Source organism: Mesorhizobium sp. M0239, assembly GCF_040321815.1.
Lineage (GTDB): Bacteria > Pseudomonadota > Alphaproteobacteria > Rhizobiales > Rhizobiaceae > Mesorhizobium.
On sequence record NZ_JAMYSG010000026.1, the window covers coordinates 1 to 106,009 of the forward strand.

Here is a 106,009-nt window from a genome sequence, read left to right on the forward strand (position 1 = left end):
AAGGGCTGGCCCCTGTGCAATACAGGAACCAGCCCTTAAACCTACCAACTCAATGAACCGTCCAACTTTATGGGGTCAGTTCATTCATCCCGGCCTTTTTCATGCCAATCCTGCCTCGATCAGCACGAAGCGCAGCCGCTCCTCGACCGTCGCCAAAGGCAGCGGGACGGTTTCATAGCCCAGTTCCGTGTAGACGCCGACCAGCGCATGGTGGGTACGCTCGGCCTCGTCGAGCGTCTGCTTGCGCTCTTCATCCTGCGCGAAGATCTCCGGCCATAGCGGGGCGACGAAGACACGCTGATGATAGCGGAAGCGCTCGGCGGCAGCGGTGGCGTGTTCGGATACCGGCAGGCCGCTCAGCCTGAGATAGCCGAGCGTGTCCGGAACGCCACGATCGAAAAAAACAGGACGCCCGGTCTGTTCTTGCGCAATTTGATACGAGCGCATCTCCCATGACAGCATCAACTCGGCGAACAGGGCGCGATCACGCCAGGGCAAAGCGGGTCCGCCAATGTCGGACTGGTCGCGGATGATGCCGCGCCCGGCTTCCGCCGAGGTGGCAAAGCCTGCGTGCGCAGGGCTTCGATCAAGGTGGTCTTGCCGGAACCAGGACCGCCGGTCAGCACAAAGAAGCGATCGGAATCGTTTTGCATGTTTTGTCCATGGAGGGAGCACGCGGCCGGCGCCTTCGCGGCGAAGCTGCCACTGCGCATGCTGCATATCGGAGGAGGGGAGAAGTGGAGGTTTCTGTTGCCAGGTACCTCCGAACCCCGCCTAGAAGTGCGAACCTCTAGGGCTTGATTTGAAGCTATCGCACCGCTTACGCGGCGAGACGTGCTTCCGCATAGTTGTCATTTGCAACTACAGGTTTAGCCCGATGACGGTGGTACCATGCCGGGCAAAAGTACGATCTTTACACCTTCGTCGATCCTATTTCGCCCCCAGCAAAAACCGCTCTGTCATCAGCAGCGGCTTTTGGTGGAGGCGCCGGGTACCGCCCCCGGGTCCGAACGGCTTATTTCATCGCCCATTTATCGCCATAGTCGGTCAAGCCGACAAACTGAATATAGGGGGCCATCGCAAGAAATGGAAGGCCGCAATGGCACTTTGTCCCCCTGACAAAACCGCAAGTCCAAAGGGTTGACTTGGGCGCGGTCTCAACCGAAGCTTTGCCCCGGTGAGGAGTTACCGACCTAGCGCACATGTTGCAGCAGCGCGCCACAGCCCTCATCGATCGGATCCGTGGCGCCGACGAGGGGAATTTTGATGGCCGACTATCTTGCAGACGTGAAGAAATACGATGCCGGCGCCAGTGCTGATGCGGTTGAAAAGATCGTCAAGCACCTGGGCATCGCGCTCAGGAACCGCGATTCCTCGCTGGTATCCTGCACCGACCCGAAGGAACTCGGGCGTGTCAGGGACAACTGGGTCGCCAAGAAGCTCGGCATCAGCGATGCAGCGAAGGCCGATGCATCCATCGAGAAGACTTGCAAGGCAATGGCTGCCGACAACACCAAGAGCCGGGTGACTTTCTACTACCTCGTCGCGAAGGACCTGGGCAAGCTCGGCTCCCTCTGACGACCGCGCTTCAATTCGCAGGGCTGGCGCGGTCCATGCGCCAGCCCTGATGTTGTTGGGGACTGGCTGGCTTCGGGCAGGGCTTGCGCTGCTTTGTGGTGTTCGATTGCCTGTCCGTAAGCTATGATGGCTGGACAACCGAATCGAGCCGGAACCAATGCGCCAGTATCTCGACCTCCTGCAGCACGTGCTGGACAACGGCGCCGATCGCGGCGACCGCACCGGCACCGGAACCCGCTCCGTCTTCGGCTACCAGATGCGTTTCGACCTGGCGCGCGGCTTTCCCGTCACCACCACCAAGAAGCTGCATCTCAAGTCGATCATCCATGAGCTTCTGTGGTTCCTGGCCGGCGACACCAACATCAAATACCTCACCGATAACGGTGTTTCGATCTGGGACGAATGGGCCGACGAGAATGGCGATCTCGGCCCGGTCTACGGCAAGCAGTGGCGTTCCTGGCCGGATGGCCATGGCGGCTCGATCGATCAGATCGCGAATCTCCTCAAGGAGATACGCAAAAACCCTCAATCGCGGCGGCTGATCGTTTCGGCATGGAATCCAGCCGAGGTGGAAGCGATGGCGCTGCCACCCTGCCACTGCCTTTTCCAGTTCTATGTTTCGGAAGGGCGGCTCTCCTGTCAGCTTTACCAGCGGTCGGCCGATATCTTTCTCGGCGTGCCGTTCAACATCGCGTCCTATGCCCTGCTGACCCTGATGGTGGCGCAGGTCACCGGGCTGAAACCCGGCGATTTCGTCCACACACTTGGCGATGCGCATCTCTACTCGAACCATTTCGAGCAGGCGCGGGAGCAACTGCGGCGCACGCCGAGGACGCTGCCGACGATGTGGATCAATCCGGAGGTGAAGGACCTCTTCGCCTTCCGCTTCGAGGATTTCCGGCTGGAAAACTACGTCGCAGACGCGTCGATCAAAGCGCCGATCGCGGTCTAAGGCCGCAAATTTCAGTCGATGCCTACCATCACGTCCGAGGCCTTGACCACGGCCTAGGCCTGCTTGCCCTTTTCGAGCTTGAGATCGGCGACGGCCTCGTTGGTGAGCGAGGCGGTGACGATGGCCGCCGCCAACGCCGATCATGACATGCGAGGTGGTGGCTCCTTGACGATCTCGGCGATCGTTCCCCGGAGGGGATGTTGCGGGCACTGATCTTTCCAGGGTTTCTTTGCCGGTCTTTCCAGGACAATTGGTGTCGTACGGACGCTTTCATGGGGCGCCGGGCCTTCCCTTGTTATATTCATGCGGATATATCGGTCGGAGACTTAGGGTTGACTAGCTTTCAAACCGAGGAGAGTTCCCATGCTGCGCAAAGGTTTTGGATCGAGGGCGATCGCCATTGGTGGCTTCGCTGCGGCGCTGATGGCAGTCGTGCCGGCAGCACATGCGGAAGACAAGGTGGTGGTGTTTGCCGCGGCCAGCCTCAAGGATGCGCTCGACGCCGTGAACAAGGCCTGTGAGGCCGATGTCGGCGAGGTGGCGACTGTCTCTTATGCCGCGAGCTCGGCGCTGGCCAAACAGATCGAGGGCGGGGCGCCTGCCGACGTCTTCATCTCGGCCGATCTCGACTGGATGAAATATCTCTCCGACAAGAAGCTGACCAAGCCGGACACCGAAGTGAAGCTGCTCGGCAATCAGATCGTGCTGGTGGCGCCGAAGGACTCGGGGGTCGACACCAGGATCGAGAAGGGCTTCGACCTCGCCAAGCTGATCGGCGACGGCAAGCTCGCCATGGGCGATTTCAAGGCGGTGCCGGCCGGCAAATACGGCAAGGCCGCACTTGAATCGCTCGGCGTCTGGTCTTCGGTCGAGGGCAAGGTGGCGCAGGCCGAGAACGTGCGCGCGGCGCTGAAGCTGGTTTCGACGGGCGAAGCCGCCCTTGGCATCGTCTATGCCACCGACGCGCATGCCGAAAAGGGCGTCAAGGTGGTCGGCACCTTCCCGGAGGATTCGCACCCGCCGATCATCTATCCGGTTGCCCAGACCGCCGATTCGAAGGACAAGGATACGCCGGCTTTCCTGAAATGCCTGCAGTCGGCCAAGGCGGCCGCGCTGTTCAAGGATCAGGGATTTACCGTGCTCGCTCCGAGCAACTGAGTTCCAAGGGGCACTATGAACTGGCTGCTGGACCTCACTCCCGACGAATGGAATGCGGTTCGGCTGTCCATCAAGGTGGCAACGGTGGCGATGCTCGCCAGCCTGCCGCCAGGCATCTTGATTGCGCTGCTGCTTGCCCGGGGACAGTTCTGGGGCAAGACCGTTCTCAACGGGCTGGTGCATCTGCCGCTGATCCTGCCGCCCGTGGTGACCGGCTACCTGCTGCTGCTCACCTTCGGCCGGCGCGGCCCGGCCGGCGCCTTCCTGGCAGAGCATTTCGGCATTGTCTTCTCCTTCCGCTGGACAGGCGCGGCGCTGGCCTGCGGCGTCATGGGCTTTCCGCTGATGGTGCGGGCGATCCGGTTGTCGATCGAGGCGGTGGACCGCAAGATGGAAGCGGCGGCGGGAACGCTCGGCGCCAATTCGCTCTGGGTTTTTGCCACCATCACGCTGCCGTTGATCCTGCCCGGGCTGATCGCCGGCGCCATCCTCGCCTTCGCCAAGGCGATGGGCGAGTTCGGCGCCACCATCACCTTCGTCTCCAACATTCCCAATGAGACGCAGACATTGCCGTCGGCGATCTACACATTCACGCAGGTGCCGGGGGGCGATGAAGGGGCGCTCCGCCTGACGCTGATCTCCATCGTCATCTCCATGGCCGCGCTGGTGGCTTCGGAGGTGCTGGCGCGGCGTGTCGGCCGGCGACTGGACATCGAATGAGCGTTCTCGTCGACATCAGTCATCGGCTCGGCGGTTTCGCCATCGACGCCCGCTTCGAAAGCGCCGGGCGGCTGACGGCGCTGTTCGGAGCGTCGGGGTCGGGCAAGACGACGCTGATCGACATGATTGCCGGGCTGATCCGGCCCGACAAGGGACGCATCGAGGTCGACGGCCGTGTGCTGGTCGATACCGGTGCCGGCATTTTCGTGCCGAAGCACAAGCGCCGCATCGGCATGGTGTTCCAGGACGCACGGCTGTTTCCGCATATGAGCGTTGCCGGCAATCTGCGCTACGGCCGCTGGTTCACGCCGCCGGCGGAGCGCTACGCCGATATCGATGCCGTCGTCGACCTGCTCGGCATCGGGCCGCTCATGAACAGGCGGCCGGCAAAGCTCTCGGGCGGCGAGAAACAGCGCGTGGCGATCGGCCGGGCATTGCTTGCCAGCCCCAGACTGCTGCTCATGGACGAACCGCTGGCCTCGCTCGACGAAGCGCGCAAGGCCGAAATCCTGCCCTATGTCGAAAGGCTGCGCGACGAGACGAAAATCCCGATCGTCTATGTCAGTCATTCGGTCGCCGAAGTGGCGAGGCTGGCCAGCGACGTGGTGATGCTGGCGCAGGGCAATGTCGTTGCCAGCGGGCCGACCCAGGTGGTGATGCAAAGGCTCGACCTGTTGCCGGCGGAGGAGCGCGGCGAGGGGGGCGCCGTGCTGGACACCAAGGTGCTGCGTCACGACGAGACTTTCGGTATGACCGTGCTCGGCTCGGCCGCGGGCGAGCTCCGGGTGCCACAGCTGGCGATGAAAACAGGTACGCCGGTGCGCATCCGTATCCGCGCCCGCGATGTGATGATCGCCACCGAAAAGCCGAGGGGTCTCAGCGCGCTCAACATCCTGCCGGGGACCATTACCGCGATGAGCCCCGGCGAAGGGCCCGCGGTCGAGGTCGGTATCGACTGCAATGGTGCAACCGTGCTTGCCCGCATCACTGAACAGTCGCGGCAGGCGCTGAAGCTCCATCTTGGCGGCAAGGTTTTCGCGGTGATCAAGACGGTGAGCTTCGATCGGGCGAACACCGGCGCCGGCCTGCCCGCCGAGGTGGATGGGTGATCCCGCTATGTCTTTTTGGAATAGCGGTTTCGCCAGGGAGCTTCTAGTATGAGGTTGGACCGCGGAGAGTAATGATGCCGTCGCTGAGCTTGCGGATAAATCTCGACCCCGACGGGCGCGTCGGGCCGGGCAAGATCGAACTCCTGGAACAGATCGCCGCCTTCGGCTCCATTTCGGCCGCCGCGCGCGGCATGGAGATGTCCTACAAGCACGCCTGGGACCTGGTCGAGGACATGAACCGGGTATTCGGCAAGCCGCTGGTGGCGGCACAGACCGGCGGCCGCAAGGGCGGCGGCGCACAGTTGACGGCGGTCGGCCTGGCGGTGGTCAGCCGTTTTCGCGCCATCGAGCGGGCGGCGGCTTCGGCGGCAGCGACGCATATGGAGGCATTGCAGGCGGAGATTGATGCTGGGTGAGGGGGAAGGGAGTAGGGGAGTAGGGGAGTAGGGGAGTAGGACTTATTGCTCTTCACCGGGCTTGCGCAGCAAATAGCTGTCCATGATCCAGCCCTTCTGCCGACGAGCTTCCTCTCGAACCTTTTCGATCTTTGCGCCGATGTCACCGATCCTGCCGGAGAGAGTGATCTCGTCTTCCGTTCCGAGATAGGCGCCCCAATGGATGACGACATCCTTGTCGGCCAGCGTATTGAAGGCGCATTTGCCGTCCAGCAGGATGACCGCGCTGCCGGCATTGTCCGGCATGCCTTCTTCGGTCAGGCGGCGGCCTGTGGTGATGAGAACGGAATCGCCGATGCGGTTCAGCGCCATCTTGTGGCTGGCGGCAAGCGCCTGGACGGCGGTGATGCCGGGGATCACCTCAAGCTCGAACGCCACATTGCCTCGCAGGCGCACGCGCTCGAGGATACGTAACGCGCTGTCATAGAGCGAAGGATCGCCCCAGATCAGGAAGGCGCCGCAGCCGTCGCCTGCAATCTCGTCGCGGATCAGGCCTTCGTAAATGGTGGCGATGGCTTCATGCCAGTCATCGACGGTCGAGCGGTAGGAGGGGGCCGGCCCATCTTCTACTGGCCCATCTTCCATTGGCAGGTCGCGCAACGGCACGTCGAATTCGACACGGCGTGATTTCGGGTTGGTGACGAAGCGGTCGCATATCCGGCGGCGCAGTTCGGCCAGTTCATTTTTTTTCGCGCCCTTGTCGGGAATGAACAGCACATCCGCCTGGTTCAGGCCTGATATGGCCTGAACGGTCATGTGGTCGGGATTGCCGGCGCCGATGCCGATGACGAGAAGCTTGCGCATGGGCGAACTCCTGCCCGATCGGAACCCGTTAGTCCAGACCGCGCTGGCGCGTGTCCAGACCGCGCTGGCGCGTGTCCAGATCGCGCTGGGTGTCCAGACTGCTTGCTCCAGACCCTTTTTGGTGCGCTAGCGGATGCGGAAGGGCTTTGAAACGCCACATTGAAACGGCTAGGGTCCTGCAAGCATTCTAGCCGAGGGGGCTTCCATGTTGCGATATGTTCTGACCGCCGTGCTGGCCCTGTCGGCTGCGCCCGTATTTGCCAATGATTCGGTTGCCGAACTTGGCACTGGCGGCCTGATCCTGTCGCGCAGCGATGCCGTGGCGATGCAAAGCGAGGACCTTTTCATCTCGCCTGAAAAGGTCACGGTCGACTATGTCTTCCACAACAACACCGATCGCGATGTCGAGGCCATCGTCGCCTTCCCGATGCCCGAAATATCGGGCAATCCCGAAGAAATCCCGGCGATTCCCGAAAACCAGAGCGACAATTTCCTCGGCTTCGAGGTGACGATCGACGGTGCCGCCGTCAAGCCGCAGCTCGAGCAGAAGGTGTTGGCGCTAGGCATCGACATCAGCGCAGAGCTGAAGGCGCAAAACGTGCCGTTCTATCCATTCGGCGATGCGGCGAAGGCGGCGCTGGCCAAGTTGCCGCAAGCGGTTGTCGATGACTGGGTCAGCCGCGGCATCATCATCGAGGACACCGGCAGCGACGGCACCGAGACGACCAAGGTCTACACGCCGTTCTGGCAATTGCGTTCGACCTACTGGTGGCGCTCGACCTTTCCGGCCAACAAGGACGTCCATGTTTCCCACCACTACAAGCCGAGCGTCGGCGGCACGTCTTCAGTCAGCTTCTTCTACGACGGCAAATTCCAGGGTCAGTATGCGGCCTACAAGGCCCGCTATTGCATGGACGACACATTCGAAAATGCGGTGCGCAAGGCGGCCAAGGACGACCCTGACGGCTACCCCAAATATGTCGAGAACCGCATCGCCTATATCCTGACCACCGGCGGCAACTGGGCCACCGGCACGATCGGCAAGTTCAAGCTGACGATCGACAAGGGCAATCCGAAAGCCCTGGTCTCGTTCTGCGGCGACAATGTCAAAAAGACCGGACCGACGACCTTCGAGATGACGGCGGGTGATTTCTACCCTGAGCGCGACATCGACATCCTGATCCTCGAGCCAACGGACGACAATTGATGCATGTCGCAATTTACGTTGCCATCGCCGAGAACGGCGTGATCGGGCGGGACGGCGGGCTCCCGTGGCGGCTCTCCACCGATCTCAAGCGCTTCAAGGCCGATACGATGGGCAAGCCCATCATCATGGGCCGCAAGACCTATGAGGGCATCGGCCGGCCGCTGCCGGGCAGGTTGAACATCATCGTCACCCGCGACAAGACCTGGCGCGCCGAGGGCGTAGAGGTGGCACATTCGCTCGAAGCCGCGATCCAACTGGCGACGGAGCGCGGGCGCCGCATGGTCGGTGTGGACGAGGTGTGCGTCATCGGTGGCGGCGAAATCTATGCCCAGGCCATGCTTCTGGCCGATCGGCTGCATGTCACCCATGTGCTGGCAGCGGTCGACGGCGACGCGCATTTCCCGCCGATCGATCCCGATTCCTGGCGTATTGTCAGCTCGCACGACGTCCCGGCCGGGGAAAAGGACAGCCACCCGACGCGCTATTCGGTTTACGAGCGGCGTCGAGAGAGACATTGACTGAAAAAAGGGGCATTGAAGGGGCATTGAAGGAAGACAAAGGGTCGCGACCGGACAAATCGGACGAAGTCGGCAGCGCATCGCGTTGAAAGCGCCTCGTGGCGTCCCTATAGAAGAACAATACTGGATTTTGCGCCGTAATACCGGCGCTTGAGGGAATTCCAAGCGAAAGGACATTCATGCCCTGGAACGACAAAAGCGGCGGTGGCGGCGGCCCATGGGGTGGCGGCGGCAACAATCAGGGACCCTGGGGGCAGGGTCCAAAGGGACCCAGCGGGCCACAGGGCTCGCCTCCAGATCTCGAAGACATCATCCGCCGCGGCCAGGACCGGCTGCGGCGCGCTCTTCCGGGTGGCGGCGGCGCGAGCCCGGCTATCTTCGCCCTGATCGCGGCTGCACTTGTGGTGCTGTGGGCGTTCAAGGCGGTTTATACCGTGCAGCCCGACGAGGTCGCGGTCGAATTGCGCTTCGGCAAGCCGAAGACCGAACTGTCGCAGCCTGGCCTGCATTTCCATTGGTGGCCGCTCGAAACCGTCGAGACGGCCAAGATTTCCGAGCAGCTCGTCGATATCGGCGGCGGCGGCGCGACAAGTGGCAACACGTCCGGGCTGATGCTTACCGGCGACCAGAACATCGTCAACGTCCAGTTCTCGGTGGCCTATCAGGTCTCCGACCCGAGCGCGTATCTCTTCGATGTGTCCGATCCCGACGGCATGCTGCGGCAGGTTGCCGAAAGCGCCATGCGTGAAGCGGTCGGCCGCCGTCCGGCGCAGGACATCTTCCGCGACGACCGCCAGGGCATCGCCGCCTCGGTGCGTGAAATCATCCAGACGACGCTGGACGGCTACAAGGCCGGTCTCAACGTCAACGCCGTCTCGATCGAGGATGCGGCACCGCCACGTGAAGTGGCCGATGCGTTCGACGAAGTGCAGCGCGCCGAGCAGGACGAGGACAAGTTCGTCGAGCAGGCCAACCAGTACTCCAACCAGAAGCTCGGGCAGGCGCGCGGCGAGGCCGCACAGATCCGCGAAGACGCGGCCGCCTACAAGAACCGGGTCGTGCAGGAAGCCGAGGGTGAGGCGCAGCGCTTCATCTCGGTCTATGACGAATATGCCAAGGCGCCCGATGTAACGCGCAAGCGCCTCTACCTGGAAACCATGGAGAAGGTTCTGAAGGATTCGAGCAAGGTCATCGTCGAGCAGGGCAACGGGCAAGGGGTCGTTCCCTATCTGCCGCTGCCGGCATTGCAACCGAAAGCGCCGGCACCCGCTGCGCCCAGTGGCGTTACGGGAGGTAACCAGTGATGGCCAACCGTCTTCCCATCATCGTCGTCGCAGCAGCGGTTATCCTGTTCCTGCTCTATTCGTCGGTCTTCGTGGTCAATGCGCGTCAGCAGGCGCTGGTGCTCAGGTTCGGCGAGATCGTCGACGTCAAGAGCGAACCCGGCATCTACTTCAAGGCGCCGTTCTCGTTCTTCGACGCCGACACCGTGCAGCTGATCGAGAACCGGGTGCTGCGCTTCGACCTCGACAACATTCGCGTCCAGGTCTCGGGCGGCAAGTTCTATGAGGTCGATGCCTTCATCGCCTATCGGATCTCGGATCCGCGGGTCTTCCGCTCCGCCGTGTCCGGTCAGATCGAACTGGCCGAGGCCCGGCTCAGGACGCGTCTCGACGCTGCCTTGCGCCGTGTCTACGGTCTGCGCGATTTCGAGGCCGCACTTTCCGAAGAGCGCGGCGTGATGATGCGCGAAGTCCGCGACCAGCTCAGGCCCGACGCCACCTCGCTCGGCCTGCAGATCGAGGATGTCCGCATTCGCCGCACGGATCTCACGGCCGAAGTCTCGCAGCAGACCTTCGACCGCATGAAGGCGGAACGCCTGGCGGAGGCTGCCCGGCTGAGGGCGCGCGGCAATGAAGCGGCACAGCGCATCACCGCCCGCGCCGATCGCGAAGTGGTCGAGATCGTCGCCGAAGCACAAAAAGAGTCGGAAATCCTGCGCGGCGAGGGCGAAGCCCAGCGCAGCGCCACCTTCGCGGGAGCCTATCAGCGCGATCCGGCCTTCTTCGACTTCTACCGGTCGATGAATGCCTATGGCACGGCGCTGGACAACACCGGAACGACGATGGTGCTGTCGCCGAACTCGGAGTTCTTCCGCTTCTTCCGCAATCCCGACGGCAGCGAGGGGCCGGCAAAGCCGGCTTCGCCTGCGCCAAACGCTCCGGCGACGGCACCCGCCGCGCCGGCGGCACAGCCCAGCACCGGCCAGTAGCGGCCGGTGCAGGATTTTCTTGCCGCCATGGGCCTGGTCCTTGTCATAGAGGGTCTGGTCTATGGCGGTTTTCCCGGCCTGGCCAGGAAACTTGCCACCGAAGTGCTGTCGCTGCCCGAGAACGCGCTGCGGATCGCCGGGCTGGCGGCGATCGTGATCGGCGTCGGCATCGTCTGGCTGGTACGAGGCGCATGACGGCTGCGATGATTTATCCTCTGCCGATAGTCATAGCCGCAAACGTGCCGTATTTTTTGCCAACATGGCGTGACGCGGCGTTTTCGTCGAAGCGCTTTTCTTTTCAAGGATACCGGGAGGCTTCTCGATGACATCCAATACAATTCTGTGCGCGGCTCGGCGGACATTCATCGCCGGCGCGGCGGCACTTCTTGTCAGCGCCGTCGCTGTCCCGTCCTTCGTGACGCCGACATTTGCCGCCGATGGGCCCGCTTCGGTCGCCGATCTGGCGCAAGGCCTGCTCGGCGCGGTGGTCAACATATCGACTTCGCAGACGGTCAAGGGTACCGAAGGCCCGGGCGCGGTGCCGATGCCGCAATTGCCCGAGGGTTCGCCCTTCCAGGATTTCTTCGACGATTTCTTCAAGAACCGCGGCGGCGACAAGGACAACGGCTCGCAGAAGGTGCAGTCGCTGGGCTCCGGCTTCGTCATCGATGCCGAGCAAGGCATCGTCGTCACCAACAACCATGTCATTGCCGATGCCGACGACATCGAGGTCAATTTCTCCGATGGTGTCACCTTGAAGGCGACGCTGGTCGGCACCGACACCAAGACCGATGTCGCCGTGCTCAAGGTCGATCCGAAAGGCCACAAGCTGACGGCGGTGAAGTTCGGCGATTCCACCAAGATGCGCGTCGGCGACTGGGTGATGGCGATCGGCAATCCGTTCGGCCTCGGCGGCACGGTGACGGTCGGCATCGTCTCTGCCCGCAACCGCGACATCAATTCCGGCCCCTATGATGACTTCATCCAGACCGATGCCGCGATTAACCGTGGCAATTCCGGCGGACCGCTGTTCAACAGCGCCGGCGAAGTCATCGGCATCAACACGGCGATCATTTCGCCTTCCGGCGGTTCGATCGGCATCGGCTTCTCCATCCCCTCGCAGCTCGCGTCCGGCGTCGTCGACCAGTTGCGCCAGTTCGGCGAGACGCGGCGCGGCTGGCTGGGCGTGCGCATCCAGCCGGTGACCGACGACATCGCCGAAAGCCTCGGCATGGCGACCGCCAAGGGCGCGCTGGTCGCCGGCGTGATCAAGGGCGGCCCGGTCGACAATGGCACCATCCAGGCGGGCGATGTCGTCATCAAGTTCGACGGCAAGGACATCCATGAGATGCGCGATCTGCCGCGCGTCGTCGCCGAAAGCCCGGTTGGCAAGGCGGTCGATGTGCTCATCGTGCGCAAGGGTGTCGAGCAGACCGTGAAAGTAACGCTCGGCCGGCTCGAGGACGGTGAAAAACTCGCCAGCGGCGAGGAGGGCAGCAACACCGATCAGGACAAGGGTGACAAGGCTCCAGCCGTTTCCACTGCTTCGGTGCTCGGCATGACGGTCGGCGAACTGAACGACGAGACACGCAAGAAGTTCAGCATCGCGGCCGATGTTTCGGGCGTCGTCATCACCGACGTCACCAAGGACTCGGCAGCCGCCGAACGCGGCATCCAGCCCGGCGAGGTGATCACCGAGATCGCACAGGAATCGGTTGCCACCCCCAAGGATGTCATGGACCGCATCGGCGCCTTGAAGGAACAGGGGCGCAAGAATGCGCTGCTGATGCTGGCCTCGAAGACCGGCGAGCTCAGGTTCGTGACGATCCGAATGGACTGAGATCCGGAAGATCCGGCGAAATCCTCATCTTGAATGGAAAGGGCGGCTAGCAAGCCGCCCTTTCTCCTTGTTCCCAATCGGCGCGGGAGAGCCGGTAGAACACATGGCGCTTGAGCGCGGGGTGGCTGTCGGGAATGCCGGGATGATCGAAGTCGGCCGGTGGATCGGCTCTCATGCCGAGGCGCTCCATGACGGCGGTGGAGCGGCGGTTGTCCGCGACGGCGAAGGAGACGATTTCGTCAAGGCCGAGTGTTTCGAAGCCGTAGGCAAGCCATGCCTGAGCCGCCTCGGTGACGTAACCTCTGCCCCAGAATTCAGGCGCCAATCGCCAGCCGATCTCGATCATGCTGGCTGGCAGGAAGTCCATGTGATCGGTTCCGGTTATACCGACAAAACCGATACATTCCCCCGATCCGGCGATTTCTGCGGCCGCAAAGCCAATGCCGTCGCGATCGATGGCGGCGCGGAACTGATCCATCTTGGCATCCGCCTCGGCGCGGCCACGGCGGAACGGAAAGAACTCCATCACCCGGTCGTCGGAGTTGATGCGGTGGAACAGGTCGCGGTCGCGATCTTCCCAGTTGCGCAGGATCAGGCGCTCGGTACGCATTGGTTTCATTGCACAAACTCCTCCTGCCTGTAGCCTTGCACATAAAGCAGCGCGGTCAGGTCGGCATGATCGATGCGGACCTTGGCCTGTGCCGCCACCGTCGGCTTGGCGTGGAGCGCGACACCGGTACCGGCCAGGCGGATCATGTCGAGATCATTGGCGCCGTCGCCGACGGCGATGGCGTCGGCGGGCGTCAGGCCGAGGCGCGCTGAAATTTCGATCAGCGCGTCGGCCTTGGCGGCGCGGCCGAGGATCGGTTCGCCGACCAGCCCGATGAAGCGGCCGTCCTGCTCGAGCAGGCGATTGGCGCGGTTCTCCTGGAAGCCGAGCATGGCGGCGATGCGCGTCGTGAAGACCTCGAACCCGCCAGACACGAGTGCCGTCCAGGCGCCGTTGGCGCGCATGGTCCGGACCAGAACACGGCCGCCCGCGGCCAGCGTCAGGCGATTGGCGACGATGCGATCAACCACGGCGGCGTCGAGGCCCTTGAGCAACGCCACCCGTTCACGCAAAGCCGGTTCGAAGGCGATCTCACCATTCATGGATCGCGCGGTAATCGTGGCAACCCGATCCTTGACGCCAATCTCATCGGCCAGCTCGTCGATGCATTCCTGGTCGATCATGGTCGAATCCATGTCGGCGATCAGGATTTTCTTGCGGCGGGTTTCTGCCTCTTGGACGATCACGTCGACGGCCTCGCCGGCGAGTGCCGTGCGCAAGACGGCACTCGTGACGGCGGCGTCGGCTGCCTCAGGCAGGACGAGATCGCAGGCAATAGCTTCAGCCAGCCAGACAACAGCGCTTGCGCCGACCGACCGTGAGGCCATATTCGCAAGCGACAGCGACAAAGCGCGCTCAGTGGGACGGGAAACAAGCGTGGCGATGAGCGGCATGGAACATTCCGGCGGGCAGGCGGGCAAGGGCCGCGTGAAGAACGCGATCCTGATAGCCGGGCCGACCGCCAGCGGCAAGTCGGCGCTTGCGCTCGATCTGGCGGAGCGCAGGGGCGGCGTGATCGTCAACACCGATTCCATGCAGGGCTATTCGGTGCTCGACGTGCTGACCGCCCGGCCGGAGGCGGCCGACCTAGCCCGCGCACCGCATTTCCTCTACGGCCATGTCCACCCGGCGACACCCTATTCCACCGGCGCCTGGCTGCGCGACGTGAGGAAGTTGATCGACGACGGCACATTCTCCGAACGGCCAGTGAATTTCGTCGGCGGCACCGGGCTCTACTTTCGCGCACTGGCCGAGGGCATTTCGGAAATGCCCGACATTCCGCAGCGGGTCCGCGACCGCTGGCGCTATGAGTTGAAGGAGCAGGGCGCCGTCAAGCTGCACAGCCTGCTGCTGCGCGAGGATTCGGCGGCCGCCATGATGCTCAAGCCAACCGATAGCCAGCGCATCGTGCGGGCATTGGAGGTTCTCGATGCGTCTGGCCGTTCGATCCTGGAATGGCAGGCGGAACGCGGCCAGCCGCTCATCGACCGGGAAAGCGCACGTTTCCTGGTGATCGAGCCGGATCGGGCGGCGTTGGTCGCTCGCATCGACAAACGCTTCGACCAGATGCTGGACAAGGGCGCGCTGGACGAGGTCAAGCGGCTTGCAGCACTTGGTCTCGATCCCGAATTGCCGGCGATGAAAGCGATCGGCGTTCGCGAACTGCAGGCAGCGATGGCCGGAGAGATTGGCTTTCCCGAGGCAATCGAACGCGCCAAGATCGCGACCAGGCAATATTCCAAGCGGCAAACCACCTGGTTCAGGCATCAATTGGGGCCGGAATGGCTGAGGTTGCGCCCCGGTGATGATCTGGAAACCACGATCTCAGCGCTTGCTTCCGATGCAACCTGAAAAGTTTACCTGCAAGGAAAGGTTCCCGTTGTGGTTGTCCAAATTAACCCTCCGTAAGCCCGCCCATGCCATAAGATCAGTGGGCACTTTTCCAACGGGGAGCAGATGCGTTTCCACAAGGCGGAATCAGCATTTTTCGTCTTTATATTCGTGATCCTGGCCGCCGGCCTGGTGACGCTGCATGCTTACGGACTTCTGCAGTCCTTCGCCGACGAGTTGCATACGGCTTCGGGTCTGGACAAGGTCATCTATCTCAACAAGCTCTTGTTCGCGACCGGCGTGCTCCTGGCCACCGCGCTGTTCTTCGGCATTTTCTTCATCTATCCGCTGATCCGCAAACAGGCGACGGAGGAAGGCAAGCTGCGCGCCATGACGGTCTCGCTCAGCGCGCGCTCGGAAACACTCGAGCATGCGGCGTTGACCGACGGCCTGACCGGCATGCAGAACCGGCGCTATTTCGATGATGCGCTGAAGGAGTATCTTGAGGAGTTCCAGCGCATCGAAAAGCCCGTCGGTCTGATGATCCTCGATCTCGACCATTTCAAGCAGGTCAACGACACCCACGGCCATGACGTCGGCGACGAAGTGCTCAAGGCCGTCGCGAACTGTCTCAAGGACATGACGCGCTACCACGATGTGGTAGCGCGATTGGGCGGCGAGGAGTTCGCCGTGGTCACGCCCAATATGGACGCCGAGCTTCTGGGCAAGTTTGCCGAGCGCATCCGCAAGGCGATCGCCAACATGTCGGTGCTGTCAGGCAATGTCCGCCTCAAGATCACCACCAGCGTCGGGCTCGCCGTCTGGGACCGCAAGGAAACAGCGGAAGAGTTCTATCGCCGCGCCGACCGCCAGCTTTACGAAGCGAAGAGGCAAGGCCGCAACCGCGTCTGCGCCTGAAAATCCCATCACTGAATTCGTGAGGCTGGCCGTCTGGCGCCGTTTTCTGCGCTTCCGATGCTCACGGACTCAAATGTCCGCTCCGCTTCGGTTCTCGAAAACAGCACCACCCGACTCAGCCTGACGAATTCCCTGACGGGATTTACCCAGGCTTTTCCAAACGGATCTCGGAAGCCCTGACTTGGGTGCACAGACCCATCCGCCGATGTGCGTGACGCCCAAACTCAATCGTGTTGCGGGCGCAGGCCGAAGGTTGCGGGCTTGAGGCCGTAGCGCATGTCGAAATCGTCGTCCGATGGCGCGCGTGCGGCGGGTGGCTTGCGGTAGTCGGGATCGCCGGCCTGGCGGCCTGAATCGACGACCTCGGCGAAGGCCATCGCCTGCTGCGTTGATTTCGGCACGTTGCGCAGTCGTTCCACGATCGCCACCAGATCGACATCGTCGCCGGCTTTCGACGAGGCGGCCTCTTCGCGCTTGGCGGTGCCAGGAAGCAGGTGGCTCGGCAGTTTTTCGAACTTCAGCCGCATGGTCGTCGCCACGCCTTCGCCAAAGGCGATGGCTTCGCGCTGGCCCATGGAGGACAGGAAGGCAAGCGTCGAGGCGGAAGAATCGGCAATCGCCGAGCGGATGATCGCCTGGTCCTGCTCATTGGCAAGCCGCATGGCGAAAAAAGTCGAGCATTGCGACAGGATGGTCGGGTCGAGCTCGCCAGGGCGCTGGGTGACGACGCCGAGATAGCAGCCATATTTGCGGCCTTCCTTGGCGATGCGCGACAGCGCGTGCCTTGTCGGCGCGAAGCCGAGGCGCGGGTCGGCCGGCATATAGCGGTGCGCTTCTTCGCACAAAAACAGAAGCTGCAGCTTGCCCTCGCTCCACAGAGCGAGGTCGAAGGCCAGGCGCGCCAGCACCGAGCAGACCGAATTGACCACTTCCGACGGCATGCCGGCCATTTCGAAGCAGGTTACCGGGCGGCCATGATGCGGCACGCGGAAGATGTTGCCGATCGTCTCGTGGATGGTGTCCTCGATCAGGCGCGAGTTGAACATGAAGCGATAACGTGGATCGGCCGCCGCCGATTCGATGCGCGTCTTCAGCGATTTGAGCGTCGGGCGATCGGTCTTGCTTTCGAGCATGCCCATGCGCTCATCGATCTGCTTGAGCAGGTCGGCGATGCGGTAAGGCACCGGCGTATCGGCGGTCAGCGCATCGCTGCCGCGCCTGATATAGGAGCCCGAATTCGGGTTGCGGTAGAGATTCTTGGCGGCCGGAATGAGGTCGCGCAAGGCGTCGATTTCTTCCGGCTCGGTCTCGCGGCCCCGGAACAGCACCTCGGCGAATTCCTCCAGCGTGAACATCCAGAACGGAAGATCCAGGGTTTTGGAATCGACCCTGACGCAGTATTCGGGCAGCGATGCAGCGAACTCGTTGTGCGGATCGAGGATCAGGATGCGCAGATCCGGCCTTGCCGCGATCGACTTGCGCAGCAGCAGCGAGACGGCGGTGGATTTGCCGACGCCGGTCGTGCCGACAATGGCGAAGTGACGCGCCAGCGTATCGTCGATGGCGATGTTGGCGGCGATCGTCTCGTCCTGCGCTAGCGTGCCGATCGTGATCGAATGACGCCCCGCGAGGTCATAGACCGCCTGCAGGTCGCGGGTGCGGATGCGATGCGCAACGGCGCCGATATGCGGATAGGTGGTGATGCCGCGGTCGAAGACCGGTTTGGCGCCGGGCTCTGCTCCGTCACGGACTTCGCCGATCAGCTCGATGCTGACCTCGATGGCGTTCTGGCCCTCATTGCTCCACGCGCGGTCCGACTTGCCGATTGCGTAGACCAGGCCGACGGTTCGCGTCGATCCGAGATTGATGGAAATCATCTTGCCGACCGTCCACAGGCCGGTCACCGCGCCGTCGGCGTCGTTCGCGTAGGCGCTGATGGTGGCGCGCGCGCCATCGCATTGCACGACATTGCCGAGGATGCGCTTGTCGTTCTGCTCTGCGTCGCGGCGCTCCTGCGATGTCGGTTCTCCAACGGAGGCTTCGCGTTCGACATACATGGACAGGCCAATCCCCATTTCCCTGGAGCATCGATGCTACCCGAATGGGGTTAAGGCCCGATGAGGTCGGATGGTGTAGAGAGCATTAAGGGGCTCGTGAAAATTGTCGCAAGGCGGCTCTTCTCCGGCGTCTATATTTCGCTATAATAGACATATGGATGATATAGCGAACGACATTTCCTCGACGATCGGCCGCAGGATACACGCCGAAAGAATCGCGCGCGACTGGTCCCTGGCCGAACTCGCGGAGCGTTCCGGCGTCTCGAAGGCGATGCTCAGCACGATCGAGCGGGGCAAGACCAGCCCGACGGCGGCGCTTCTGGTGCGCATCGCGTCGGCCTTCGGCATGACGCTGTCGACCTTGATCGCGCGCGCGGAATTGCAGGGCGGCGGGCTGTTGCGCGAAGCCGACCAGCCGGTGTGGCGCGATCCCGACACCGGCTATGTTAGGCGGCATCTTTCGCCGGCTGGCGATATGCCGCTGGAACTGATCAAGGTGCATCTGCCGGCGGGCGCCAAGGTCAGTTTTCCGGCCGCTTCATACGCCTTCATCAAGCAGCAGATATGGCTGATTTCCGGGCGGCTCGAATTCATCGAAGGTGAGGCGGTGCACAAGCTTGTATCAGGCGACTGCCTGGCGCTCGGGGCGCCGTCGGACTGCACCTTCCATGCCCTGGAGCCCGGCGCCGACTATCTCGTCGCGCTGGTCAGGGGCTGACACAATGGCAAGAAGACCAAGGCGCTCCCATAATGGGGGGCCGCCTCTCGATGAGTACAAGGGCCCGCCATGGGGCAAGGGCGATCCCTACATCTTTCTTGCCTGGCAGGCCGCCCATGCCAAGGCGTGGAAGGCGCCGAGCCACGAGGTGATGCTGTTGCGCATGGACAGAGCCGAGCGGCTTGGCCTGACCTATGAGGAGTACACGCTCGAGATCCTCGAGCGCGGGCGGCATCTCGGGCACGAAGACGCCGACCGCATCAGCGCCATCAAGGCGGCGCGAAAGCGACGCCGCGCGCGCCATCTGGACTGACAGCAATACGCCCGCTTCTATGGCAATCACAGGATATCCTGCACATGAACTCGATCGAGATCGCAACCCTGAACCCGGCTGCCGAGACGCAGGACATGCTGGCCGAATTGCTGGTCGCAACGGTGGCGGCCGGCGGTTCGGTCAGCTTCATGCATCCGTTGGCGCCGCAGGCGGCAAGGACGTTCTGGGAAAAATCGCTGGCCGCGGCGGCAAGGGGCGAAAGATCGGTGCTTGGCGCCTGGGATGGCAAAAACCTGGTCGGCACCGTGACCTTGCTGCTCGATTGTCCGCCCAACCAGCCGCACCGGGCCGAGATCGCCAAGCTGATGACATCAGTCGATTACCGGGGCAGGGGTGTGGGAACGCGCCTGATGCGGGCCGCCGAGAGCCTTGCCATCGAGAGGGGCCGCACGCTGCTGGTTCTGGACACGGCGACCGAGGAGGGCGCCTCAGGCCTCTATGAGCGGCTGGGCTTCACGCTGGCCGGTGAGATACCGGACTATGCCCTGAAGCCGCATGGCGGGCTGACCGGCACGTTGATCTACTGGAAGCGGATCGGGCCAATCTCATAACCAGTCATGCCGGCGCGGAGAGGCGCGACAGCAACCACTGGCGGAAATCCTGTTCGGCTCCGGTCAGGCGTGCTGTCGACGCCTTGGTTAGGAAATGCCCCGATGTGCTGGAAAGTTCATAGTCGGAAAGCCTGACCAGCGTCTTGATGTCGAGCGCCGCATCGACCAGCGGCCGCGAGCCCAAAAGCACGCCGGCGCCGGCGCTCGCCGCCTCCATGGCGGTGACGAAACTGTCGAAGCGGTGCGATCGTCTGAGATGGCCAGCCAGTCCAGCGGCGGCGAACCATTCCGCCCACATCTCGCGCGCGCCGGCGACCAGAAGCAGCGGCAGGGAAGGCCAGTCGTCGTCGCCGGCGAGCGCAGGTGCGGCCACCGGCACGAGCCGCTCGGCGGTCAGTCTGTCGGCTTCGCGGCCGGGGAAGGATCCGTTGCCGAAGCGGATGTCGAGCACCGAGCCCGGCAGATCGTAGTCGGCAGGGCGATGGATCGTCACCAGATCGAGCTGGATGCGCGGCAGTGCCTTCGCGAGATCGGGCAGCGCCGGAACCAGCATGAGCAAGGCAAAGGAGATCGGCGCCCGGATGGTCACGGTCTGGACGGCACGCGGCTCGAACAGTTCCGCGGTGCTGTTGCCGATGGTGGCGAAGGCCGACTGGATGTGAGGCAGGTAGGCTGCTCCCTCCGGCGACAGTGCGACGCCGCGCGCCAGCCGCGAAAACAGGCGTGTCTTCAGCCGCTCCTCGAGAAACCGGATGTGCTGGCTGACGGCTGCCTGGGTGAGACCGAGCTCGGCTGCCGCCGCGGTGAAATTCGACAGCCGCGCCGCCGCCTCGAAACTGCGCAGCCAGTCCAGAGGCGGCACCGGTGTATTTGTACGAGCCATTAGTATTCTGCGGTCATTGGCTAAAAAATGATAATTTGAGTTATGTCTGTCGCGCGATCAACATGCAATCGAAACCCTGCGGATCAGGCTGCGGGGGACGCAATGGACAGGAACGGATCTCCATGCTCACCCAGGCGCGGATCGGCGACGAAGGCAGAACAATCGACCTTGGCTGGCAGGACGGGTCGCGCAGCCGTTTTCACGCCATGTGGCTGCGCGACAATGCGCTGGACGACAAGACGCGCAGCGCCGGCAATGGTCAACGGCTCATCACCATTCTCGACATTCCCGCCGACACCAGGATCGGCGCCGCATCGATCAAAGGCGGCGCCCTGGAAGTCAGCTTCGTGCCCGAGCAGAAGACGGTCAGCTTTCCCGCGGCATGGCTGAGCGCCAATGCCTATGATCGTGACGCAGGCCGCCAGCCCGGCTGGACAGGCGAGGCCACCGTGCGATGGACCAAGGCCTCGATGCAGAATTCGGTGCCGCGCGCCGGCTATGTTGCGGCCAGCCGCGATCGCGCTGTGCTGGGGCAATGGCTGTCGGCGGTGAAAACCTATGGCTTCGCGGTGATGGACGATCTGCCGACCGAATCCGGGGCACTGTGCAAAGTGTCCGATCTTTTCGGCTACATCAGGGAAACCAATTACGGGCGCTGGTTCGAAGTGCGCGCCGAGGTCAATCCGAACAATCTCGCCTACACGAATCTCGGCCTCCAGGCGCACACCGACAATCCCTATCGCGACCCTGTGCCGACGCTGCAGATCCTGTCCTGCATCAAGAATACGGTTGAGGGCGGCGAGTCCAGTGTCGTCGATGGGTTTGCAGTCGCGGCTGCGCTGCAGGCTGAGAACCCGGAAGGCTTCCGGCTGCTGAGCTCATGCCCGGCGCGCTTCGAGTATGCCGGCTCTTCCGGCGTGCGGCTGCAGGCGAAGCGGCCGATGATCGAGCTCGGGCCCGATGGCGAGCTGATTTGCATCCGCTTCAACAACCGCTCGCTGGCGCCGACGGTCGACGTGCCGTTCAGCGATATGGAAGCGTACTACGCCGCCTATCGCCGGTTTGCGGAACTGATCGAGGATCCATCCTTCGAGGTGACGTTCAAGCTCGAAGCGGGGCAAGCGTTCATCGTCGACAACACCCGCGTCATGCATGCCCGCAAGGCGTTTTCCGGTACCGGTAAGCGCTGGCTGCAGGGTTGCTACGCAGACAAGGACGGTCTGCTGTCGACGCTCGCGGCAATCGAGCACGGGTTCAAGGAGGCCGCGGAATGAGCGGCCAGGATTTGAACGCGGACACCATCGTCGAGTTCATCGCCGACATCTTCGAGCGCCGGGGCGCCGAATCCTATCTCGGCGAACCCGTCACCATGTCGGAGCACATGCTGCAGGGTGCCTGGTTCGCTGAAAAGGACGGCGCGCCGGACGAACTGGTGGCGGCGGCGCTGCTGCACGACATCGGCCATTACACCAGCGAGTTCGGCACCTATTCGCCCGAGGATGTCGAGGACAAGCATCATGACGAGGCCGGCGGCGAGGTGCTGGCGCCGTTCTTTCCACCTGTCATCGTCGAATGCGTCAGGCTGCATGTCGCCGCCAAGCGCTATCTCTGCGCCACCGACCCGACCTATTTCGGCAGGCTTTCGCAGGCCTCGGTGCACACGCTGTCGCTGCAGGGCGGGCCGATGAATGCCGAGGAGGTCGCCGAGTTCCGCAAGAACCCCTTCCATGAGGAAGCGGTCCGGGTCCGCATCTGGGACGAGAGCGGCAAGATCGCCAACATGAAGACACGGACATTTCGCGATTACGTGCCGCTGCTGCAGCGGGTGGTGATGCAGTTCGCCGCGGGTAAGCCGGCGTAAATTCCCTAGGGAAGGAGGCAGGGTGCAAGCCGTGCCTCCTTCTTTCTTCCGGCTTCGCCGGAATGGCGCTCGCCTACCCCTTGTGGTGCACCTGCTGCAGCCCGTAGACCGGCGTCGCGATCCCTTCATGCCGCGCCTTCAATTGCAGCGACAGAAATTGCGAATAGTGACGTGACTGGTGCAGATTGCCGCCGTGGAACCACAGCGCTTCCTGTTGCGTCGGCTTCCACATGTTGCGCAGCTCACCTTCCCAGGGGCCGGGATCCTTGGTGGTGTTCGAGCCGAGGCCCCAGCATTTGCCGACCTTGTCGGCGGTTTCGCGAGATATCAGATCGGCGGCCCAACCGTTCATCGAGCCGTACCCGGTGGCGTAGACGATGAGGTCCGCAGGCAGTTCCGACCCGTCGCTGAGCAGAACAGAGTGCTGCTTGATTTCCTCGACGTCGACGCCGCTCTTCAGCTTGATCGAACCATCGATGACCAGCTGCGAGGCGCCAACATCGATATAATAGCCGGAGCCGCGCCGGAGATACTTCATGAACAGGCCGGATTCGTCGTCGCCCCAGTCGAGCATGAAGCCGGCCTTTTCCAGACCCTTGTAGAATGCCGCGTCGCGCTTCTTCATCTCGGCATAGGCCGGGATCTGGAACTCGTGCAGGATCTTGTAGGGCAGCGAAGCGAAGATGAGATCGGCCTTGGCGGTGGTGATGCCATTCTGCAGCGCCTGCTCCGAATAGAGCGAACCCAGTCCAATTTCCATCAACGTGTCGGACCTGGAGATATGGGTACTCGAGCGCTGCACCATGGTGACGTCCGCGCCGGCTTCCCAAAGTGCCGCTGCGATGTCATGGGCGGAATTGTTGGATCCGATGACAACGGCCTTTTTGCCGGCATAGGCGTCGGGACCCGGATGCTTCGACGAGTGGTGCTGGTCGCCCTTGAAGGTCTCCATGCCCTTGAATTTCGGCAGATTGGCCTTGCCGGACTGTCCGGTTGCCAGCACCAACTGCTTGGGCTTCAGCGTGATGTCCTTGCCGTCGCGGTGGACGACAACGGTCCATTCCTTTTTCTTGTCGTCATAGGAAGCGCTTTTGGCCTCGGTCGAGGACCAGTAATTCAGCTCCATCACCTTGGTATACATTTCCAGCCAGTCGCCGATCTTGTCCTTGGGCGAGAAAACCGGCCAGTTCTTCGGGAAATCGATATAGGGCAGATGGTCGTACCAGACCGGGTCATGCAGGCAGAGCGACTTGTAGCGCTTGCGCCAGCTGTCGCCGGCCCGCTCGTTCTTCTCGATGATGATGGTGGGAACGCCAAGCTGCCGCAGCCGCGCGCCGAGCGCGATACCGCCCTGGCCACCACCGATGATCACCGTATAGGGCTGCGTCTTGAAGCCGAGCTCGGCGGTTTCCCTCTCGCGTTCTTCTTTCCATGTCGGACGGTTCTTGCCCGAGCCGTGCCTGGCGCCCATCGGCCGCGCAAAGCCTGCCGGCTCCTCGTGGCCTTTCAGTTCGGCCATGGTGGTCAGCAGCGTCCAGATCTTGCCGTCCTTCAGCCTGACATGGCCGAAGCCGCGTGCCACCTCCGTCTCGAAGCTGATCCAGCCTTCGATCAACCCGTCGCTCTCCGTCGCGTCCTCGCCCTTGGCGATGGCGAAGTGTGACGGCCTGGTCTTCGACAATTGGCTTTTCAGCATGTCGCGGACCTGGTCGCGGCCTTCCATGGTCTTGATGTTCCAGGTGAAGGTGACGAGGTCGCGCCAGTAGCAATCCTCTTGAAAGCAATCGACCGCTTTCTCGATGTCATTGGCGGCAAGCGCGGCGCCGAATCGATCGAGCAGGTCGGACAGTTTCTTGCTAGGGGCCGTGTTCTTGCTAGAGGGCTTGTCGAGCATCAGGTTTCCTCCCGTGAAATCCAGATCGTCATGGTGGTGGCTCCGCCGGGCTCGCCGCCGGACGATCAAGTATCGTCAGAGATGGCGGCCCTCGTCACGCCCCACCATAGTTTCCAGCGATTTCAATGGTCTATCCTATAAGTGAGATCGCCGGACAGTTTCGGAATCGCTCGGGCGCCGGAAACGAACGTTCCATTTGTGAATGCCGCGCCGGTCGCGCAAAATTGATGGTCAAATGCCGCAATGCGGTCACCGAGGCCGATGACAACCGATCGGTGAGAAGCCGGGAAGCGGTGGCGGGCAACAGGACGGTTCCCGGGATTTTTTGGATGCGGAACTCTGGAGCCCGTTATGATCATCGTACCTTTTATCCAAGCGTCTTCATGTCGCTCCCTTGGCCGGCGTGGACGCGCAGCGGCAATGGCCGCGGTCATGGCCTTGAGCGCGACCCTGACCGGCCCGCTGGTGCTGCCCGGAACGCAGGCGCATGCGGCGGAAATTTCCGTCACCGTCCGCGAAAGGCTTTCGAACTATGGCGGATGGCGGACCTCCAGCCGTTTCGGCGATGTCTGGGTTCCCTCGGTCCGTACCGAATGGCGACCCTACACCGAAGGCAGGTGGGTCTGGACCGACGATGGCTGGTACTGGCAGTCCACCGAGCCATTTGGCGATGTCGTCTATCACTATGGCCGCTGGGCCTATGATCCCGATTTTGGCTGGGTGTGGATCGCCGGCGATCAATGGGCGCCAGCCTGGGTGGTCTGGCGCCAGGGCGGCAATGATGTCGGCTGGGCGCCGGCACCACCCGACGTAGATGTCGCCTTCGCCGATTCCTGGTGGTGTTTCGTGCCGGTGGCGGCGATCGGCGCGGTCGATCTGGTCAGAGTGGTACGGCCTGCCACTGAGAACGTCGGCATCGTGCGCAACACGACGATCATCAACCAGACGGTCCTGGTCAACAAGGCGCCGCACGTGCGGCTTGGCAACCAGGTGGTTGCAATCAATGCCGGACCCCGGCTGCAGCAACTCCCGAAGCCCGTCATCGAGTCGATCAAGGCGGCAAAATTGGTTCCTCCGCGCAAAGGCGTGTTTGCCAGTGCACGGCTCGATGCTTCCAGGGGCGCCGAGATCAAGAGACTTGCCGGCAATACAAAGGGGAACGGGCAAATCGTGGCGGGCTCCAAGACTGCGATCGGCGGCAAGGCCATTTCCCCCGGCGCGGTGGCTGCCAGCAATCCGGCCGTCGTGAAGCCTGGCGACGCCGTGAGCAAGCGGATGGCCGCCGGCAACGGCGCGAAGGCCGATGCGCTCAAGCTGCATGCCGACAGGACCGCGGGCGACGGACGCATCGTTGTCAAATCGTCGCCCAAACCGGTTTCGCCCAAGCCGGTTTCGGGGCAGCGTCTTGCACTCGGTGGCGGGCAACAAAAGCCGCATCAGCAAGCGTTGGCAATGCACATGCCCCAGCACCATGGCCCGGCAAGGGTGGCACCCCACCATCCGCCAGAGAAGATGGAGGCCAGGAAGGCGTCCAAATGCGATCCACGCGTTTCCCGCTGCAAGGCGCCGGGCTGACACCGCAGTCGCGCCTGTACGCTGTGCGCGCCGGCGCGATTTTTCCCGTTGACAGGCTGCCTTGCCCGCCCTTAGTGTCCGCCACCATGAAAACGGCACTCATTCTCGTAGGAAAGCGCGTGGGCAAGGCGGTGTAACCGCCGGGCGAAAACCCCCCATGCGCAAGACACAGGCTCCCTCGGGGGCCTTTTTTATTGCCTGAAACACGACTAAACGACCAGCAAACGCCCAATGGCGACAGTACGGGACCAGACCGATGAGCAACGGACAGAACGAGCGGCGCGAGATGACAGGTGCCGAAATGGTGGTGCAGGCGCTGAAGGACAATGGCGTCAAGCATGTCTTCGGCTATCCGGGCGGCGCTGTCCTTCCGATCTATGACGAGATCTTCCAGCAGGACGATGTCGAGCACATACTGGTGCGCCACGAGCAGGGCGCTGGCCATGCAGCCGAAGGCTATGCGCGCTCGACCGGCAAGGCCGGCGTCATGCTGGTGACCTCCGGCCCCGGTGCCACCAATGCCGTGACGCCGCTGCAGGACGCGCTGATGGATTCGATCCCGCTGGTCTGCCTGACGGGGCAGGTGCCGACCTCGCTGATCGGCTCCGACGCTTTTCAGGAATGCGATACGGTTGGCATTACCCGCCCCTGCACCAAGCACAACTGGCTGGTGAAGGACGTCAACGAACTCGCCGCGACCATCCACGAGGCTTTCCATGTCGCGACCACCGGCCGCCCCGGTCCGGTCGTCGTCGATATCCCGAAGGACGTGCAGTTCGCCAGGGGATTCTACGTCCCGCCGCAGATCGCGCCGCGCACCAGCTACCAGCCCAAGGTCCAGGGTGACCTGGAAAAGATCAAGGCGGCGGTCGAGCTGATGGCCAGTGCCAAGAAGCCGATCATCTACAGCGGCGGCGGCGTCATCAACTCCGGCCCGGAAGCGAGCCATCTGCTGCGCGAACTGGTCGATCTCACCGGTTTTCCGATCACCTCGACGCTGATGGGCCTCGGTGCCTATCCGGCATCAGGCAAGAACTGGATGGGCATGCTCGGCATGCACGGCACCTATGAAGCCAACATGGCCATGCATGACTGCGACGTGATGATCTGCATCGGCGCGCGCTTTGACGACCGCATCACCGGGCGGCTGACCGCGTTCTCGCCGAACTCGAAGAAGATCCACATCGACATCGATCCGTCGTCGATCAACAAGAACGTCCACACCGAGGTGCCGATCATCGGCGATGTCGGCCGGGTGCTGGAGGATATGGTGCGTTTGTGGCGTGCGAGCGCCAAGGCCGACAAGAAGGCGCTCTACCCCTGGTGGGAGCAGATCGCCAAATGGCGTGCGCGCGACTCGCTCGCCTACAAGATGAACAACGACGTGATCATGCCGCAATACGCCATCGAGCGGCTCTACGAGCTGACCAAGGGTCTGGACACCTACATCACCACCGAGGTCGGCCAGCACCAGATGTGGGCGGCGCAGCACTATCATTTCGAGAAGCCGAACCGCTGGATGACGTCGGGAGGGCTGGGCACGATGGGTTACGGCCTGCCGGCGGCACTCGGCGTGCAGATCGCGCATCCAGGCGCGCTGGTCATCGACATTGCCGGCGACGCCTCCGTGCAGATGACGATGCAGGAGATGAGCGCGGCCGTGCAGCACGACGCGCCGATCAAGATCTTTATCCTGAACAACCAGTACATGGGCATGGTGCGGCAGTGGCAGCAGCTGCTGCACGGCAACCGGCTGTCGCATTCCTACACCGAGGCGATGCCGGACTTCGTCAAGCTGGCCGAGGCCTATGGCGGCCACGGCATTCGCTGCGAGAAGCCGGACGAGCTGGACGACGCGATCAAGGAGATGATCTCGGTCAGGAAGCCGGTGCTGTTCGACTGCCGCGTGGCGACGCTCGCCAACTGCTTCCCGATGATCCCGTCAGGCAAGGCGCACAACGAGATGCTGTTGCCCGACGAGGCGACCGACGAGGCGGTGGCCAACGCCATCGACGCCAAGGGCAGGGAACTGGTGTAGCCGGCAGAACCAAGGCAGGGCTGTCGCGAGAAAGCCCTGCGCAAACAGAGAATTAGCTCAAGAGCCTGAAAAACGAGATTCATGTCATGAACGCACAGCTACAACCGACCGGCTCCGCCTATTTCATCGCCAAGGAGACGGAAAAGCCGGAAAACCACACGCTTTCCGTGCTGGTCGACAATGAGCCGGGCGTGCTTGCCAGGGTCATCGGCCTGTTTTCCGGGCGCGGCTACAACATCGAGAGCCTGACCGTCTCCGAGACCGAGCATGAAAAACACCTGTCGCGCATCACCATCGTGACGCGCGGCACGCCGCATGTGCTGGAGCAGATCAAGCACCAGCTCGAGCGCATCGTGCCGGTTCACCGCGTCGTCGACCTGACCGTGCGTTCGCATGAATCCGGCCAGGAGCGGCCGCTGGAGCGCGAACTGGCGCTGGTCAAAGTCGCGGGCACCGGCGAGGCCCGCGTCGAGGCGTTGCGGCTGGCCGATGCGTTCCGCGCCAGCGTCATCGACGCCAACACCGAGCATTTCATCTTCGAGATCACCGGCAAAGGCTCCAAGATCGACCAGTTCATCGCCATCATGAAACCGCTCGGCCTGGTCGAAATCTGCCGCACCGGCGTGGCAGCGTTGAACCGCGGCCCGCAGGCAATGTAGGACTTCGGCGGGGCTGGCGTCGAACGCGTCAGCCAGTTTCCATGGTGAGGCCGTCCGTAGCCTTTGCGGGGTCGCCGAGAAGAGACAAGATGCTGACTTGTCAGGGAAGATATCCATGTCGCTCGACGCATTCCTTGCCCTGCTTGTCTACGCCTTCGTGACGTCGATCACGCCGGGGCCAAACAATCTCATGCTTCTGGCATCGGGCGTGAATTTCGGCCTCGTCAGAACCGTTCCGCACATGCTGGGCATCAGCATGGGTTTCCTCGTGCTGCTGCTTGCCGTCGGTCTTGGCCTCGGCGCTGTGTTGACGGCGTTTCCGGCGCTGCATACCGTGCTCAAGATCGCCGGCGGCGCCTATCTTTTGTACCTCGCCTGGAAGATCGCCATGTCGCGCACGCTGACCGGCAAGGGCGAGACGAAAGCGCGGCCCATGCGCTTCATCGAGGCAGCCGCATTCCAGTGGGTCAATCCCAAGGCGTGGGTGATGGCGATCACCGCCATGGCCGTCTATGCCAATGCCGAGCACCCGTTCCTGTCGGTGGTGTTGATCGCCGTGGCTTTCACCATCGTCAATTTGCCGAGCGTCTCGGTGTGGGTTGGGTTCGGCACCGCACTGCGCGGTTTCCTGTCGGACCCGGTGCGGCTGAAATGGTTCAACATCGCCATGGGCGTGCTGCTGGCGGCGACGCTTTGGCCGATGCTGAGGTAGGCCCGGGGCGCATCATCTGATCTTTGAGGGACAGGATCCGGAGTCTCGGGCGTACCGCCCAGATCGGGATTGAGCCCGTGTTGCACATCCGTTGTGCAGTGCACATTAAATCTTCGTAATGCCGCCTTTTGGCCCTTTTCCGACAAAGGCGTGTCCTATCTATTCGGCGAAATCGCGGCAGTGAGCCGTGAGTTGCGCTAGAATACGACCACCTGGTTATGGCGTGTCGGACAGAGAGGGCCTTTTGTCGATGCGTGGAAAAGTCATTCTTTCATTGCTTGCGGTCGCCTGTGTCGGCGCGGCCTGGCTCTATCTGTCTCCGGACACGCTGAGCAGAGTTCAGCAGCTTATCGGCGCAAAGCAGGTCGCGGCCGCGGACAAACCGACCACCGACAAGCCGGCAACGGGGGGCAAGTCGGCAGGTGGCGGCAGCGGCGCCCGCTCGGCCTCCATCCTCTCGGCCGTCGCTTCGACAGCCGATTTCCCGATCCGGCGCTACGCCATCGGCTTCGTCTCCTCTCCAGCCGTCGTCAACATCAACGCGCGGGTGTCCAGCCAGATCGTCTCCATCGATGTCAAGGACGGGCAGATGGTCAGGGTCGGCGACGTTCTGTTTTCGCTCGATGACCGGGCGCTGAAGGCGCAGCTTGCCAAGGATCAGGCGGCGCTCGCCAAGGATCAGGCGATGCTCGCCAGCTCGCAGTCGGATCTTCAGCGCGCGAAGGATCTGGTCGCCAAGCAGGCCGGCACGCAGCAGACCTACGACCAGGCCGTCGCCGCGCAGAAGGCTGCCGCAGCGACTGTCGATGCCGACAAGGCGACAATCGACGCCGACAATGTCCAGCTTGGCTTCGCCACGATCACGGCGCCGATTTCCGGCAGGCTGGGCGCAGTCAGCGTCGCCGTCGGCGATCTCGTCACCGTCAGCAATGGCAACAGCAGCACGGCCACTCCGCTGGTGACCATCACCCAGATGGACCCGCTGCAGGTCAACTTCAATCTTCCCGAGAGCAACCTGGCTTTGCTGCACAAGGCGCTTGCCAACCCGCAGCAGGGCGCGGTGACACTGACCAAGGACGGCGACCCGACGCCGATCGGCAAGGGCACGCTCGATTTCGTCGACTCCAGCGTCGACACCGCGTCGGGCACGATTGCCACGCGGGCAAGCATTCCCAATGCGGACCTTTCGCTATGGCCCGGCCAGTATGTGAATGTCGTGCTCGACGCCGGCATCATGCCGCAGATGACATCGGTTCCGACCGTCGCGGTGCAGCCAAGCCAGAAGGGGCAGTTCGTCTATGTGGTCAAGCCGGACAACACGGTCGAGATGCGGCCGGTGCAGGTGGCGCTGACCGAAGGCGACAACAGCGCCATCAGCCAGGGGCTGAAAAGCGGTGAGAAGGTCGTCACCGAAGGCCAGACGAGGCTGAAGGACGGCGCGGCGGTGCATGAGGGCAAGGCCACGGCGAATGCTGCTCCCAAGGTGGCCGAGGCGACCAACGCCGGCGAGGCGGCCCAATGATCTCCGAATTCTGCATACGCCGACCCGTCGCCACCCTTCTGATGTCGTTCGCCCTTGTGCTGGGCGGGCTGTTCGCCTACAAGTTCCTCCCGGTGGCCGCACTGCCCAGCGCCGAATTCCCGGTGGTCAATGTCTCGGCTTCGCTGCCCGGCGCCTCGCCGGAAACCATGGCGACATCGGTGGCGACGCCGCTGATCAAGCAGTTTGCCACCATCGCCGGCATCGATTCGATCTCGACCACGAACTCGCTTGGCCAGACCTCGATCGCCATCCAGTTCGTGCTCAACCGCGACATCGATGCGGCGGCGGCCGATGTGCAGGCGGCGATCGCGCGCACGCAGAAATCATTGCCGCCGCAGATGACGGCGCCGCCGAGCTATCGCAAGGTCAATCCGGCCGACGCGCCGATCCTTTTGATGTCGCTGGTCAGCGACACGGTTCCGCTGACCGATCTCGATGCTTTCGCGGAAAATGTCATCTCGCCGTCGCTGTCGACCATCGACGGCGTGGCGCAGGTCTCGATCTTCGGCCAACAGAAATACGCGGTGCGCATCCAGATCGACCCGACCGCGCTTGCCGCGCGCGGCATCTCGATCGATCAGCTGCAGGCGGCGGTCGCCTCGGCCAACAGCAACACGCCGCTGGGCGTGCTGCAGAACGACAAGCAGCAGCTCACCATCACCGCCAACACGCAGCTGACCGACGCCGCCGGCTTCTCCAACATCATCATCGCCACCAAAAACGGTCATCCCGTGCGGCTGGGCGAGGTGACCCGCGTGGTCGATTCGGTGCAGACCACCACCACCGCAAGTTGGTACGATGGCACCCGCGCGATCATCATGGCCGTGCAGCGCCAGCCCGATGCCAACACTGTCGACGTCGTCGACAAGGTCAAGGCGATGCTGCCGTCCTTCAAGGACCAGATGCCGGCCGCCGCCGACATCAAGCTGCTTAACGACCGCTCCAGTTCGATCCGGCAGGCGGTCAGCGACGTGCAGTTCACGCTGTTGCTCACCATTGCCCTGGTGATCATGGTGATCTTCGTGTTCCTACGCCGGGTGACGGCGACCATCATCCCGGCCGTGGCTGTGCCGATCTCGCTGATCGCCACGCTCGGCGCGATGTTCCTGTTCGGCTTTTCCATCGACAACATATCGCTGATGGGCCTGACGCTGGCGGTCGGCCTCGTCGTCGACGACGCCATCGTGATGCTTGAAAACATCTTCCGCCATATGGAGGAGGACGGGCTGTCGGCCTTCGACGCATCGCTGAAGGGCGCGCGCGAAATCGGCTTCACCATCATCTCGATCTCGATCTCGCTGGTGGCGGTGTTCATCCCCGTGCTGCTGATGGGTGGCGTCATCGGGCGCATCTTCAACGAGTTCGCCGTCGTGGTGACGGTCGCCATCCTGGCGTCGATGTTCGTGTCGCTGACGCTGACGCCGATGCTGTGCTCGCGGCTGCTGTCGGTGACCAAAGCCGACCGTGACAAGCATGGCCCCGGTCATAAGCAGGACCTCGTCACCCGCGGCTACGACAGGGTCTTGAGCTTCTGCCTGCGCCACACCTTCCTGGTGTTCCTCGTCTTCGTCGGCACCGCGGCAGCGTCGGTGTGGCTGATCCAGACTTCGCCGAAGGGTTTCTTCCCGCAGGAGGACATCGGCCAGATATCGGTGACCACCATCGCACGTCAGGACATCTCTTTCGATGCCATGTCCAGGCTGCAAGGACAGGTCGCCAGCGTCTTCTCGCATTCGCCCTATGTCGCCCATGTGGCGTGGTCGGCGGGCAGCGGCAACAATGCGCTCAATCAGGGGCAGCTTTTCGTCCAGCTCAAGGGCAAGGACCAGCGCCCCGATATCGAGAAGGTGCTTTCGGATCTGCGCAAGCAACTGGCCGGCGTGGCGGGCATCGAGACCTACATGCAGCCGGTGCAGAATTTGAGGCTGGGCTCGCGGTCGTCGGCAAGCGCCTACCAGCTCGTGGTTCAGGGCCTTGATACCGGCCTGACCGATATTTGGGCGCAGAAACTGAACGACGCGATGGCGGCCGACCATGCGAACTTCACCGACGTCACCAGCGACCTGCAGAACAATGCGTTGCAGGCGACGCTGGTGGTGGATCGCGACAAGGCCGCCCAGCTCGGTATCGATACCGACACGTTGCGCTCCGCCCTCTATGGCGGGTTCGGCACCGACCAGGTTTCGACAATCTTCGGTTCGGCCGACAGCTACGAAGTCATCACCGAGCTCGATCCAAAGATCGAGTGGTCGCCCGAGCGGATGCTGGCCATCCAGATGAGGACGGCGAGCGGCAGTCTGGTTCCGCTCGGCGCCTTCGCCCGGGTCGATCGCACGGCCGGCGCCCTGACTGTCAACCAGCTCGGCCAGCTTCCAGCCGTGACCATCTCCTACAATCTGCCGCAGGGCGTGGCGCTGGGCGACAGCGTGACGCGCATCAATGCGCTGAAGGAGCAGATCGGCATGCCGACGGTGATCTCGACCACCTTCGCCGGGACGGCCAAGACCTTCCAGGATTCTCTTGCCAACCAGGGTTTTCTGGTCGGCGGCGCAATCCTGACCATCTACATCGTGCTCGGCATCCTCTACGAGAGCTTCATCCACCCGCTGACAATCCTCACCGGCCTGCCGTCGGCTGTGCTCGGGGCGGTTGTTGCCTTGCGCTTCGCCGGTATGGATCTGTCTGTCATCGCGGTGATCGGCATCCTGATGCTGATCGGCATCGTCAAGAAGAACGGCATCATGATGGTCGACGTCGCGCTTGAACTGCGACGAGACGGCATGTCCGCGACCGAGTCGATCCACAAGGCCTGCCTGATGCGGTTCAGGCCGATCATGATGACGACGCTGGCGGCACTGATGGGCACATTCCCGATTGCGCTCGGCACCGGCGCCAGCGCCGAACTGCGCCAGCCGCTGGGCGTTGCCGTTGTCGGTGGTCTGCTTGCCTCGCAGGCGCTGACCCTGTTCGTGACGCCGGTGATCTATGTCTACATGGAGAATTTCTCTGGCTGGCTGGTCGGGCTTTGGTCGAAGCGCAAGGGCGAGCCAGGCCCGGTCGAAGCGGGGGATCAGCCGTCGCTATTCGAAGCCAGGGAAGACATGCTGCCCGAACCGCAGCGGGCGGCGGCCGAATGATGTGACAGGGCCAGCGCCATGTGCCGTTGGCCCAAGCCGTTGCGCTTGCGGCGGCATCACTGGAAACGTAGTTTGCGGCCATGTCACACGATCATGACCACGACAACGAACTCGATCCGTTTGCCGCCCGCGTCCGCGCGCTGGAAACCATCCTCACCCAAAAGGGGCTGATCGATCCGGCGGCGATCGACGTCATCGTCGATACCTACGAGACGAAAATCGGCCCGCGCAACGGCGCCAGGGTGGTGGCGAAGGCCTGGAGCGATCCCGCCTATGCCGAATGGCTGAAACGCGATGCGACGGCGGCGATCGAATCGCTGAGCTATACCGGGCGGCAGGGCGAGCACATGCAGGCGGTGTTCAACACCGAGGAGACGCACAATCTCGTCGTCTGCACGCTGTGCTCCTGCTATCCGTGGTCGGTGCTCGGCCTGCCGCCGGTCTGGTACAAGGCGCCGCCCTATCGTTCGCGTGCCGTCATCGATCCGCGCGGCGTGCTGGAGGAGTTCGGGCTGACGCTGCCGGCGGACAAGAAAATCCGCGTCTGGGATTCGACCGCCGAGCTGCGCTATCTCGTCGTGCCGATGCGGCCCGAAAATACCGAAGGCTGGAGCGAGGAGCGGCTGGCGGAGTTGGTCAGCCGTGATGCGATGATCGGGACCGGCTTGGCCCAAAGACCTGAAATAGAGGGGCAGCCGGCATGAACGGGCCGCAGGATCTCGGCGGACAAATGGGGTTCGGTCCCGTCGCGCCCGAACAGGACGAGCCGTATTTTCATGCCGCATGGGAGAGGCGGGCGCTCGGCGTGACGCTGACTGCCGGCGCCATGGGAGCCTGGAACATCGACGAGAGCCGGCATGCGCGGGAATCATTGCATCCGGCCGACTATTATGCCTCCAGCTACTACGAGATCTGGATCAAGGCGCTGGAGGTGCTGCTCAAGCGCCATGGGTTTGTCAGCGAGCGCGACTTGGCTGAGGGCCGAGCGATTGATCCGGCTGCGACACCGAAAAGGGTGCTGAAGGCGGAAAACGTGCCTGCCGTGCTGGCCAAGGGTGGGCCTTGCGACCGGCCGGTGGCACAGCCAGCGCGGTTCAAGGCCGGCGATCCTGTACGGACCAAGAACTTCAACCCGAGCGGCCACACGCGGCTGCCGCGCTATGCGCGCGCCAAGCAGGGGGTGATTGAGGCGGTGCACGACGGTTTCGTGTTCCCCGACAGCAACGCGCATGGACACGGCGAAAATCCGCAATGGGTCTACACCGTGGTTTTCGAAGGGCCGGAAATCTGGGGCGAGGGCGCCGACCCGACGCTAAGCGTGTCGATAGACGCCTGGGAGAGCTATCTTGAGCCGGCGTGATACGGATCTGTCCGAGCTGCCGCCGGGCGTCGATGCGCGGGTGTTTGCCGAGCCATGGCAGGCCGAGGCTTTCGCCATGACGGTGGCGTTGCACGACAAGGGCCTGTTTTCGTGGAGCGAGTGGGCGCAGGCACTGTCGGAAAAAGTGAAGAGACCGGGCGCCGCAGCGGACGGCCATGATTATTACGAACATTGGCTGGCGGCGCTGGAAAGCCTGCTTGCCATCAAAGGGCTGGCCGCGAAGTCGGATGTCGACGCTATGGCTGAAGCCTGGGAGCGCGCCGCGCATGCCACGCCGCACGGCAAGCCGATCCTGCTGGAAAACGATCCCCAGCCGATTCGATAAGGTGTGGGGCGAGCTTGTATGTTCCCTTTACGTTCTTGTCTGCGCCTGATAGCCTGACCCGTCGGCGGCATTGAAGCGTCCCGGCGCATCGATGATGGTGGCCGCTGTCTTGTCTTTCCCTTGCGAATCCGGTCTCTCGCGCTGATGGAATTCTCTCCCCAACAGGACGACGCGCTGAAGGCGGTCGCCCAATGGCTGAAGACCGGCCAGCCGCAGCTGTTCCGGCTGTTCGGCTATGCCGGCACCGGCAAGACGACCTTGGCGCGGTATTTCGCCGAACATGTCGACGGCCAGGTGCAGTTCGCCGCCTTTACCGGCAAGGCGGCGCAGGTGCTGCGCTCCAAGGGTGCAGTCAATGCGCGCACCATCCATTCGCTGATCTATCGGCCGAAGGGCGAGGAATCGGTATCGGACGAGGTCACCGGCAAGACGTCGATGTCGCCGACCTTCTCGCTCAACCGCCAGAGCCCGATTACGCGGGCGAAACTGGTCGTCATCGACGAATGCTCGATGGTCGACGAGCAGCTCGGCCGCGACCTGATGAGTTTCGGCACGCCGATCCTGGTGCTGGGCGACCCCGGCCAGCTGCCGCCGATCTCGGGCGGCGGCTTCTTCACCGACCACGAGCCGGATTTTTTGCTGACCGAAATCCACCGGCAGGCGCGCGACAACCCGATCCTGCGGCTGGCGCTCGATGTGCGCGAGGGCCGTGAATTCATGCGTGGCGACTATGGCACGGCGCAGGTGATCGGCAAGGAAGACGTCACCCAGGAGCTGGTGCTGAAGGCGGACCAGGTGCTGGTCGGCACCAACCGCACGCGTCGCCGCTACAATCAGCGGCTGCGCGAGCTCAAGGGCTTCAACGCCGATTATCCGCAAGCCGGCGACAAGCTGGTCTGCCTGCGCAACGATCCGGCCAAGGGCCTGCTCAATGGCTCGCTGTGGAAGGTGATGACCTCGTCGCGCGAGACGGTGAAGCCCGGCATCAACCTTCTGGTGTCGCCGGAAGAGGACGATCCGGATCGTGGCGTCGCCAAGATCAAGCTGCTCAAGGCGGCGTTCGAGGATCCCGATGCCGATATCCCCTGGCAGCAGAAGAAGCGCTTCGACGATTTCGACTATGGCTACGCGCTGACCGTGCACAAGGCGCAGGGCTCGCAGTGGAACGAGATTGTGCTGTTCGATGAAAGCTGGGCCTTCAAGGAAACCCGCCAGCGCTGGCTCTACACCGCCATCACGCGGGCGGCCGAACGGCTGACGATCGTCAGGTAGGGGCTCCGGATGCTGTTGCCCCGATAGGCTGTGCGGCAAGCCATTGCCAGGCGGCAGCCTCGTCCTCCGCCCTGAAATGCCTGATTTCGATGGGCGGTGAGGACGGCAGAAAGCGTTGTGCGTCCGCTATCCAGTCCGGTTCGCCGATGGTTGCGCAACGGCCGACATGTTCCAATGCATGAATGGCACCCTGCTTCAGGGTCTCGTCCGCGATGTCGGCCCAGTCGACGCCATCGTGGTCGACGAGGCGCACCAGCACATCGATGCGCGGGTGCAGGGCATAGGCTGCCTCCAGCAGCCCGAAAAGATTTTCACCGTCGGCCGCGGAAACGTGCCCGACGACATCGATGGCGAAAAGGTCGTCGCGGCTGGTCTCGATACGGCGGATTGCCGGAACCTCATCGAGAAAATTCATCGGTGCGTCCTTTCCCGGGTTCGCTCATCAGGCTTGGAACACGCGAAACCCCCAGTCTGTTCCCACCAAAGGCATTACTGTTCCCGTCAAAGGCATTATAGGTGGGCGCGTTGAATGATTTCCGAGGCCACCCGCATGCCTGCAAAGCTCTCCGTCAACCTCAATGCCATCGCCATGCTGCGCAACCGGCGCGACCTGCCGTGGCCAAGCGTGACCGGCCTCGGCCGCATTGCGCTGGCGGCCGGAGCGCATGGGCTGACGGTGCATCCACGCCCCGACGAGCGGCACACAAGACACTCCGATCTGCCTGAGATTCGGTCGCTGATCGACGACGAGTTTCCGCGCGCGGAATTCAACATCGAGGGCTATCCGACCGAGGATTTCCTGGTGCTTGTGGAAAAGCACCAGCCCGAACAGGTGACTTTGGTGCCGGACGATCCGGCCCAGGCGACATCGGACCATGGCTGGAACTTCGCCACCCGGGCCGCGTTCCTCACACCGATCGTCAAGCGTCTGAAAAAGGGGGGCTTTCGCGTGTCGCTGTTTTCCGATCCGGACCCCGATTGGGTGGCGGCCGCCCGCGATGTCGGCGCCGACCGTATCGAACTCTATACGGGTCCATATGGTAGCTATCACACAGATTCCGCCAAAGCGGCCAAGGAGCTGGAAAGACTGGGAAAAACCGCCGACGCCGCGCTTGCTGCCGGGCTTCAGGTCAATGCCGGGCACGATCTGGTGGTCAGCAATCTGCCCGCACTTGCCAAGCGCATTCCGGCATTGGCCGAAGTGTCGATCGGACATGGGTTGACAGCCGACGCGTTGGAGTATGGCATGGCCGGCACGGTGGGTCGGTTCCTCAAGGCCTGCGGATGGTAGCGATGGCAGCCTCGCGTGGCAGGCATGGCAGCCATTACGCGACGGCACTTGATATTGCATTGCAGCAAGCGTAGAGCACCGCGCGCTTATCGGAGTGTCGTCCATGGCCCTTACCAATACTGGTAGTGAGGCAGAACCCGTCGAACAATCGAGCCATTCGGAAGTCGAGCAGCACAGCACCAAGGTTCTGATGCTGGGCGCGCTCGGTGTCGTCTATGGGGATATCGGCACCAGCCCGATCTACGCCTTTCGCGAGGCGCTGGTGGCGTCGTCGGGCGGACAAGTCGCCCAGCGCGGCGATATTCTGGGCGTTTTGTCGCTGATCATCTGGTCGCTGACGATCATCGTCACCATCAAATACATCATGTTCGTGCTGCGGGCGAACAACCGCGGCGAGGGCGGCGTGCTGTCGCTGATGGCGCTGGCGCGCGGCAGTTTCCCCAAGCGCTCGGCGCTGATGCTCGGCATCGGCATTGTCGGGGCATCGCTTTTCTTCGGTGATGCCGTCATCACGCCGGCGATATCGGTGCTGTCGGCGGTTGAGGGCATGAATGTCGTCACGCCGACCTTCCAGCCCTATGTCGTGCCGCTGACATTGGTCATCCTTGCCATGGTGTTTGCGGTGCAACGTTTCGGCACGGGGGGTGTGGGGCTGGTCTTCGGTCCCGTGACGGCGGTGTGGTTCCTGGCGATCGGCCTTTCCGGCCTCAACCACATCATCGCCGATCCGGAAATCCTGTGGGCGATCAGCCCGCACTACATCGTCGCGTTTCTGATCAATTCGCCCGACGTCGCTTTCGTGACCATCGGCGCCATCTTCCTCGCCGTCACCGGTGCGGAAGCACTCTATGCCGATCTCGGGCATTTCGGCCGCAAGCCGATCGTGCTCGCCTGGCTGTGGGTCGTGTTCCCGTGCCTGCTGCTGAACTATGCCGGGCAGGGTGCCTTCGTGCTGGCCAAGAACGGCGTCGTCGGCCATCCTTTCTTTGAGATGAACGAAGGCTGGACGCTGATCCCGATGGTCGTGCTGGCGACCGCCGCGACGGTCATCGCCAGCCAGGCGGTGATCTCGGGCGCCTTCTCGCTGACCAGGCAGGCGGTGCAGCTCAACATGCTGCCGCGCCTTGAAATCCTGCACACCTCGGAGAAACAGTCCGGCCAGATCTACATGCCGCGCGTCAACCTGCTGCTGGCGCTGGTGGTGATGATGCTGGTCGTCGGCTTCGGCGAATCCAGCAGGCTGGCGTCGGCATACGGCATCTCGGTGACCGGCAACATGCTGGTGACCACAGTGCTCTTGTTTGTGGTCATGACGCGGATTTGGAAATGGCGGCTGTGGGTGGCGGTCGCCATGACGGCGCTGTTCGGCTTCATCGACGTCGGCTTTTTTGCCTCCAACATCGTCAAAGTGTTCGAGGGCGGCTGGGCCTCGCTGGCCGTGGCCTTCACCATCGTGCTGGCCATGTGGACCTGGGTGCGCGGCAGCCGCTATCTGTTCGACAAGACCCGCCGCAACGAAATCCCGCTCGATTTCCTCGCCGGCAATCTCCTGAAGAAAAAGCCGCAGCTGGTGTCCGGCACCGCGGTGTTCCTGACGAGCGATCCACTCAGCGCGCCAACCGCGCTGATGCACAGCCTGAAGCACTACAAGGTGCTGCACGAGCAGAACGTCATCCTTTCGGTGGTGACCGCGCCGCAACCGGTGGTGCCCGACAGCGACCGGGTCAAGATGGAGACGGTCAACGAGCTGTTCATGCGGGTGACGCTGACCTTCGGCTACATGGAGCAGCCGAACATCCCGCGCGCGCTGGCGATCTGCCGCAAGCAGGGCTGGAAGTTCGACATCATGACGACCTCGTTCTTCCTGTCACGGCGTTCGCTCAAGGCCTCGCCCAATTCCGGCATGCCGGTGTGGCAGGATCGGCTGTTCATCGGCCTGGCGCGCACGGCGGCCGATGCGACGGAGTATTTCCAAATCCCGACCGGGCGCGTGGTCGAGATCGGCACGCAGGTGGCGATCTAGGACATGTCCTGGCGGATCGGCGAATGGACTGTGCTTCACGGCACAGTCCATGTCACTCCGCTTCAACCGGCCAGCGCGGCCTTGTTTGCCTCGAGGAACTGCTTCAGCGTCTTCGACTTTCGGCCGGAAAGCGTCTCGACCGCGTCCGTCACCATGGCGATGCGGCCGGAACGCGTGTTGGCGTCGAACGACACGATGATGCGGGCAAAGTCCTCGGGAACGCCAGCCGCCTTCACGCCCTCGGTCAGGGCTTCATCCGGAACCTGCACGACATCTAGCGGCTTGCCGGTGACCTCGCTTACCAGGGCGGCAATCTCGGCCGTCGTGTAGGCCTGCGGGCCGGTCAAGGTGTAGGTCTCGCTTTCGCTTGATGCGGCGGCGAGGCCGGCGGCGATCGCTGCCGCCATGTCGTCGCGCGCACCGTGCGCCATGCGGCCGTCGCCGGCGGACGTGTACCATTTTCCCGAAGCGATCGCGTGCGGCAGGGCCATGAACAGGTTCTCCTGGTACCAGCCGTTGCGGAAGATCGTGTAGGGGATGCCGCTCGCCTTGATCGCCTGCTCGGTGCCGTAGTGATCATTGGCAAACAGCACCGGCGAAACCGGTTCTGGATTAGGCATCGAGGTGTAGAGAAGGTGGGAAACACCGGCCTTCTTCCCGGCGGCAACCGCGTTCTCGTGCTGCCTCAGGCGCTTGCCGTGAAGCAGGTCGATCTCGCCGGTCGAGATGATCAGCACCCTGTCGGCGCCCTTGAACGCAGCCTCCAACGATAGTGTGTCGTCGAAGTCAGCCGCCCTTGTGATGACGCCTCGCGCCGCCAGGCCGGCGAGGTTTTCCGGATTGCGGGTGGCGGCGATGATCCGTGCCGCTGGAACCTTGAACGTGTCCAGCAGATGGTTGATGACGCCGCGGCCGAGCTGGCCGGAAGCGCCGGTGATGAGAAGGGTTTCGGTCATGGAAGATCCTGACATTGCGCCGCTAAGGCGGTTCGAGTGGCAGTCTCAAAAAGAGACCAGCACTAAAATAGGAATTGACCCATGGCCGTAAAGAAGGCAGTTTTTCGGGAGGTAGGCAGGCGCAGGGATCCAGCGGTGGACAGCAAGATCGTCAATCTGAGATCGAAGATGGAGGTCTACAAGGCGATCTCCGGCGGCGGCAATTTTGCAAATTGTCCAGTCCGCGATGTCATCCAGGGGGTGAGCGGGAAATGGAGCTCGCTGCTGATGATGGCGCTGGCCGAAAAGCCCTATCGGTTTGGCGAATTGCGGCGGCTGGTGCCCGATATCTCACAGCGCATGCTGACGCAGACGCTCCATGATTTGCAGCGTGACGGCTATGTGCATCGCGAAGTGTTCCCGACCAAGCCGCCGAGCGTCGAATACAGCCTGACCGATCTCGGGCATTCGATGTTCGGCGCCTTGCATCAGCTGATCCTATGGGCCGAACTCAATCATGACGCGGTGCGCGACGCGCGTTCCGGCTTTGATGCCATGCAGGCTTGAACGGCAGTTAAAACCCGCGGCTTGATTTCGTCGGGCGGCTGAAGGATTGTCCCGGCCAGTTCGGCTTGGGGGCATTGGCATTTCCTACGACATAGCAATTGCCGGCGCCGGGCCGGCGGGATTGGCCATGGCGCTCTATCTCAAGCGTGCCGGGCATCGGGTCACGGTCTTCGAGCGCTTCGATGAGCCGAAGCCGGTCGGCTCCGGGCTGATTCTGCAGCCGACAGGGCTGACGGTCCTGGCCGATCTTGGCCTGCTTGACGACATACTCGCGCTGGGCAGCCGTATCGACCGCCTGCATGGCGCCGATGCTTCCACGGGCCGTACGGTGCTCGATGTCCGCTACGATGCGCAACGCGGTGGCCGCTTCGGGCTGGCGGTGCACCGGGCGGCCTTGTTCGGCGTGCTTTTCCGCGCCGCGCAGCGCGAGGCGATCGCCATCGAGACCGGCGTCGAGATCGAGGCTCTGGAGACCGGCGAACGGGCGACGCTGATATGCGGCAACCGACGAAGGGCAGGGCCGTTCGACCTCGTCATCGACGCCAGCGGTTCGCGCTCGAAACTGCGCCGCGCGAGCGCTCCAGGCGAGCCAAGAGCACTCACCTATGGCGCGTTCTGGGCCTCGCTTGGTTGGCGCGGCGACGGTTTCGATGAGCATGCGCTGCTGCAACGCTACGACAAAGCGAGCGTGATGATCGGCGTGCTGCCGGTCGGCCGGCCGCAGCCGGGCGCTGAAAAGATGGCGGCCTTCTTCTGGAGCCTGAAGCCGTCGGATGCCGATGAGGTGCGCGTCCGCGGCCTGAACGCCTGGAAGGAAAGGGTGGTCCGGCTGTGGCCACAGAGCGAGGCGTTCACCAGCCAGATCGACAGTTTCGACCAGCTCTCGCTGGCCCGCTACGGCCACCACACGATGAAGCTCCCGGCCGGTAGGCGATTGGCCGTCATCGGCGACGCGGCGCATTCCACCAGTCCGCAACTCGGGCAAGGGGCGAACATGGCGCTGCTCGACGCGGCGGCGCTCAGCCATGCGCTGGTGCGGACAACGAGTGTCGACGCAGCACTGGAGGCCTATGCGAAGGCGCGGCGCTGGCATGTCCGCATCTTCCAGGCGCTGTCGCTGGCATTCACGCCGTTCTACCAGTCGGATTCGGTGGCGCTGCCCTTCATCCGCGACAGGCTGGTGGCGACGGTGGCAAAAATCCCGCCGGCGCCGCAGTTTCTCGCCTCGATGGTGGCCGGTACGATGATCGATCCGTTCAAGCGGATTGGGCTGACCGAGGCGCGGTGGCTGGATCGTTTTGCCGGATGAGGCCTGAAAGGTGCGATCCCTTCGCTTGCAGGAAAGCATGCAGGCGCTGCGGATAGTCCGGCGCCACGGCTTGCCTGATCGACGGGCGTTCACTCAACGCCTTGCGCCAGGCTCGGACGAGCGGTTTGCCGTCCAGAATGCCGAAATCACCGATGCGGTCGAAGACATCGAGATAACGGAAGACCGGACCGTAAACGGCGTCGACCAGCGAAAAGTGCTTGCTGGCGAACCAGGGTCCGCCGGGCTCGTCCGCCAGCTCGGCTTCGAGGCGATCGAACATGGCGGACAGCGCGCTGGATTCGGCAAGGAAGCCAGCCTCGATCGAGGCTGAATAGAACCGGCCGATGGCGTTGAGGGTTGCCGAACCGAACTCGATCCAGGCGCGATGACGGGCGCGGGCATAGGGATCGACAGGGTGGAGGGGATTGGCCTGCGTCTCTTCGAGGAATTCCAGGATGACCGCTGACTCGAAGACCACCGTTTCCTCGCCATTTCGCTGCACGCGCAGCAGCGGCACCTTGCCGAGCGGCGAGATCGCCTTGAACCAGTCCGGCTTGTTGGCGAGGTCGATATCGATGCGCTCGAACGGCACGCCCTTTTCGGCCAGCGAAATCGCGGCGCGCTGCACATAGGGGCAGAGGTGATGGCTGACGAGAATGAGCTTGTCGGCGCGTGTGCAGGTTTCGTGTTTCATCGGATCGGCTTTCCAGGGTTAATGCAATTGCATCTATATAGATGCACATGCATCGACCGTCAAGCTTGATGCAATTGCATCTATCGTCTAGGAATGCGCCATGACCGAGAAAGCCACGCCTTCGCCCGAAGCCATCAAGGCCTGGGCTCGCCTGATGCGCGTTTCGCGCCAGCTGATGGAAAGCGCCGAAGAGGCGTTGAAGGCCGCCGGCCTGCCGCCGCTTGCCTGGTACGACGTGCTGCATGAGCTCGCCGAGGCGGGTGAGGGCGGGCTGCGGCCGTTCCAGCTCATCGAGCGCACGCTGTTCGCGCAATACAACATCTCTCGGCTTCTGGCCCGGCTCGAGGCCGATGGGCTCGTCGAGAAACTGCCGGTGGCCGATGACGGCCGTGGCCAGACCATCCGCATCACCGCCAGCGGGCGAGAGACACGCCGCCAGATGTGGGCTGTCTACGGACGCTCGATTGCGGAACTGGTAGGCGCCAAATTGTCGGCGGATGAGCTGACCATGGTCTCGGCATTGCTTGGACGGCTGCGTCAACCGCCGGCCGGCGACTAGGCGAGGCTTGTCGCGCGCGGCAACGCTCATCCACTTGCAGATATTTTGCTCTCGTCCTCTTGCGTGCGGCCTTGGAATGCGCAATATGCCGAACCGTAACGTACGGTACGGATTGCCGAGTGATCGGTGGCCTGCCTTTCGAGAGAAGAGCGTGTTGCACATCTTGCCCGATATGGACACCAGCGAAGCGCTGACAGAACGGCAGAAGGCCGTCCTCGACGCGGCGTTGCGGCTGCTGGTCGAGGAGGGCGATCATCTGACCATGACCGCCGTGGCGCGCCGCGCTAGCTGCTCCAAGGAAACGCTCTACAAATGGTTCGGCGACCGTGACGGGCTGCTGACGGCGACGGTGCAGTGGCAGGCCTCGAAAGTGCGGGTGGCGCCGGTTGACGGCAAGGGGCTCGATCTTGCCTCGCTGACCGCAAGCCTCGAACGCTTTGCCTCGGACTGGCTTAAGGTGATCTCCAGCGACACCTCGATCGCCCTCAACCGGGTGGCGGTCAGCCATGCGGGCTCGGGTAAGGACAATCTCGGCGCCGTCGTGCTTGAGAACGGCCGCTTCGCATTGGCCAAACGGTTGAAGCCGGTGCTTGAGGCCGGCCGACGGACCGGGCTTTTGGATTTCACGGATGCCGAGACGGCGTTCCGCACCTTTTTCGGGCTGGTCGCCCGCGACGTGCAGATCCGTCTGCTGCTTGGCGACCGGCTGGAATTGACTGAGGCGGCGATCGGCGGCGATGCCGCGCGCGCGACGCAGCAGTTTCTCGCTCTTCATGGAGCAACAACCGGCCGCAAGGCCCTCTGATTTGTAAAAACGGGAAGGAAGACAAAATGCGCGTCTATTACGATCGTGATGCCGATCTCAATCTGATCAAGGGCAAGAAGGTCGCCATCATCGGCTATGGCAGCCAAGGCAGGGCGCATGCGCTCAACCTCAAGGATTCCGGCGCCAAGGAGATCGCCATCGGCCTCAAGGCCGGCTCGGCGACCGCCAAGAAGGTCGAGGCCGACGGGCTCAAGGTGATGAGCGTGGCGGACGCCGCCAAATGGGCCGACCTGATGATGATGGCAACGCCGGACGAACTGCAGGCCGACATCTACAAGAACGAGATCGCGCCGAACATCCGCGATGGTGCCGCTATCGCCTTCGCGCATGGCCTCAACGTGCATTTCGGCCTGATCGAGCCGAAGTCGACGGTCGACGTCGTCATGATCGCGCCGAAGGGTCCCGGCCACACGGTGCGCGGCGAATACCAGAAGGGCGGCGGCGTGCCGTGCCTGGTCGCCGTCAACCAGGACGCTTCGGGCAATGCGCTCGACCTGGCGCTGTCCTACGCTTGCGGCGTCGGCGGCGGCCGTTCGGGCATCATCGAGACCAATTTCCGCGAGGAATGCGAGACCGACCTGTTCGGCGAGCAGGTCGTGCTGTGCGGCGGTCTGGTCGAGCTGATCCGGGCCGGTTTCGAGACGCTGGTGGAAGCCGGCTACGCGCCTGAGATGGCCTATTTCGAGTGCCTGCACGAGGTCAAGCTGATCGTCGACCTGATCTATGAAGGCGGCATCGCCAACATGAACTACTCGATCTCGAACACCGCCGAATGGGGCGAATATGTCTCCGGTCCGCGCATCATCACCGCCGAGACCAAGGCCGAGATGAAGCGCGTGCTGAAGGACATCCAGACGGGAAAATTCACCTCGGAGTGGATGCAGGAATACCGCGCCGGCATGTCCCGCTTCAAGGGCATCCGCCGCAACAATGACAGCCACCAGATCGAGGAAGTCGGCGCCAAGCTGCGCGCGATGATGCCGTGGATTTCCAAGAACAAGCTGGTCGACAAGGCGAAGAATTGAGCGAAATCCACAAGCGCTCGAAAACAGCGGCTTCCATGACAAAAAACGGCGCCAAGTGGCGCCGTTTTTTCATTCTGTCGGTCAGCTCAGCTACAGGCCAGCTCAGCTACAGGCCAGCTCAATAGGGTGAGTAGCACTGCTGCCGCGGGCCGTTATAGGGCTGGAACGTGTTGTCGTAGGCCCGGTACGACCGGTAGCGGTTGTAGCACCATTGGACATGGGCGCTCGAAAGCCGTCCCGCGCGGTAGTAGCGGCGCGGCGCCGGCCGGTCGTAGTAGTCGTTATTGTTGTACATGCTGCCGAGGCCAAGCCCTAGGCCAAGGCCCAGGATCGCGGCACTCGCGCCATCATCATAGTAACGGCCGCCGCGATAGTGATGGCGACCATGGCGCCAACGCCAGTTGTCTCCGCCATTCCAGTTACCACCGCCGCCGTGCCAGTGTCGACGGCCGCCGTCCCAATTGCCTGACCGGCGCCATCTCCAATTGTCGTTGTTGAACTGACGGTTGTTGCCGCCCGCCCAGCTGTCGCGGACCGGCGTGACATTCGGCGCCGCCGTGCTGGTGGGTATCGACAGATCCGGCTGCATGATCGGTCCGGCGGCGGACGGTGCCGTGACGCCGGACAGGATACCGAGGGCTATCAGCCCCGATTTGACCGTGGAAGAAAAGAGCGAACTCATTGCACTCTCCAAGAGTTACAGGCCCCACGCCCACCCGAGGAATGGAGCAACAATGGATGTTTGCATCTGAACGGCGGATGAACGGAAAGGTTCCGTCAACCATGACGCGAACGCGCCCAGGACCAATCGATCTCAGATGGTGGTTTTGCGAGCTTGTTTTCCCAAGCACTTGCGGGCAAAGGTCATGGCATGTCGCTGCGCCTTGCCACCTTCAATGTCGAGAACCTGATGAACAGGTTCGATTTTTCCGGCTATCGCAACCAGCTCAACGAGGATCGAACGCTGGCGCTGTTCGATATCCAGAGCGAAGCGGAATACAGGATCCTGGAGCAGGCCCGCGCCATCGCCCAGTCCGACGACACGCGCCAGCTGACGGCGCTGGCGATCGCTGCCACCCGGGCCGACATCATCTGCATGCAGGAGGTCGACAACATCGAAGCGCTGAAGGCCTTCGAATACGGCTATTTGTTCAAGATGGTGGGGCAGGGCTACCGGCAGAAATACACCACAGCGGGCAATGATTCGCGCGGTATCGACGTTGCCGTAATGATGCGCAACGAGACCGCGCAGGGCCAGCCGATCGAATTCGTGCGCATGACCAGCCACGCCTATGTCACCTACGAGCAGTTCGGGCTGCACACGCCGGAACTCGAGGCACTGGGCAATCAGGCCAATGAGCGCATTTTCCGGCGCGACTGCCTGGAGATCGACGTCACCGTGGGTGGCGTGCCGCTGACGCTCTATCTCGTGCATTTCAAGTCGATGGGCTCGCCGCGCAACGGGCTCGACGGGCGCGAGGCGACGATGCCGGTGCGCATCGCAGAGGCGCAGGCCGTGCGCCGCATCATCGAGGAGCGCTTCGGTGGGGCCACCGCTGACAAAAGTGGGGCCGCCGACAAACGCTGGGCGATCTGCGGCGACATGAATGACTATCGCCAGCGCGTGAAGGTAGCAGGCGATGCGATCGACGGTTATCGCTTCGAGGTGGTCGACGAAGCCCTGTCCTGCATCAACGTGCTGACGGCAGGCGGCTTTTGCGAAAATGTCGTCGAGCGGCGGCCGGAGATGAACCGCTGGAGTTTTTACCACACGCGCGGACCGGAAGAGCGGCATCTGTGCCAGCTCGACTACATCCTGTTGTCGAAGGGGCTCGCCGCCAGCAACGCGACGGCCGTTCCCGACATCATCCGCAACGGCCAGCCCTGGCGCACCATTTTTCCGCCCGGCCAGGAGGTCGAGCGGTTTCCGCGCGCCGGCTGGGACCGGCCGAAGGCATCGGACCACTGTCCGGTGGCCATCACGCTGGACATGACCTGATACGCATGAGTTTTGACCTGCCGCGCAATGTTATCCTCCCGGTCGACGACATCGACGTCTGGCTCGATCCCGGTCCGCACCCTTTCGCAAGGGACAATGCAGAGGCGATCGCCGAGAACTGGCAGCACGAAATCGCCGCCAATCCGGCGCTGTTCGACGGCATGGTGGTGCTGCTGTCGCAACTTGCCTACCGCGACAGCCGTCTCGTCGGCCGCTGCCATGCGGTCAATTACTCGACGTTCATGCTGTGGCGGAAGCGGCGCGAGAATTCGGGCGCCGAGCATGCCTATGCCCATGCCATGCTGGTGGCCGGCGACAATGCGCTGGTGGCGATCCGCATGGGGCCGCACACAGTCAATGCCGGCCGCGTCTATTTCGCTGCCGGCTCGTTCGAGCCGATCGATTTTCGCGATGGGCTGGTCGATGTCGATTTCAACATGATCCGCGAGGTGCGCGAGGAAACCGGTCTCGACCTGTCAGGTGCTGAACGCGGCAAGCGCTACCACGCCATGTCGACCAGCAGCGGCACGGTGATCTTCCGCCGCTATCACGAGACGGCGCCCGCAGACGAGATCGCCAGGCGCATCTCAGCCTTCGTCGCCACCGAGACCGAGCCGGAGATCCAGGGGCCGGTGATCATCCGCCATGCGGCCGACCTGCCGGATGGGCTCTCGCCGCACATGAAGCCGCTGATCGAGTGGCATTTCGCAAACAGGAATTAAGGGCGCGTCTTGTTCTGTGCCGCGTTGCGATCGTTGCGGGCGGCGACGAGGAACAGGATGAAGCCGATGCCGAGCAAGCCGCCCATCGCCATTCCCATGGTCTGGCCGACGACTGCCTGGAAATCCGATGTGACGCGATCGGGATTGGCCATGCCGAAGCGGGCGAGATACCACCAGATGCCTGCAAGACCTGCCTCGATGACCACCATCGCCAGGACCAGTCGCGCCTTCTTGCTCATCCCGCTATTCCTCCACCCAAGGTCAATTGCCCTAGCATCGCGAACAGTGTGGGGACAGTGGCGGGCCGGGTGGAAACGTCGAAGACTGTGCAAAACCGGGTCGGAGCGCCGGCCGCGTTCTGGCCGGGTTGCCCTATTCGTGCCTAAGTGCGTCGATCGGATCGAGCCTGGCGCCGCGCAGCGCAGGGAAGAAGCCGAACACCATGCCGATGAGCGCGGAAAAGCCGACGGCGAGCAGGATGACCGCCGGGCTCGGTGCGAACGGGATGGTCAGCGTCACCGCGGCGAGCCCGGCCAGCGCCAGGCCGATCAGGATGCCGATGATGCCGCCGAGCAGCGACAGCACCGTCGCCTCGACCAGGAACTGGATGAGGATGTGCTTTTCGTGCGCGCCGATGGCAAGCCTGATGCCGATCTCGCGGGTGCGTTCGGTGACCGACACCAGCATGATGTTCATGATGCCGATGCCGCCGACCAGCAGGCTGACGCCGGCGACCGCGCCCAGCATGCCGGTCATGGTGGTGGTGGCGCTGGCCATGGCGTCGGCGATCTGGGTCATGTCGCGAATGGCGAAATCGCTCTCGCGGTCCGGCGTGATGCGGCGTGCATCGCGCAAAATATCCTCGACGCGCGGCTGCAATTCGCTGGTCGGTGTGCGGTCGTCGGCGGCGATGTAGATGTTGTCGATGTCGCGGTTGCCGGCGATGCGGCGCTGGTAGGCGTGCAACGGCATCAGCACGACATTGTCCTGGTCCTGGCCGAAGCCGGTATAGCCCTTGGGCTCGAGCCGGCCGATGATCTTGCAGGAGGTGCGGTTGACGCGGATGATCTCGCCCTCGGGATCGCCGGCGCCGAAGAATTGCTGGCGCACCGTCTCGCCGATCAGGCATACGCCGGTGCCCGAGCGGGTTTCGGAATCGCTGAACGGGCGGCCCGACACCAGCTTCCAGTCGCGCGCATCGAGATAGGCGCTGTCGGTGCCGGTGACGCCCGAGGTCAGGCTCTCGGTGCCGAAGATGACACGCACCTGCTTTTGCGAGGCCGGCGAAATCGCGCGCGCGCCGCTGAGATGCGCCACAAGTGCCGCAAGGTCCTTTTCCGCGAGCGGACGCACCACCTGGTCGAGCCCGCCCGGTCCGCCGGGGCCGGCCGGACGGCCGGAGCGGACCACCAGCAGATTGCTGCCGAGCTTGGAGATGTCGGCCTTGACCTTTGCTGTGGTGCCCGAGCCGATGGTGAGCATGGCGATGACGGCGGCAACACCGATGACGATGCCAAGCAAGGTCAGGAACGACCGCAGCACATTGCGGCGGATCGAGCGCAGCGAGAGGCGGACGGTTTCCCAGATCATGGCTGTGCGATCTCCAGCTTCCTGGAATCCGAAGCGACATGGCCGTCGAGGAAGCGGATGGTGCGTTCGGCATAGTCGGCGACGTCGGCCTCATGCGTGACCATGGCGATGGTCAGGCCAAGCCCGGTGTTGAGCCGGGTGAGCAGGTCCATGATCTCGTGCGTGCGTGCGGTGTCGAGATTGCCGGTCGGCTCGTCGGCGACGAGGAGCGTCGGGCGCGTGACGATGGCGCGCGCGATCGCCACGCGCTGCTGCTGGCCGCCGGACAGCTCGGCCGGCGTGTGGTGCTCACGGCCGACAAGGCCGACCTCCGCCAGCGCCTGCATGGCAAGGTCGCGGCGCTCGCGCGCGGCAACACCGCGATAGATCAGCGGCAGTTCGACATTTTCAGCCGCCGTGGTGCGGGCCAGCAGATTGTAGCCCTGGAAGACGAAGCCGACATAAAGGTTGCGCAGCATGGCGCGGCGGTTGCGGTCGAGGCGGCCGGCGTCGATGCCCATGAAGGAATAGGTTCCGGCCGTCGGCGTGTCGAGGCAGCCGATGATGTTCATCGCCGTCGACTTGCCGGAGCCGGACGGACCCATGATGGCGACGAATTCGCCACGCCGGATGGCAAGATCGACGCCGGCCAGCGCATGCACCTTGGCCTCGCCCTGGCCGTAGCTCTTCCAGACCTTGTCGAAGGTGATGAGGGTCGCGCCCGCAGCCACGGCATCAGCTCCGCTGCTGCGACGCGGTGATGATTTGAGCGCCTTCATCCAGGCCAGAGATGATCTCGGTCAGTTCGCCGTCGGTGGAGCCGATCTTGACGTTGACCGGGTGCGGACGCCCATTCTCCAGCACGTAGAGCGTGCGCGAGCCGTCGGTAGGCACTGTGGCGGCCTGGCGCTGGCGGTTGCCGCCGGGGCGCCCCATGCGGCCGGTGAACAGGTCGCTCAGGCTCCAGCCGCGGGCGGCCTGCTGCGCCGGGCGATAGCGGAAGGCGGTGGCGGGTACGGTGAGCACGCCCTTGGCCTGTTTTGTGACGACCGAGACGGTAGCTGTCATGCCGGGCCGCAGCAACAACTCGTTGTTGTCGACCTCGAGCCGTGCATTGTAGGTGACGACGCCGTCGGTGGTGACGGAGGCATAGGAGATGTCGCGGATCTCGGCATCGAACGGCCGCTCGGGGAAGGCATCGACTGTGAAGCGGGCATGCTGTCCGCGCTTGACCGCGCCGATGTCGGCCTCGTCGACCGCCGCCACCAGTTCCATGTTCCTGAGATCGGCGGCGATGATGAACAGCACCGGCGCCTGGAGCGAAGAGGCAACCGTCTGGCCGGGATCGACCGAGCGCGTCAGTACGATGCCGTCGATCGGCGCATAGATGGTGCTCTTGGCAAGGTCGGTCTGCTGCGCCTTGAGGTCGGCCTGGGCGATGGCGAGGTTGGCTTGCGCACTGTCGAGCGCTGCCTTGGAACGGTCGCGCGTGGCGGTTGCTGCTTCAAGCGACTGGTCGGTCGCCATGCCGCGCCTGGTCAGTTCGGCGGCGCGCACCAGCGCCTTCTCGTTTTCGGTCAGCGTAACCGTGGCGTCCTCGACATTGGCGGCGGCGGCCTTGGCCGAAGCTTCGGCGCGCTCGATCTGGACCTCGAGTTTCACCGTGTCGAGTGTCGCCAGCACGTCACCCTTCTTGACCTGCTGGTTCTCCTCGGCCGAGACCGAGCGGATGATGCCGGACAGTTCGCTTGAAATGTCGACCTGGGTGAGCGGCTGCAGCGTGCCGGTTGCCGACACCGCGACGGTGAGATCAGCCTTGGCGGCAGGCACTGTGGTGTAGTCAATCCTGGCCGGCGAGCCGGCATACCACTGATAGGCACCAAGCCCGGCGACGAGCACGATCAGCGCCAGCAGCGCATAGAGCCAGCCGCGCCGGCGCGACTTGCGCCGCCCCCTCTGGTCGAGCCCAAGCGCTGTCTCGATGGCGGAATCCGATTCCGTGTTTGGCAGATTGACAATCTGGTCCACGCTGGACCCCTATAATGCGTAGTGTCCCTATCTGTGCACAGATCAGGCTTACTGGTTCAAATATCAAATTAAATTTCGCCCATGTTGGGATTGAGGCAGGAATGAAAACCCGGAATTACTTGCTTTACGATGTGTTTACGACCGAGCGACTGGCCGGCAATCCCTTGGCCGTCGTGCTGGACAGCAAGGGATTGGACACGGCCGCGATGCAGGCCATCGCGCGCGAATTCAACCTGTCGGAATCGGTTTTCGTGCTGCCGCCGGACAATCCCAAGCATAAAAATCGCATCCGCATCTTCACGCCCGACTATGAAATGCCGTTCGCCGGCCATCCGACGGTGGGTGCGGCGATCGCGCTGGCCGAACTGGCGGAAGAGGGCGGCGCCGGCATCTTCGTGCTGGAAGAAAACATCGGCCCGGTGCGGTGCGCCGTCAGCAAGCATGACGGCAACACCTTTGCCGAGTTCGACCTGGCGAAGCTGCCGGAGCCGCTGAAGCTCGAGGCCGATCCGGAGGCGATCTGTGCGGCGCTTGGGTTGACGCCGCACGAGATCGGCTTCGAGAATCACCGCGTCGCGTTCTGGTCGGCGGGCGTGCCCTACGTCACCATTCCGGTTGCCAATCTCGAAGCGGCGGGCCGGATCCGGCTGGACAACCAGGCCTGGTCGGAACTGGCGCCGCGCAAGAGCGAGTGGGCCTTCGCCAGTCCCTATGTCTACTGCCGCGAAACGGTGAACCACGAAAGCGCCTTCCATGTCCGCATGATCGTGCCCGGCACGCCTTCCTACGAGGATCCGGCGACCGGCTCGGCGGCTGCGGCCTTTGCCGGCGCCATCATGCATTTCGACGCGCCGACCGACGGCATTTCGCAGCTGTGGATCGAGCAGGGGCTGGAGATGGGCCGGCCATCGCGCATCCGCCTCGAACTGACCGTGCAAGGCGGAAAACTGGCCTCGGCGCGCATCGGCGGCAATGCGGTCAAGGTGGCGGAGGGCAAGCTGTTCGTCTGATCGAACGCATGCTCGGTCGATTTGTCGGGAAATGATTCCGGCAGGGCTGGACAGGACCGGTGGTGGCGGCTATATGCCCGCCAACGCCGGTTTTTGCCGGCCGAGTGGGTGCGTAGCTCAGTTGGTAGAGCAGCTGACTCTTAATCAGCGGGTCCACAGTTCAATCCTGTGCGCACCCACCAAATTCCTAGAAGAGTTGGTGGAAAGACCCTGAAAACGAGACGCGTTTGACGCGTCTCGAGCCTGGCGCCGATCACGGCGCGGGCTTGCCGAGGCTGGCCTTGAACTTGACCTTCATGGCGATCTGGCCGGTCACGGTGATCTGCGATCCGGCGGCGGCGCCCATGCTGCGATCCCTGGCGTTGACATTGGTGGTGATACGTTGGTGACTTCGCAGCTGTCGGCGATGGTTTCGAGCACCATGGCGCAACTGCCGGCCGCGAGCTTGTAGAAGGAACGAAGCCCGGCCTCCTGCTGCACCGCGATGTCTTCGCCGTCCTTGACCGGAATGCTCATGGTGATACCGGACTGCACCTTGGCAAGGCCGTCGTCGCCGGGCCGCCGCGGCCGGCCTGTCTCGTCAAGGATCTGAGAAAATGCCGGCGCAACAGTGCTGCAAAACAGCGCAACGATAATTGTTGTCTTCAAATACATCATTCGATTTCTCCATGAGATTTCCTCGTCTCATGGAACAATCAAAACGGCGTTATTGTTTTGGCTCAATCACGTTGAAATTTTGACGGATCTACTTCTCCGAAACGCCCGCCTCTGCAAAACTCGCCATCCTGACGTGACATTCCAGCGCCGAGCGGACGATGTTGACGGCGAGGCAGGCGCCGGAGCCTTCGCCGAGCCGCATGCCGAGATCGAGCAGAGGCGGCAGGCCAAGCGCTTCGAGCAGGCCGCGATGGCCTGACTCAGCGGAGACGTGGGCTGCGATGGTGTGGGCGAGGCCGGTTGGGTGCAGCTTTGCCAGTGGGGCCGCGGCTGCGGTGCAGACGAAGCCGTCGAGCAGCACGGGTATGCCGAGATGGCGGGCGGCCAGCGTCGCGCCGAAGATGGCGGCGAGTTCGCGTCCGCCAAGCGCGGCGGCGATCCCTAGCGGATCGGCAAGGGCGGCGGCGTGGCGCTTCAGGCCGGCTTCGATGGCGACCACCTTGCGCTTGAGGCCGGCGTCGTCGACGCCGGTGCCGCGTCCGGTCCATTTTTCCGCTCCACCGCCGAACAGGGCTGCTGAGATGGCGGCCGCCGGCGTCGTGTTGCCGATGCCCATTTCACCGAAGCAGATAAGGTCGAGGTCTTTCGTCACCGCGTCGTAGCCGGTCGAGACGGCGGCGAGAAAAGCTTTCTCATTCATCGCTGGCCCTTGCGTGAAGTCGCCGGTCGGATGGTCGAGATCGAGCGGGATGACGTCGAGTTCGGCGCCGGCCATGCGGGCAAGCTGGTTGATGGCGGCACCGCCGCCGGCGAAGTTCGCCACCATCTGCACGGTGACTTCCGAGGGATAGGCCGACACGCCTTGCGCGGTGACGCCGTGGTTGCCGGCGAAGACGAAGACTTTTACGCGGTCGAGTTTCGGCATGTCGCGGCCCTGCCAGCGCGCCAGCCAGGCGGCGATCGTCTCCAGCCGACCAAGGCTGCCTTGCGGCTTGGTCAGCGTGTCCTGGCGGCGGACGACCGCATTGGCCGCGGCATCGCTGCCGGCCGGCAGGTCGAGGCAGGCGGCGCGCAATTCACTAAGCGATTTGAAGGGCATGGGGGCAAAGTCTCCGAAAAGGAATCAGGCCAAGGGATCAGGCCAAGGGATCAGGAAAGCGCTACGGAAGCGACGAGCAGCACCGCGATCTCGCTTGCCTGCTGCAAGGCGCCGATCGTGTCGCCGGTCTGGCCGCCGATCTGATTGAGGCAAAGGACACGGAAGGCGGCAAACAGCAGGCCAAGCAGGATGAGCGCGAAAACGGCGCCGCCCAGCCCGAGCAGCAGCAGCAGGATCGCGCCGAGCACGGCGCCGGCCATGGCGGTTTCCTGCGAGACGGTGCCGGCGTCGGCCGAGAGGCCGTCGACCCGCGCTGGGGGCAAGAGGTGCATGAAGGCGCCGATCAGGCCGCGCGAGGCCGCGTGTGCGGCCAGCAGGGCGAACAGCGCCTGTGTGGGGTCGACGAGTTGCGAAAGCGCGCTCCAGCGGATCAGCAGCGACAGAGCCAGCGCCGCGGCACCATATGTACCGATGCGGCTGTCACGCATGATCTCGAGTTTGCGGCCGCGTGATTTGCCGCCGCCAAAGCCGTCGGCGACGTCGGACAGCCCGTCCTCATGCAGGCAGCCGGTGGTGAGCAGGGTTGCCACGAGCGCAAGGGTGGCCGCCGGCCCCATGGCAAGGCCAAACCGTTCCGCCGTGGCAAAGACGATGGCGCCGATCAGGCCGACGACGAGGCCGGCGACAGGGGCGGCCCAGATCGCGGCGGCGAGGCTGCGGCCGCGAAAGTCGAAGACGGGCAGCGGCAGACGGGTGAAGAAGACCAGGCAGAGCGCGATGTCGTCGACGACCTGCCGCGGTGAAAGGGCCAGATTCTTGAACTTCATGCTCTAGCCCCTCGCAATCGCGTGGAAGAAGGTGCCGCTGACATGGCCGCGCCGATAGCCCGAGGCGCCGATCGGATTGCCCTGGCCGTCGGCGAGGTCGGCCAACGGCTCGTCATTGCCTGTCGCCGTCATCTGCGCATAGTGGAATTCGTGGCCGCGGATCAGCGCACCTTGTGAGCCCAGCGGGCAGTCGGCGCGCAACCGCGCCTCGCGGTAGCCGAGGTTCATCTTGCGCCTGGCGAAGCTGGTGGCATGGCCGAGCAGGCCGAGCATCGCATGCGTTTCGCCCGATGCGTCCTCCAGCGCTTCGCCCAGCACCATGAAGCCACCGCACTCGCCATGGATGGGCTTTGTTGCTGCAAAACGCGCCATCCCGGCGCGGAAATTCGCGGCGGCGGCGAGCTTGCCGGCGTGTAGCTCGGGATAGCCGCCGGGCAGCCAGCAGACATCGCAAGCCTCGTCGGGCGCTTCATCGGCAAGCGGCGAGAACGGGACGATTTCCGCACCCGCCTTGCGCCAGTAGGCGGCGACATGTGGATAGAGGAAGGTGAAGGCGGCATCCTCGGCCAACGCGATGCGCTGGCCGGGCGGCGCCAGCGCGTCGTCGAAGCTGCCGGGCGCCGGGGTGAAGGGTGTCGCCAGGGCCATGATGGCGTCGAGGTCGAGCGACTTTTCCGCCATGTCGGCCAGCCGGTCGAGATGCGTCATCAGGTCGTCATACTCGCCGGCCTGGACGAGGCCGAGGTGGCGCTCGGGCAAATTGAGCGTGGGATCGCGCAGGATGGCGCCGACGACCGGCAGGCCGATCGCCTCGATGGCCTCGCTGCACAGCTTGCGGTGCCGCTCGCTGCCCAGCCGGTTGAGCACGACGCCCGCCATGCGCACGTCCGGATCATAGGTGGCAAAACCCTTGGCGACGGCGGCCGCGGTGGTCGACTGGCCGGAGACGTCGAGCACCAGCAGCACCGGCAGGCCGTAGAGCCGCGCCAGGTCGGCGGCCGAGCCGGTGCGCCCCGGCGAGGCCGGAATGCCGTCGAACAGGCCCATGGCGCTTTCGAGGATGACGAAATCGGTGTCATCGGCGGCCTGCGCGGCGAGCGCGTTGAGCAGCGAGGGCGGCATCGCCCAGCTGTCGAGATTGACGCCGGACAGGCCCGTGGCGGCGGTGTGGAAGCCGGGGTCGATATAGTCGGGGCCGGATTTGGCGCCGCGCACTTTCAACCCGCGCCGGGTGAGCGCGCGTAAAATGCCGATGGTGACACTGGTCTTGCCGGAGCCGGAGCGCGGCGCGCCGATGATGATGGCGCGGGCCGTCATGCTTGCCCCGCAAGGGCCGCGCGCATGGCGACGATGCCGCCAACGACGATCAGCGCCGGCGAGGCGAGACCGGCGGCTGCGGCTTTCTCGGCAATGGTGGCGAGCGTGGCGACGATCGTTCGTTCCTGCGGCGTTGTCGCGGCGACGATCACTGCCGCCGGCGTCGACGGCGCCAGCCCGCCATCGAGCAGTGCCGCCGCGATCAAAGGCAGGTTGGCCATGCCCATATAGACGACGACAGGCTGGCCGGTGCGGGCGATCGCCGCCCAATCGAGATCGTCATCGGTGCCAGCGGCGTGGCCGGTCGCCAGGATCAGCGCCTTGTTGATGCCGCGCATGGTGGCCGGGATGCCGGTCGCGGCCAGCGCGCTGAGGCCCGATGTCAGGCCGGGCAGGACGCGGAACGGGATATTTTCGCGCGCCAGCGCCAGAGCTTCTTCGCCGCCACGGCCAAAAATATAGGGATCGCCGCCCTTCAGCCTGACGACGCGGCGGCCGTCGCGCGCCAGTCGCACCAAAAGCGCGGTGATGTCGTCCTGTTTCATCGACGGTTTGCCGCCGCGCTTGCCGGCAAAGAAAAGCTCGGCATTTTCGGCGACGGCGACGACATCGGATGAGACGAGCGCGTCGTAGACCAGCGCATCCGCCTCGGTCAACGCCGCCAGCACTTCGAGCGTCAGGCAGCCGGGGTCGCCGGGGCCGGCGCCGGCCAGCCAGACATGGCCCGGCTCAAGCCGGCGCGGCTTGAAGTTCAGCCGGGACAATGCCTGTTCGAGCGTGGCGTTTTGGCCCTTGTTTTTGGTGCTGCCGCTCACAATCCGTCCCGTCCGCGAAAACGCCGCTGGTAGTGGGCGTCGTATAATGAACTCTCGCCAAAACCTTCCGCCGCCAGCGAGCGGCCGACGAAGATGATCGCCGTGCGCTCCATCGGATCGGCGGCGAGCAGCGCTTCGACGGTCGCCAGCGTGCCGGTCAGCACACGCTCGTCCGGCCAGGAGGCGCGGAAGACGATCGCCACCGGGCAATCGCCGCCATAGTGCGGCGTCAACTCGGCGACGACGCGATCGATGGCGTGGATAGCCAGATGAACGGCGAGCGTGGCGCCGGTGCGGCCGAAGCCGGCCAGCGTTTCGCCTGGCGGCATTTTAGACGCGCGGCCGGAGATGCGGGTCAGCACCAGGCTTTGCGCGATCTCGGGGATGGTCAACTCGCGGCGCAACGCTGCGGCGGCAGCGGCGAAGGAGGGGACGCCCGGAGTCAGCGTGTAGGAAATGCCGTGCTTTTCCAGCCGGCGGATCTGCTCGGCCACGGCGCTCCATACGGACAGGTCGCCGGAATGCAGGCGGGCGACATCGTGACCTGATTTGTGCGCCTCGAGATACTCGGCCTCGATCTCGTCGAGCGACATCGGTGCGGTGTCGATCAGTTTTGTCCCCGGCGCGCAGTGCTGCAGCAATTCGGGTGCGACGATCGAACCAGCGTGAAGGCAGACCGGGCAGCTTGCCAGCAGCCTCGCACCGCGCAGCGTGATGAGGTCGGCGGCACCTGGACCGGCGCCGATGAAATGGACGGTCATGGCGCATCTCCACTGATGGCGATGGCGCAGGTGACCGGGCCGAGCACCGTGCGGGGCCCGACCAGTCTGGCGCCTTTGCCGGCGACGGCAAGGGCGGATGCTTCGGAAACCGACGGCGTGCCGGCCAGATCCTGCGAGAGGTCGGAATGGCTGAGCGTGTCCGGCGAGGCGGCCTGGAGCGCTGAGTCATCGACGACAATGACCGGAAGACGCAGCGCGCGGCCAGCGGCAGGGATGGCTTCTTCATCCTTCTTCAGCGTGGCAGTCGCCAATGCCGAAAGCGCCGTCACCGCCAGCCCATGCGCTTCGAGCGCGGTTTCTATCGCCGCAAGCACGTCTTCGACGCTCACGCCCTTTCGGCAGCCTATGCCCGCGACCATCATGGCTTCACCCAGCTCCATTGGGTCACCGGCATGGCCGGCCGCCACGCCTGCATCGCGCCGACGGGCGAAGCGCGGGATATGGCTATCCGGGTAAGGTCACCGCCGAGCGAGACATGGCGGGCAAGAAGCAAGGTTTCCATCTCCAGCGTCACCGCATTGGCGACGAGGCGGCCGCCGGGACGCAGGGCCTTGATGGCAGCGTTCAAGACGCCGGCATCGCTGCCGCCGCCGCCAATGAAGATCGCGTCCGGCGTGTCCAGCCTGGCAAGTGCCTTGGGGGCGCTGCCTTCGACCACGACAAGGCCGGGAACGCCGCATGCGGCGGCGTTGCGGCCAGTGCGGGCGGCGCGGATCGGATCGGCCTCGATGGCTATGGTGCGCATCGAAGGATGGGCCAGCATCCATTCGATGCCGATAGAACCGGAGCCAGCGCCGATGTCCCACAGCAATTCGCCGCGCTTGGGCGCCAGCGCTGACAGGGTGATCGCACGGATTTCGCGTTTGGTGATCTGGCCGTCGTGATCGAACAGATGGTCGGCAAGACCTGATGTGAGAGGCAGGATGCGCGCGTCCGGGCCGGATTCAACTTCGATCGCCAGAACGTTGAGCGGATTGATGCTTTCGAGATCGAAGGCATCGGCGCGGGCGGTGCGCCGGTTTTCGCTTGGCCCGCCTAGTGTCTCCAGGATTGTCAGCCGCGAGGCGCCGAAGTCGAGTTCGGTGAGCAGGCGCGCTATTGCCGCCGGCGCATCGCTATCCGACGTCAGTGCCAAAATACTCGCCCCTGGCTGCAGCAGCGGCCGGATCAAGTCGAGCGGCCGGCCGTGCAGCGAGACGGTCTCGATGTCCTGCAGCGCCCAACCAAGGCGCGCGGCCGCCAGCGAAACGGCCGACGGGGCGGGGATGACATGCATCTCCTGTGGCTTGACCTTGCGGGCGAGGGTGGCGCCGACGCCGTGGAAGAACGGATCGCCGGAAGCGAGCACGCAGACGCGCCTACCCGCACGCGCCAGCACGTCAGCCATCTCGGCATCGAACGGAACCGGCCACGGGTGCGGCTCGCCCTTGGCGAAGGACGCGACCAGCGCCAGGTGCCGCTTGCCGCCGAAGATGATCTCCGCCTCGGCAATCCGCTGCTTGGCCTCGTCGCCGAGACCCGCTAAACCGTCCTCGCCGATGCCGACGATTGTGAGCCAGGCGGCGCTCGATTGACCCCTAGCAGGCATGATGACCCACCGCATTCTGATCCTCGGCGGCACCACCGAAGCCCGGCAACTGGCCGGGAAACTGGCGGCGCGAGCCTCGGTCACGCTGTCGCTGGCTGGCCGCACTGAAAGCCCGGTCGCGCAAGGCGTGCCGGTGCGAAGCGGAGGCTTTGGCGGTGCCGATGGGCTGGCCGCCTATCTGCGGGAGACGGGCACCGACCTGCTGATCGACGCCACGCATCCCTATGCGGTGCAAATCTCCGCCAATGCCGCGCAAGCGGCGCGCATTGCCAGTTTGCCGATCCTTGCCCTGCGACGCCCCGGCTGGGAGCCTGTCGAAGGCGACCGCTGGACTGAGGTCAATACATCCGGCGATGCCGCGCGAGCGCTTGGACCGGCGCCGCGCCGTGTTTTCCTGGCGCTGGGCCGGCAAGAGGTCGCTGCTTTCGAAGCTGCGCCCCAGCATCATTATCTCGTCCGCAGCGTCGACGCGATCGAGCCCAAGCTTGCCGTGCCGGATGCGAGCTATCTTCTGGCCCGTGGCCCGTTTCGTGAGGCGGAGGAACGCGCGCTGCTCGAAAAGTATCGCATCGATGTCATCGTGTCCAAGAACAGCGGCGGCGCGGCGACTTATGGCAAGATCGTTGCGGCGCGGGCGCTTGGGATTGAGCTGGTCATGATCCGCAGGCCGGCTTTGCCGGATGTTGCTTCGGCTGAAACCGTCGAACAACTCGCCGCGATGATCGATCATTTTGTCCGTCCCGTGGACGAACGCGGCGTGTAGACCAGCGCCGGCTTCTCCGCGCGCTTGATGATCCTTGTTTCCGGCGAGCCGATGATGATGCAGGTCGCCATGTCGGCCTTTTCAGCCTCGACATCGGCCAGCAGAGTGACCTCGATGCGCTCGTCCGGGCGGCCGGCGGCGCGGCCGAAAATCACCGGCGTGGTGCCGGGCAGAATCGCGGCCAGGCATTCGAAGGCGCGGCCGAGCTGCCAGGGGCGCGCCTTGCTGATGGGATTGTAGAGTGCGATTACGAAGCCGGCGCCGGCCGCCGCCAGCAGGCGCAGTTCGATCAGCTCCCAGGGCTTGAGATTGTCGGACAGCGAGATGGCGCAGAAATCATGGCCCAGCGGCGCGCCGATTCGGGCGGCGACCGCGAGCATTGCGGTGATGCCGGGCACGACGGCGATGTCGACCGCGCGCCATTCGGCCGGGCCGGCCTCGATCGCTTCGCAAACGGCCGCAGCCATGGCGAACACGCCGGGATCGCCACCAGAGACGACGGCGACATCGTGGCCTTCGGCCGCCTTGATCAAGGCGTCCTTGGAGCGGGCGAGTTCCTCGCGATTGTCGGAAGCGACGCGGGTCTGATCCGGGCGCAGCTCCAGCCGGTCGAGATAGGGTTTGTAGCCGTAAAAGAATTTGGCCTCGGCGACGGCGCGGCTGGCTTCCGGGGTGACCTGATGGGCATTGCCGGGGCCAAGGCCGATGACGGTGAGACGACCGCTCATGCCTGCGCTCCCAAGACGCCAGGCCGGCCGGACCAGCCGGCGACCAGCACGATGGCGAAATAGGGCGCCTTGTCATCCTGCTTGTCGGCAAGCTTCATGGAGACGCTGCCGGCCATGGTGCCGCGCTCGACATAGACGGCGCGCGACAGTTTGGCCGTAGCTTCCAGCGCTCGTCTGATCTTGGGCAGGTTGCGGCCGACCTTCATGATGACGGCGGCATCGGTGTCGGCCAGCCTGCGCGTCAACTCGAATTCGCTCATCGTGCCGGGCAGCACCGTCAGCACGTCGTCGCCCTGGACGATCGGAACACCAGTCTGCGACCAGCAGCCGGACATGGCGGTGATTCCGGGAATGACTTCGGTCGGGAAGCGATGAGCGAGCCGGACATGCAGATGCATGTAGGAGCCGTAGAAAAGCGGATCGCCCTCGGACAGCACGGCAACCATCCTGCCGGCTTCGAGGTGCTCGGCGACCCTCTCGGCCGACTCCTCATAGAAAGCCGTGATCTGCGACCGGTAGTCGTCGTGGTCCTTGTCGATTTCGGTGGTGACGGGATAGAGCAGCGGCAATTCCGTCATTTCGGGCCGGAACTGCGCTTCGACAATGGCACGCGCGTTGCTGTTGTTGCCGCGCTTGGCGAAATAGGCCACGACATCGGCTTCCGCCAAGACGCGCGCGGCTTTTAGCGTCAGCAGTTCGGGGTCGCCGGGACCGGTGCCGACGCCGATGAGACGGCCTTTGAGAAAGGCGTTCACAGGCCCGGCCTCGCCAATGAATTGAGCGCGGCGGCGGTCATGGCGCTGCCACCGAGCCGGCCGCGCACGATGGCGTAGGGAACGCCATAGGAATTCTCGGCCAGCGCGTCCTTGGATTCCGCAGCGCCGACGAAGCCGACCGGCATGCCGATGATGGCCGCCGGTTTCGGCGCGCCGTCGCGCAGTTTTTCCAATAGATAGAACAGCGCGGTCGGCGCATTGCCGATGGCGACCACCGACCCCGCCAAGCGTTCGCCCCAAAGGTCGATCGCGGCGGCCGAACGGGTGTTGCCGATTTGCCCAGCGATGTCGTGCGTGCGCGGATCGCGCAAGGTGCAGATCACCTCGTTGCCGGCTGGCAGCCTGGCGCGGGTGACGCCATGCGAGACCATTTCCGCGTCGCAGAAGATCGGCGCGCCAGCCGCCAAAGCGGTGCGCGCGGCGGCAACGAAATCGGTGGAGAAGACGAAATGACTGGCGGCTTCGACCTGGCCGCAGGCATGGATCATGCGGATGGCGACATCGGCCTCGGCTTCGGAGAAGCGCGACAGATCGGCCTCGGCGCGGATGATGGCGAAGGAGCGCTCGTAGATCGCCGTGCCGTCATGGATATAGTCGTAGGCGGCCATGCTCATTTCCGTTTTTCAGTTTGGGCCTGTCGGTAAGCCTCGGCGATTGCCACCGGCCCGAGCCTTGTCAGGCAAGCGGCGGCGGTTTCGCCTTGATATCGTGCGCTGCGGATCATTGCCGCCACGCGGCCAATGCCGCGCGCGGCGTCATAGCCCGGCCTGTAGCCGGCAGGAAGGCCCTTTGCCGTCGCGTTCACGACAAGTCCGGCTCCGTTTTCGCCGCCGACAATCGTCAGCGCCGCCGAGCCGGGGTGGGCGCAACCCTTGGCGCAGCCGGAAACGTGCAGGGTGAAGTCGAGGATGTCGGCATTTTCAGCGGCAATCGTCTCGGCAATGTCGCGCGTGGCGATGCGGCCGGAGGCGCAGGCTGGTGTGCCCGGGCAGGCGGCGATGCGCGTGCGCGGGTCGGTGGGGGCGGTGACGAAGCCGAGGGTGGCGGCGGTGTGCTGAAGGGTTTGGTTGGCGGCGGTTGGTTGACCAAGGAAAAGCAGGGCACGGCCGGGGGCGAGGCGGATTTCGGTGGTGCCGAGGGTGAGGGCACTCTGGGCGAGAGAGATGATTTTGTCCGCCGGCATGCTGCCGTAGGGGAGGGCGATGCCGAGGGCGTGGTCGGTCGATAAAGAGAAAAGACCGATAGGTCGGCGATCCTGCACACCCCCCTCTGTCCTGCCGGACATCTCCCCCGCAAGGGGGGAGATTGAGCCGTCATCGGCGCTTTCGCCAATTGCCGACGTCACGTCCACGGCCGATGTTGCAGGACGAGAGCCGGCGTCGGAACTGCCGATCTCCCCCCTTGCGGGGGAGATGTCCGGCAGGACAGAGGGGGGTGTGACGGAGTGCCAACCTGCGAGAGAGACCAATTGGCGCTCCGTCAAATCCCTCGCATGCGCCTCCCGACTCTTCTCGGCAATCATCCTGAGCACCGCAACGGCAATATCGCGCGCTACATCGTCATCGACCGTCGCAAGCGGCCTCGCGCTTTGGCCGTCACCTGAAACAGACACAGCCCACAGCACGCCAGCGCTGGCCCGCACCGCCTTCAGCCGCACATCGGCCGTCACCGCATCCATGGTCAACTGCTCGCCGCCATCGACAATCACGGAAACCTTCGGCCCCAGCCTCGGCGCTAATCCAGCCTCGTCAATCGCCGCCCTGATCCGCTCGGCCAGCGGCTGGGGATCGGCAATCTCTTGCGGGTCGATGCCGGCCAGCGGCCCGGTCTCGACCGGCACGCCGGTGCGCACCGCGATATCAAGCGCATCGACCTCCGCCGCCAGCAGCGCCGCGCTGTCCGTGGTCAGCCCGCGTATCTGCAGACTGCCGCGCGCGGTGACTTCCATGATGCCGTTGCCATGCCGCAAGGCGGATTCGGCTAACCCGATCAAAAGCTTCGGCGACAATCCTCCAGCAACCGGGTTGAGCCGCACCAAAAGCCCGTCACCGGTTTGCATCGGGGCCGACAAGGCCGGGCAGGCGCCGCGACGCGAGAAGGCGTTCATGCCGCCACCCCAAGCGCTTCTGCTTCGGCAATCAGGGCGGCGAGATCGTCGTCGATGGAATTGCGCAGGGGATGCCAGAGGCCACGCCGGCGCGCCGACAGGAAGCGTTCGGCGATGACTTTCGCGGCGGCGGGGTTCTCGCGCAGGATGAAGGCGCGAACCATGGGATCGCCGAGATAGGCGTCATGAACCGCCTCGATCAGCGTTCCCGAAATGGCGTGTGTGGTTTCGGCAAAGCCGACCAGCCGGTCGACGGTTTCGGCAAATTCGGAGGCGCCGCGTGGGCCGTGGCGCATCTGGCCTGCAATGAAGCGTGGATTGACGGCGCGGGCGCGCACCACCCGCGATACCGCTTCGCCTACCGAGCGGGGCTTCGGCCTTTGCGGATCGGTGGTGTCGAGCACGATGACGTCGGCATGCCTGCCCAGGGTTGCCAAGGCCGCCGAAAACCCGCCAATGAAGGCGACGTCGGCGGAGCCCTCGAGGATATCGCGGCCGGGGTCGTCGCCGGTGTGGACGAGAAGATCGGCTTCGGCGATGCGGCCTTCGAAGGCGCCGGGCACCGAGATGCCTTCTCCTTCTGCGCCGCCATAGGCGTGCGAGGTGGCGTCGAGATAGGCGCGGCCGATTTCTTCGCGCGCGGCCCAGTTGCCGGAGGACAAGACATCCTCGACGCCGGCGCCATAGGTACCGGGCGAGGTGCCGAAGATGCGCGGGCTGAGCTTGCCGTCGGCACGGGTTTTGGCCGCGAGCGGGTTTTCCGTATCGTCCTCGTCGCGGGCGGCTACCGCGTTGGCGGCGGCATCGATCAGTGCGATCTGGGTCGGGAACATATCGCGGAACAGGCCTGATATGCGCCAGGTGACATCGACGCGTGGCCTTCCGAGCGTGGCCGGCGACAATACCTCGATGCCGGTGATGCGGCCGGTCGCCGAATCCCATTGCGGCCGGCAGCCCATCAGCGCCAATCCTTGCGCGATCTCCTCGCCGCCGGTGCGCAGTGAGGCCGAGCCCCAGAGATCGATGACCAGCGAGCGCGGCCAGTCGCCATGCGATTGCATGTAGCCGCGCACCACTTCCTCCGCCGCTGCCTTGCCCAGATCATAGGCGGTCGGCGTCGGCATGGTGCGCGGGTCCGAGGTGAACAGGTTGCGGCCGGTGGGCAGAACGTCCGAGCGACCCCGCGCGGGCGCGCCGGCCGGGCCGGCCTTGACGTGGCGGCCATCGAGTGCGGCGAGCAGCGCCGCCTTCTCGGCTGCCGCACTCTGGCGCCGCATGGCGTCGGGCTCGTCCTCAGGGGCGCGGCCATAGATATGCAGCCCGTCCTTGATGGCAAAATCCTTGAGGTCGCAGAGCCAGGCGTCGATGCGGCGCAACGCTTCGTCGGGCGCGTCGGTCGTGGCGACGCCGGCTTCGGAAGCGAGGCCGGTCTTCTGCGCCGTCTCGACGATCAGCTTGGCAAGGCGGTCGCGGCGGCGGCGGTCGAGCCCGTCGGCCTGGGCGTATTCGTCGACCAACCGTTCCAGCTTGTGCTGGTTCTCGTCCAGCTCGGCATCGGTCAGTGGCGGCGGCAGGTGGCCAAGGGTGACGGCGGCGATGCGGCGCTTGGCCTGCGCCGCTTCGCCTGGGTTGGAGACGATGAAGGGATAGATGACGGGCAAGGCGCCGGTGACGATCTCGGGAAAGCAGTTCTCCGAAAGCGCAACGGTCTTGCCCGGCAGCCACTCCAGCGTGCCATGCGCGCCGACATGGACAAGCGCGTGGACGCCGAGCGACTTGCGCAGCCACAGGCCGAAGGCGATCAGCGCATGGCGCGGCGGCAGCGTCGGGTCGTGGTAGTCGGCGCGGCGGTCGACGGAGCGGCCGCGGTCTGGGGCGAGGGCTACGGTGATGTTGCCGAAGGTGGCGGCGCGGAAGGGGAAGTGGGCGGCGGTTGGCGCTTGAGCACCCCCCTCTGTCCTGCCGGACATCTCCCCCGCAAGGGGGGAGATTGAGCTCTCATTGCCGCTTTCGCCAGCTACGAACGTCGCAGAATGAGCGCCGATGGCGGAACTGCCGATCTCCCTCCTTGCGGGGGAGATGTCCGGCAGGACAGAGGGGGGTGCCTCGCACAAACCTATCTCATATTCAGCCTTCCAAGCTGCATCTACGGCAGCAATTGCTGCAGACGGCAGTGCCTTCGAGAACTCCACATAATCCCTCAAGGCCAAGCCATGCCCGCCCTGGCCCAGTCGCGCCAGCAACTCACGCGGCGTTTGCGGAATCCCCTCAACGACATAGCCCTGTTCGCTGAGGTCCTGCAGCATGGCCAGCACGCTGGACGGGACATCCAAACCCACGGCGTAGCCGGTGCGGCCGGGGGCACTGGGATAATCCGGGATCAGGATGGCTAGCTTGCGCTCGGCGCGGGGCGTCTCTTGCAACTTGATAAAGGCCGCGACGCGGTCAGCCACTTGCGCCACACGATCCGGTTCCGGCCGGTTGGCAAAGGCGCGGTGGCCAAGTGCTGGATCGGTCTCGCTCTCACCCTTAAAGGAAATGGCGCCGGCCAGGATGCGGCCGTCGAGTTCGGGCAGCACGACATGCATGGCAAGGTCGGCGGGCGCCAGGCCGCGCTGGTTGGTCTCCCAGACATCGTGGCGGGTGGTGGCGACGATGACCTGGAAGACCGGCATGCCGGCGCGGTCGAACAGGGTCTCATTGCCGGGTTCGGCGCCGGACGCGAAAGCGGTCGCGGTGATGATGGCGGCGGGTTTCAGCGAGGCGAGTGCTGTTTCCACGAAGGCCAGGGATGCGGGGTCCTTGAGGCTGGAGACGAAGATGGGAACCGGCTTGATGCCGCGCTGGCGGAGCGCTTCGAAAAGCGCATCGATGGGCGCGACATCGGCGGCCAATAGCATCGAGCGATAGAACAGGATGGGGATGATAGGAGCGTTGACGTTGTCAGCGTCGAGTTCCTTCACACCCCCCTCTGTCCTGCCGGACATCTCCCCCGCAAGGGGGGAGATTGCGCTGTCATTGGAGATTTCGCCAATTGTCGAGGTTGCGGACGCGTCAGCTTCTAATGAAACGGGAAAAGAGCCGGCTTTGATGAAGTCCGATCTCCCCCCTTGCGGGGGAGATGTCCGGCAGGACAGAGGGGGGTGTGAAGGATCACCAACGACCCCAAGTCCTGGCTCATAAAACCCGGCTTTCGGCACTGGAACCGGCTCTGCTACGTCCGCATCCGATCCAGCCAGTCGCGCCAGCCTCCGCACCAGCGCGCTCATATTCGCCGGGCCGCCCTCGCGGAAATAGTCGAGCAGGCCATCGAGCTCCTGGCGCGGCAGCGTCGAGGCTTCGATCAGGCGCAGATCCTCGTCGCGGCATTCGCCGGGCAGCAGCGCCAGCTTTATGCCGTGTGCGCGAGCGGTCGAGGCAAGCTGGTCGCAGCCGTAGCGCCACCAGTCGTAGCCGCCGAGGAGGCGCACGAGGATGACCTTGGCGTGGCGGGTGACGCTGTCGACCCAGAGGTCGACGGACATGGGATGGCGCAGGTCACGCAGGGCAGCCAGCCGCATCGAGGGCAGGCGGCCGGCATCGGCCTTCCAGGCTGCCGCCAGTCCGGCGAGGTCGCTGTCGGTGAAGGACAGGGCCACGATATCCGCCGGCGTCTGCCGCAGATCGACCGGCTCGGCGAGGTCGTCGAGCGAGGCGGATGTCGTGGTGAGGATGTGCATCGCAACCCGTGTCCGAGATCAGCCGGCGAGTATACGCTCGATCGCCGGGCGGTTCAGCCCCTTCAGGCCGATGACGACGAGACGCGAGCGGCGGTCGTCCTGCGCGGTCCAGGCGCGGTCATAGTAATGATTGACGCGCGGCCCGACGGCCTGCAGCAAGAGCCGCATCGGCTTGCCACCGACCTCGACGAAGCCTTTTACACGCAGCACGTTTTCTTCTTCGGCGACTGTGGCGACACGCTTTGCCAGTTCATCGGGATTGGCGATCGAGGCAATGTCGACAATGAACGTGTCGAAGTCGTCATGTTCGTGGTCGAATGCGCCGTCATGGTGGGACTTGCGGTTTTCGATGTCGTCCTCGACGGCGAGACCGAGCCCGAGCAGCACGGAGGGATCGACCTTGCCATGCGACGTCGGCACGATCTTCACGGCGCGGGCGGAGTGTTCGCCAATGATGGCGTTGGCGCGGGCGGTGCCGGCGGCGTCCATCAGGTCGCTTTTCGACAGGATGATCAGGTCGGCGCAGGCGATCTGATCCTCGAACACTTCTTCCACCGGATCGTCATGGTCGAGCGTCTCGTCCCCGGCGCGCTGCGCCTGCAAAGCATCCATGTCGTTGGCGACGCGGCCTTCGGCCAATGCCGGCCCGTCGACCACGGCGATGACGCCGTCGACTGTGACGCGGCTCTTTACGCTCGGCCATTGAAACGCCTGGACCAGCGGCTTGGGCAGCGCCAGGCCCGAAGTCTCGATCAGGATGTGGTCGACCCTCGGCGTCAGCGCGAGGATCTTGTCGAGCGCCGGGACGAAATCGTCGGCGACGGTGCAGCAGATGCAGCCATTGGCCAGTTCGACGATGTTTTCCTCCGGGCAGGTGTCTATGCCGCAGCCCTTGAGGATCTCGCCATCGATGCCGATGTCGCCGAATTCGTTGACAATGATGGCAATGCGCTTGCCGCCGGCGTTTTCCAGGAGATGGCGGACCAGCGTCGTCTTGCCGGCGCCGAGGAAGCCGGTGACGACGGTGCAGGGAACGCGGGAGAGGTTCGCAGGCGAATCTGGGGCAGTCATGGTCAATCCTTCAGCAGGTCTAAGGGAGGGATGCGGGCAACGAGGCCACGCTTCAGGCTATCGGGGCGGCCGCGCCATGGAATCAGGCCGTCCTTCGAGGTGGCGAAGAGCTTGGCGCCTGTCACGAGGTCGGCGCCGCTGGTCGTGGTCAGGTCGCCGAAGACATAGCTCCAGCACCCGTCGCGCAGGATGGCGGCGCTGAGGCGGCGCTTGCAATTGCCGAGGCATTCGACGCTGCGGATGCGGATGTCGTCGCCGGATGCGGCGCGGCGCGTGTCGTCCGCCAGCAATTCGCCGGCGCGGGGATGAGCGTCGGCGCCGGTCTCATCGCGGCAGGAGGCGCAGACGATGATGGTGACGCCGGCCAAGGCATCATCATGGCCGGACGAAATATCCGCTGTGCCAGCCGAAAAACTGCTGTCGTGGTCCAAGATCGGGCTCCTTGCCCGGAAACCCGCCGGGCGATCGGATTCTAAAGTCGCAGACGGCAGGTCTCCTGGCTCGCGGGTCATCGCCTTGGTAGCCGCCTTCCCGGGAACTCCCCAGTGGCTTTCGGCCTTGGCTCTTCGCTTACAGTTGCGGGGACAGCCGCGGATTTGGGATTTTGCCCCGCACCGCATTCCCTCTTAGCTCTTGCCGTTGCGGGCAAGAGACCATCTGAACCGGATTTAGGCTTTTGCGGGCAGCGGTGTCAACGCAACGCAGGGGCAATCTGAAATCAGGGGCGGGGACGCTTCACTACCACTGACCGCTCTTCGCGAATGCCATCTTCGTTGTTGGGATCAGGAAAAGCTGTAACGAAAGCCGTCAGAAGGATATCTCCATCTTGCCGGTCCAGCCATCCGGCGCTGTCACCCACATCGAAGTAAATGCCATCAACTTTGAAGCCAAATGTGTCTCCAGCAGGTCTAGGGTAGCGTTTTCGGATTGCCTGCGCATGTACGTCCCATGAAAAGGACGAAATCCTATCGAGGCACTCCTGCACCTCTTGGGTCAGCCTGGCTTTGATATCCATTGTTTATCCGCTAGCCTGTGTACGTTGGCTCAATTGTTATCTCCCGGCAACGCAAGGATGACCTGACGCAGCGCCTGGTACCCGTCGCCGTGGTGCCAGTCCTGATCAACGAGGAGCTCTTGACCTTCCGGCCAAGTTTCGTTGTCCAGGAGAATTTCGTTGCCGACCAGTGCTCCGCCATAGCTCGCCAGGAATATCCGGATGAAATGACTGCCAGGGCGAACCTTAGCCGTGAACAGTTTTTCCAAGCGGGCATAAAACGCTGGATATGTCCGGTTGAGAGTGCATTCCACTGCAGCCTGTGTGATCACAGGTCCACCGTAGATCTTCCAGCCAGCATCATTCCGTTGCCAGAATGCAATCTCGGCTTGCATGTTCTCGCAAACATGCTCCGCAAGGCCCTCGATCAGCACATGAAATACACCGATCAGGAATTTTCCGAATGCTTGGAAAATCGCCTGTTCACGCGTGTCGCCCAGTCCAACAAAAGATTCGATGACCGGCTGAGTGCCTAGCAACGGTGAGAAGACGTAGATTTCGAGAACAAGCCTGCGACCCGAGCCTGACGGCTCCTTGTCGAAAACTTGGGCTTCAAAGCGCAGGTCTTCCAGTCCAATCCAGACATCGTTCTGTCCACGGATGGCGCTGATCCCATGCGCAATCAACGCTTCGTGGATCAGGTCGAGAACCTCTTGCGATGCCATCATTGAACCTAGGCCGACAAAACTCCCTCAAACGGCTGCAGCCGACGGCTGATGTCAAGAGCGCCCGTCGCTGATCACGCTCAGCAGCGCCGGACCCAAATCCCCGGCAGGCGTCACTTCGATGCGTTCGAGTCCGAGCCAGCCCTGCATCTGCTTCAATTCCTCGAACAGCTCTGCAGCGGTTTCAGGCGGTGCACCGGGCTCCGCATAGGCCGCATGGACGCGCAGTATGCTGGCCGGACGGTCGGCCTTGAGGTCGACGCGTGCCACGATCCTGTCGCCGAGCAGGAACGGCAGGACATAATAGCCATATTGCCGCTTGTCGGCCGGCGTGTAGATCTCGATGCGGTAGTGGAAATCGAACAGCCGCTCGGTGCGCGACCGCTCGAAGACGACCGGATCGAACGGCGCCAGCAGGGCGCGGGCCTCGACTTTGCGCGGCAGGCGGGCGTCTTTATGAAGATAGGCCGGCTTGTCCCAACCTTCGACACGCACCGGCAGCAGCTCGCCCGTTTCAACCAGTTCCTCCAGCCGGCCCTTCATGTCGGCCGGCGACAGGCGGAAATAGTCGCGCAGGTCGCCTGAAGTCGCCACGCCGTGGGCGCGGGCAGAAATGCGCAGCAATTCGCGGTGCGCGTCCTCGGCTGCCGGTACCGGCAGATCGAGGATCGCCTGCGGCAGCACGCGTTCGGGCAGGTCATAGAAGCGCTCGAAACCGCGGCGGTGCGCCGTGGTGATGCGCCCGGCCCAGAACAGCCATTCGAAGGCGTGCTTGGCATGGCTCCAGCCCCACCAGCCGCCCGAGCCTTTCTGGCCTTCGAGCGCGGAAGCGGCGATCGGGCCGCGCTCGGCGACCTGGCGGTAGATCTCTTCGATGTAGGCGGCGTGCTCGCGGCCCCATTTGGCGAGGCCCAGATACATTTCGTCGCCGCGCTCGGCGCGCTGCATGCGCCAGCGCATCAGCGGGTATGTCTCGACCGGCAGGAAGGAGGCCTCGTGCCCCCAGTATTCGAAAACCGTGCGCTTGCGCGTCACGGCCGCGTTGTCGAGCAGCGAGAACGGGTAGGGGCCAAGGCGCGAATAGAGCGGCATATAATGAGCGCGCACCACCGCGCTGACGGAATCGATCTGCAGCAGGCCGGTGCGGGAGAGGGTGCGGGCAAAATGTCGGCGGTCAGGCGTGCCGGTCGGGCGGGGATCGAGAAACCCCTGGGCGGCAAGCGCGATGCGACGGGCCGTGGGGAGCGAGATCTTTTCCTTCATGCAGGCATCACTTTGAAGTGTTTTGACCGAGGGTCGAATGGCTGATTCCAACCCATGCTAGCAGGGTTTTGGCGGCATCCATGTCAGGAGAGAAAAGTGGAGTAAAAAGCGAAGGAAATCAAACAGGAGCGGATCGGACCAGTTTGCCGCGATATGCCGTCCAGGTCGGTGTTTTGAACAAGGTTTGACTTGCTTCGCTGGAAGTGCTGCGCTAACCCTCGCCGCGTTGCAGCATAGGCCCTTAAAACGGTTCAGCGGTTAAACTGTCACGCTTCCGCATTAGGGTCCGGTGCTGTAATCAAAGTGGATTGGCGCCAACGGAAAGCCGAGCATGAACGCACTCTTGAGCTCATACCTGCCCATCGTCCTGTTCATAGGCGTGGCGCTGGTTGTCGGCCTGGCGTTGCTGGCCGCACCCTTCCTGGTGGCCTATCGCAATCCCGATCCCGAAAAGCTTTCCGCCTACGAGTGCGGTTTCAACTCGTTCGACGACGCGCGCATGAAGTTCGACATCCGTTTCTACCTGGTGTCGATCCTGTTCATCATCTTCGACCTGGAAGTGGCCTTCCTGTTTCCGTGGGCGGTGTCGTTTTCGAAGATCGGCATGCTCGGTTTCTGGTCGATGATGGTGTTTTTGGCGGTGCTGACCATCGGCTTTGCCTATGAATGGAAAAAAGGAGCGCTGGAATGGGATTGAACGACAGTTCAGGCACCCTCGTCGCGCCGAAGCCCAAGGGTATTATCGATCCCAACACCGGCAGGCCGGTGGGGGAGGACGATCCCTTCTTCCTCGAGATCAACAATGAGTTGGCCGACAAGGGCTTTTTGGTCACTTCGACCGAGGCGCTCATCACCTGGGCGCGCAGCGGGTCGCTGATGTTCATGACGTTCGGCCTCGCTTGCTGCGCGGTCGAGATGATCCACACCTCGATGCCACGCTATGATTCGGAGCGGTTCGGCGTCGCGCCGCGTGCGTCCCCGCGCCAGTCCGACATCATGATCGTCGCCGGCACGCTGACCAACAAGATGGCGCCGGCGCTGCGCAAGGTCTACGACCAGATGCCGGAACCGCGCTACGTCATCTCGATGGGCTCCTGCGCCAATGGCGGCGGCTACTACCATTATTCCTATTCGGTGGTGCGCGGCTGCGACCGCATCGTGCCGGTCGACATCTATGTGCCCGGCTGTCCGCCGAGCGCCGAAGCGTTGCTGTACGGCATTCTTCTGCTGCAGAAGAAAATCCGCCGCACCGGCACGATCGAACGGTAAATCCATGACCGCATCCCTGAGCGAACTGTCGACCTATCTCGGCGAGAAGCTGCCTGGCCGCTTCAGTGACGGGGTGCTTGCCTATGGCGAGCTTACCGTTCACGTCGAGCCGCGCGATCTGGTCGAGGTGATGACCTTCCTGCGCGACGATGCGCGCTGCCAGTTCATCTCGATCATCGACGTCTGCGGCGCCGACTATCCGTCGCGGGCCAAGCGCTTCGACGTCGTCTATCATCTGTTGTCGCCGAAGCAGAATGTGCGCATCCGCGTCAAGGTGCAGGCCGACGAGGAAACCATGGTGCCGTCGATCACCGGCGTGTTCCCCGGCGCCGACTGGTTCGAGCGCGAGACCTACGATCTCTACGGCGTGCTGTTTTCGGGCCATCCCGATCTGCGTCGCCTGCTGACCGACTACGGTTTCGAAGGCCATCCGCTACGCAAGGATTTCCCGCTGACCGGATTCGTCGAGGTGCGGTACGACGACGAGGCCAAGCGCGTCATCTATGAGCCGGTCGAGCTCAAGCAGGAATTCCGCAATTTCGATTTTTTGTCCCCGTGGGAAGGTACGGATTACGTGCTGCCGGGTGACGAGAAGGCAAAGCAGTAAATGGCTGAAACCTCGGTCCGCAACTTCAACATCAATTTCGGCCCGCAACACCCTGCGGCGCACGGCGTTTTGCGCCTTGTGCTGGAGCTGGACGGCGAAGTCGTCGATCGCGTCGATCCGCATATCGGGCTCTTGCATCGCGGTACCGAAAAGCTGATCGAAGCCAAAACCTATTTGCAGGCGATCCCTTATCTCGATCGGCTCGACTATTGCGCGCCGATGAACCAAGAGCACGCCTTCGCGCTCGCCGCCGAGCGCCTGCTCGGCATCGAAGTGCCGAAGCGCGGGCAGCTGATCCGCGTGCTCTATTGCGAAATCGGCCGCATCATGTCGCACATCCTCAATGTGACGACGCAGGCTATGGACGTCGGCGCGCTGACGCCGCCGCTGTGGGGCTTCGTCGAGCGCGAAAAGCTGATGGTGTTCTATGAGCGCGCCTCCGGTTCGCGCATGCATGCCGCCTATTTCCGTCCCGGCGGCGTCCATCAGGACCTGCCGCAGAATCTGGTCGAGGACATCGGCAAGTGGATCGACCCGTTCCTGAAGTCGATCGACGACCTCGATCAGTTGCTGACCGGCAACCGCATCTTCAAGCAGCGCAATGTCGATATCGGCATCGTCTCGCTGGCGGATGCCTGGGCCTGGGGTTTTTCGGGCGTGATGGTGCGTGGCTCGGGTGCAGCCTGGGACCTGCGCAAGTCGCAGCCCTATGAATGCTATTCGGAAATGGATTTCGACATTCCGATCGGCAAGAACGGCGACTGTTTCGACCGCTACCTCGTGCGCATGGAAGAAATGCGCCAGTCGGCGAAGATCATGCGCCAGTGCGTCGATCTCCTGCTCGGCAAGGAAAGCGCCGGCCCGGTGTCGAACCTCGACGGCAAGGTGGTGCCGCCCAAGCGCCAGGCGATGAAGCGCTCGATGGAAGCGCTGATCCATCACTTCAAGCTCTACACCGAGGGTTATCGTGTACCCGCCGGCGAGGTCTATGCCGCCGTCGAAGCGCCGAAGGGCGAATTCGGCGTCTATCTGGTTTCCGACGGCTCCAACAAGCCCTACCGCTGCAAGCTGCGCGCGCCGGGTTTCGCGCATCTGCAGGCGATGGATTTCCTCTGCCGCGGCCACATGCTGGCCGACGTCACCGCCGTTCTCGGCTCCCTCGACATCGTGTTTGGTGAGGTCGATCGCTAAATGTCAGTCCGCCGTCTCGCAGAAGCCAGCGCCCAGCCAGCATCCTTCGCCTTCAACCGGGCGAATGCCGCGGCTGCGAAGCAATGGATCAAGAAATATCCGAAGGGCCGTGAGCAGTCGGCCATCATCCCGCTGCTGATGATCGCACAGGAGCAGGAAGGCTGGGTGACGAAGGCGGCGATCGAGACGATCTCCGACATGCTCGGCATGCCGCGTATCCGCGGGCTCGAGGTCGCGACCTTCTACACGCAGTACCAGCTGAATCCGGTCGGCACGCGTGCGCATATCCAGGTCTGCGGCACCACGCCCTGCATGCTGCGCGGTTCGGAAGCGCTGATGGATGTCTGCCGCTCCAGGATCCATCACGACCAGTTCCACGCCAACGACAAAGGCACCTTGTCCTGGGAAGAGGTCGAATGCCTTGGCGCCTGCGTCAACGCGCCGATGGTCATGATCTTCAAGGACACGTTCGAGGATCTGACGCCGGAACGCCTGGCTGAAATCATCGATCTCTATGACGCCGGCAAGGGTGCTTCGGTGGAACCGGGGCCGCAGAACGGCCGTACCGGCTCGGAGCCGGCCTCCGGCCTCACCACGCTGAAGAGCGAAAAGGCGATCCTCAAGTCGACCCGTGAAAGGGAAGCCAGGGAAGCGGCCAGGGCCGCCAGGGCGGCGCCCGACGCGATCATCGCAGGGCCCGTGCCGGCACCGGCTGCGGCCCCTGTCGCGCCGTCCAACACCAGCAAGCCGAAGACCGACGCCCCTGAAACCAGCCCGGCATTGAAGACGCCTTCAAAAACCAAGGTCGCGCCGACGGTTGAAAAGGCGGCGAGCGTTGCCGCCCCACTGCATTCGGCCGCCAATGCCAACAAGGCAGACTCCAAGGTCGAGCAGGTTTCCAAGCAGCGCAACGGTCCAATAACCAAGGCCGAGCCGGCATCCGCCTTCAAGGCGCCGGAGGTCAAGGTACCGGCAGCCAAGCCGGCCAAACCGTCGCTCGAGGACAAGAACCGTCCGGCCGGCATCGATAAACCGGTACAGGTCGATGACCTAAAGCTGATCTCCGGCGTCGGCCCCAAGATCGAGGGCATCCTGCATACGCTGGGCATTTTTACCTTCGCGCAGGTCGCGTCGTGGAAGAAGGCCGAACGCGAGTGGGTGGATGGCTATCTCTCTTTCCAGGGCCGCATCGATCGCGACGACTGGGTCAAGCAGGCCAAGGTGCTCGCCAAGGGTGGCGTGGCCGAATACATCCGCGTCTTCGGCAAGAAGCCGGTCTGAGGGACGAAAAATGCTCGGGGATAAAGACCGCATCTTCACCAATATCTACGGCCTGTTCGACAAGTCGCTGGCCGGCGCGATGGCACGCGGCGCCTGGGACAACACGCCCGGCATCGTTGCCAAGGGGCGCGAGTGGATCGTCAACGAGATGAAGGCGTCGGGCCTGCGCGGTCGCGGCGGCGCAGGCTTCCCGACCGGGCTCAAATGGTCGTTCATGCCCAAGCAGAGCGACGGCCGGCCGAGCTATCTCGTCATCAACGCCGACGAATCCGAGCCCGGCACCTGCAAGGACCGCGACATCCTGCGCAACGACCCGCACACGCTGGTCGAGGGCGCGCTGCTTGCCGGTTTCGCCATGGGCGCGATTGCCGCCTACATCTATGTGCGCGGTGAGTTCATCCGCGAGCGCGAGGCGCTGCAGCGCGCGATCGAGGAGGCCTACGAGGCCAAGCTGATCGGCAAGAACAACACGTCCGGCTACGATTTCGACATCTACATGCACCACGGCGCCGGCGCCTATATCTGTGGCGAGGAGACAGCGCTCCTCGAAAGCCTCGAAGGCAAGAAGGGCCAGCCCCGGCTGAAGCCGCCATTCCCTGCCAATGTCGGCCTCTATGGCTGCCCGACCACGGTCAACAATGTCGAATCGATCGCGGTTGCGCCGACCATCCTGCGCCGCGGTGCGGCCTGGTTCTCGTCCTTCGGCCGGCCCAACAATGTCGGCACCAAGCTGTTTTGCATCTCCGGCCACGTCAACAATCCGTGCACGGTCGAGGAGGCGATGTCGATCCCGTTCCGCGAGCTCATCGAGACGCATTGCGGCGGCATTCGCGGCGGCTGGGACAATCTTTTGGCGGTCATACCGGGTGGCGCCTCGGTGCCGCTGGTGCCGGCCGAGCAGATCATCGACGCGCCGATGGATTTCGACGCCTTGCGCGACCTCAAATCCGGCCTTGGAACCGCGGCTGTCATCGTCATGGACAAGTCGACCGATGTCGTGAAAGCGATTGCGCGGCTTTCCTACTTCTACAAGCACGAGAGCTGCGGCCAGTGCACGCCATGCCGCGAAGGCACCGGCTGGATGTGGCGGGTGATGGAACGGCTGGTGCGCGGCGAGGCGCAGAAGCGCGAGATCGATATGCTGCTCGACGTCACCAAGCAGATCGAGGGCCACACGATCTGCGCGCTGGGCGACGCGGCGGCATGGCCGATCCAGGGCCTGATGCGGCATTTCCGCGGCGAAGTGGAGCGGCGCATCGACGAGTTTTCGCGCAATGCGCACCGGGCGGAGCCTGTGATGGTGGCGGCGGAATAGAATAACGTTTTATGCGGATGAAAGTCCGCAGCGAAGGGCGGGGCGAACGAAGAAACGACCAGGAGAACTCTATGGCGCCGTATTCGAACCCGCTGATGCCCAATTTGGACCAGATCGAGAAGATGAACCAGGACTTGACCAGGATGATGCCGAAGGAGATGGCCAGCGCCGTCAACCTTTTCGTGCATCCTGTGGCGGGTGCGGCGGCGATGTCGGCGCTTGGCCTCGGGCTCGCCAACCATGCTTTCGGCGTCTGGCTGGGTGCGCTTTCAGGTGCCGCAGAAGCCTGGCAGCGGCTGCTGCAGCCGATCGTCGATGATTTCGAGGCGCGCGTCGCGCAGTTCGAAGATCCAAGTCCTTCCTCCACCAAGGCACGGGCGACGGCGAAAAGCATGATTGCCGAGGCGCAGTCCTTCGCCCGGGAGGTCACCGATATTGCCGCCAAGGAAGCCGCCACTGCCGTGCCGGCCGCGAATGCCGCTCCGGCTGCGGGCGGCGCCGGCGATGCGCTGATGCCCGAGGATTTCAGGCAGCCCAACGCCATGGAGAAGCCGGCCAAACCGGCGGATCTCAAGGCCATCTCGGGCATCGGGCCGAAGCTGGAAAAGGTTCTCAACGGCCTCGGCATCTGGACGTATGCCCAGATCGCGGCATGGACGCCGCAAGAGGTTGCCTGGGTCGAGGACTATCTGTCGCTCGGCGGCCGGATCGGCCGCGACGATTGGACAGCCCAAGCGGCGGCGCTCGCCGTCAAGAAGTGAATGAAGTGCCCGACGTGGTCTCGACCGCGTCCGGAAAAAGAGATTGCGGGAACTCCGCAGGGGTTTGAGGCGAATGGCAAAGCTCAAGGTCGACGGGAAAGAGATCACTGTACCCGACCACTACACGCTGCTGCAGGCGGCTGAAGACGCTGGCGCGGAAGTGCCGCGCTTCTGCTTCCATGAGCGGCTGTCGATCGCCGGCAATTGCCGCATGTGCCTGATCGAGGTGAAGGGCGGGCCGCCCAAGCCCCAGGCCTCCTGCGCCATGAACGTGCGCGATCTGCGTCCCGGGCCGAATGGCGAGGCGCCGGAAATCTTCACCAACACGCCGATGGTCAAGAAGGCCAGGGAAGGCGTGATGGAGTTCCTGCTGATCAACCATCCGCTGGATTGCCCGATCTGCGATCAGGGCGGCGAATGCGACCTGCAGGACCAGGCGATGGCCTTCGGCGTCGATTCCTCGCGCTATCACGAGAACAAGCGCGCGGTCGAAGACAAATACATCGGACCGCTGGTCAAGACGGTGATGAATCGCTGCATCCACTGCACGCGCTGCGTCCGCTTCACCACCGAAGTCGCCGGCATTTCCGAACTGGGCCTGATCGGCCGTGGCGAGGATGCAGAGATCACCACCTATCTCGAACAGGCGATGACCTCGGAGCTGCAGGGCAATGTCATCGACCTTTGCCCGGTCGGCGCGCTGACCTCGAAGCCATTCGCCTTCCAGGCGCGACCGTGGGAGCTGACCAAGACCGAATCCATCGACGTGATGGATGCGGTCGGCTCGGCGATTCGCGTCGATAGCCGGGGCCGCGAAGTGATGCGGATCCTGCCGCGCGTCAACGAGGCGGTGAACGAGGAGTGGATCTCCGACAAGACCCGCTTCATCTGGGACGGCCTGCGCACGCAGCGTCTCGACCGCCCCTATGTGCGCAAGGACGGCAGGCTGGTTGCCGCCAGCTGGGCCGAGGCCTTCGCCGCGATCAAGGACGCGGTGTCGAAGACGGCGCCCGAAAAGATCGGCGCTATCGCGGGCGATCTCGCCGCCGTCGAGGAAACCTATGCGCTCAAGCTGCTGATGGCTTCGCTCGGCTCGAAGAATACGGATTGCCGCCAGGATGGCGCCGCACTCGACCCGGCGCTCGGCCGTGCGAGCTACATCTTCAACCCGACCATCGAAGGCATCGAGCAGGCCGATGCGGTGCTGATCATCGGCGCCAACCCGCGCTATGAAGCCTCGGTGCTCAACGCCCGTATCCGCAAGCGCTGGCGGACCGGCAATCTGCCGGTTGGCGTCATCGGCGATGTCGGCGACACACGCTACGACTACGAACAGCTGGGCGCCGGACCGGATTCGCTGAAGGATTTGGCTGACGGCAATGGCAAGTTCTTCCAGGTGCTGAAGAAGGCGACGCATCCGCTGATCATCGTCGGCCAGGGCGCGCTGGCGCGCGCCGATGGCGCGGCCGTGCTCGGTCAGGCGGCCAAGCTCGCCGCCGCCGTCAACGCTGCCCGCGCGGATTGGAACGGCTTTGCCGTGCTGCACAATGCGGCCGGGCGCGTCGGCGGTCTCGATCTCGGCTTCGTGCCGGGCGAGGGCGGCAGAAACGTTGCCGGCATGCTGGGCGAAATGGAGCTGCTGTTCCTGCTCGGCGCCGACGAGATCGACATGGCCAAGACCGGCGGCGCCTTCGTCGTCTATATCGGCACGCATGGCGATCAGGGCGCGCACCGCGCCAATGTCATCCTGCCGGCGGCCGCCTACACGGAAAAGTCGGCCACCTATGTCAACACCGAAGGGCGTGTGCAGCAGACCAACCGCGCCGGCTTCGCGCCGGGCGAGGCGCGCGAGGACTGGGCGATCCTGCGGGCACTGTCGGATGTGCTGGGCAAGAAACTGCCGTTCGATTCGCTGCCGCAACTGCGCGCCAAGCTCTATGGCGAATACCCGCATCTGGCCCGTATCGACCAGGTCGCGGCCGGCAATGCCGAGGACATCGCTGGGGTGGCGAAGCTCGGCGGGCGGCTGAACAAGGGCACCTTTACGTCGCCGGTGACGGATTTCTACCTGACCAACCCGATCGCGCGGGCATCGGCCGTGATGGCGGAATGCTCGGCACTGGCCAAGAGCGGCTTCAAGCAGGCGGCGGAATAAGCATGGACACTTTCTTCTCCTTCTACGTGCTGCCGGCGCTGATCATTCTGCTGAAATCGGTCGTGCTGATCGTTATCCTGCTGATTTTCGTCGCCTATATCCTCTATGCCGACCGCAAGATCTGGGCGGCGGTGCAACTGCGCCGTGGCCCGAACGTCGTCGGCCCCTGGGGCACGCTGCAAGCCTTCGCCGATCTGCTGAAATTCGTCTTCAAGGAGCCGGTCATCCCGTCCGGCGCCAACAAGGGCGTGTTCCTGCTGGCGCCGCTGGTCTCGGCCGTGCTGGCGATCTCGGCCTGGGCGGTCATCCCGGTCAATCAGGGCTGGGCGATCGCCAACGTCAATGTCGGCATCCTCTACGTCTTCGCCATCTCCTCGCTCGAAGTCTATGGCGTGATCATGGGCGGCTGGGCGTCAAACTCGAAATATCCGTTCCTCGGCGCGCTGCGTTCGGCGGCTCAGATGGTGTCCTACGAAGTCTCGATCGGCTTCGTCATCGTCACTGTTCTGCTCACCGCTGGCTCGCTCAATCTGACCGATATCGTGCTGTCGCAGCATGATGGAATTGGTACGCGGCTTGGCCTGCCCAATACGTTCCTTGACTGGAACTGGCTGGCTCTGTTTCCGATGTTCATCATTTTCTTCATCTCGGCGCTGGCCGAGACGAACCGGCCGCCTTTCGATCTGGTGGAAGCCGAATCGGAACTGGTCGCCGGCCACATGGTCGAATATTCGTCGACGCCGTTCCTTTTGTTCTTCCTCGGCGAGTATGTCGCCATCGTGCTGATGTGCGCGCTGGCCACCATCCTGTTCCTCGGTGGCTGGCTGCCGCCCTTCGACTTCGCGCCGTTCACCTGGGTGCCGGGCGTCATCTGGTTCGTGCTGAAAGTCTGCTTCGTGTTCTTCGGCATCTCCATGGTGAAGGCGTTCGTGCCGCGCTACCGCTACGACCAATTGATGCGGCTTGGCTGGAAAGTGTTCCTGCCGATCTCGCTGTTCATGGTGGTCGCCACCGCGGCCTTCCTCAAGATCACGGGGTTTGCGTGATGTCCGCTCTTTCCCAAGCCGCCAAATCGCTGCTGCTGCAGGATTTCGTCAGCGCTTTCTTCCTGTCGATGCGCCAGTTCTTCGCGCCGAAAGAGACGATCAATTATCCGCACGAGAAGGGGCCGACCAGTCCGCGCTTCCGCGGCGAGCATGCGCTGCGCCGCTATCCCAATGGCGAGGAACGCTGCATCGCCTGCAAATTGTGCGAGGCGATCTGCCCGGCGCAGGCCATCACCATCGAGGCCGGCCCGCGCCGCAATGACGGCACGCGCCGCACGGTTCGCTACGACATCGACATGGTGAAGTGCATCTATTGCGGCTTCTGCCAGGAAGCCTGCCCGGTCGACGCCATCGTCGAGGGGCCGAATTTCGAATTCGCGACGGAGACGCGCGAGGAACTCTACTACGACAAGGACAAGCTGTTGGCGAATGGCGACCGGTGGGAGCGCGAACTGGCGCGCAACATCTCGCTGGACTCGCCCTACCGCTGATATTTGACGCATGGGCGGGGCAGGGGCCTCGTCCAGAGGATGATCCCGAAAAGTTGCGGACTTTTCGGACCAGATCATGCTCCGGAATACAGAGTGGCCCATGTTTCTTTCGATCGGGCCTTTCAACCCGATCGGAACATGGGCTAGGACAACGCGGCTTTGGAACCGGAGGCGGAACCAGGCCAGAGACAACAAACAGGACGAGCGTCCTGTTCGTACAGGAACCCGGGGGATCCCCAATGTTGAGTGGACTAGAGGCGGCCTTTTTCTACCTCTTCGCCTTTGTCGCGGTGGCGTCGGCGTTCATGGTCATTTCGTCGCGCAACCCCGTGCATTCGGTGCTGTTCCTGATCCTGACCTTTTTCAACGCCGCCGGCCTGTTCATGCTGACCGGGGCCGAGTTCCTGGCGATGATCCTGCTCGTCGTCTATGTCGGCGCGGTGATGGTGCTGTTTCTGTTCGTCGTCATGATGCTCGACGTCGATTTCGCCGAGATGAAGGAAGGCGCCCTGCAATATGCGCCGATCGGCGCGCTGGTCGGGCTGATCCTGGCGGCGGAGCTGATCGTCGTTCTCGGCGGCTATACGTTCGCGCCGCAGCTCGCTTCGACGGTCTCCAAGCCCATTCCGGATCTCGCCACGCGGACCAACACCGCCGCGCTCGGCGACATCCTGTATACCGACTACCTCTACTACTTCCAGATTTCGGGCCTCATCCTGCTGGTCGCCATGATTGGCGCCATCGTGCTGACGCTGCGCCATAAGCCAGGCGTCAAGCGGCAGTCGATCGCGGCCCAGGTCGGCCGCACGCCGGCGACCGGCATGGAAATCCGCAAGGTCAAGACAGGCGAGGGACTCTGAGATGGTTGTCGGCATCGCACATTATCTGACCGTATCGGCTGTTCTGTTCACGCTCGGCGTGTTCGGCATCTTCCTGAACCGCAAGAACGTCATCGTCATCCTGATGTCGGTCGAACTGATCCTGCTCGCGGTCAACATCAATTTCGTCGCCTTTTCGGCGGCGCTGGGCGATCTGGTCGGCCAGGTGTTCGCGCTGTTCGTGCTGACGGTCGCGGCGGCCGAGGCCGCCATCGGACTTGCCCTTCTCGTCGTCTTCTTCCGCAACCGCGGCTCGATCGCGGTCGAAGACGTGAACATGATGAAGGGTTGACGGAACCACCATGTATCAGGCCATCGTCTTCCTTCCCCTGCTCGGCTTCCTGATCGTCGGCCTGTTCGGTACGTCGCTCGGCGCCAAGGCGTCCGAATACATCACCTCCGGTTTCCTGGTGATCGCGGCCGTGCTGTCGTGGGTCGCTTTCTTCACCATCGGTTTCGGCCATGGCGAGGTGTTCACCGTGCCGGTGCTGCGCTGGATACAGTCGGGTGGGCTGGAAGCGTCCTGGGCGCTCCGGATCGACACGCTGACGGTGGTCATGCTGGTGGTGGTCAACACCGTCTCGGCGCTGGTCCACATCTATTCGATCGGCTACATGCACCACGATCCGAACCGGCCGCGCTTCTTCGCCTATCTGTCGCTGTTCACCTTCGCCATGCTGATGCTGGTGACGGCGGACAACCTCGTGCAGATGTTCTTTGGCTGGGAAGGCGTGGGGCTGGCGTCCTACCTGCTGATCGGCTTCTGGTACAAGAAGCCGTCGGCCAATGCCGCGGCAATCAAGGCCTTTGTCGTCAACCGCGTCGGCGATTTCGGCTTCGCACTCGGCATCTTCGGCGTGTTCGTGCTGTTCGGCTCGGTCAATCTGGGCACCATCTTCGCCAATGCGGCAACGTTCATTCCGGCCGAAGGCGCCCCGCACGGCGCCGCGGTGCTGACCTTCCTCGGCTATGCGCTGGACAAGCAGGCGGCCATGACGATCGTCTGCCTGCTCTTGTTCATGGGCGCCATGGGCAAGTCGGCGCAGGTGCCGCTGCACACCTGGCTGCCGGATGCCATGGAAGGCCCGACGCCGGTTTCCGCACTGATCCATGCCGCCACCATGGTGACGGCCGGCGTGTTCATGCTGGCGCGGCTGTCGCCGCTGTTCGAACTCTCGCATTCGGCGCTGACTGTCGTGACCTTCATCGGTGCCTTCACGGCCTTCTTCGCGGCCACCGTCGGTCTCGTCCAGAACGACATCAAGCGCGTCATCGCCTACTCGACCTGCTCGCAGCTCGGCTACATGTTCGTGGCACTCGGCGTCGGCGCCTATGGCGCGGCGATCTTCCATCTGTTCACGCATGCCTTCTTCAAGGCGCTGCTGTTCCTCGGCTCGGGCTCGGTCATCCATGCCGTGTCCGACGAGCAGGACATGCGCAAGATGGGCGGCCTCAGGAAACTGATTCCGACCACCTACTGGATGATGGTGATCGGCACGCTGGCGCTGACCGGCGTCGGCATTCCGGTGACGGTCATCGGTACCGCCGGCTTCTTCTCCAAGGACGCCATCATAGAAAGCGCCTTTGCCGGCCATAATTCGGTTGCCGGCATGGCCTTCGTGGCTCTGGTCGTCGCCGCCTGCTTCACCTCCTTCTACTCCTGGCGGCTGATCTTCATGACCTTCCACGGCAAGCCGCGGGCGAGCCATGAGGTGATGCACCATGTCCATGAATCGCCGCCTGTGATGCTGGTGCCGCTGTTCATCCTGGCCGCTGGCGCACTGTTTGCCGGCGTCATCTTCCACGGCGCCTTCATCGGCGAGGGCTATGCCGAGTTCTGGAAGGCATCGCTGTTCACGCTGCCTGACAACCACATCCTGCACGACATCCACGAATTGCCGCTGTGGGTCGAACTGTCGCCCTTCATCGCCATGCTGATCGGCTTCGCGCTGGCCTGGAAATTCTACATCCGCTCGCCGGAAATGCCGGTCAACCTCGCCGCGCAGCATCGCGGGCTGTACGCCTTCCTGCTCAACAAGTGGTATTTCGACGAGCTCTACGACTTCCTGTTCGTGCGGCCCGCCAAGCGCCTCGGCCATTTCCTGTGGAAGACCGGCGACGGCACCATCATCGACGGCCTCGGCCCGGATGGCATTTCGGCGCGCGTCGTCGATGTCACCGACCGCGTCGTCAAGCTGCAGACCGGCTATCTCTACCACTATGCCTTCGCCATGCTGATCGGCGTTGCCGCACTCGTCACCTGGATGATGCTCTGATGACCGCCTGGCCAATTCTCTCGCTGGTCACCTTCCTGCCGCTGGTTGGTGTGCTGCTTATCCTGTTCATCAATGACGACAGCGAAAATGCACGCCGCAACATCCGCGCCATCGCGCTGTTGACGACGACGTTCACGTTCATCATCTCGCTGTTCATCTGGACCGGATTCGACAATTCGCAGTCCGGCTTCCAGTTCGTCGAGAAGGTCGCCTGGCTCGACTCCGGCATTTCCTACCATATGGGCGTCGACGGCATCTCGATGCTGTTCGTCATCCTGACGACGTTCCTGATGCCGCTGTGCATCCTGGCGTCGTGGGAATCGATCGAGAAGCGGGTCAAGGCCTACATGATTGCCTTCCTGCTGCTCGAAACGCTGATGATCGGCGTGTTCTGCGCGCTGGACATCGTGCTGTTCTACGTCTTCTTCGAAGCCGGCCTGATCCCGATGTTCATCATCATCGGCGTCTGGGGCGGCAAGCGGCGCGTCTACGCCTCGTTCAAGTTCTTCCTCTACACGCTCGCCGGCTCGGTGCTGATGCTGCTCGCCATCATGGCGATGTTCTTCCAGTCCGGCACAACCGACATCCCGACGCTGCTGACTCACAACTTCCCGGCCAACATGCAGACCTGGCTATGGCTTGCCTTCTTCGCCTCCTTCGCGGTGAAGATGCCAATGTGGCCGGTGCACACCTGGCTGCCCGACGCGCACGTCGAGGCGCCGACGGCGGGCTCCGTCATCCTGGCCGGCATCCTGTTGAAGATGGGCGGGTACGGCTTCCTGCGCTTCTCCTTGCCGATGTTCCCGCTGGCGTCGGAAATGTTCGCGCCGCTGGTCTTTGCGCTGTCCGTCGTCGCCATCATCTACACCTCGCTGGTGGCGCTGATGCAGGAAGACATGAAGAAGCTGATCGCCTATTCGTCGGTTGCTCATATGGGCTTCGTCACCATGGGCATCTTCGCCATGAACCAGGAAGGCGTGCAGGGCGCGATCTTCCAGATGCTCAGCCACGGCCTCGTCTCCGGCGCGCTGTTCCTGTGCGTCGGCGTCATCTACGACCGCATGCACACACGTGAGATCGCCGCCTATGGCGGCCTGGTCAACAACATGCCGAAATACGCCACGGTGTTCCTGATCTTCACCATGGCCAATGTCGGCCTGCCCGGTACCAGCGGCTTCGTCGGCGAGTTCCTGACCATGCTGGGCGTGTTCCGGGTCAACACCTGGGTGGCGTTCTTCGCCGCCACCGGCGTCATCCTGTCGGCCGCCTACGCGCTCTGGCTCTACCGCCGGGTGATCTTCGGTGCGCTGACCAAGGACAGCCTGAAGGGCCTGCTCGATCTGTCGCTGCGCGAGAAGGTGATCATCTACCCGCTGGTCGTTCTGGTCATCTTCTTCGGCGTCTATCCCGCCCCGGTCTTCGACGCGACGGCCGAATCGGTCAAGTCGCTCGTCACCAATGTCACTGCATCCATCGGCGCCGCGCAGACCGCGGCGGTGAACTGACCAGAGGTTTTGCGAACCATGACGCCGGACCTTCTCTCCAGCCTGTCGCTCTCGACGCCAGAGCTGATCCTTGCCGTCGGCGCGCTGGCGCTGCTGATGGTCGGAGCCTATTCGCGCGCCAACACGGCCAACACGGTAACCGGCCTTGCGGTTGCCGTGCTGGCGATCGCGGGCGCCTGGCTGATCTTCCGAACCGGGCAGGGCAGCGCTTACGGCAATGCCTTCATCCAGGATTCCTTCGCCCGCTTCATGAAGGTGCTGGCGCTGGTCGGCTCGGCGGTGACGCTGGTGATGTCGATGCGCTTTGCCAAAGCTGAACGCTTCGACAAGTTCGAATATCCGGTGCTGATCCTGCTCTGCACGCTCGGCATGATGCTGATGATCTCGGCCAACAGCATGATCGGCCTCTATCTCGGGCTCGAGCTGCAGTCGCTGGCGATCTATGTGCTGTGCGCGATCAATCGCGACAATCTGCGCTCGACCGAAGCAGGCCTCAAATATTTCGTCCTCGGCGCGCTGTCGTCGGGCATGCTGCTCTATGGCATCAGCCTGGTCTACGGCTACACCGGCAACACCGGCTTCCAGGAGATCGCTTCTGCGCTCGGCAGCGGCGAGCGCCAGCTCGGTCTCGTTTTCGGCCTCGTCTTCGTGCTGGCGGGCCTTGCCTTCAAGATCTCGGCGGTGCCGTTCCACATGTGGACGCCAGATGTCTATGAGGGCGCGCCGACACCGGTGACGGCCTTTTTGGCGGCAGCACCGAAGATGGCGGCGATGGCGCTGATGGTGCGCGTCACCATGGGTGCGTTCAAGCCGATCGCCTCCGACTGGCAGCAGATCATCGTCTTCATCTCGATCGCCTCGATGGCGCTTGGTGCTTTCGCCGCCATCGGCCAGACCAACATCAAGCGGCTGATGGCCTATTCCTCGATCGGCCATATGGGCTATGCGCTGGTCGGCCTTGCCGCCAACAGCCAGGCTGGCGTGCGCGGCGTTGCCATCTACATGCTGATCTATCTGGTGATGACGCTCGGCACCTTCGCCTTCATCCTCGCCATGCGGCGCAAGGAAGGCAATGTCGAGCAGATCAGCGAGCTGGCCGGCCTGTCGTCGACCAATCCGATCATGGCGACGATCCTGACCATCCTGATGTTCTCGCTGGCCGGCATCCCGCCGCTCGCCGGCTTCTGGGGGAAATGGTACGTCTTCCTCGCCGCCATCAACGCCAATCTCTATGCGCTGGCGATCATCGGCGTGCTGGCCTCGGTGGTGGGCGCCTATTACTATTTGCGCATCATCAAGATCATGTGGTTCGACGAACCGGTCGGCGGTTTCGTGCCGATGGCGACGGAATTGCGTGTCGTGCTCGGCGTCTCCGGCGCCTTCGTGCTGTTCTACGTGCTGATCGGCGGGCCGATCGGCACCTATGCCGAAGCCGCCGCCAAGACGTTTTTCTAGTCGGCATGGCATTTCGGCTGGCTCCAACCTCGGCGTCGGATGGGTTCCGGCTCGAGGCGCATGAGAGCGTCGGCTCCACCAATGCGCTGGCACTGGACCACGCAAGGGCAGGCGACCCCGGCAAATTGTGGGTCGTTTCCAAGAAACAGGAAAGCGGGCGTGGCCGGCGCGGCCGCGTCTGGGCAACCCCCGAAGGCAACCTCGCGGCGACGCTGCTCGTCATCACCAAGGCAGAGCTTCGCCTTGCCGCGACGCTGGGCTTCGTCGCCGGGCTGGCGCTGGCCGATGCTCTCGATGCCGTGGTGCCGAAGGGCCGGATAGCCATCGGCCTCGACGGTGGCAGCGGAGGGAAAAACCGTTTCGAACTGAAATGGCCGAACGACGTGCTTGCCTCCGGCGCCAAGCTGGCCGGCATCCTGCTGGAATCGGCAATCCTGGAAGGCGGCCGTTTCGCGGTGGCGGTCGGAATCGGCGTCAATGTGGTGGCATACCCCGAGGATTTGCCCTATCCCGCAACATCACTCAGCGCGCTGGGCGCGGCATGCGATGCGGAAACACTGTTCCTGGCGCTGTCGGATGCCTGGAGCGAGAATGCCCGGTTGTGGGATGAGGGGCGCGGACTTGCCGCCGTCAGGCGTCGGTGGCTTGATCGTGCTGCGGGGCTCGGCGGCGAGGTTGCTGTCAGAATTGACGGTAATGTGGTGCGTGGGGTGTTCGAGACCATTGACGAGGACTGCCGTTTCGTGATCCGCGACGATGAAGGTTCGGTTCGGACGATCGCCGCCGGCGATGTGCATTTCGGCGCGGTCGCTTCGGCCAGGGCATAGGGCCGTTTATGCACGGTTCTAACTGTTTGTTTTTGCGCAACTCCGGTGGGAAAACCGTTACACACTTTTCCCGGAATTGCTTTTTGGGCTTGGCCTGAGGGCCAGGAAGGGAAAAATCATGGCGAAAGCGGAAACCGCCGAACTCGTCTTCGTGCCGCTCGGCGGCGTCGGCGAGATCGGCATGAACTTCGCTCTTTACGGCTACGGGCCGCCCAATGCGCGCGAATGGATCGTCATCGATGTCGGAGTGACCTTCCCGGATGCCAGCCTGCCGGGCGTCGACCTGGTGCTGCCCGACACGCGCTTCATCGAGGAGAACCTCGCCAATCTGCGCGGCATCATCATCACGCATGCGCATGAAGACCATTACGGCGCGCTGCTCGACACATGGCCGAAGCTGAAGGCGCCGGTCTGGATGACGCCGTTCAGCGCCGGCCTGCTGGAAGCCAAGCGGCAAGGCGAGCAGGGCGCGCCGAAAATACCGGTCACGATCTATCGGGCGGGCGAGAAATTCACCGTCGGCCCGTTCGAGATCGAAGCCATTCCGGTCGCGCACTCGATTCCCGAGCCGATGTCGCTGGCGATTACCTCGCCGGCCGGCACCGTCATCCATACCGGTGACTGGAAGATCGATCCGGAGCCGACGATTGGGCCGAAGACCGACGAGGCGCGTTTCCGGGCCTATGGCGACAAGGGCGTTCTGGCGCTGATCTGCGATTCGACCAATGCGCTGCGCGAAGGTGAGTCGCCTTCGGAAGTGGCTGTGGGCGAGGGCCTCAAAGGCGTCATCCAGGCTGCCAAGGGCCGTGTCGCCGTCACCACATTCTCCTCCAATGTCGGACGCATCGTCTCGATCGCCAAAGCGGCGCGCGATGCCGGACGCCAGTGTCTGGTGCTTGGCCGTTCGCTGAAGCGGGTCATCGATGTGGCCGGCGAACTCGGCTACATGGACGGTCTGCCGGAGTTCATCGCCGAGGAGGATTTTGGTTTCATCCCGCGCGAAAACCTGGTCATCATCTGCACCGGCAGCCAGGGCGAGCCGCTGGCCGCACTGGCCAAGCTGTCGCGCGAAGAGATGAAGTCGGTGTCACTGACGGCAGGCGACACGGTGGTGTTTTCCTCGCGTACCATTCCCGGCAACGAGAAGGCGATCCTCGAGATCAAGAACCGTCTCATCGACCTCGGCGTCAAGATCATAGAGGACGGCGATGCACTGGTGCATGTCTCCGGCCATCCGCGGCGCAGCGAATTGCGCAAGATGTATGAATGGGTGCGCCCGCAGATCGGCGTTCCCGTGCATGGCGAGGCGGCACATCTGGTGGCGCAGGGCTCGCTGATGTCGACATCGGGCATCGGCCAGGTGGCGCAGGTGCGCGACGGCGACATGCTCAGGCTTGCTCCCGGCCCAGCCACCATCATGGATCAGGTGCCGTTCGGCCGTATCTACAAGGATGGCAGACTGATCGGCACCGATCAGGCGATGGGCATCCGTGACCGGCGCAAGCTGTCCTTTGCCGGCCACGTGGCGGTCAATGTCGTGTTGGACGACAAATATGAGCTTGCCGGCGACCCCGACCTGGTCGCCATCGGCGTCGCCGAGGCCGATGGCCGTGGCGAGTCGCTGGAAGACTTGATGATCGATGCGGCAATCGGCGCGGTGGACTCGATCCCCCGTCAGCGCCGAAAAGACCTCGACCTGGTGCAAGAAGCAGTGCGGCGCGCCGTGCGCGGCGCCGCCAACGAAGCCTGGGGCAAGAAGCCGCTGGTGACTGTATTCGTCACAAGGTGACGAAAGGGAGTAGGGGAGTAGGGGAGTAGGGGAGTAGGGGAATAGGAAGAGCAAGCAGCTGATATATCTGTCTTCCCCTACTCCCTTATTCCCCTACTCCCTTACCTGGGAGTGCCAATGCTCGGACGACTGAACCATGTCGCGCTTGCCGTGCCGGATCTGGCTGCTGCCGTCGCTGCCTATCGCAACACGCTCGGCGCGGAAGTGACGGCGCCGCAGGCGCTGCCGGAGCATGGGGTGACGGTGGTGTTCGTCAATGTCGGCAACACCAAGATCGAACTTCTGGAGCCCTTGGGCGAGGGGTCGCCGATCGCCGCCTTCCTGGAGAAGAATCCTTCCGGCGGCATGCACCATCTTTGCTACGAGGTCGATGACATCCTGGCCGCGCGCGATCAGCTCAAGGCCGCCGGCGCCCGCGTGCTGGGCGACGGCAATCCGAAGATCGGCGCGAACGGCAAGCCGGTGCTGTTCCTGCATCCGAAGGATTTTTTCGGAACGCTGATCGAACTGGAGCAATCATGAGCTGGGTTTCGTTCACCGCCCTGTTTTTCGCGACCTGGTGGGTGGTGCTGTTCGCCGTGCTGCCGTTCAGCGTGAGGACGCAGGACGACGATCGTGACGTGACGCTCGGCACGGTTCCGAGCGCGCCGCGTGGGCCTCACATGCTGCGCGCCGTGATCCGCACCACCATCGCCACCGCGATCCTGATGGGCATTTTCTATGGCCTGACGCATGGGCTGGGATACAGCCTCAACGACATCCCGCACATCGTGCCGGAATTCAGCCAAACCCCAGCCAAATAGCCGGTCCCGGCCCAAGAAGATTTGTTCGGCAAAGACGTTTTCATCCGTCGGAACAGCTTGGTTCCAGACAGGAATGCTGTGTCGTTTTGCGGCCGGACGAGCGCTGACGCTAGGTAAGGTGGTTTGGCAACGCATTGCGCTAAGCAGATGATTGCACAAAAAAAATGCAAGGCACGAGGCCTTGCAATTTAAACGCGTCCGATCTGTTTCCGGTTTCCGGCGGCAGCGAGTAACCGCGCCTAGATCGCATCCTCCCAAGACTTTGACCGCGTAGGAGAGCAGATTTTTTTCTACCCTCTCGGTTATCGAGGTACATTAGCCTAAGGCGAATGACAATGTCACGAAGAATTTTGCCTTGAAACGGGCATTCTCGTGCTGCACTGCACAATAGTGTGGCAGGCGTTGCTTGGCGAACGATCATCAAGACGCGCGCGGTGACCGGGAGGCCTTGCGGCGCCGTGGGTCTTCTGGGCGGGCGAAGGACGGTGCGACGCTTCTGATCCCGGCTATCCCGTGCTTTTTGAAAATCGATTGCCGCTTTTCGGGCCGAAGCGTCCGGGTTCCCATTCCGCCTTGAAATGGCTATGAAGCCGGGTCAAGCAAGCCAAAGTCGCGCCGATTCTGACGCGACCCTCCTCACTCACGGACCAGTCCATGCGTTTGTCGCGCTATTTCCTGCCTATCCTCAAAGAAAATCCGCGCGAGGCCGAGATCGTCTCGCACCGGCTGATGCTGCGCGCCGGCATGATCCGCCAGCAGGGGCAGGGCAGTTTCTCGTGGCTGCCACTCGGCAAGCGAGTGCTGGACAAGGTCTGCCGCATTATTCGCGAGGAGCAGAATCGCGCCGGTGCGCTGGAAATCCTGATGCCGACCATCCAGTCGGCCGATCTGTGGCGCGAAAGCGGCCGCTATGACGACTACGGCAAGGAGATGCTGCGCATCAAGGACCGGCAGGACCGCGACATGCTCTACGGCCCGACCAATGAGGAAGTGGTCACCGAGATCGTCCGCGCCTATGTGAAGTCCTACAAGGACCTGCCGCTCAATCTCTACCACATCCAGTGGAAGTTCCGCGACGAAGTGCGGCCGCGCTTCGGCGTCATGCGTTCGCGCGAGTTCCTGATGAAGGACGCCTATTCTTTCGACCTCGACTTCGAGGGCGCCAGGGCGGCCTACAACAGGATGTTCGTGTCCTATCTCCGGACTTTTACGCGCATGGGGCTGCAGGCAATACCGATGCGGGCCGACACCGGGCCGATCGGCGGCGATCTCAGCCATGAATTCATCATCCTGGCCGACACCGGCGAGAGCCAGGTCTATTGCCACCGCGACTATCTTTCGCTCGATGTGCCCGGAGAGAAGACCAACTTCGCCAATGCCGCCGAGATCGGCGATATCGTCAAGACTTGGACGACACCCTACGCGGCCACCGACGAGATGCATGACGAGGCGGCGTGGGAGAAGATCGGCGAGAGCGACAAGGTTTCGGCGCGCGGCATCGAGGTCGGCCACATCTTCCATTTCGGCGATAAATATTCGAAACCCATGGGCGCCAAGGTGACCGGGCCAGACGGCAAGGATCATTTCGTCTCCGGAGGCTCCTATGGCATCGGTCCGTCGCGGCTGGTCGCTGCGATCATCGAAGCCAGCCATGACGACAACGGCATCATCTGGCCGGAGGCGGTGGCGCCGTTCGACATCGGGCTGATCAACATGAAAGCGGGCGACGCCGAGTGCGACCGCGTCTGCGACGAGCTGCATGCCGCTTTCGTCGCCGCCGGCAAGGACGTGCTCTATGACGACACCGACCAGAGGCCCGGCGGCAAGTTCGCCACCGCCGACCTGATCGGCCTGCCCTGGCAAGTGATCGTCGGCCCGCGCGGTGTCGCCGCCGGCGAGATCGAGATCAAGAATCGCAAGACCGGCGAGCGCGAGACGCTGCCGATCGCAGACGTGAAAAAGCGCTTCGGTGTCGCCGCATGAGCGAGGCGGTGGCGGCAAGACCGGTCGGCGCCGGACCCTTTTCCATCTTCGAGCGCATGGTTGCCTGGCGCTATCTGCGTTCGCGGCGCAAGGAGACGGTGATCTCGGTGATCGCCTCGATCTCTTTCCTCGGCATCATGCTGGGCGTCGCCACGCTGATCGTGGTCATGGCGGTGATGAACGGTTTCAGGGCGGAGCTTTTGACGCGCATCCTCGGCGTCAACGGTCACCTGATCGTGCAGCCGCTCGATTCGCCGCTGGAGGACTATGCGCAGGTCGCCAGCCGCATCAACGGTGTAGCAGGCGTCAAATATGCCATCCCGCTGATCGATGGCCAGGTGCTTGCGCAAGGCAATGTCGGCGGCGGAACCGGAGCGCTGGTGCGCGGCATACGCGGCGAGGATCTGAGCAAGATCGCCATCGTTGCCAGCAACATCAAGCAGGGTTCGATCGCCGATTTCGACTCTGGCGAGGGGGTTGCCATCGGCAAGCGCATGGCCGAGAATCTCGGCCTGACGCTTGGCGATACCATCACCTTGATTTCGCCCGACGGCGACGTGACGCCGATCGGCACCACGCCGCGCATGAAGGGCTACAAGATCGCGGCGATCTTCGAAGTCGGCATGTCCGAATATGACACCTCCATCGTCTACATGCCGTTTTCCGAAGCGCAGCTCTATTTCAACATGGATGGGCGGGCGCAGACGATCGAGATCTATGTCGACAATCCAGACGATGTCGATGCGCTGAAACCGAAGGTGGAGGCGGCGGCGCAGCGGCCGATCGACATGGTCGACTGGCGCCAGCGCAACGAGACCTTCTTCTCCGCCCTGCAGGTCGAGCGCAACGTCATGTTCATGATCCTGACGCTGATCGTGCTGGTGGCGGCGCTGAACATCATCTCCGGCCTGATCATGCTGGTGAAGGACAAGGGCCACGACATCGCCATCCTGCGCACCATGGGGGCTTCGCGCGGCGCCATCCTGCGCATCTTCCTGATGACGGGTGCGGCGATCGGCGTGACCGGCACGCTTGCCGGTGTGCTGCTCGGCGTGCTGATCTGCACCAACATCGAATCCATCCGCCAGTTCTTCTCATGGATGACCGGCAAGGTGCTGTTCAATCCTGAACTCTATTTCCTCAGCCAGTTGCCGGCGAAGATGGATCCACGCGAGACCACCTATGTCGTCCTGATGGCGCTCGGCCTGTCCTTCCTGGCAACGGTGTTTCCGGCATGGCGCGCCGCGCGTCTCGATCCGGTCGAAGCCTTGAGGTACGAGTAGTGGCCGAGGTCATTATCGAGCTGAAGAGCGTCGAGCGGCACTATGTCCAGGGGCCGCGCAAGCTCACCATCCTGAACGGCGCCGATTTCTCGCTGAAGCGCGGTGAGATGGTGGCGCTGGTGGCGCCGTCGGGCACCGGCAAGTCGACGCTGCTGCACACTGCCGGCCTGCTGGAGCGTCCCGACGCCGGTGACGTCATCCTGGCCGGCCGTGCCTGCGGGCGGCTTTCCGACGACGAGCGCACGGCGATCCGCCGCAACGATGTCGGCTTCGTCTACCAGTTCCATCACCTGCTGCCGGAATTCTCGGCGCTGGAAAACATCATGATGCCGCAGCTCATCAAAGGGCTGAGCCGCAAGGACGCGGCCGAGCGCGCGGCGCAGCTGCTCGATTACATGCAGATCGGCAAGCGCGCGTCGCACCGGCCGTCCGAACTCTCCGGCGGCGAGCAGCAGCGCGTCGCCATTGCCCGCGCGGTTGCCAATGCGCCGCTGGTGCTGCTGGCGGACGAGCCGACCGGCAATCTCGACCCGGTCACCGCGTCTTATGTGTTCGAGGCACTGGCGGCGCTGGTCAAGCAGTCGGGCCTTGCGGCGCTGATCGCCACCCACAATCACGAACTGGCATCTCGCATGGACCGGCGCGTTACGCTAGCCGACGGCAAAGTGGTGCCGCTTTAGTCTCCGATGTCGTCATCCTAGGGCGGAGCTCCGCGGAGCGGAGCGTAGACCCTAGGATCCATGCCGTTACTTTCGAGACAAATGCAGGGGTCGAGGATATGCGACCTTTATCAGAGCGATAATTCTGCACCGTAGCATCGCCCCTAGGTCACGGCATGGATCCTAGGGTCTGTGCGCGTCGCTCCGCCCCTTGCTCCGCCCTAGGATGACGAAGCAATGGGTGTATTGCCTAATCGCAAAGGCTGCGATCTCCCCACGTGGCACCGTCCGACGCCCATCAACCCTTTCTTAACCCTGCCGATTTGATCGCCCGGAAATTCCGAATGCGGGCGGATCGTGCCCGTTGACTTTGAAACAAAATTAGAACAAAATGCGAACATATCAACAACAGGAGAGAGTTATGACCGATCTGGTTCAGGATGTCATCTCACTGGTTTGCATGAGCACCTTTCTCGTTTCCATGGCGATCTGGATCGGAGCCATGTGATTTGGCGGCGTTCGCCGTCGCTGTTCCTGCACGGTCGAAGGCCGTTCCGCCGTTAAGCTTTTCTTGCCGCCGCGACGTTAGGGTGCCTGAAAGACAGGGAGCAACGTCCAAGTGTCGCCCATCGTCACGGCCATTCTCGTGGCCAGCAATCTCGGGCTGATCTTTCTCTTGATAACCGTGCCGCTGGGTCTGCGCACGGTCCGGCTGACCCGTCTGGTGGCAATGGATCGTCAGCGCCTCTGGCAGGCGCTGTGGCCGCTCGGCAGCGATGCCGGCTGGTCCGGTGAGATCCTTTCCGCCGAGGCGCCGGACGGCGAGGGCGTGGCCCGCATCACGCTGTCGTGGGAAGGTCGCGACGGCAAGCCGATCGAACGCAAGTCGCGGTTTGAGGACGTCGTCGAAGGTATCAGCTTCTCGATGCGTGTCATTGAGGACACCGCGCTCGATGCTTCGTTCTGGAAGGACTTTTCCGAAACCGCCGAACTCGTTTCCGAAGGCACCAGCACGCGGGTGACGCTCAGCCAGACCGATCGCTATCGCGGCGTCGCCTTCCTGGTGTTCCGCTATTTCGCCCTGTGCCGCGAACTCTCCAAGCTGCAGCGCTGGGCGCGGACCGGGGAGTATCGCAAGGGCGGTTGGTTCGAGCATCCGTTGAGCCAGGTCGGTTTCGCCGGGCTTTCGGCGCTGATCCTGTGGCCATTCTTCGGCCTTCACTTCGGCGGCCTGGCACTGGCCGCGATCCTCACATCGGTGGTCGCCCTGCATGAGCTTGGCCATATGGCGGCGTTTCGGCTTATGGGCCACAACCGGGCACGGATGATCTTCATTCCGCTGCTCGGCGGCATCGCCATTGGCGGGCGGCCCTATGACAGCCGTTTCGAAGTCGCCTTCGTGGCGCTGATGGGCGCCGGCTTCTCCGCATTCCTGGTGCCGGTCGCTATCGCCGCCAGCACCTTTGCCGGCGCTGAAGGACATCGGCTGGCGGCGGCGCTGCTGGCGACCCTGGCCGGCTTTGCCGCACTGTTCAACATCGCCAATCTGGTGCCGGTGTGGAAATTCGACGGCGGTCAGGTGCTGCGCCAGATCTGTCCGGGGCCGGTCGCGCTGGCGCTGGCTTCCTTCTTCCTGCTCTCGGCTTTCCTGGCCGTGGGTTGGCAGGCCGGCTTTTCCTCCAACTTCCTGCTCGCGACGGGAGCGGTGTTTTCGATCCTCAGCCTGCTGACGATGAGCAGCGGAATAAAGCCGCGTCACGAGCTGAAGCCGATCCGCACCATCGACCGCCTCGCCATGGCCGCGGCGTTGCTGGCGGTGTTCGCCATCCATGGCTATGGCGTCCTGTGGGCCTCCGCCCAGCTCATCTGAGGTGTGTTGATATTCAGATGGATGCCGGCCTGTGAATCACACATAGCTTGAGCCGTACCGGATCAGGAAGAATCAGCCGGCCTTGCGCTCGGCTTCGACAGGCAAAGCCGTGGCGGGACCGAACACATCCTCGAAGGCGGATTTCAGCGCCAGGTCAAGATCGGCCATGGTCAGGGGAAGGCCGAGGTCGACGAGGCTGGTGACGCCGTGGTCCTGCACGCCGCAAGGCACGATGCCGCTGAAATGGTCGAGATCGGGCTCGACATTGATGGCGATGCCGTGGAAGCTCACCCAACGCCGCAGCCGAATGCCTATGGCCGCGATCTTGTCCTCCGCCGGCGAGCCGTCCGGCAGGGCAGGGCGATTCGGCCGCACGACCCAGACGCCGACCCGGTCCTCGCGGCGTTCGCCATGCACATTGAAGGCGGCGAGCGTGCCGATGATCCACTGTTCGAGCGCCGCGACGAAGGCGCGGACGTCCTCGCGCCGCCGCTTCAGATCAAGCATGACATAGGCGACCCGCTGGCCCGGCCCATGATAGGTGTATTCGCCGCCGCGTCCCGCCGAAAACACCGGGAAGCGGTCGGCGTCGATCAGATCCTCGCCGCGGGCGCTGGTGCCGGCCGTGTAGAGCGGCGGGTGTTCGACCAGCCAGACCATCTCGCCGGCGGCCCCGCTGCGGATCGCCTCGGCGCGCGCCTTCATGAAGGCAAGTGCTTCGGGATAGGCGGTAAGGCCGGGCTCGATCAGCCATTCGACCGGTGCTGAACCGGGGAGCGGCAGGAACGACGTGGCGATCTGGCTGCGTTCGGGCATGGCGTATCGTCTTTTCGCTTATGCATGTCGCGTCCCAAAACCGCGCCGCACCTTTGGGTGACATCAACCTGCCTTCCATATGGCGACATTAGGCGCAAACGTCCAGTTCCGGGGCTGCATTCGAGCCCTGTGGAGCATTATGCCAATCGCCTGACATTATTGCTTGCCGTGCACTTGTTTCGCCGGAAACGATTTGCTACACGCCGCGAGCCGGTCGGTTCCGGCTCTACCACGTGCGGTCGTGGCGGAATTGGTAGACGCGCAGCGTTGAGGTCGCTGTGGGGCAACCCGTGGAAGTTCGAGTCTTCTCGACCGCACCATTCTCTTCCCAGAGTCCGATTTGTACCGGTCTCGCCCGCTGCGGGCCGGGCGCATTTCGTTTGATATTCCCGCACTTTACGCCACTTTCTTTCTGAGCATCGGATTCTCCCAAAACCGGTTTCCCCTTTTGGGTCCGATGCTCTAGACCTGATTTGCACCTTTTCCGGGATTCTTGTGGCGGGAGGCGCTGGTGGAAGGCGAGCACGAACGGACGACCGGCGCCAGGGCCGCCGAGGACAACCACGCCGATATCTATGGCGAGGACGGCGCCGTGCTTTCGTCCTTCCTGGCGCGGATTGGCGCGGCGATCGCAGACCGCGACACGCTGACCCTCAAGCATGAAGTCGACGACCTGCACCAGTCGGAACTCGGCGACCTGCTCGAGGCGCTGCATCCCGAACAGCGCCGCGCGCTGGTCGAACTCCTGGGCGCCGATTTCGACTTCTCCTCGCTGACGGAGGTCGACGAGGCGATCCGTATGGAGATCGTCGACAATCTGCCCAATGCGCAGATCGCGCAGGCGGTGCAGGAGCTCGATTCCGACGACGCCGTCTACATTCTCGAGGATCTCGACCAGGAAGACCAGGACGAGATCCTGTCGCAACTGCCGTTCACCGAGCGGATCAGGCTGCGCCGCTCGCTTGATTATCCCGAAGAGACGGCCGGCCGCCGCATGCAGACCGAGTTCGTCGCGGTTCCGCCGTTCTGGACGATCGGCCAGACCATCGACTACATGCGCGAGGACAACAACCTTCCCGAGCGCTTCAGCCAGATCTTCGTCATCGATCCGACCTTCAAGCTGCTCGGCGCCATCGACCTCGACCAGATCCTGAGGACCAAGCGTTCGGTCAAGGTCGAGGAAGTGATGCACGAGACGCGGCACGCCATTCCGGCCACCATGGACCAGGAAGAGGCTGCGCGGGAATTCGAGCAGTACGATCTTTTGTCGGCCGCAGTCGTCGACGAGAACGAACGGCTGGTTGGCGTTCTGACCATCGACGATGTCGTCGACGTCATCCAGCAGGAGGCCGAGGAAGATTTGATGCGCATGGGCGGCGTCGGCGACGAAGAGCTTTCCGACAGCATCTTTTCGACCTCGCGATCACGCGTTCCGTGGTTGCTTATCAACCTTCTGACCGCGTTCCTGGCGGCGTCGGTGATCAGCCTGTTCGACCGCACGATCGAACATATCGTCGCACTGGCGGTGCTGATGCCGATCGTCGCAGGCATGGGCGGCAATGCCGGCTCGCAAACCATGACCGTCACCGTGCGGGCGTTGGCGACCAGGGATCTCGACATCTACAATGCCGGCCGCATCATTCGCCGCGAGATGGGTGTCGGCTTCATCAACGGCATCGTCTTCGCCATCCTGATCGGCATCGTTGCGGCAGCCTGGTTCCGTGACCCCAATCTGGGCGGCATCATCGCGGCGGCGATGATCATCAACATGTTCGTGGCCGCCCTGGCCGGCATCCTGATTCCGCTGCTGCTCGATCGTTTCAAGATCGATCCGGCGGTCGCTTCGGCGGTCTTCGTCACCACGGTTACCGACGTCGTCGGTTTCTTTGCATTTCTCGGCATCGCCACGTGGTGGTTCGGTGTGCCCTGAAGGCACGCCTTTTGGCTTAATTGACTTTTACGTAAATGCCGTGCGAGGCTTGCGCGGGGCGCCATGTCGATTCCGGCATGGCATGGGTTTTGGTTCGGGACATAAGGGTGACGCCGGCATGGCGATCGCCCCTTGGTTTCGGCGTGCGGGAGTGGCAATGCGAGAATATTATTCGATCACCGAGTTGACCCGTGAGTTCGATGTGTCGACGCGGACGCTGCGCTTTTACGAGGACGAAGGGCTGGTGCAGCCGGTGCGGCGTGGCCGCACGCGGCTGTTTCGCCCCTCCGACCGCCACCTCATCCGTCAGATCATGCGCGGCAAGAGGCTTGGTTTCTCGATCAACGAAATCCGCGAAATCATCCAGATGTACAGGGAGCCGCCCGGCGAAGTCGGCCAGCTCAACCTGATGATCAAGCGCATCGAGGAAAAGCGCGAGGATCTCCGGCAGAAGCGCCGCGACCTCGAGGAGACGCTGGCTGAACTCGACCAGGCCGAGGAGTCTTGTGTGGAGCGGCTGGTCGAGCTTGGCGTGAATACCTGAGCGGACTGGATTCTATCGCGCGTTAGCGTTCGGAATGAGCGGAAACGTCTATTCCTTCTGCAATGCACCGCGACGGCGCAGAACTTTGCTCCGCTGCACTCCTAGACCGAGGTCACGGCATGGATCCTAGGGTCTCCGCGACGGAGCTGCGCTCCTGCTTCGCCCTAGGATGACGAAGTTCGCAAGACTTAGGCTAATCGCCGAAGTGTGCACCTGTCAAAACCTCTCCGCGATGGAAACCGGAGCGCCAGCTCAAATCCAGCGGCGCACGCGTTTCGCGTAGTCGCGGTATTTCTTGCCGAATTTTGCCGCCAGCATCTTTTCCTCGCCTTCGATCGCCATTTTTTGCGTGGCATAGGCGGCGATGAAGGCGAGCGGCAGGAACCACACGATGCCCGAGACAAAGGCGACGCCGATCAACAGCAGGGTGTTGGCCAGATACATCGGATTGCGGGTGATGCCGAAGGGACCCGTGGTGACCAGGTGATCGGGCACAGCGTTCGGGTTCAGCGTGGTCTTGGCGCGGACCATGGTGCGGATCGCGGTGACCCAGAGCGCTGCAACGGCAAGCAGCACCACCCAGCCGGCGGCGAAAAGAATGTCGCCCAGGAGGTCACCGATCCAGGGCAGGGGATAGAGCAGGCCCAGCGCGATGCTGATGGCGATGGCGGCGGTGTAGATCAGCGGCGGCCACGGTATGAGCCCCGGCTTCGGCTGGTTCTCGGTCATTTGACCCCTTCCTCCATCAACTTGCTGTCCGTCTTGGCGGTACACATGCCGGCGAGATCGGACAGATGCGTCTTCCATTCCGCAGTCTGGTCGTTGTTGTAGAGCCGATCAAGCGTCGCCTCGCCCTCGAGCGTATCGAGCATGCAGACACAGTAGCTCGTACAGAACTCGGTGTCGCGCGACTGCTCGCAGGACAGCTGGCAGGTTTTGAGGAAATTCACCTGCGGGGTTTCGACCTGCGCCGGCATGATCTGCGAGAACAGCCAGACGCAGCCGATCAGCAATGGCTGGTGGATCAGGTAGAACGCCAGGCTGTGCCGGCCGATAAAGACCAGCGGGTTGGCCCAGCGACCGGGCGCCAATTCGGCAAGCCGGGCAAGCACGCCTGAACCGGCGGCGAGTTTCGTCACCGCGATGCCTGCAAGCACGGCGCCGAACCATGGAAACAACGGAACGTAGTCGTTGGAGCGTGGATTGTTAGCCGACAGGCCTACCCACCACAGCCATGGGTGATCGAACGCCTCGAGGCGCAGATAGACAGGCGCCGCAATGACGAGCGCGGCGACGACAAGCGTCAGCAGTGCCGGCAGCCGCAGAAAGGCGAGGCCGAGCAGGCTGGCCAGCGCGATCTCGTGCAAAATGCCGAAGAAGATGAATCCATCCGGGGTGGCGATGCGGGTGACGACCGAAATCGCGATCGCGGCTCCGGCGACCATGGCAAACCGCTTCCAGAAGCCGTTCCAGCGGATCTGTCGGCCATGGGCGAGGTACAGGCTGACGCCAACCAGGAACAGGAAGGTCGAGGCTATGCAGCGCGCGTAGATCTTCCACCAGCCGAAGGCGGTCAGGCCGGGATCGGTGTAGCCGAAGAACTCCAGATCCCAGGTGAAATGGTAGCTTGCCATGGCGATCAGCGCGATGCCGCGCACGATGTCGATGACGACGATGCGCTTTGGTCGATCCTGAACGGGTGCGGTCGGCGTTTGGATGCTCATGGTCTCGCATTCTGATTCAGCCCCGTTGGAGGACTATCACGGTTGCCCCGGACAAAAGAAGACCGGCAATCCTGCCGATAACGCCGGATCGGCCGCGGCATTGGGCCAGTGCCGGGAAGCCTTTGGCCGGCTTCGCTTTTGCCGGATGCACGTCGGTTTCCTCTTATTGGCACTGGGGTCGCCACGGCAGATTTAACCCGGTGAATCTGCTTCGGGGAAAGCAATGTCCACCCATGTGCGCCATCCGATCTGGCTGCCGGCTCTCAAGGCCGCGGACGCGCGCACCTTCGCGTCGCTCTATGCGGTCGAATCCTTCGCCCGCGCCACGGTGTCGAGCGTCATCCCGATCCAGGCCTATGAAATCCTGCACAACGAGCAGATCGTGTCGATGCTCTACACAGTCGTGGCGATGCTCGGCCTGTCGGTGACATTGTTCATGCCGATGCTGATCCGCCGCTTTGCCCGCCGCTGGGTCTACACATCAGGCGCCTGCCTGCTGGCCGTCGGCTCGCTGTTCTTCGTCACCGACACGCTTGCCGGGCAACTGGCCGGCATGCTGTGCCGGGTGATGGGCGCCAGCGCGCTGTCGATCACGCTCAACCTCTACATCATGGACCACATCCGCAAGACCGACTTCATGCAGGCCGAATCGCTGCGCATGGCGTGGTCGATGCTGGCCTGGACCGGTGGGCCGACGCTCGGCATCTTCCTCTACACGCGCTTCGGCATCTATGCCGCGCATGGTGCGGTCGCGGTGTTCGCGTTTGCCCTGCTGGCGCTGTTCTGGACCTACCGCCTCGGCGACAACCAGTCCATCCGTCCGGGCAAGACGCGCCCTGTCAATCCGCTCGCCAATATCGGCCGTTTCGTCGCGCAGCCCAGGCTCAGACTGGCCTGGCTGATTGCCTTCGGCCGCTCCTGCTTCTGGACGACGTTCTTCGTCTATGGGCCGCTGTTCATGGTCATCACGGGCGAGGGCAAGCTGGCCGGTGGCCTGCTGGTTTCGGCCGGCAACGCGCTGTTGTTCATGGCGATTTTCTGGGGCAAGGCAGGAAAGCGCTTTGGTGGCCGCGGAACCATGACATTTGCCTATTTCGCCATGTCAGCCGCGCTGCTGGCGGCGGGCTTGGTCGGCGAAACCGTGCCGTTGCTTACCGGCGCCTTCCTGCTCTGTGGTGCCTTCTTCACCATTGCGCTCGACGCCCTCGGCTCGACCGCCTTCATGCGCTCGGTGCGCTCCTATGAAAGATCTCAGATGGCAGCGGTCTACCGCACCTATCTCGACTTTTCCGAGTTGACGCCGCCGCTGGTCTATTCGGTGGCGCTGGCCTTCTTCGGCCTGGGCTCGGTGTTCGTCACGCTCGGCCTGCTGGCGGCGGTCTGCGGCTTTGTGACGTGGCGCTATCTGCCGAAATCACTTTGACCTTCATGGCGCATTCGCAATGGTCACCGGCGGAATTTGGTTTGCCGGAAGCGAGGATTCTGCCTATAGTCACCGGTGTCGCCGGTTCCATTTTGGAGCCAAGAGGGAATGCGGTGAGGGCGAATTTCGCCCAATGCCGTGGCTGCCCCCGCAACTGTGTGCGGTAGTCCTCTCCATAAACCACTGAGGATTTTTTCTTCGGGAAGGTGGGGAAGGACGCTGATCCGTGAGCCAGGAGACCTGCCGGCGACAGGAAACTGACTTCGATGCCCTCGGGTGGAGGGCGAAAGGACAAGACATGACTACCGCTTCCGTCTCCCTCGGCGCCTCCGTCTCCTCGCAGTCGCGCTTCATGCAGCTCGCGCTTGCCGCGCTGCTCGGCATTTTCGTGATGGGCTTTGTCGGCTTCTCGCATATCGATGCCGTCCATAATGCGGCTCACGACTATCGCCATTCGATGGCGTTTCCCTGCCACTGACGAGGGGCTGACATCATGAATCTGTTTCGCAACGTCGTGTTCATCGCGGCGATCGCAGGGCTCGTGGCCGGCGTCGTCCTCGCCTGCCTGCAGGCCTATGCCACCGTGCCGCTGATCCTGAAGGCGGAAGTTTACGAACAGGCGGGCGGCGGGCATCACCATGACCATGGCGCTCCGGCCGCAACGGATAGCAATGCCATGAGCACAACTGCTCCGGCGGGAGATGCGATGAGCTCTGCTGCCCCGGCTGCGGCGGAAGCCGCTCCGGCAGACGAAGGTTGGGCGCCGGCAGACGGTTTCGAGCGTTTCGCCTTCAGCGTGCTTGCCAATATCGTCACCGGCATCGGCTTCGCCTTGATCCTGGTCGCGGTCTCCGAATTCGCCGGCGGCATCGGTGGCTGGCGCCAGGGCGTGTTCTGGGGCCTTGCCGGCTTTGCCGTGTTCACGCTGGCACCGGGCCTCGGCCTGCCGCCGGAATTGCCTGCCATGCCGGCCGCCGATCTCACCCAGCGGCAGATCTGGTGGTGGGCAACGGTGGCGGCAACCGCTGCCGGTCTCGGCCTGATCGCGTTCCGCAAGTCGCTGCCGCTGGCGATCCTTGCCGTCTTTTTGATCGTCGCACCGCATGTTGTCGGTGCACCGCAGCCCGACAGTTACGAGACGGCGATTCCGGAAGGGCTGCATCACCAGTTCGTGGTGGCGGTGACCGTGACCAACCTCGTGTTCTGGCTGGTGCTCGGCGCGGTCGTCGGTGTGGTGCGTGGCCGCTTCACCGGCACCGCGACCAGCCTGCGCGACAGCTTTGCCTGATCGCAAGACACTGACCTTCCTCATCGGCGGTGGGGGGGGGGGGGGGGGGGGCGCCGCCCCCGGGGGGGGGTGGAGGGGGGGCGCGGGCCGCGGGGGCGGGGGGGGCGCGCGCGCGCAGGGAAGAGAGCGGGAAAGAGGGGG

103 protein-coding genes, 2 tRNA genes, 1 other RNA gene, 1 pseudogene and 2 riboswitches are annotated in these 106,009 nt (G+C 63.5%); of the genes and pseudogenes, 70 read left to right on the plus strand and 37 right to left on the minus strand.

What is annotated here, in order from left to right; genetic code table 11:
• Window positions 1-99 precede the first annotated feature (99 nt).
• Window positions 100-653: pseudogene (locus NKI99_RS24650) on the minus strand (AAA family ATPase).
• Between the two features lie 83 nt (window positions 654-736).
• Window positions 737-1,096: a transfer-messenger RNA gene (ssrA, locus tag NKI99_RS24655) on the minus strand.
• Between the two features lie 170 nt (window positions 1,097-1,266).
• Here ssrA and NKI99_RS24660 point away from each other — a divergent pair.
• The 6 genes from NKI99_RS24660 to NKI99_RS24685 all read left to right on the plus strand — a co-directional run bounded on the left by NKI99_RS24660 (window position 1,267) and on the right by NKI99_RS24685 (window position 5,933).
• The gene (locus NKI99_RS24660) at window positions 1,267-1,578 is read left to right on the plus strand and encodes a DUF2853 family protein (RefSeq protein WP_023813086.1); all 312 of its coding nucleotides are present in this window, start codon (window positions 1,267-1,269) and stop codon (window positions 1,576-1,578) included.
• Window positions 1,579-1,735: 157 nt separating this feature from the next.
• Window positions 1,736-2,530 carry a thymidylate synthase gene (locus NKI99_RS24665; protein WP_027034884.1) on the plus strand — a complete coding sequence of 265 codons (795 nt, stop codon included), beginning with the start codon at window positions 1,736-1,738 and terminating at the stop codon, window positions 2,528-2,530.
• A 363-nt stretch (window positions 2,531-2,893) separates the two neighbouring features.
• The gene (gene modA / locus NKI99_RS24670) at window positions 2,894-3,688 is read left to right on the plus strand and encodes a molybdate ABC transporter substrate-binding protein (protein WP_352612357.1); all 795 of its coding nucleotides are present in this window, start codon (window positions 2,894-2,896) and stop codon (window positions 3,686-3,688) included.
• Window positions 3,689-3,703: 15 nt separating this feature from the next.
• Window positions 3,704-4,408 (plus strand): molybdate ABC transporter permease subunit, encoded by a 705-nt coding sequence (gene modB / locus NKI99_RS24675; RefSeq protein WP_024501415.1) that lies wholly within the window; start codon window positions 3,704-3,706, stop codon window positions 4,406-4,408.
• Window positions 4,405-5,517, plus strand: a complete 1,113-nt coding sequence (gene modC, locus NKI99_RS24680) for a molybdenum ABC transporter ATP-binding protein (RefSeq protein WP_352612359.1) — start codon at window positions 4,405-4,407, stop codon at window positions 5,515-5,517. Before modB ends, modC begins: the two co-directional genes overlap by 4 nt.
• Window positions 5,518-5,591: 74 nt before the next feature.
• Window positions 5,592-5,933 carry a winged helix-turn-helix domain-containing protein gene (locus NKI99_RS24685; RefSeq protein WP_023813079.1) on the plus strand — a complete coding sequence of 114 codons (342 nt, stop codon included), beginning with the start codon at window positions 5,592-5,594 and terminating at the stop codon, window positions 5,931-5,933.
• Window positions 5,934-5,975: 42 nt separating this feature from the next.
• Here NKI99_RS24685 and cobF read toward each other — a convergent pair whose 3' ends face one another.
• Window positions 5,976-6,776, minus strand: coding sequence for a precorrin-6A synthase (deacetylating) (gene cobF / locus NKI99_RS24690; protein ID WP_352612361.1), 801 nt, complete (start codon window positions 6,774-6,776; stop codon window positions 5,976-5,978).
• 205 nt (window positions 6,777-6,981) lie between these two features.
• Between cobF and NKI99_RS24695 the strand changes: the two genes are divergently transcribed.
• The 6 genes from NKI99_RS24695 (at window position 6,982) to NKI99_RS24720 (ending at window position 12,613) form a co-directional block, all read left to right on the plus strand.
• Window positions 6,982-7,983, plus strand: a complete 1,002-nt coding sequence (locus NKI99_RS24695) for a DUF4424 domain-containing protein (RefSeq protein ID WP_352612363.1) — start codon at window positions 6,982-6,984, stop codon at window positions 7,981-7,983.
• Window positions 7,983-8,501: a dihydrofolate reductase gene (locus tag NKI99_RS24700; RefSeq protein WP_023813075.1), complete on the plus strand. Its 519-nt coding sequence runs from the start codon at window positions 7,983-7,985 to the stop codon at window positions 8,499-8,501. Before NKI99_RS24695 ends, NKI99_RS24700 begins: the two co-directional genes overlap by 1 nt.
• Window positions 8,502-8,680: 179 nt before the next feature.
• Window positions 8,681-9,805, plus strand: a complete 1,125-nt coding sequence (hflK, locus tag NKI99_RS24705) for an FtsH protease activity modulator HflK (protein WP_023813074.1) — start codon at window positions 8,681-8,683, stop codon at window positions 9,803-9,805.
• Window positions 9,805-10,773, plus strand: coding sequence for a protease modulator HflC (gene hflC, locus NKI99_RS24710; RefSeq protein ID WP_023813073.1), 969 nt, complete (start codon window positions 9,805-9,807; stop codon window positions 10,771-10,773). The genes hflK and hflC overlap by 1 nt, the downstream gene beginning before the upstream one ends.
• Window positions 10,774-10,779: 6 nt before the next feature.
• A complete protein-coding gene (locus NKI99_RS24715; RefSeq protein ID WP_023813072.1) occupies window positions 10,780-10,968 on the plus strand; it encodes a DUF2065 domain-containing protein in 189 nt (62 codons plus the stop codon).
• Window positions 10,969-11,095: 127 nt separating this feature from the next.
• On the plus strand, window positions 11,096-12,613 hold the full coding sequence (locus NKI99_RS24720; RefSeq protein ID WP_352442872.1) for a DegQ family serine endoprotease: 1,518 nt from the start codon (window positions 11,096-11,098) through the stop codon (window positions 12,611-12,613).
• A 46-nt stretch (window positions 12,614-12,659) separates the two neighbouring features.
• Here the strand turns inward: NKI99_RS24720 and NKI99_RS24725 are convergent, their stop codons facing one another.
• Complete coding sequence (locus NKI99_RS24725; RefSeq protein ID WP_352612365.1) at window positions 12,660-13,232, minus strand: GNAT family N-acetyltransferase; 573 nt, start codon at window positions 13,230-13,232, stop codon at window positions 12,660-12,662.
• Window positions 13,229-14,116 (minus strand): phosphoserine phosphatase SerB, encoded by an 888-nt coding sequence (gene serB, locus NKI99_RS24730; RefSeq protein ID WP_352612367.1) that lies wholly within the window; start codon window positions 14,114-14,116, stop codon window positions 13,229-13,231. Before serB ends, NKI99_RS24725 begins: the two co-directional genes overlap by 4 nt.
• Between serB and miaA the strand changes: the two genes are divergently transcribed.
• Both miaA and NKI99_RS24740 read left to right on the plus strand, forming a co-directional pair.
• Complete coding sequence (gene miaA / locus NKI99_RS24735; protein ID WP_352612369.1) at window positions 14,106-15,074, plus strand: tRNA (adenosine(37)-N6)-dimethylallyltransferase MiaA; 969 nt, start codon at window positions 14,106-14,108, stop codon at window positions 15,072-15,074. The genes serB and miaA overlap by 11 nt on opposite strands.
• Window positions 15,075-15,179: 105 nt before the next feature.
• Entirely contained in the window at window positions 15,180-15,971 is a 792-nt protein-coding gene (locus NKI99_RS24740; RefSeq protein ID WP_352612371.1) for a GGDEF domain-containing protein, read from the plus strand.
• Window positions 15,972-16,195: 224 nt separating this feature from the next.
• Here NKI99_RS24740 and NKI99_RS24745 read toward each other — a convergent pair whose 3' ends face one another.
• Window positions 16,196-18,028: an ATP-binding protein gene (locus NKI99_RS24745; RefSeq protein ID WP_352612373.1), complete on the minus strand. Its 1,833-nt coding sequence runs from the start codon at window positions 18,026-18,028 to the stop codon at window positions 16,196-16,198.
• Between the two features lie 154 nt (window positions 18,029-18,182).
• Between NKI99_RS24745 and NKI99_RS24750 the strand changes: the two genes are divergently transcribed.
• From NKI99_RS24750 to NKI99_RS24760, 3 genes are read left to right on the plus strand one after another with little or no spacing between them, the layout of a single operon-like run.
• Window positions 18,183-18,746, plus strand: coding sequence for a helix-turn-helix domain-containing protein (locus NKI99_RS24750; RefSeq protein ID WP_352612375.1), 564 nt, complete (start codon window positions 18,183-18,185; stop codon window positions 18,744-18,746).
• 4 nt (window positions 18,747-18,750) lie between these two features.
• Entirely contained in the window at window positions 18,751-19,059 is a 309-nt protein-coding gene (locus tag NKI99_RS24755) for a hypothetical protein (protein WP_352612377.1), read from the plus strand.
• Window positions 19,060-19,103: 44 nt separating this feature from the next.
• A complete protein-coding gene (locus NKI99_RS24760; protein ID WP_128305785.1) occupies window positions 19,104-19,631 on the plus strand; it encodes a GNAT family N-acetyltransferase in 528 nt (175 codons plus the stop codon).
• Window positions 19,632-19,635: 4 nt separating this feature from the next.
• Here NKI99_RS24760 and NKI99_RS24765 read toward each other — a convergent pair whose 3' ends face one another.
• Window positions 19,636-20,514: a LysR family transcriptional regulator gene (locus tag NKI99_RS24765; protein WP_352612379.1), complete on the minus strand. Its 879-nt coding sequence runs from the start codon at window positions 20,512-20,514 to the stop codon at window positions 19,636-19,638.
• A 122-nt stretch (window positions 20,515-20,636) separates the two neighbouring features.
• Here NKI99_RS24765 and tmpA point away from each other — a divergent pair, with 122 nt between their 5' ends.
• Window positions 20,637-21,788 carry a 2-trimethylaminoethylphosphonate dioxygenase gene (gene tmpA / locus NKI99_RS24770; protein WP_352612381.1) on the plus strand — a complete coding sequence of 384 codons (1,152 nt, stop codon included), beginning with the start codon at window positions 20,637-20,639 and terminating at the stop codon, window positions 21,786-21,788.
• Window positions 21,785-22,375 carry a (R)-1-hydroxy-2-trimethylaminoethylphosphonate oxygenase gene (gene tmpB, locus NKI99_RS24775; protein ID WP_127293138.1) on the plus strand — a complete coding sequence of 197 codons (591 nt, stop codon included), beginning with the start codon at window positions 21,785-21,787 and terminating at the stop codon, window positions 22,373-22,375. The genes tmpA and tmpB overlap by 4 nt, the downstream gene beginning before the upstream one ends.
• Window positions 22,376-22,448: 73 nt before the next feature.
• On the opposite strand, the gene NKI99_RS24780 is transcribed toward tmpB, so the two are convergent.
• Window positions 22,449-24,269 (minus strand): NAD(P)-binding domain-containing protein, encoded by a 1,821-nt coding sequence (locus tag NKI99_RS24780; protein WP_352612383.1) that lies wholly within the window; start codon window positions 24,267-24,269, stop codon window positions 22,449-22,451.
• 420 nt (window positions 24,270-24,689) lie between these two features.
• Between NKI99_RS24780 and NKI99_RS24785 the strand changes: the two genes are divergently transcribed.
• From NKI99_RS24785 to NKI99_RS24830, 10 genes are all read left to right on the plus strand, one after another.
• Window positions 24,690-25,844, plus strand: a complete 1,155-nt coding sequence (locus tag NKI99_RS24785) for a DUF6600 domain-containing protein (RefSeq protein WP_352612385.1) — start codon at window positions 24,690-24,692, stop codon at window positions 25,842-25,844.
• Window positions 25,845-26,100: 256 nt separating this feature from the next.
• Window positions 26,101-27,882 carry an acetolactate synthase 3 large subunit gene (locus NKI99_RS24790; RefSeq protein WP_352612387.1) on the plus strand — a complete coding sequence of 594 codons (1,782 nt, stop codon included), beginning with the start codon at window positions 26,101-26,103 and terminating at the stop codon, window positions 27,880-27,882.
• A gap of 86 nt (window positions 27,883-27,968) precedes the next feature.
• The gene (gene ilvN / locus NKI99_RS24795) at window positions 27,969-28,541 is read left to right on the plus strand and encodes an acetolactate synthase small subunit (protein ID WP_023757090.1); all 573 of its coding nucleotides are present in this window, start codon (window positions 27,969-27,971) and stop codon (window positions 28,539-28,541) included.
• A 115-nt stretch (window positions 28,542-28,656) separates the two neighbouring features.
• Complete coding sequence (locus NKI99_RS24800; RefSeq protein ID WP_352612389.1) at window positions 28,657-29,253, plus strand: LysE family translocator; 597 nt, start codon at window positions 28,657-28,659, stop codon at window positions 29,251-29,253.
• 250 nt (window positions 29,254-29,503) lie between these two features.
• On the plus strand, window positions 29,504-30,775 hold the full coding sequence (locus NKI99_RS24805) for an efflux RND transporter periplasmic adaptor subunit (RefSeq protein WP_352612456.1): 1,272 nt from the start codon (window positions 29,504-29,506) through the stop codon (window positions 30,773-30,775).
• The gene (locus NKI99_RS24810) at window positions 30,772-33,933 is read left to right on the plus strand and encodes an efflux RND transporter permease subunit (RefSeq protein ID WP_352612391.1); all 3,162 of its coding nucleotides are present in this window, start codon (window positions 30,772-30,774) and stop codon (window positions 33,931-33,933) included. The genes NKI99_RS24805 and NKI99_RS24810 overlap by 4 nt, the downstream gene beginning before the upstream one ends.
• Before the next feature lie 80 nt (window positions 33,934-34,013).
• Window positions 34,014-34,637: a nitrile hydratase subunit alpha gene (gene nthA / locus NKI99_RS24815; protein WP_352551888.1), complete on the plus strand. Its 624-nt coding sequence runs from the start codon at window positions 34,014-34,016 to the stop codon at window positions 34,635-34,637.
• On the plus strand, window positions 34,634-35,293 hold the full coding sequence (gene nthB / locus NKI99_RS24820) for a nitrile hydratase subunit beta (RefSeq protein ID WP_023813052.1): 660 nt from the start codon (window positions 34,634-34,636) through the stop codon (window positions 35,291-35,293). Before nthA ends, nthB begins: the two co-directional genes overlap by 4 nt.
• Complete coding sequence (locus NKI99_RS24825; protein WP_352612393.1) at window positions 35,280-35,639, plus strand: nitrile hydratase accessory protein; 360 nt, start codon at window positions 35,280-35,282, stop codon at window positions 35,637-35,639. Before nthB ends, NKI99_RS24825 begins: the two co-directional genes overlap by 14 nt.
• Window positions 35,640-35,783: 144 nt before the next feature.
• The gene (locus NKI99_RS24830) at window positions 35,784-36,911 is read left to right on the plus strand and encodes an ATP-dependent DNA helicase (protein WP_027034850.1); all 1,128 of its coding nucleotides are present in this window, start codon (window positions 35,784-35,786) and stop codon (window positions 36,909-36,911) included.
• On the opposite strand, the gene NKI99_RS24835 is transcribed toward NKI99_RS24830, so the two are convergent.
• Complete coding sequence (locus NKI99_RS24835) at window positions 36,904-37,326, minus strand: SpoIIAA family protein (RefSeq protein WP_352442857.1); 423 nt, start codon at window positions 37,324-37,326, stop codon at window positions 36,904-36,906. The two genes, NKI99_RS24830 and NKI99_RS24835, sit on opposite strands and share 8 nt — an antisense overlap.
• A 135-nt stretch (window positions 37,327-37,461) precedes the next feature.
• Here NKI99_RS24835 and NKI99_RS24840 point away from each other — a divergent pair, with 135 nt between their 5' ends.
• Window positions 37,462-38,202, plus strand: coding sequence for a pyridoxine 5'-phosphate synthase (locus tag NKI99_RS24840; RefSeq protein ID WP_023813048.1), 741 nt, complete (start codon window positions 37,462-37,464; stop codon window positions 38,200-38,202).
• Window positions 38,203-38,305: 103 nt separating this feature from the next.
• Window positions 38,306-40,225: a potassium transporter Kup gene (locus NKI99_RS24845; RefSeq protein ID WP_127293158.1), complete on the plus strand. Its 1,920-nt coding sequence runs from the start codon at window positions 38,306-38,308 to the stop codon at window positions 40,223-40,225.
• Between the two features lie 62 nt (window positions 40,226-40,287).
• Here NKI99_RS24845 and NKI99_RS24850 read toward each other — a convergent pair whose 3' ends face one another.
• The gene (locus NKI99_RS24850; protein ID WP_352612395.1) at window positions 40,288-41,181 is read right to left on the minus strand and encodes an SDR family oxidoreductase; all 894 of its coding nucleotides are present in this window, start codon (window positions 41,179-41,181) and stop codon (window positions 40,288-40,290) included.
• 135 nt (window positions 41,182-41,316) lie between these two features.
• Between NKI99_RS24850 and NKI99_RS24855 the strand changes: the two genes are divergently transcribed.
• Both NKI99_RS24855 and NKI99_RS24860 read left to right on the plus strand, forming a co-directional pair.
• On the plus strand, window positions 41,317-41,727 hold the full coding sequence (locus NKI99_RS24855) for a winged helix-turn-helix transcriptional regulator (protein WP_127293162.1): 411 nt from the start codon (window positions 41,317-41,319) through the stop codon (window positions 41,725-41,727).
• A 46-nt stretch (window positions 41,728-41,773) separates the two neighbouring features.
• Complete coding sequence (locus NKI99_RS24860) at window positions 41,774-43,036, plus strand: FAD-dependent oxidoreductase (RefSeq protein WP_352439804.1); 1,263 nt, start codon at window positions 41,774-41,776, stop codon at window positions 43,034-43,036.
• Here the strand turns inward: NKI99_RS24860 and NKI99_RS24865 are convergent.
• Window positions 42,984-43,730, minus strand: coding sequence for a glutathione S-transferase family protein (locus NKI99_RS24865; RefSeq protein WP_352612396.1), 747 nt, complete (start codon window positions 43,728-43,730; stop codon window positions 42,984-42,986). The genes NKI99_RS24860 and NKI99_RS24865 overlap by 53 nt on opposite strands.
• 100 nt (window positions 43,731-43,830) lie before the next feature.
• Here NKI99_RS24865 and NKI99_RS24870 point away from each other — a divergent pair, with 100 nt between their 5' ends.
• The 3 genes from NKI99_RS24870 to ilvC all read left to right on the plus strand — a co-directional run bounded on the left by NKI99_RS24870 (window position 43,831) and on the right by ilvC (window position 46,140).
• A complete protein-coding gene (locus NKI99_RS24870) occupies window positions 43,831-44,289 on the plus strand; it encodes a MarR family winged helix-turn-helix transcriptional regulator (RefSeq protein ID WP_352439806.1) in 459 nt (152 codons plus the stop codon).
• A gap of 151 nt (window positions 44,290-44,440) precedes the next feature.
• The gene (locus NKI99_RS24875; RefSeq protein WP_352612397.1) at window positions 44,441-45,094 is read left to right on the plus strand and encodes a TetR/AcrR family transcriptional regulator; all 654 of its coding nucleotides are present in this window, start codon (window positions 44,441-44,443) and stop codon (window positions 45,092-45,094) included.
• Between the two features lie 26 nt (window positions 45,095-45,120).
• The gene (gene ilvC / locus NKI99_RS24880; RefSeq protein ID WP_013531065.1) at window positions 45,121-46,140 is read left to right on the plus strand and encodes a ketol-acid reductoisomerase; all 1,020 of its coding nucleotides are present in this window, start codon (window positions 45,121-45,123) and stop codon (window positions 46,138-46,140) included.
• A gap of 118 nt (window positions 46,141-46,258) precedes the next feature.
• Here the strand turns inward: ilvC and NKI99_RS24885 are convergent, their stop codons facing one another.
• Window positions 46,259-46,822: a BA14K family protein gene (locus NKI99_RS24885; protein ID WP_352612399.1), complete on the minus strand. Its 564-nt coding sequence runs from the start codon at window positions 46,820-46,822 to the stop codon at window positions 46,259-46,261.
• 189 nt (window positions 46,823-47,011) lie between these two features.
• On the opposite strand from NKI99_RS24885, the gene NKI99_RS24890 reads away from it, so the two are divergent.
• The gene (locus NKI99_RS24890) at window positions 47,012-48,139 is read left to right on the plus strand and encodes an endonuclease/exonuclease/phosphatase family protein (RefSeq protein ID WP_352612400.1); all 1,128 of its coding nucleotides are present in this window, start codon (window positions 47,012-47,014) and stop codon (window positions 48,137-48,139) included.
• Window positions 48,140-48,144: 5 nt separating this feature from the next.
• Entirely contained in the window at window positions 48,145-48,861 is a 717-nt protein-coding gene (locus tag NKI99_RS24895) for a hypothetical protein (RefSeq protein ID WP_352612401.1), read from the plus strand.
• Here the strand turns inward: NKI99_RS24895 and NKI99_RS24900 are convergent.
• The 4 genes from NKI99_RS24900 to NKI99_RS24915 all read right to left on the minus strand — a co-directional run bounded on the left by NKI99_RS24900 (window position 48,858) and on the right by NKI99_RS24915 (window position 52,458).
• The gene (locus NKI99_RS24900; RefSeq protein WP_352439810.1) at window positions 48,858-49,100 is read right to left on the minus strand and encodes a hypothetical protein; all 243 of its coding nucleotides are present in this window, start codon (window positions 49,098-49,100) and stop codon (window positions 48,858-48,860) included. The genes NKI99_RS24895 and NKI99_RS24900 overlap by 4 nt on opposite strands.
• Window positions 49,101-49,233: 133 nt before the next feature.
• Window positions 49,234-50,451, minus strand: a complete 1,218-nt coding sequence (locus tag NKI99_RS24905) for an ABC transporter permease (protein WP_352612402.1) — start codon at window positions 50,449-50,451, stop codon at window positions 49,234-49,236.
• Complete coding sequence (locus NKI99_RS24910; RefSeq protein ID WP_352612403.1) at window positions 50,448-51,161, minus strand: ABC transporter ATP-binding protein; 714 nt, start codon at window positions 51,159-51,161, stop codon at window positions 50,448-50,450. The genes NKI99_RS24905 and NKI99_RS24910 overlap by 4 nt, the downstream gene beginning before the upstream one ends.
• Window positions 51,162-51,165: 4 nt before the next feature.
• Complete coding sequence (locus tag NKI99_RS24915) at window positions 51,166-52,458, minus strand: efflux RND transporter periplasmic adaptor subunit (RefSeq protein ID WP_352612404.1); 1,293 nt, start codon at window positions 52,456-52,458, stop codon at window positions 51,166-51,168.
• A 101-nt stretch (window positions 52,459-52,559) separates the two neighbouring features.
• Here NKI99_RS24915 and NKI99_RS24920 point away from each other — a divergent pair, with 101 nt between their 5' ends.
• Window positions 52,560-53,468 carry a PhzF family phenazine biosynthesis protein gene (locus NKI99_RS24920; RefSeq protein WP_352612406.1) on the plus strand — a complete coding sequence of 303 codons (909 nt, stop codon included), beginning with the start codon at window positions 52,560-52,562 and terminating at the stop codon, window positions 53,466-53,468.
• A gap of 106 nt (window positions 53,469-53,574) precedes the next feature.
• Window positions 53,575-53,650 (plus strand) — tRNA-Lys (locus NKI99_RS24925).
• Between the two features lie 130 nt (window positions 53,651-53,780).
• On the opposite strand, the gene NKI99_RS24930 is transcribed toward NKI99_RS24925, so the two are convergent.
• The 8 genes from NKI99_RS24930 to cbiE form a co-directional block, all read right to left on the minus strand.
• Window positions 53,781-54,125, minus strand: a complete 345-nt coding sequence (locus NKI99_RS24930) for a hypothetical protein (protein WP_352612407.1) — start codon at window positions 54,123-54,125, stop codon at window positions 53,781-53,783.
• 88 nt (window positions 54,126-54,213) lie between these two features.
• Window positions 54,214-55,224, minus strand: a complete 1,011-nt coding sequence (gene cobT, locus NKI99_RS24935) for a nicotinate-nucleotide--dimethylbenzimidazole phosphoribosyltransferase (protein ID WP_352612409.1) — start codon at window positions 55,222-55,224, stop codon at window positions 54,214-54,216.
• Window positions 55,225-55,274: 50 nt separating this feature from the next.
• Window positions 55,275-56,051, minus strand: coding sequence for an adenosylcobinamide-GDP ribazoletransferase (gene cobS, locus NKI99_RS24940; protein ID WP_352612411.1), 777 nt, complete (start codon window positions 56,049-56,051; stop codon window positions 55,275-55,277).
• A 3-nt stretch (window positions 56,052-56,054) separates the two neighbouring features.
• Entirely contained in the window at window positions 56,055-57,368 is a 1,314-nt protein-coding gene (locus tag NKI99_RS24945) for a cobyrinic acid a,c-diamide synthase CobB (RefSeq protein WP_352612412.1), read from the minus strand.
• The gene (gene cobA, locus NKI99_RS24950) at window positions 57,365-58,183 is read right to left on the minus strand and encodes a uroporphyrinogen-III C-methyltransferase (protein ID WP_352612414.1); all 819 of its coding nucleotides are present in this window, start codon (window positions 58,181-58,183) and stop codon (window positions 57,365-57,367) included. The genes NKI99_RS24945 and cobA overlap by 4 nt, the downstream gene beginning before the upstream one ends.
• Window positions 58,180-58,944, minus strand: coding sequence for a precorrin-4 C(11)-methyltransferase (gene cobM / locus NKI99_RS24955; RefSeq protein ID WP_352612416.1), 765 nt, complete (start codon window positions 58,942-58,944; stop codon window positions 58,180-58,182). The genes cobA and cobM overlap by 4 nt, the downstream gene beginning before the upstream one ends.
• Complete coding sequence (locus NKI99_RS24960) at window positions 58,941-59,327, minus strand: cobalamin biosynthesis protein (RefSeq protein WP_352612458.1); 387 nt, start codon at window positions 59,325-59,327, stop codon at window positions 58,941-58,943. Before NKI99_RS24960 ends, cobM begins: the two co-directional genes overlap by 4 nt.
• Entirely contained in the window at window positions 59,324-60,553 is a 1,230-nt protein-coding gene (gene cbiE / locus NKI99_RS24965; protein ID WP_352612417.1) for a precorrin-6y C5,15-methyltransferase (decarboxylating) subunit CbiE, read from the minus strand. The genes NKI99_RS24960 and cbiE overlap by 4 nt, the downstream gene beginning before the upstream one ends.
• A gap of 1 nt (window position 60,554) precedes the next feature.
• Here cbiE and NKI99_RS24970 point away from each other — a divergent pair, with 1 nt between their 5' ends.
• Window positions 60,555-61,316 carry a cobalt-precorrin-6A reductase gene (locus NKI99_RS24970; RefSeq protein WP_023812399.1) on the plus strand — a complete coding sequence of 254 codons (762 nt, stop codon included), beginning with the start codon at window positions 60,555-60,557 and terminating at the stop codon, window positions 61,314-61,316.
• On the opposite strand, the gene NKI99_RS24975 is transcribed toward NKI99_RS24970, so the two are convergent.
• The 10 genes from NKI99_RS24975 to NKI99_RS25020 all read right to left on the minus strand — a co-directional run bounded on the left by NKI99_RS24975 (window position 61,280) and on the right by NKI99_RS25020 (window position 72,699).
• Window positions 61,280-62,044, minus strand: coding sequence for a precorrin-3B C(17)-methyltransferase (locus NKI99_RS24975; protein WP_023812398.1), 765 nt, complete (start codon window positions 62,042-62,044; stop codon window positions 61,280-61,282). The two genes, NKI99_RS24970 and NKI99_RS24975, sit on opposite strands and share 37 nt — an antisense overlap.
• Window positions 62,041-62,799, minus strand: a complete 759-nt coding sequence (locus tag NKI99_RS24980) for a precorrin-2 C(20)-methyltransferase (RefSeq protein WP_352612419.1) — start codon at window positions 62,797-62,799, stop codon at window positions 62,041-62,043. Before NKI99_RS24980 ends, NKI99_RS24975 begins: the two co-directional genes overlap by 4 nt.
• The gene (locus tag NKI99_RS24985; protein WP_128304427.1) at window positions 62,796-63,428 is read right to left on the minus strand and encodes a precorrin-8X methylmutase; all 633 of its coding nucleotides are present in this window, start codon (window positions 63,426-63,428) and stop codon (window positions 62,796-62,798) included. The genes NKI99_RS24980 and NKI99_RS24985 overlap by 4 nt, the downstream gene beginning before the upstream one ends.
• 2 nt (window positions 63,429-63,430) lie before the next feature.
• Entirely contained in the window at window positions 63,431-64,927 is a 1,497-nt protein-coding gene (gene cobG / locus NKI99_RS24990; RefSeq protein ID WP_352612421.1) for a precorrin-3B synthase, read from the minus strand.
• Complete coding sequence (locus NKI99_RS24995) at window positions 64,924-68,646, minus strand: cobaltochelatase subunit CobN (RefSeq protein WP_352612423.1); 3,723 nt, start codon at window positions 68,644-68,646, stop codon at window positions 64,924-64,926. The genes cobG and NKI99_RS24995 overlap by 4 nt, the downstream gene beginning before the upstream one ends.
• Before the next feature lie 18 nt (window positions 68,647-68,664).
• Window positions 68,665-69,717, minus strand: coding sequence for a cobalamin biosynthesis protein CobW (cobW, locus tag NKI99_RS25000; protein ID WP_352612425.1), 1,053 nt, complete (start codon window positions 69,715-69,717; stop codon window positions 68,665-68,667).
• Window positions 69,718-69,719: 2 nt separating this feature from the next.
• Window positions 69,720-70,148 (minus strand): DUF1636 family protein, encoded by a 429-nt coding sequence (locus NKI99_RS25005; RefSeq protein ID WP_352439823.1) that lies wholly within the window; start codon window positions 70,146-70,148, stop codon window positions 69,720-69,722.
• A 38-nt stretch (window positions 70,149-70,186) separates the two neighbouring features.
• Window positions 70,187-70,390: riboswitch (cobalamin riboswitch) on the minus strand.
• A 45-nt stretch (window positions 70,391-70,435) separates the two neighbouring features.
• Entirely contained in the window at window positions 70,436-70,732 is a 297-nt protein-coding gene (locus NKI99_RS25010; protein WP_352612427.1) for a hypothetical protein, read from the minus strand.
• A gap of 29 nt (window positions 70,733-70,761) precedes the next feature.
• The gene (locus tag NKI99_RS25015; RefSeq protein WP_352612428.1) at window positions 70,762-71,439 is read right to left on the minus strand and encodes a DUF6348 family protein; all 678 of its coding nucleotides are present in this window, start codon (window positions 71,437-71,439) and stop codon (window positions 70,762-70,764) included.
• A gap of 51 nt (window positions 71,440-71,490) precedes the next feature.
• Window positions 71,491-72,699, minus strand: coding sequence for a winged helix-turn-helix domain-containing protein (locus NKI99_RS25020; RefSeq protein WP_352612430.1), 1,209 nt, complete (start codon window positions 72,697-72,699; stop codon window positions 71,491-71,493).
• Between the two features lie 331 nt (window positions 72,700-73,030).
• On the opposite strand from NKI99_RS25020, the gene NKI99_RS25025 reads away from it, so the two are divergent.
• From NKI99_RS25025 to NKI99_RS25135, 23 genes are all read left to right on the plus strand, one after another.
• Complete coding sequence (locus NKI99_RS25025) at window positions 73,031-73,396, plus strand: NADH-quinone oxidoreductase subunit A (RefSeq protein WP_010910112.1); 366 nt, start codon at window positions 73,031-73,033, stop codon at window positions 73,394-73,396.
• Window positions 73,387-73,968 carry a NuoB/complex I 20 kDa subunit family protein gene (locus NKI99_RS25030; RefSeq protein ID WP_013531090.1) on the plus strand — a complete coding sequence of 194 codons (582 nt, stop codon included), beginning with the start codon at window positions 73,387-73,389 and terminating at the stop codon, window positions 73,966-73,968. The genes NKI99_RS25025 and NKI99_RS25030 overlap by 10 nt, the downstream gene beginning before the upstream one ends.
• A gap of 4 nt (window positions 73,969-73,972) precedes the next feature.
• Window positions 73,973-74,575 (plus strand): NADH-quinone oxidoreductase subunit C, encoded by a 603-nt coding sequence (locus tag NKI99_RS25035; RefSeq protein ID WP_127293230.1) that lies wholly within the window; start codon window positions 73,973-73,975, stop codon window positions 74,573-74,575.
• Complete coding sequence (locus NKI99_RS25040) at window positions 74,576-75,766, plus strand: NADH-quinone oxidoreductase subunit D (protein ID WP_352612432.1); 1,191 nt, start codon at window positions 74,576-74,578, stop codon at window positions 75,764-75,766.
• Window positions 75,767-77,047: an NADH-quinone oxidoreductase subunit E gene (locus NKI99_RS25045; RefSeq protein ID WP_352612434.1), complete on the plus strand. Its 1,281-nt coding sequence runs from the start codon at window positions 75,767-75,769 to the stop codon at window positions 77,045-77,047.
• A 10-nt stretch (window positions 77,048-77,057) separates the two neighbouring features.
• Complete coding sequence (gene nuoF / locus NKI99_RS25050) at window positions 77,058-78,362, plus strand: NADH-quinone oxidoreductase subunit NuoF (RefSeq protein WP_023812385.1); 1,305 nt, start codon at window positions 77,058-77,060, stop codon at window positions 78,360-78,362.
• A gap of 71 nt (window positions 78,363-78,433) precedes the next feature.
• Complete coding sequence (locus tag NKI99_RS25055) at window positions 78,434-79,123, plus strand: helix-hairpin-helix domain-containing protein (RefSeq protein WP_352612435.1); 690 nt, start codon at window positions 78,434-78,436, stop codon at window positions 79,121-79,123.
• A gap of 73 nt (window positions 79,124-79,196) precedes the next feature.
• On the plus strand, window positions 79,197-81,278 hold the full coding sequence (gene nuoG, locus NKI99_RS25060) for an NADH-quinone oxidoreductase subunit NuoG (RefSeq protein ID WP_352612437.1): 2,082 nt from the start codon (window positions 79,197-79,199) through the stop codon (window positions 81,276-81,278).
• Between the two features lie 2 nt (window positions 81,279-81,280).
• Complete coding sequence (gene nuoH / locus NKI99_RS25065) at window positions 81,281-82,324, plus strand: NADH-quinone oxidoreductase subunit NuoH (RefSeq protein ID WP_027034808.1); 1,044 nt, start codon at window positions 81,281-81,283, stop codon at window positions 82,322-82,324.
• Complete coding sequence (gene nuoI / locus NKI99_RS25070; protein ID WP_023812382.1) at window positions 82,324-82,815, plus strand: NADH-quinone oxidoreductase subunit NuoI; 492 nt, start codon at window positions 82,324-82,326, stop codon at window positions 82,813-82,815. The genes nuoH and nuoI overlap by 1 nt, the downstream gene beginning before the upstream one ends.
• 239 nt (window positions 82,816-83,054) lie before the next feature.
• Window positions 83,055-83,675, plus strand: coding sequence for an NADH-quinone oxidoreductase subunit J (locus NKI99_RS25075; RefSeq protein ID WP_023812381.1), 621 nt, complete (start codon window positions 83,055-83,057; stop codon window positions 83,673-83,675).
• Between the two features lies 1 nt (window position 83,676).
• Window positions 83,677-83,985: an NADH-quinone oxidoreductase subunit NuoK gene (gene nuoK / locus NKI99_RS25080; protein WP_352612438.1), complete on the plus strand. Its 309-nt coding sequence runs from the start codon at window positions 83,677-83,679 to the stop codon at window positions 83,983-83,985.
• A gap of 10 nt (window positions 83,986-83,995) precedes the next feature.
• The gene (gene nuoL, locus NKI99_RS25085; protein WP_352612439.1) at window positions 83,996-85,969 is read left to right on the plus strand and encodes an NADH-quinone oxidoreductase subunit L; all 1,974 of its coding nucleotides are present in this window, start codon (window positions 83,996-83,998) and stop codon (window positions 85,967-85,969) included.
• Window positions 85,969-87,474 (plus strand): NADH-quinone oxidoreductase subunit M, encoded by a 1,506-nt coding sequence (locus NKI99_RS25090; protein WP_352612441.1) that lies wholly within the window; start codon window positions 85,969-85,971, stop codon window positions 87,472-87,474. The genes nuoL and NKI99_RS25090 overlap by 1 nt, the downstream gene beginning before the upstream one ends.
• Before the next feature lie 18 nt (window positions 87,475-87,492).
• On the plus strand, window positions 87,493-88,929 hold the full coding sequence (gene nuoN, locus NKI99_RS25095) for an NADH-quinone oxidoreductase subunit NuoN (protein ID WP_352612443.1): 1,437 nt from the start codon (window positions 87,493-87,495) through the stop codon (window positions 88,927-88,929).
• A 5-nt stretch (window positions 88,930-88,934) separates the two neighbouring features.
• Window positions 88,935-89,756: a biotin--[acetyl-CoA-carboxylase] ligase gene (locus NKI99_RS25100; protein ID WP_352612444.1), complete on the plus strand. Its 822-nt coding sequence runs from the start codon at window positions 88,935-88,937 to the stop codon at window positions 89,754-89,756.
• 118 nt (window positions 89,757-89,874) lie between these two features.
• The gene (locus NKI99_RS25105) at window positions 89,875-91,545 is read left to right on the plus strand and encodes a ribonuclease J (RefSeq protein ID WP_127267199.1); all 1,671 of its coding nucleotides are present in this window, start codon (window positions 89,875-89,877) and stop codon (window positions 91,543-91,545) included.
• Between the two features lie 117 nt (window positions 91,546-91,662).
• Window positions 91,663-92,067: a methylmalonyl-CoA epimerase gene (gene mce, locus NKI99_RS25110; protein ID WP_352612446.1), complete on the plus strand. Its 405-nt coding sequence runs from the start codon at window positions 91,663-91,665 to the stop codon at window positions 92,065-92,067.
• Window positions 92,064-92,348 carry a DUF1467 family protein gene (locus tag NKI99_RS25115; protein ID WP_023812375.1) on the plus strand — a complete coding sequence of 95 codons (285 nt, stop codon included), beginning with the start codon at window positions 92,064-92,066 and terminating at the stop codon, window positions 92,346-92,348. The genes mce and NKI99_RS25115 overlap by 4 nt, the downstream gene beginning before the upstream one ends.
• A gap of 654 nt (window positions 92,349-93,002) precedes the next feature.
• Complete coding sequence (proS, locus tag NKI99_RS25120) at window positions 93,003-94,331, plus strand: proline--tRNA ligase (protein WP_128304417.1); 1,329 nt, start codon at window positions 93,003-93,005, stop codon at window positions 94,329-94,331.
• On the plus strand, window positions 94,328-95,614 hold the full coding sequence (locus tag NKI99_RS25125; protein ID WP_127293254.1) for a lipoprotein-releasing ABC transporter permease subunit: 1,287 nt from the start codon (window positions 94,328-94,330) through the stop codon (window positions 95,612-95,614). Before proS ends, NKI99_RS25125 begins: the two co-directional genes overlap by 4 nt.
• Window positions 95,566-96,294 carry an ABC transporter ATP-binding protein gene (locus tag NKI99_RS25130; protein WP_206535279.1) on the plus strand — a complete coding sequence of 243 codons (729 nt, stop codon included), beginning with the start codon at window positions 95,566-95,568 and terminating at the stop codon, window positions 96,292-96,294. Before NKI99_RS25125 ends, NKI99_RS25130 begins: the two co-directional genes overlap by 49 nt.
• Window positions 96,295-96,892: 598 nt before the next feature.
• Window positions 96,893-98,143, plus strand: coding sequence for a site-2 protease family protein (locus NKI99_RS25135; protein ID WP_352612448.1), 1,251 nt, complete (start codon window positions 96,893-96,895; stop codon window positions 98,141-98,143).
• 72 nt (window positions 98,144-98,215) lie between these two features.
• Here NKI99_RS25135 and lipB read toward each other — a convergent pair whose 3' ends face one another.
• Window positions 98,216-98,959, minus strand: coding sequence for a lipoyl(octanoyl) transferase LipB (lipB, locus tag NKI99_RS25140; RefSeq protein WP_352612449.1), 744 nt, complete (start codon window positions 98,957-98,959; stop codon window positions 98,216-98,218).
• 235 nt (window positions 98,960-99,194) lie between these two features.
• Here lipB and NKI99_RS25145 point away from each other — a divergent pair.
• From NKI99_RS25145 to NKI99_RS25155, 3 genes are all read left to right on the plus strand, one after another.
• Window positions 99,195-99,279: transfer RNA gene (locus NKI99_RS25145), tRNA-Leu, on the plus strand.
• A 191-nt stretch (window positions 99,280-99,470) separates the two neighbouring features.
• Window positions 99,471-100,889 (plus strand): magnesium transporter, encoded by a 1,419-nt coding sequence (gene mgtE / locus NKI99_RS25150; RefSeq protein WP_352439837.1) that lies wholly within the window; start codon window positions 99,471-99,473, stop codon window positions 100,887-100,889.
• A gap of 157 nt (window positions 100,890-101,046) precedes the next feature.
• On the plus strand, window positions 101,047-101,433 hold the full coding sequence (locus NKI99_RS25155; protein ID WP_027034793.1) for a MerR family transcriptional regulator: 387 nt from the start codon (window positions 101,047-101,049) through the stop codon (window positions 101,431-101,433).
• A 252-nt stretch (window positions 101,434-101,685) separates the two neighbouring features.
• Here NKI99_RS25155 and NKI99_RS25160 read toward each other — a convergent pair whose 3' ends face one another.
• Together NKI99_RS25160 and NKI99_RS25165 are read right to left on the minus strand one after the other, a co-directional pair.
• Window positions 101,686-102,162 carry a methyltransferase family protein gene (locus NKI99_RS25160; protein WP_023812367.1) on the minus strand — a complete coding sequence of 159 codons (477 nt, stop codon included), beginning with the start codon at window positions 102,160-102,162 and terminating at the stop codon, window positions 101,686-101,688.
• Window positions 102,159-103,157: a heparan-alpha-glucosaminide N-acetyltransferase gene (locus tag NKI99_RS25165; RefSeq protein ID WP_352612451.1), complete on the minus strand. Its 999-nt coding sequence runs from the start codon at window positions 103,155-103,157 to the stop codon at window positions 102,159-102,161. The genes NKI99_RS25160 and NKI99_RS25165 overlap by 4 nt, the downstream gene beginning before the upstream one ends.
• Window positions 103,158-103,380: 223 nt before the next feature.
• Here NKI99_RS25165 and NKI99_RS25170 point away from each other — a divergent pair, with 223 nt between their 5' ends.
• The 3 genes from NKI99_RS25170 (at window position 103,381) to NKI99_RS25180 (ending at window position 105,868) form a co-directional block, all read left to right on the plus strand.
• Window positions 103,381-104,580: an MFS transporter gene (locus tag NKI99_RS25170; RefSeq protein WP_352612453.1), complete on the plus strand. Its 1,200-nt coding sequence runs from the start codon at window positions 103,381-103,383 to the stop codon at window positions 104,578-104,580.
• A 65-nt stretch (window positions 104,581-104,645) separates the two neighbouring features.
• A riboswitch (cobalamin riboswitch) is annotated at window positions 104,646-104,842 on the plus strand.
• Between the two features lie 36 nt (window positions 104,843-104,878).
• A complete protein-coding gene (locus tag NKI99_RS25175) occupies window positions 104,879-105,058 on the plus strand; it encodes a CbtB domain-containing protein (protein WP_013531117.1) in 180 nt (59 codons plus the stop codon).
• A 15-nt stretch (window positions 105,059-105,073) separates the two neighbouring features.
• On the plus strand, window positions 105,074-105,868 hold the full coding sequence (locus NKI99_RS25180) for a CbtA family protein (protein ID WP_352439839.1): 795 nt from the start codon (window positions 105,074-105,076) through the stop codon (window positions 105,866-105,868).
• Window positions 105,869-106,009: the final 141 nt, after the last annotated feature.

Bases quoted from the DNA above. Each gene is read 5' to 3' on its own strand.
- cobG (WP_352612421.1), bottom strand. From the start codon at position 64,927: ATGAACGCCTTCTCGCGTCGCGGCGCCTGCCCGGCCTTGTCGGCCCCG.
- modB (WP_024501415.1), top strand. From the start codon at position 3,704: ATGAACTGGCTGCTGGACCTCACTCCCGACGAATGGAATGCGGTTCGG.
- hflC (WP_023813073.1), top strand. From the start codon at position 9,805: ATGGCCAACCGTCTTCCCATCATCGTCGTCGCAGCAGCGGTTATCCTG.
- NKI99_RS25165 (WP_352612451.1), bottom strand. From the start codon at position 103,157: ATGAGCATCCAAACGCCGACCGCACCCGTTCAGGATCGACCAAAGCGC.
- NKI99_RS24760 (WP_128305785.1), top strand. From the start codon at position 19,104: ATGAACTCGATCGAGATCGCAACCCTGAACCCGGCTGCCGAGACGCAG.
- NKI99_RS25130 (WP_206535279.1), top strand. From the start codon at position 95,566: ATGGCGCGCCGCGCGTCTCGATCCGGTCGAAGCCTTGAGGTACGAGTA.
- NKI99_RS24850 (WP_352612395.1), bottom strand. From the start codon at position 41,181: ATGACCGAAACCCTTCTCATCACCGGCGCTTCCGGCCAGCTCGGCCGC.
- NKI99_RS24745 (WP_352612373.1), bottom strand. From the start codon at position 18,028: ATGTATGTCGAACGCGAAGCCTCCGTTGGAGAACCGACATCGCAGGAG.
- nthA (WP_352551888.1), top strand. From the start codon at position 34,014: ATGTCACACGATCATGACCACGACAACGAACTCGATCCGTTTGCCGCC.
- NKI99_RS24970 (WP_023812399.1), top strand. From the start codon at position 60,555: ATGACCCACCGCATTCTGATCCTCGGCGGCACCACCGAAGCCCGGCAA.
- NKI99_RS25115 (WP_023812375.1), top strand. From the start codon at position 92,064: ATGAGCTGGGTTTCGTTCACCGCCCTGTTTTTCGCGACCTGGTGGGTG.
- cbiE (WP_352612417.1), bottom strand. From the start codon at position 60,553: ATGCCTGCTAGGGGTCAATCGAGCGCCGCCTGGCTCACAATCGTCGGC.
- NKI99_RS24800 (WP_352612389.1), top strand. From the start codon at position 28,657: ATGTCGCTCGACGCATTCCTTGCCCTGCTTGTCTACGCCTTCGTGACG.
- NKI99_RS24975 (WP_023812398.1), bottom strand. From the start codon at position 62,044: ATGAGCGGTCGTCTCACCGTCATCGGCCTTGGCCCCGGCAATGCCCAT.
- NKI99_RS24660 (WP_023813086.1), top strand. From the start codon at position 1,267: ATGGCCGACTATCTTGCAGACGTGAAGAAATACGATGCCGGCGCCAGT.
- cobS (WP_352612411.1), bottom strand. From the start codon at position 56,051: ATGAAGTTCAAGAATCTGGCCCTTTCACCGCGGCAGGTCGTCGACGAC.
- NKI99_RS25075 (WP_023812381.1), top strand. From the start codon at position 83,055: ATGTTGAGTGGACTAGAGGCGGCCTTTTTCTACCTCTTCGCCTTTGTC.
- NKI99_RS25160 (WP_023812367.1), bottom strand. From the start codon at position 102,162: ATGACCGAGAACCAGCCGAAGCCGGGGCTCATACCGTGGCCGCCGCTG.
- nuoL (WP_352612439.1), top strand. From the start codon at position 83,996: ATGTATCAGGCCATCGTCTTCCTTCCCCTGCTCGGCTTCCTGATCGTC.
- NKI99_RS25155 (WP_027034793.1), top strand. From the start codon at position 101,047: ATGCGAGAATATTATTCGATCACCGAGTTGACCCGTGAGTTCGATGTG.
- NKI99_RS24905 (WP_352612402.1), bottom strand. From the start codon at position 50,451: ATGATCTGGGAAACCGTCCGCCTCTCGCTGCGCTCGATCCGCCGCAAT.
- NKI99_RS25030 (WP_013531090.1), top strand. From the start codon at position 73,387: ATGGGATTGAACGACAGTTCAGGCACCCTCGTCGCGCCGAAGCCCAAG.
- NKI99_RS25010 (WP_352612427.1), bottom strand. From the start codon at position 70,732: ATGGATATCAAAGCCAGGCTGACCCAAGAGGTGCAGGAGTGCCTCGAT.
- NKI99_RS24780 (WP_352612383.1), bottom strand. From the start codon at position 24,269: ATGCTCGACAAGCCCTCTAGCAAGAACACGGCCCCTAGCAAGAAACTG.
- NKI99_RS24755 (WP_352612377.1), top strand. From the start codon at position 18,751: ATGGCAAGAAGACCAAGGCGCTCCCATAATGGGGGGCCGCCTCTCGAT.
- NKI99_RS25045 (WP_352612434.1), top strand. From the start codon at position 75,767: ATGTCAGTCCGCCGTCTCGCAGAAGCCAGCGCCCAGCCAGCATCCTTC.
- nuoH (WP_027034808.1), top strand. From the start codon at position 81,281: ATGGACACTTTCTTCTCCTTCTACGTGCTGCCGGCGCTGATCATTCTG.
- NKI99_RS24695 (WP_352612363.1), top strand. From the start codon at position 6,982: ATGTTGCGATATGTTCTGACCGCCGTGCTGGCCCTGTCGGCTGCGCCC.
- NKI99_RS24750 (WP_352612375.1), top strand. From the start codon at position 18,183: ATGGATGATATAGCGAACGACATTTCCTCGACGATCGGCCGCAGGATA.
- nuoF (WP_023812385.1), top strand. From the start codon at position 77,058: ATGCTCGGGGATAAAGACCGCATCTTCACCAATATCTACGGCCTGTTC.
- nuoK (WP_352612438.1), top strand. From the start codon at position 83,677: ATGGTTGTCGGCATCGCACATTATCTGACCGTATCGGCTGTTCTGTTC.
- NKI99_RS24885 (WP_352612399.1), bottom strand. From the start codon at position 46,822: ATGAGTTCGCTCTTTTCTTCCACGGTCAAATCGGGGCTGATAGCCCTC.
- NKI99_RS25040 (WP_352612432.1), top strand. From the start codon at position 74,576: ATGGCTGAAACCTCGGTCCGCAACTTCAACATCAATTTCGGCCCGCAA.
- tmpA (WP_352612381.1), top strand. From the start codon at position 20,637: ATGCTCACCCAGGCGCGGATCGGCGACGAAGGCAGAACAATCGACCTT.
- NKI99_RS24805 (WP_352612456.1), top strand. From the start codon at position 29,504: ATGCGTGGAAAAGTCATTCTTTCATTGCTTGCGGTCGCCTGTGTCGGC.
- NKI99_RS24835 (WP_352442857.1), bottom strand. From the start codon at position 37,326: ATGAATTTTCTCGATGAGGTTCCGGCAATCCGCCGTATCGAGACCAGC.
- tmpB (WP_127293138.1), top strand. From the start codon at position 21,785: ATGAGCGGCCAGGATTTGAACGCGGACACCATCGTCGAGTTCATCGCC.
- hflK (WP_023813074.1), top strand. From the start codon at position 8,681: ATGCCCTGGAACGACAAAAGCGGCGGTGGCGGCGGCCCATGGGGTGGC.
- NKI99_RS24900 (WP_352439810.1), bottom strand. From the start codon at position 49,100: ATGAGCAAGAAGGCGCGACTGGTCCTGGCGATGGTGGTCATCGAGGCA.
- miaA (WP_352612369.1), top strand. From the start codon at position 14,106: ATGAGCGGCATGGAACATTCCGGCGGGCAGGCGGGCAAGGGCCGCGTG.
- nuoN (WP_352612443.1), top strand. From the start codon at position 87,493: ATGACGCCGGACCTTCTCTCCAGCCTGTCGCTCTCGACGCCAGAGCTG.
- nthB (WP_023813052.1), top strand. From the start codon at position 34,634: ATGAACGGGCCGCAGGATCTCGGCGGACAAATGGGGTTCGGTCCCGTC.
- NKI99_RS24720 (WP_352442872.1), top strand. From the start codon at position 11,096: ATGACATCCAATACAATTCTGTGCGCGGCTCGGCGGACATTCATCGCC.
- NKI99_RS24810 (WP_352612391.1), top strand. From the start codon at position 30,772: ATGATCTCCGAATTCTGCATACGCCGACCCGTCGCCACCCTTCTGATG.
- NKI99_RS24840 (WP_023813048.1), top strand. From the start codon at position 37,462: ATGCCTGCAAAGCTCTCCGTCAACCTCAATGCCATCGCCATGCTGCGC.
- cobM (WP_352612416.1), bottom strand. From the start codon at position 58,944: ATGACCGTCCATTTCATCGGCGCCGGTCCAGGTGCCGCCGACCTCATC.
- ilvN (WP_023757090.1), top strand. From the start codon at position 27,969: ATGAACGCACAGCTACAACCGACCGGCTCCGCCTATTTCATCGCCAAG.
- NKI99_RS24765 (WP_352612379.1), bottom strand. From the start codon at position 20,514: ATGGCTCGTACAAATACACCGGTGCCGCCTCTGGACTGGCTGCGCAGT.
- NKI99_RS24995 (WP_352612423.1), bottom strand. From the start codon at position 68,646: ATGCACATCCTCACCACGACATCCGCCTCGCTCGACGACCTCGCCGAG.
- NKI99_RS24845 (WP_127293158.1), top strand. From the start codon at position 38,306: ATGGCCCTTACCAATACTGGTAGTGAGGCAGAACCCGTCGAACAATCG.
- NKI99_RS25180 (WP_352439839.1), top strand. From the start codon at position 105,074: ATGAATCTGTTTCGCAACGTCGTGTTCATCGCGGCGATCGCAGGGCTC.
- NKI99_RS24945 (WP_352612412.1), bottom strand. From the start codon at position 57,368: ATGACGGCCCGCGCCATCATCATCGGCGCGCCGCGCTCCGGCTCCGGC.
- nuoI (WP_023812382.1), top strand. From the start codon at position 82,324: ATGTCCGCTCTTTCCCAAGCCGCCAAATCGCTGCTGCTGCAGGATTTC.
- modA (WP_352612357.1), top strand. From the start codon at position 2,894: ATGCTGCGCAAAGGTTTTGGATCGAGGGCGATCGCCATTGGTGGCTTC.
- NKI99_RS24830 (WP_027034850.1), top strand. From the start codon at position 35,784: ATGGAATTCTCTCCCCAACAGGACGACGCGCTGAAGGCGGTCGCCCAA.
- NKI99_RS24740 (WP_352612371.1), top strand. From the start codon at position 15,180: ATGCGTTTCCACAAGGCGGAATCAGCATTTTTCGTCTTTATATTCGTG.
- mce (WP_352612446.1), top strand. From the start codon at position 91,663: ATGCTCGGACGACTGAACCATGTCGCGCTTGCCGTGCCGGATCTGGCT.
- NKI99_RS25090 (WP_352612441.1), top strand. From the start codon at position 85,969: ATGACCGCCTGGCCAATTCTCTCGCTGGTCACCTTCCTGCCGCTGGTT.
- proS (WP_128304417.1), top strand. From the start codon at position 93,003: ATGCGTTTGTCGCGCTATTTCCTGCCTATCCTCAAAGAAAATCCGCGC.
- NKI99_RS25025 (WP_010910112.1), top strand. From the start codon at position 73,031: ATGAACGCACTCTTGAGCTCATACCTGCCCATCGTCCTGTTCATAGGC.
- NKI99_RS24985 (WP_128304427.1), bottom strand. From the start codon at position 63,428: ATGGCCGCCTACGACTATATCCATGACGGCACGGCGATCTACGAGCGC.
- NKI99_RS24685 (WP_023813079.1), top strand. From the start codon at position 5,592: ATGCCGTCGCTGAGCTTGCGGATAAATCTCGACCCCGACGGGCGCGTC.
- serB (WP_352612367.1), bottom strand. From the start codon at position 14,116: ATGCCGCTCATCGCCACGCTTGTTTCCCGTCCCACTGAGCGCGCTTTG.
- NKI99_RS24960 (WP_352612458.1), bottom strand. From the start codon at position 59,327: ATGATGGTCGCGGGCATAGGCTGCCGAAAGGGCGTGAGCGTCGAAGAC.
- NKI99_RS24920 (WP_352612406.1), top strand. From the start codon at position 52,560: ATGAAAACCCGGAATTACTTGCTTTACGATGTGTTTACGACCGAGCGA.
- NKI99_RS25020 (WP_352612430.1), bottom strand. From the start codon at position 72,699: ATGAAGGAAAAGATCTCGCTCCCCACGGCCCGTCGCATCGCGCTTGCC.
- NKI99_RS24725 (WP_352612365.1), bottom strand. From the start codon at position 13,232: ATGAAACCAATGCGTACCGAGCGCCTGATCCTGCGCAACTGGGAAGAT.
- NKI99_RS24785 (WP_352612385.1), top strand. From the start codon at position 24,690: ATGGCCGCGGTCATGGCCTTGAGCGCGACCCTGACCGGCCCGCTGGTG.
- NKI99_RS25125 (WP_127293254.1), top strand. From the start codon at position 94,328: ATGAGCGAGGCGGTGGCGGCAAGACCGGTCGGCGCCGGACCCTTTTCC.
- NKI99_RS24895 (WP_352612401.1), top strand. From the start codon at position 48,145: ATGAGTTTTGACCTGCCGCGCAATGTTATCCTCCCGGTCGACGACATC.
- NKI99_RS24790 (WP_352612387.1), top strand. From the start codon at position 26,101: ATGAGCAACGGACAGAACGAGCGGCGCGAGATGACAGGTGCCGAAATG.
- NKI99_RS24700 (WP_023813075.1), top strand. From the start codon at position 7,983: ATGCATGTCGCAATTTACGTTGCCATCGCCGAGAACGGCGTGATCGGG.
- lipB (WP_352612449.1), bottom strand. From the start codon at position 98,959: ATGCCCGAACGCAGCCAGATCGCCACGTCGTTCCTGCCGCTCCCCGGT.
- ilvC (WP_013531065.1), top strand. From the start codon at position 45,121: ATGCGCGTCTATTACGATCGTGATGCCGATCTCAATCTGATCAAGGGC.
- nuoG (WP_352612437.1), top strand. From the start codon at position 79,197: ATGGCAAAGCTCAAGGTCGACGGGAAAGAGATCACTGTACCCGACCAC.
- cobF (WP_352612361.1), bottom strand. From the start codon at position 6,776: ATGCGCAAGCTTCTCGTCATCGGCATCGGCGCCGGCAATCCCGACCAC.
- NKI99_RS25035 (WP_127293230.1), top strand. From the start codon at position 73,973: ATGACCGCATCCCTGAGCGAACTGTCGACCTATCTCGGCGAGAAGCTG.
- NKI99_RS24865 (WP_352612396.1), bottom strand. From the start codon at position 43,730: ATGAAACACGAAACCTGCACACGCGCCGACAAGCTCATTCTCGTCAGC.
- NKI99_RS25055 (WP_352612435.1), top strand. From the start codon at position 78,434: ATGGCGCCGTATTCGAACCCGCTGATGCCCAATTTGGACCAGATCGAG.
- NKI99_RS25105 (WP_127267199.1), top strand. From the start codon at position 89,875: ATGGCGAAAGCGGAAACCGCCGAACTCGTCTTCGTGCCGCTCGGCGGC.
- NKI99_RS24870 (WP_352439806.1), top strand. From the start codon at position 43,831: ATGACCGAGAAAGCCACGCCTTCGCCCGAAGCCATCAAGGCCTGGGCT.
- cobT (WP_352612409.1), bottom strand. From the start codon at position 55,224: ATGCCCTTCAAATCGCTTAGTGAATTGCGCGCCGCCTGCCTCGACCTG.
- NKI99_RS24930 (WP_352612407.1), bottom strand. From the start codon at position 54,125: ATGATGTATTTGAAGACAACAATTATCGTTGCGCTGTTTTGCAGCACT.
- NKI99_RS25015 (WP_352612428.1), bottom strand. From the start codon at position 71,439: ATGATGGCATCGCAAGAGGTTCTCGACCTGATCCACGAAGCGTTGATT.
- NKI99_RS25175 (WP_013531117.1), top strand. From the start codon at position 104,879: ATGACTACCGCTTCCGTCTCCCTCGGCGCCTCCGTCTCCTCGCAGTCG.
- NKI99_RS25170 (WP_352612453.1), top strand. From the start codon at position 103,381: ATGTCCACCCATGTGCGCCATCCGATCTGGCTGCCGGCTCTCAAGGCC.
- NKI99_RS24665 (WP_027034884.1), top strand. From the start codon at position 1,736: ATGCGCCAGTATCTCGACCTCCTGCAGCACGTGCTGGACAACGGCGCC.
- NKI99_RS24890 (WP_352612400.1), top strand. From the start codon at position 47,012: ATGTCGCTGCGCCTTGCCACCTTCAATGTCGAGAACCTGATGAACAGG.
- cobW (WP_352612425.1), bottom strand. From the start codon at position 69,717: ATGACTGCCCCAGATTCGCCTGCGAACCTCTCCCGCGTTCCCTGCACC.
- NKI99_RS25100 (WP_352612444.1), top strand. From the start codon at position 88,935: ATGGCATTTCGGCTGGCTCCAACCTCGGCGTCGGATGGGTTCCGGCTC.
- modC (WP_352612359.1), top strand. From the start codon at position 4,405: ATGAGCGTTCTCGTCGACATCAGTCATCGGCTCGGCGGTTTCGCCATC.